The sequence below is a fragment of the Thalassococcus sp. genome (genome assembly GCF_982780845.1).
The window spans coordinates 1-115343 of the sequence record NZ_CEYADA010000012.1 but is presented as its reverse complement, the minus strand read 5'-3'; the positions used below and the strand labels follow the sequence as shown (position 1 = coordinate 115343).

107 protein-coding genes, 2 tRNA genes and 1 riboswitch (1 of these 110 running past the window's edge) are annotated in these 115343 nt (G+C 58.9%); of the genes, 66 read left to right on the top strand and 43 right to left on the bottom strand.

Features of this window, described 5'->3' with window-relative positions; translation table 11 throughout:
* A protein-coding gene (locus AC4FIA_RS13885; RefSeq protein ID WP_490366351.1) for an NADP-dependent malic enzyme crosses the window boundary here: on the bottom strand, positions 1–740 show its start. It extends 1540 nt beyond the left edge of the window; the window shows 740 of its 2280 coding nt (coding positions 1–740); its start codon is at positions 738–740; its stop codon lies beyond the left edge, outside the window.
* Positions 741–979: 239 nt separating this feature from the next.
* Between AC4FIA_RS13885 and cdd the strand changes: the two genes are divergently transcribed.
* From cdd to AC4FIA_RS13855, 6 genes are all read left to right on the top strand, one after another.
* Complete coding sequence (cdd, locus tag AC4FIA_RS13880; RefSeq protein ID WP_490366350.1) at positions 980–1372, top strand: cytidine deaminase; 393 nt, start codon at positions 980–982, stop codon at positions 1370–1372.
* A complete protein-coding gene (locus AC4FIA_RS13875) occupies positions 1372–2688 on the top strand; it encodes a thymidine phosphorylase (RefSeq protein WP_490366349.1) in 1317 nt (438 codons plus the stop codon). The genes cdd and AC4FIA_RS13875 overlap by 1 nt, the downstream gene beginning before the upstream one ends.
* Positions 2685–3893, top strand: coding sequence for a phosphopentomutase (locus tag AC4FIA_RS13870; protein ID WP_490366348.1), 1209 nt, complete (start codon positions 2685–2687; stop codon positions 3891–3893). Before AC4FIA_RS13875 ends, AC4FIA_RS13870 begins: the two co-directional genes overlap by 4 nt.
* Complete coding sequence (locus AC4FIA_RS13865; protein WP_490366347.1) at positions 3893–4924, top strand: adenosine deaminase; 1032 nt, start codon at positions 3893–3895, stop codon at positions 4922–4924. Before AC4FIA_RS13870 ends, AC4FIA_RS13865 begins: the two co-directional genes overlap by 1 nt.
* Positions 4921–5553: a uracil phosphoribosyltransferase gene (gene upp / locus AC4FIA_RS13860; protein ID WP_103910874.1), complete on the top strand. Its 633-nt coding sequence runs from the start codon at positions 4921–4923 to the stop codon at positions 5551–5553. The genes AC4FIA_RS13865 and upp overlap by 4 nt, the downstream gene beginning before the upstream one ends.
* 65 nt (positions 5554–5618) lie before the next feature.
* The gene (locus AC4FIA_RS13855) at positions 5619–6596 is read left to right on the top strand and encodes a hypothetical protein (RefSeq protein WP_490366346.1); all 978 of its coding nucleotides are present in this window, start codon (positions 5619–5621) and stop codon (positions 6594–6596) included.
* A gap of 141 nt (positions 6597–6737) precedes the next feature.
* Here the strand turns inward: AC4FIA_RS13855 and AC4FIA_RS13850 are convergent, their stop codons facing one another.
* Together AC4FIA_RS13850 and AC4FIA_RS13845 are read right to left on the bottom strand one after the other, a co-directional pair.
* Positions 6738–7766, bottom strand: coding sequence for a hypothetical protein (locus AC4FIA_RS13850; protein WP_490366345.1), 1029 nt, complete (start codon positions 7764–7766; stop codon positions 6738–6740).
* Positions 7767–7840: 74 nt separating this feature from the next.
* The gene (locus tag AC4FIA_RS13845) at positions 7841–9469 is read right to left on the bottom strand and encodes an AMP-binding protein (protein WP_490366344.1); all 1629 of its coding nucleotides are present in this window, start codon (positions 9467–9469) and stop codon (positions 7841–7843) included.
* Between the two features lie 220 nt (positions 9470–9689).
* Here AC4FIA_RS13845 and AC4FIA_RS13840 point away from each other — a divergent pair, with 220 nt between their 5' ends.
* From AC4FIA_RS13840 to AC4FIA_RS13825, 4 genes are all read left to right on the top strand, one after another.
* Positions 9690–10343: a sulfotransferase family 2 domain-containing protein gene (locus AC4FIA_RS13840; RefSeq protein WP_490366343.1), complete on the top strand. Its 654-nt coding sequence runs from the start codon at positions 9690–9692 to the stop codon at positions 10341–10343.
* A 74-nt stretch (positions 10344–10417) separates the two neighbouring features.
* Positions 10418–11632, top strand: coding sequence for an acetyl-CoA C-acyltransferase (locus AC4FIA_RS13835; RefSeq protein ID WP_490366342.1), 1215 nt, complete (start codon positions 10418–10420; stop codon positions 11630–11632).
* Between the two features lie 215 nt (positions 11633–11847).
* The gene (locus tag AC4FIA_RS13830; protein ID WP_490366341.1) at positions 11848–16173 is read left to right on the top strand and encodes an ExeM/NucH family extracellular endonuclease; all 4326 of its coding nucleotides are present in this window, start codon (positions 11848–11850) and stop codon (positions 16171–16173) included.
* Between the two features lie 95 nt (positions 16174–16268).
* On the top strand, positions 16269–16736 hold the full coding sequence (locus AC4FIA_RS13825; RefSeq protein ID WP_490366340.1) for a copper chaperone PCu(A)C: 468 nt from the start codon (positions 16269–16271) through the stop codon (positions 16734–16736).
* A gap of 163 nt (positions 16737–16899) precedes the next feature.
* Here AC4FIA_RS13825 and AC4FIA_RS13820 read toward each other — a convergent pair whose 3' ends face one another.
* The 3 genes from AC4FIA_RS13820 to AC4FIA_RS13810 all read right to left on the bottom strand — a co-directional run bounded on the left by AC4FIA_RS13820 (position 16900) and on the right by AC4FIA_RS13810 (position 19353).
* Positions 16900–17868, bottom strand: coding sequence for a pirin family protein (locus tag AC4FIA_RS13820; RefSeq protein WP_490366339.1), 969 nt, complete (start codon positions 17866–17868; stop codon positions 16900–16902).
* A gap of 82 nt (positions 17869–17950) precedes the next feature.
* Positions 17951–18352, bottom strand: a complete 402-nt coding sequence (locus tag AC4FIA_RS13815; RefSeq protein ID WP_490366338.1) for a hypothetical protein — start codon at positions 18350–18352, stop codon at positions 17951–17953.
* Positions 18343–19353, bottom strand: coding sequence for an alkane 1-monooxygenase (locus tag AC4FIA_RS13810; RefSeq protein WP_490366337.1), 1011 nt, complete (start codon positions 19351–19353; stop codon positions 18343–18345). The genes AC4FIA_RS13815 and AC4FIA_RS13810 overlap by 10 nt, the downstream gene beginning before the upstream one ends.
* Before the next feature lie 186 nt (positions 19354–19539).
* Here AC4FIA_RS13810 and AC4FIA_RS13805 point away from each other — a divergent pair, with 186 nt between their 5' ends.
* Together AC4FIA_RS13805 and AC4FIA_RS13800 are read left to right on the top strand one after the other, a co-directional pair.
* Positions 19540–21228 carry an NAD(P)H-dependent oxidoreductase subunit E gene (locus AC4FIA_RS13805; protein ID WP_490366336.1) on the top strand — a complete coding sequence of 563 codons (1689 nt, stop codon included), beginning with the start codon at positions 19540–19542 and terminating at the stop codon, positions 21226–21228.
* A 69-nt stretch (positions 21229–21297) separates the two neighbouring features.
* A complete protein-coding gene (locus AC4FIA_RS13800) occupies positions 21298–21957 on the top strand; it encodes a lysoplasmalogenase (RefSeq protein WP_490366335.1) in 660 nt (219 codons plus the stop codon).
* Here AC4FIA_RS13800 and ccoS read toward each other — a convergent pair.
* The 4 genes from ccoS to ccoG are packed head-to-tail and all read right to left on the bottom strand — an operon-like array spanning position 21954 to position 26111.
* The gene (gene ccoS / locus AC4FIA_RS13795) at positions 21954–22091 is read right to left on the bottom strand and encodes a cbb3-type cytochrome oxidase assembly protein CcoS (RefSeq protein ID WP_287474863.1); all 138 of its coding nucleotides are present in this window, start codon (positions 22089–22091) and stop codon (positions 21954–21956) included. The genes AC4FIA_RS13800 and ccoS overlap by 4 nt on opposite strands.
* Positions 22091–24223, bottom strand: a complete 2133-nt coding sequence (locus AC4FIA_RS13790) for a heavy metal translocating P-type ATPase (RefSeq protein ID WP_490366334.1) — start codon at positions 24221–24223, stop codon at positions 22091–22093. Before AC4FIA_RS13790 ends, ccoS begins: the two co-directional genes overlap by 1 nt.
* Positions 24220–24678, bottom strand: coding sequence for a FixH family protein (locus AC4FIA_RS13785; RefSeq protein WP_490366333.1), 459 nt, complete (start codon positions 24676–24678; stop codon positions 24220–24222). Before AC4FIA_RS13785 ends, AC4FIA_RS13790 begins: the two co-directional genes overlap by 4 nt.
* Entirely contained in the window at positions 24675–26111 is a 1437-nt protein-coding gene (ccoG, locus tag AC4FIA_RS13780) for a cytochrome c oxidase accessory protein CcoG (RefSeq protein ID WP_490366332.1), read from the bottom strand. Before ccoG ends, AC4FIA_RS13785 begins: the two co-directional genes overlap by 4 nt.
* A 304-nt stretch (positions 26112–26415) precedes the next feature.
* On the opposite strand from ccoG, the gene AC4FIA_RS13775 reads away from it, so the two are divergent.
* From AC4FIA_RS13775 to AC4FIA_RS13740, 8 genes are all read left to right on the top strand, one after another.
* Positions 26416–27201, top strand: coding sequence for a hypothetical protein (locus AC4FIA_RS13775; RefSeq protein ID WP_490366331.1), 786 nt, complete (start codon positions 26416–26418; stop codon positions 27199–27201).
* A 508-nt stretch (positions 27202–27709) separates the two neighbouring features.
* A complete protein-coding gene (locus AC4FIA_RS13770) occupies positions 27710–28213 on the top strand; it encodes an Lrp/AsnC family transcriptional regulator (protein ID WP_103910892.1) in 504 nt (167 codons plus the stop codon).
* Between the two features lie 138 nt (positions 28214–28351).
* Complete coding sequence (locus tag AC4FIA_RS13765; RefSeq protein WP_287474878.1) at positions 28352–29491, top strand: glycine cleavage T C-terminal barrel domain-containing protein; 1140 nt, start codon at positions 28352–28354, stop codon at positions 29489–29491.
* A 3-nt stretch (positions 29492–29494) separates the two neighbouring features.
* Positions 29495–29941 carry an OsmC family protein gene (locus AC4FIA_RS13760; protein ID WP_103910894.1) on the top strand — a complete coding sequence of 149 codons (447 nt, stop codon included), beginning with the start codon at positions 29495–29497 and terminating at the stop codon, positions 29939–29941.
* 9 nt (positions 29942–29950) lie between these two features.
* Positions 29951–30742: an enoyl-CoA hydratase gene (locus AC4FIA_RS13755; RefSeq protein WP_287474881.1), complete on the top strand. Its 792-nt coding sequence runs from the start codon at positions 29951–29953 to the stop codon at positions 30740–30742.
* Positions 30739–32376: an acyl-CoA synthetase gene (locus AC4FIA_RS13750; RefSeq protein WP_490366353.1), complete on the top strand. Its 1638-nt coding sequence runs from the start codon at positions 30739–30741 to the stop codon at positions 32374–32376. Before AC4FIA_RS13755 ends, AC4FIA_RS13750 begins: the two co-directional genes overlap by 4 nt.
* 124 nt (positions 32377–32500) lie before the next feature.
* Positions 32501–33901 (top strand): selenium-binding protein SBP56-related protein, encoded by a 1401-nt coding sequence (locus AC4FIA_RS13745; protein ID WP_490366330.1) that lies wholly within the window; start codon positions 32501–32503, stop codon positions 33899–33901.
* Between the two features lie 2 nt (positions 33902–33903).
* A complete protein-coding gene (locus tag AC4FIA_RS13740) occupies positions 33904–34563 on the top strand; it encodes a hypothetical protein (protein WP_490366329.1) in 660 nt (219 codons plus the stop codon).
* Positions 34564–34589: 26 nt separating this feature from the next.
* On the opposite strand, the gene AC4FIA_RS13735 is transcribed toward AC4FIA_RS13740, so the two are convergent.
* The 8 genes from AC4FIA_RS13735 to fnrL all read right to left on the bottom strand — a co-directional run bounded on the left by AC4FIA_RS13735 (position 34590) and on the right by fnrL (position 41931).
* A complete protein-coding gene (locus AC4FIA_RS13735) occupies positions 34590–35402 on the bottom strand; it encodes a DUF2189 domain-containing protein (RefSeq protein ID WP_490366328.1) in 813 nt (270 codons plus the stop codon).
* Between the two features lie 96 nt (positions 35403–35498).
* On the bottom strand, positions 35499–36365 hold the full coding sequence (gene ccoP / locus AC4FIA_RS13730; RefSeq protein ID WP_490366327.1) for a cytochrome-c oxidase, cbb3-type subunit III: 867 nt from the start codon (positions 36363–36365) through the stop codon (positions 35499–35501).
* Positions 36365–36559: a cbb3-type cytochrome c oxidase subunit 3 gene (locus AC4FIA_RS13725; protein WP_103910901.1), complete on the bottom strand. Its 195-nt coding sequence runs from the start codon at positions 36557–36559 to the stop codon at positions 36365–36367. The genes ccoP and AC4FIA_RS13725 overlap by 1 nt, the downstream gene beginning before the upstream one ends.
* A 12-nt stretch (positions 36560–36571) precedes the next feature.
* Complete coding sequence (ccoO, locus tag AC4FIA_RS13720; protein WP_490366326.1) at positions 36572–37297, bottom strand: cytochrome-c oxidase, cbb3-type subunit II; 726 nt, start codon at positions 37295–37297, stop codon at positions 36572–36574.
* 12 nt (positions 37298–37309) lie between these two features.
* Positions 37310–38908: a cytochrome-c oxidase, cbb3-type subunit I gene (gene ccoN / locus AC4FIA_RS13715; protein ID WP_490366325.1), complete on the bottom strand. Its 1599-nt coding sequence runs from the start codon at positions 38906–38908 to the stop codon at positions 37310–37312.
* A gap of 217 nt (positions 38909–39125) precedes the next feature.
* The gene (locus AC4FIA_RS13710) at positions 39126–40265 is read right to left on the bottom strand and encodes a glycosyltransferase family protein (protein ID WP_490366324.1); all 1140 of its coding nucleotides are present in this window, start codon (positions 40263–40265) and stop codon (positions 39126–39128) included.
* On the bottom strand, positions 40255–41049 hold the full coding sequence (locus AC4FIA_RS13705) for a hypothetical protein (RefSeq protein ID WP_490366323.1): 795 nt from the start codon (positions 41047–41049) through the stop codon (positions 40255–40257). The genes AC4FIA_RS13710 and AC4FIA_RS13705 overlap by 11 nt, the downstream gene beginning before the upstream one ends.
* A 141-nt stretch (positions 41050–41190) precedes the next feature.
* Entirely contained in the window at positions 41191–41931 is a 741-nt protein-coding gene (gene fnrL / locus AC4FIA_RS13700; protein WP_287474894.1) for a transcriptional regulator FnrL, read from the bottom strand.
* A gap of 58 nt (positions 41932–41989) precedes the next feature.
* Here fnrL and hemN point away from each other — a divergent pair, with 58 nt between their 5' ends.
* A complete protein-coding gene (gene hemN / locus AC4FIA_RS13695; RefSeq protein WP_490366322.1) occupies positions 41990–43333 on the top strand; it encodes an oxygen-independent coproporphyrinogen III oxidase in 1344 nt (447 codons plus the stop codon).
* On the opposite strand, the gene AC4FIA_RS13690 is transcribed toward hemN, so the two are convergent.
* A complete protein-coding gene (locus AC4FIA_RS13690; protein ID WP_490366321.1) occupies positions 43334–44218 on the bottom strand; it encodes a lytic transglycosylase domain-containing protein in 885 nt (294 codons plus the stop codon). It lies immediately after the preceding gene.
* A 132-nt stretch (positions 44219–44350) separates the two neighbouring features.
* Between AC4FIA_RS13690 and ftsY the strand changes: the two genes are divergently transcribed.
* From ftsY to AC4FIA_RS13675, 3 genes are all read left to right on the top strand, one after another.
* Entirely contained in the window at positions 44351–45589 is a 1239-nt protein-coding gene (ftsY, locus tag AC4FIA_RS13685; protein WP_490366320.1) for a signal recognition particle-docking protein FtsY, read from the top strand.
* A gap of 88 nt (positions 45590–45677) precedes the next feature.
* The gene (locus AC4FIA_RS13680; protein ID WP_490366319.1) at positions 45678–46577 is read left to right on the top strand and encodes an EamA family transporter; all 900 of its coding nucleotides are present in this window, start codon (positions 45678–45680) and stop codon (positions 46575–46577) included.
* Between the two features lie 36 nt (positions 46578–46613).
* On the top strand, positions 46614–47216 hold the full coding sequence (locus AC4FIA_RS13675) for an inner membrane-spanning protein YciB (protein ID WP_490366318.1): 603 nt from the start codon (positions 46614–46616) through the stop codon (positions 47214–47216).
* Here AC4FIA_RS13675 and AC4FIA_RS13670 read toward each other — a convergent pair.
* On the bottom strand, positions 47213–47647 hold the full coding sequence (locus AC4FIA_RS13670; RefSeq protein WP_287474899.1) for an Lrp/AsnC family transcriptional regulator: 435 nt from the start codon (positions 47645–47647) through the stop codon (positions 47213–47215). The genes AC4FIA_RS13675 and AC4FIA_RS13670 overlap by 4 nt on opposite strands.
* Positions 47648–47830: 183 nt before the next feature.
* Between AC4FIA_RS13670 and AC4FIA_RS13665 the strand changes: the two genes are divergently transcribed.
* The 3 genes from AC4FIA_RS13665 to AC4FIA_RS13655 all read left to right on the top strand — a co-directional run bounded on the left by AC4FIA_RS13665 (position 47831) and on the right by AC4FIA_RS13655 (position 51956).
* Positions 47831–48994, top strand: a complete 1164-nt coding sequence (locus AC4FIA_RS13665; protein ID WP_490366317.1) for a type III PLP-dependent enzyme — start codon at positions 47831–47833, stop codon at positions 48992–48994.
* Between the two features lie 36 nt (positions 48995–49030).
* Complete coding sequence (locus tag AC4FIA_RS13660) at positions 49031–51325, top strand: xanthine dehydrogenase family protein molybdopterin-binding subunit (protein ID WP_490366316.1); 2295 nt, start codon at positions 49031–49033, stop codon at positions 51323–51325.
* Positions 51326–51488: 163 nt separating this feature from the next.
* Entirely contained in the window at positions 51489–51956 is a 468-nt protein-coding gene (locus AC4FIA_RS13655; RefSeq protein WP_490366315.1) for a CoA-binding protein, read from the top strand.
* Positions 51957–51998: 42 nt separating this feature from the next.
* Here the strand turns inward: AC4FIA_RS13655 and AC4FIA_RS13650 are convergent, their stop codons facing one another.
* The 4 genes from AC4FIA_RS13650 to hisA form a co-directional block, all read right to left on the bottom strand.
* Complete coding sequence (locus AC4FIA_RS13650) at positions 51999–52319, bottom strand: phosphoribosyl-ATP diphosphatase (protein WP_490366314.1); 321 nt, start codon at positions 52317–52319, stop codon at positions 51999–52001.
* Entirely contained in the window at positions 52316–53074 is a 759-nt protein-coding gene (gene hisF, locus AC4FIA_RS13645; protein ID WP_490366313.1) for an imidazole glycerol phosphate synthase subunit HisF, read from the bottom strand. The genes AC4FIA_RS13650 and hisF overlap by 4 nt, the downstream gene beginning before the upstream one ends.
* 4 nt (positions 53075–53078) lie before the next feature.
* On the bottom strand, positions 53079–53375 hold the full coding sequence (locus AC4FIA_RS13640; RefSeq protein WP_490366312.1) for a hypothetical protein: 297 nt from the start codon (positions 53373–53375) through the stop codon (positions 53079–53081).
* A 119-nt stretch (positions 53376–53494) separates the two neighbouring features.
* A complete protein-coding gene (gene hisA / locus AC4FIA_RS13635) occupies positions 53495–54217 on the bottom strand; it encodes a 1-(5-phosphoribosyl)-5-[(5-phosphoribosylamino)methylideneamino]imidazole-4-carboxamide isomerase (RefSeq protein WP_103910919.1) in 723 nt (240 codons plus the stop codon).
* Between the two features lie 158 nt (positions 54218–54375).
* Here hisA and AC4FIA_RS13630 point away from each other — a divergent pair, with 158 nt between their 5' ends.
* Positions 54376–54762, top strand: a complete 387-nt coding sequence (locus AC4FIA_RS13630; protein WP_490366311.1) for a DUF2147 domain-containing protein — start codon at positions 54376–54378, stop codon at positions 54760–54762.
* A gap of 93 nt (positions 54763–54855) precedes the next feature.
* Here the strand turns inward: AC4FIA_RS13630 and AC4FIA_RS13625 are convergent, their stop codons facing one another.
* From AC4FIA_RS13625 to AC4FIA_RS13615, 3 genes are all read right to left on the bottom strand, one after another.
* Positions 54856–55365, bottom strand: coding sequence for a GNAT family N-acetyltransferase (locus AC4FIA_RS13625; RefSeq protein WP_490366310.1), 510 nt, complete (start codon positions 55363–55365; stop codon positions 54856–54858).
* Positions 55353–55991: an imidazole glycerol phosphate synthase subunit HisH gene (gene hisH / locus AC4FIA_RS13620; RefSeq protein WP_490366309.1), complete on the bottom strand. Its 639-nt coding sequence runs from the start codon at positions 55989–55991 to the stop codon at positions 55353–55355. The genes AC4FIA_RS13625 and hisH overlap by 13 nt, the downstream gene beginning before the upstream one ends.
* Positions 55992–56053: 62 nt before the next feature.
* Entirely contained in the window at positions 56054–56635 is a 582-nt protein-coding gene (locus tag AC4FIA_RS13615; protein WP_490366308.1) for a TetR/AcrR family transcriptional regulator, read from the bottom strand.
* 99 nt (positions 56636–56734) lie between these two features.
* Between AC4FIA_RS13615 and AC4FIA_RS13610 the strand changes: the two genes are divergently transcribed.
* A complete protein-coding gene (locus AC4FIA_RS13610) occupies positions 56735–57343 on the top strand; it encodes a DUF2306 domain-containing protein (RefSeq protein WP_490366307.1) in 609 nt (202 codons plus the stop codon).
* Positions 57344–57347: 4 nt separating this feature from the next.
* Here AC4FIA_RS13610 and hisB read toward each other — a convergent pair whose 3' ends face one another.
* The 3 genes from hisB to AC4FIA_RS13595 all read right to left on the bottom strand — a co-directional run bounded on the left by hisB (position 57348) and on the right by AC4FIA_RS13595 (position 58331).
* Positions 57348–57935, bottom strand: a complete 588-nt coding sequence (gene hisB, locus AC4FIA_RS13605) for an imidazoleglycerol-phosphate dehydratase HisB (protein WP_287474910.1) — start codon at positions 57933–57935, stop codon at positions 57348–57350.
* A 224-nt stretch (positions 57936–58159) separates the two neighbouring features.
* Positions 58160–58234, bottom strand: a tRNA-Gly gene (locus tag AC4FIA_RS13600).
* 22 nt (positions 58235–58256) lie between these two features.
* Positions 58257–58331: transfer RNA gene (locus AC4FIA_RS13595), tRNA-Gly, on the bottom strand.
* A gap of 170 nt (positions 58332–58501) precedes the next feature.
* Between AC4FIA_RS13595 and AC4FIA_RS13590 the strand changes: the two genes are divergently transcribed.
* From AC4FIA_RS13590 to AC4FIA_RS13570, 5 genes are all read left to right on the top strand, one after another.
* Positions 58502–59659: an alpha-hydroxy acid oxidase gene (locus AC4FIA_RS13590; RefSeq protein ID WP_490366306.1), complete on the top strand. Its 1158-nt coding sequence runs from the start codon at positions 58502–58504 to the stop codon at positions 59657–59659.
* An 88-nt stretch (positions 59660–59747) separates the two neighbouring features.
* The gene (locus AC4FIA_RS13585) at positions 59748–63194 is read left to right on the top strand and encodes a pyruvate carboxylase (protein WP_490366305.1); all 3447 of its coding nucleotides are present in this window, start codon (positions 59748–59750) and stop codon (positions 63192–63194) included.
* Positions 63195–63198: 4 nt separating this feature from the next.
* Positions 63199–63588: a rhodanese-like domain-containing protein gene (locus tag AC4FIA_RS13580; protein ID WP_287474914.1), complete on the top strand. Its 390-nt coding sequence runs from the start codon at positions 63199–63201 to the stop codon at positions 63586–63588.
* On the top strand, positions 63588–63977 hold the full coding sequence (locus AC4FIA_RS13575; protein WP_287474916.1) for an MAPEG family protein: 390 nt from the start codon (positions 63588–63590) through the stop codon (positions 63975–63977). Before AC4FIA_RS13580 ends, AC4FIA_RS13575 begins: the two co-directional genes overlap by 1 nt.
* 78 nt (positions 63978–64055) lie before the next feature.
* Positions 64056–66470, top strand: coding sequence for an ATP-dependent helicase (locus AC4FIA_RS13570; protein WP_490366304.1), 2415 nt, complete (start codon positions 64056–64058; stop codon positions 66468–66470).
* Here the strand turns inward: AC4FIA_RS13570 and AC4FIA_RS13565 are convergent.
* Positions 66439–67479 carry a DUF726 domain-containing protein gene (locus tag AC4FIA_RS13565; protein ID WP_490366303.1) on the bottom strand — a complete coding sequence of 347 codons (1041 nt, stop codon included), beginning with the start codon at positions 67477–67479 and terminating at the stop codon, positions 66439–66441. The two genes, AC4FIA_RS13570 and AC4FIA_RS13565, sit on opposite strands and share 32 nt — an antisense overlap.
* 112 nt (positions 67480–67591) lie before the next feature.
* Positions 67592–67669: riboswitch (SAM riboswitch) on the top strand.
* Between the two features lie 63 nt (positions 67670–67732).
* Here AC4FIA_RS13565 and metZ point away from each other — a divergent pair.
* From metZ to AC4FIA_RS13525, 8 genes are all read left to right on the top strand, one after another.
* Positions 67733–68911: an O-succinylhomoserine sulfhydrylase gene (gene metZ, locus AC4FIA_RS13560; RefSeq protein WP_490366302.1), complete on the top strand. Its 1179-nt coding sequence runs from the start codon at positions 67733–67735 to the stop codon at positions 68909–68911.
* Between the two features lie 125 nt (positions 68912–69036).
* Positions 69037–70137 (top strand): GTP cyclohydrolase FolE2, encoded by a 1101-nt coding sequence (gene folE2, locus AC4FIA_RS13555; RefSeq protein ID WP_490366301.1) that lies wholly within the window; start codon positions 69037–69039, stop codon positions 70135–70137.
* 60 nt (positions 70138–70197) lie between these two features.
* The gene (locus AC4FIA_RS13550; protein WP_490366300.1) at positions 70198–71646 is read left to right on the top strand and encodes a TrkH family potassium uptake protein; all 1449 of its coding nucleotides are present in this window, start codon (positions 70198–70200) and stop codon (positions 71644–71646) included.
* 42 nt (positions 71647–71688) lie between these two features.
* Positions 71689–72819: an ABC transporter permease gene (locus AC4FIA_RS13545; protein WP_490366299.1), complete on the top strand. Its 1131-nt coding sequence runs from the start codon at positions 71689–71691 to the stop codon at positions 72817–72819.
* A gap of 3 nt (positions 72820–72822) precedes the next feature.
* Positions 72823–73611 carry an ABC transporter ATP-binding protein gene (locus AC4FIA_RS13540; protein ID WP_490366298.1) on the top strand — a complete coding sequence of 263 codons (789 nt, stop codon included), beginning with the start codon at positions 72823–72825 and terminating at the stop codon, positions 73609–73611.
* Between the two features lie 8 nt (positions 73612–73619).
* Complete coding sequence (locus AC4FIA_RS13535; protein WP_490366297.1) at positions 73620–75353, top strand: MCE family protein; 1734 nt, start codon at positions 73620–73622, stop codon at positions 75351–75353.
* A gap of 9 nt (positions 75354–75362) precedes the next feature.
* A complete protein-coding gene (locus tag AC4FIA_RS13530; protein ID WP_490366296.1) occupies positions 75363–75977 on the top strand; it encodes an ABC-type transport auxiliary lipoprotein family protein in 615 nt (204 codons plus the stop codon).
* Between the two features lie 188 nt (positions 75978–76165).
* A complete protein-coding gene (locus tag AC4FIA_RS13525) occupies positions 76166–77179 on the top strand; it encodes a GNAT family N-acetyltransferase (protein ID WP_490366295.1) in 1014 nt (337 codons plus the stop codon).
* Positions 77180–77182: 3 nt separating this feature from the next.
* Here AC4FIA_RS13525 and AC4FIA_RS13520 read toward each other — a convergent pair whose 3' ends face one another.
* Both AC4FIA_RS13520 and metF read right to left on the bottom strand, forming a co-directional pair.
* Positions 77183–78163, bottom strand: a complete 981-nt coding sequence (locus AC4FIA_RS13520; protein ID WP_490366294.1) for a type I glyceraldehyde-3-phosphate dehydrogenase — start codon at positions 78161–78163, stop codon at positions 77183–77185.
* A 252-nt stretch (positions 78164–78415) separates the two neighbouring features.
* On the bottom strand, positions 78416–79282 hold the full coding sequence (gene metF / locus AC4FIA_RS13515) for a methylenetetrahydrofolate reductase [NAD(P)H] (protein WP_490366293.1): 867 nt from the start codon (positions 79280–79282) through the stop codon (positions 78416–78418).
* A gap of 95 nt (positions 79283–79377) precedes the next feature.
* Here metF and AC4FIA_RS13510 point away from each other — a divergent pair, with 95 nt between their 5' ends.
* Positions 79378–80283, top strand: coding sequence for a LysR family transcriptional regulator (locus AC4FIA_RS13510; RefSeq protein ID WP_490366292.1), 906 nt, complete (start codon positions 79378–79380; stop codon positions 80281–80283).
* A 62-nt stretch (positions 80284–80345) separates the two neighbouring features.
* On the opposite strand, the gene AC4FIA_RS13505 is transcribed toward AC4FIA_RS13510, so the two are convergent.
* Positions 80346–80552 (bottom strand): cold-shock protein, encoded by a 207-nt coding sequence (locus tag AC4FIA_RS13505; RefSeq protein ID WP_103910943.1) that lies wholly within the window; start codon positions 80550–80552, stop codon positions 80346–80348.
* Between the two features lie 212 nt (positions 80553–80764).
* Here AC4FIA_RS13505 and AC4FIA_RS13500 point away from each other — a divergent pair, with 212 nt between their 5' ends.
* Positions 80765–81079: an ArsC/Spx/MgsR family protein gene (locus AC4FIA_RS13500; RefSeq protein WP_490366291.1), complete on the top strand. Its 315-nt coding sequence runs from the start codon at positions 80765–80767 to the stop codon at positions 81077–81079.
* Here AC4FIA_RS13500 and AC4FIA_RS13495 read toward each other — a convergent pair.
* From AC4FIA_RS13495 to thrS, 5 genes are all read right to left on the bottom strand, one after another.
* A complete protein-coding gene (locus AC4FIA_RS13495) occupies positions 81076–81651 on the bottom strand; it encodes a DoxX family protein (protein ID WP_490366290.1) in 576 nt (191 codons plus the stop codon). The genes AC4FIA_RS13500 and AC4FIA_RS13495 overlap by 4 nt on opposite strands.
* Positions 81652–81668: 17 nt before the next feature.
* Positions 81669–82403: an HvfC/BufC family peptide modification chaperone gene (locus AC4FIA_RS13490; protein ID WP_490366289.1), complete on the bottom strand. Its 735-nt coding sequence runs from the start codon at positions 82401–82403 to the stop codon at positions 81669–81671.
* Complete coding sequence (bufB, locus tag AC4FIA_RS13485; RefSeq protein WP_490366288.1) at positions 82400–83251, bottom strand: MNIO family bufferin maturase; 852 nt, start codon at positions 83249–83251, stop codon at positions 82400–82402. Before bufB ends, AC4FIA_RS13490 begins: the two co-directional genes overlap by 4 nt.
* A gap of 60 nt (positions 83252–83311) precedes the next feature.
* Positions 83312–83617, bottom strand: coding sequence for a BufA1 family periplasmic bufferin-type metallophore (locus AC4FIA_RS13480; protein WP_490366287.1), 306 nt, complete (start codon positions 83615–83617; stop codon positions 83312–83314).
* A gap of 251 nt (positions 83618–83868) precedes the next feature.
* Positions 83869–85818 (bottom strand): threonine--tRNA ligase, encoded by a 1950-nt coding sequence (thrS, locus tag AC4FIA_RS13475; protein ID WP_490366286.1) that lies wholly within the window; start codon positions 85816–85818, stop codon positions 83869–83871.
* Between the two features lie 174 nt (positions 85819–85992).
* On the opposite strand from thrS, the gene AC4FIA_RS13470 reads away from it, so the two are divergent.
* The 19 genes from AC4FIA_RS13470 to AC4FIA_RS13380 all read left to right on the top strand — a co-directional run bounded on the left by AC4FIA_RS13470 (position 85993) and on the right by AC4FIA_RS13380 (position 107459).
* Positions 85993–86661, top strand: a complete 669-nt coding sequence (locus AC4FIA_RS13470) for a DNA-3-methyladenine glycosylase I (protein WP_287474550.1) — start codon at positions 85993–85995, stop codon at positions 86659–86661.
* Positions 86662–86721: 60 nt separating this feature from the next.
* A complete protein-coding gene (locus AC4FIA_RS13465) occupies positions 86722–87972 on the top strand; it encodes an MFS transporter (RefSeq protein ID WP_490366285.1) in 1251 nt (416 codons plus the stop codon).
* 59 nt (positions 87973–88031) lie between these two features.
* Complete coding sequence (locus tag AC4FIA_RS13460) at positions 88032–88772, top strand: alpha/beta fold hydrolase (protein ID WP_490366284.1); 741 nt, start codon at positions 88032–88034, stop codon at positions 88770–88772.
* Positions 88765–89655 (top strand): alpha/beta hydrolase, encoded by an 891-nt coding sequence (locus AC4FIA_RS13455; RefSeq protein ID WP_490366283.1) that lies wholly within the window; start codon positions 88765–88767, stop codon positions 89653–89655. Before AC4FIA_RS13460 ends, AC4FIA_RS13455 begins: the two co-directional genes overlap by 8 nt.
* Positions 89656–89747: 92 nt before the next feature.
* Positions 89748–90743, top strand: coding sequence for a nuclear transport factor 2 family protein (locus AC4FIA_RS13450; RefSeq protein WP_490366282.1), 996 nt, complete (start codon positions 89748–89750; stop codon positions 90741–90743).
* Between the two features lie 91 nt (positions 90744–90834).
* Positions 90835–91575: an alpha/beta fold hydrolase gene (locus AC4FIA_RS13445; protein ID WP_490366281.1), complete on the top strand. Its 741-nt coding sequence runs from the start codon at positions 90835–90837 to the stop codon at positions 91573–91575.
* Positions 91576–91688: 113 nt separating this feature from the next.
* A complete protein-coding gene (gene ftsW, locus AC4FIA_RS13440) occupies positions 91689–92855 on the top strand; it encodes a putative lipid II flippase FtsW (protein WP_103910955.1) in 1167 nt (388 codons plus the stop codon).
* 45 nt (positions 92856–92900) lie between these two features.
* Entirely contained in the window at positions 92901–94010 is a 1110-nt protein-coding gene (locus AC4FIA_RS13435) for a UDP-N-acetylglucosamine--N-acetylmuramyl-(pentapeptide) pyrophosphoryl-undecaprenol N-acetylglucosamine transferase (RefSeq protein ID WP_490366280.1), read from the top strand.
* Positions 94010–95416, top strand: coding sequence for a UDP-N-acetylmuramate--L-alanine ligase (gene murC, locus AC4FIA_RS13430; RefSeq protein ID WP_490366279.1), 1407 nt, complete (start codon positions 94010–94012; stop codon positions 95414–95416). Before AC4FIA_RS13435 ends, murC begins: the two co-directional genes overlap by 1 nt.
* A gap of 131 nt (positions 95417–95547) precedes the next feature.
* A complete protein-coding gene (locus AC4FIA_RS13425) occupies positions 95548–95805 on the top strand; it encodes a DUF2484 family protein (protein ID WP_490366278.1) in 258 nt (85 codons plus the stop codon).
* Positions 95806–95877: 72 nt separating this feature from the next.
* Positions 95878–96801: a UDP-N-acetylmuramate dehydrogenase gene (gene murB, locus AC4FIA_RS13420; protein WP_490366277.1), complete on the top strand. Its 924-nt coding sequence runs from the start codon at positions 95878–95880 to the stop codon at positions 96799–96801.
* Positions 96802–96911: 110 nt separating this feature from the next.
* Complete coding sequence (locus AC4FIA_RS13415; RefSeq protein ID WP_490366276.1) at positions 96912–97826, top strand: D-alanine--D-alanine ligase; 915 nt, start codon at positions 96912–96914, stop codon at positions 97824–97826.
* Complete coding sequence (locus tag AC4FIA_RS13410) at positions 97814–98683, top strand: cell division protein FtsQ/DivIB (RefSeq protein ID WP_490366275.1); 870 nt, start codon at positions 97814–97816, stop codon at positions 98681–98683. The genes AC4FIA_RS13415 and AC4FIA_RS13410 overlap by 13 nt, the downstream gene beginning before the upstream one ends.
* Positions 98684–98685: 2 nt before the next feature.
* Positions 98686–100020 carry a cell division protein FtsA gene (gene ftsA, locus AC4FIA_RS13405; RefSeq protein WP_103910962.1) on the top strand — a complete coding sequence of 445 codons (1335 nt, stop codon included), beginning with the start codon at positions 98686–98688 and terminating at the stop codon, positions 100018–100020.
* A 174-nt stretch (positions 100021–100194) separates the two neighbouring features.
* Positions 100195–101793: a cell division protein FtsZ gene (gene ftsZ / locus AC4FIA_RS13400; protein ID WP_490366274.1), complete on the top strand. Its 1599-nt coding sequence runs from the start codon at positions 100195–100197 to the stop codon at positions 101791–101793.
* 245 nt (positions 101794–102038) lie between these two features.
* A complete protein-coding gene (lpxC, locus tag AC4FIA_RS13395; protein WP_490366273.1) occupies positions 102039–102959 on the top strand; it encodes a UDP-3-O-acyl-N-acetylglucosamine deacetylase in 921 nt (306 codons plus the stop codon).
* 123 nt (positions 102960–103082) lie between these two features.
* Positions 103083–103940, top strand: a complete 858-nt coding sequence (locus AC4FIA_RS13390; RefSeq protein ID WP_490366272.1) for an outer membrane protein assembly factor BamD — start codon at positions 103083–103085, stop codon at positions 103938–103940.
* A gap of 42 nt (positions 103941–103982) precedes the next feature.
* The gene (gene recN / locus AC4FIA_RS13385) at positions 103983–105629 is read left to right on the top strand and encodes a DNA repair protein RecN (protein ID WP_490366271.1); all 1647 of its coding nucleotides are present in this window, start codon (positions 103983–103985) and stop codon (positions 105627–105629) included.
* Positions 105630–105776: 147 nt separating this feature from the next.
* Complete coding sequence (locus AC4FIA_RS13380; protein WP_490366270.1) at positions 105777–107459, top strand: chloride channel protein; 1683 nt, start codon at positions 105777–105779, stop codon at positions 107457–107459.
* Here the strand turns inward: AC4FIA_RS13380 and AC4FIA_RS13375 are convergent, their stop codons facing one another.
* From AC4FIA_RS13375 to AC4FIA_RS13360, 4 genes are all read right to left on the bottom strand, one after another.
* A complete protein-coding gene (locus AC4FIA_RS13375; RefSeq protein WP_490366269.1) occupies positions 107460–107804 on the bottom strand; it encodes a DUF427 domain-containing protein in 345 nt (114 codons plus the stop codon). It abuts the gene before it with no gap.
* Positions 107805–107859: 55 nt separating this feature from the next.
* Positions 107860–109641 (bottom strand): aminopeptidase P family protein, encoded by a 1782-nt coding sequence (locus AC4FIA_RS13370; RefSeq protein ID WP_490366268.1) that lies wholly within the window; start codon positions 109639–109641, stop codon positions 107860–107862.
* A gap of 132 nt (positions 109642–109773) precedes the next feature.
* The gene (gene cobT / locus AC4FIA_RS13365) at positions 109774–111651 is read right to left on the bottom strand and encodes a cobaltochelatase subunit CobT (protein WP_490366267.1); all 1878 of its coding nucleotides are present in this window, start codon (positions 111649–111651) and stop codon (positions 109774–109776) included.
* Between the two features lie 72 nt (positions 111652–111723).
* Positions 111724–112095 carry a hypothetical protein gene (locus tag AC4FIA_RS13360; RefSeq protein ID WP_490366266.1) on the bottom strand — a complete coding sequence of 124 codons (372 nt, stop codon included), beginning with the start codon at positions 112093–112095 and terminating at the stop codon, positions 111724–111726.
* A 158-nt stretch (positions 112096–112253) separates the two neighbouring features.
* Here AC4FIA_RS13360 and AC4FIA_RS13355 point away from each other — a divergent pair, with 158 nt between their 5' ends.
* The 3 genes from AC4FIA_RS13355 to AC4FIA_RS13345 all read left to right on the top strand — a co-directional run.
* Positions 112254–113075: a TIGR00282 family metallophosphoesterase gene (locus AC4FIA_RS13355; protein ID WP_490366265.1), complete on the top strand. Its 822-nt coding sequence runs from the start codon at positions 112254–112256 to the stop codon at positions 113073–113075.
* A gap of 76 nt (positions 113076–113151) precedes the next feature.
* Positions 113152–114933 (top strand): SLC13 family permease, encoded by a 1782-nt coding sequence (locus AC4FIA_RS13350; protein WP_490366264.1) that lies wholly within the window; start codon positions 113152–113154, stop codon positions 114931–114933.
* Positions 114934–115157: 224 nt separating this feature from the next.
* The coding region (locus tag AC4FIA_RS13345) for a hypothetical protein (RefSeq protein WP_490366263.1) at positions 115158–115343 on the top strand (186 nt) is incomplete at its 3' end.

Below are 115343 nucleotides of genomic sequence, written 5' to 3'. Positions count from 1 at the left end.
CCTTGGGCAAAGGCCGCTTTCTGGGGCGTCATATCCTCTTCGCGGCCATTGTAGACCAGTCCGTGCAGGTCGCAGAGCCACACGTTTTCACGCTTCACGCCCAGCTTTAGCAGCATGTTGAGGCAGGCAATGCCCGCAGCGCCGCCGCCGGTCGAGACGATTTTGATATCTTCAAAGGATTTGCCCGCAACGCGCAGCGCGTTGGTGGCCGCCGCGCCCACAACGATGGCGGTTCCGTGCTGGTCGTCGTGGAAAACAGGGATGTTCATCCGCTCGCGGCAAATTTGTTCAACGATAAAACAATCTGGTGCTTTGATGTCTTCCAGATTGATCGCGCCAAAGGTCGGTTCCAGCGCGCAGACGATATCTGCCAGCTTTTCAGGGTCCGATTCGTTCAGTTCGATGTCGAAACAGTCGATGCCTGCGAACTTTTTGAACAGAACCGCTTTGCCCTCCATCACCGGCTTGGATGCAAGTGCGCCGATGTTGCCAAGGCCAAGCACCGCTGTGCCATTGGTGACAACCGCCACCAGATTGCCGCGTGTGGTGTAACGCGCTGCATTTGCTGGATCTTCTTTGATTTCGATGCAGGCCTCGGCCACGCCAGGAGAATACGCCCGTGCCAGATCGCGCCCGTTTGCCATGGGCTTGGTCGCGCGGATTTCCAGTTTCCCGGGGCGCGGTTCTTCGTGGTAGGTCAGGGCCGTTTGGCGAAAACTATCGGTTGGCGAATTGGACATTTCGGGCTCCATTCGGAATTTGGTTGAGCGCTAAACTAATTTTGGCGTCAGGGAAACCCGATTTGCGGGAAATGCCCCGGATATTCCGGAAATCTGGTCACTGACTAAGGTCATCTTTGCGGAAGATGATATAACTTGTCTGTTTGGTAAAATTTCTTGAGGTTCCGCAACGCCTCCCCCCTTGCGCACAATACTACAGGGGCGCAATGTGTCACCCATTCCATATGAGTGAGGTTGCAATGACATTGCGGGATGACGCCAAGCGCGTACGCGAAAACGCCTATGCCCCCTATTCGAATTTCAAGGTCGGCGCGGCGCTGGAAACGCCGTCGGGCACCGTCTTTGTCGGGGTGAACGTGGAAAACGTCGCCTATCCCGAGGGCACCTGCGCCGAAGCGGGCGCGCTTGCCGCCATGATCGCAGCAGGCGAGACGAAATTCAGCAAGGCCTATGTGATCGCCGATGCGCCGTCGCCCGTGCCGCCCTGTGGTGGCTGCCGCCAGAAGCTGGCCGAATTCGCAGCCGAAGGCGCGACCGTCACAATGGCCACGCTTGAAGGGACGGAAAAAACCGTCACCATCCCCGAATTGCTGCCCGGCGCGTTTGATCAAGGCCACATGGACCGCACCTGATGGACGCACGCAGCATCATCGCCCAGCTTCGCCGTGGCGAAACGCCTGACCCCGAAGCGATCGCATGGTTCGCTCAGGGGCTTGCCGACGGCAGTGTCAGTGACGCGCAGGCAGGGGCCTTTGCCATGGCGGTCTGTTTGCGCGGGTTGGGTGATCAGGGCCGCGCCGCACTGACTTTGGCGATGCGTGATTCCGGTCATGTGATGGGCTGGGATCTGGATGGCCCCGTGATTGATAAACATTCCACCGGTGGCGTGGGCGACTGTGTGTCTTTGGTTCTTGCCCCCGCTTTGGCCGCTTGTGGCGTCTATGTCCCTATGATTTCCGGTCGCGGGCTGGGCCATACCGGCGGCACGCTTGATAAGCTTGAGGCGATCCCCGGTGTGCGCACCGATGTGGACGAGGCCAAATTCCGTGCCATCGTGGCCGAAGCAGGCTGCGCCATCGTCAGCGCCAGCACTGATATCGCCCCTGCTGATAAACGCCTTTATGCGATCCGCGACGTGACAGCGACGGTCGAAAGCATTGATCTGATCTGCGCGTCGATCCTGTCCAAGAAACTGGCAGGCGGGTTAGAGGCGCTGGTTCTGGACGTGAAATTCGGATCGGGCGCATTCATGAAAACGGTGGATGAGGCGCGCGAACTGGCGCAGGCCTTGGTCGATACCGCCAATGCCGCCGGTTGCCCGACCACCGCTTTGCTGACCGACATGAACCAGCCCTTGGCAGACAGCCTTGGCAACGCGGTCGAGGTCGCGTCATCCATGCGGGTTCTGACAGGGGCCGACTTCGGGCGTCTGGGCGAACTGACGGTCGAACTGGGCGGTGCGCTGCTGGCATTGGCAAAGGTGGCGCCGGACGCCAAGGCAGGGGCCGCAAAGCTGCGTCAGGTCATCGCGTCGGGCGCTGCTGCCGACCATATGGGCCGGATGATCTATGCGATGGGCGGGCCGAAGAATTTCGTCGAGGATTGGACCCGCTTCCTGCCTGAAGCCACCGTGATCACCGAGGTCACTGCACCCGAAGCGGGCTATATCAGCGCGATTGATGGAGAGGCCTTGGGCCTGACCGTTGTGGGTCTGGGCGGCGGGCGTCAGGTGGAAAGCGATGTGGTCGATCCTGCTGTCGGCGTCACTGATCTGGTCCCGCTGGGCACCAAGGTTGCCAAAGGCCAGCCCTTGGCCCGTGTCCATTCCAGCCGCTTGACGCAAGCCGAACAGGCGGTGGGCGAAGTGTTGGGCGCGATCACCATCGGCGCAAAGCCGGATGTCGGGTCGCTGGTTCAGGAACAGGTCAACGCAAGGGGGCCAAAATGACCCGCGCGTTTCTGGTTGTGATGGACAGCGTCGGTATCGGCGGCGCACCGGATGCGCATCGGTATTTCAATGGTGATCGGCCTGATACGGGCGCGAACACCGTGGCCCACATCGCGCAGGCCTGCGCCGAGGGGCGGGCCGAAGATGGGCGCAGCGGCCCGTTGCATCTGCCCAACCTCAATGCACTCGGGCTGGGCGCGTCGGTTGAGCTGGCCTCAGGCGTGACAGCGCCGGGGTTAACAGCCACGCCTGTGGGTCTTTGGGGGGCTGCGACCGAGGAGTCCAAGGGCAAGGACACGCCTTCGGGCCACTGGGAACTGGCCGGTCTGCCGGTGCCGTGGGACTGGGCCTATTTCCCTGTGTCCGTCCCGAGCTTCCCTGAGGACCTGACCAGACGCGTCTGCGAACTGGCGGGAACAGAGGGCATTCTGGCCAATTGCCACGGCTCGGGCACGGTCATGCTGGATGAATTCGGCGCGGAACACATCCGGACCGGCTGGCCGATTTGCTATACCTCGGCGGACTCCGTGTTCCAGATCGCGGCGCATGAGGAATACTTTGGCTTGCAACGCCTGCTGGACCTGTGCGCGGCCATCGCGCCGACGTTGCACGACATGAAAGTGGGCCGTGTCATCGCCCGCCCGTTTGTGGGCGAGCCCGGCAATTTCACCCGCACCACGAACCGCCGCGATTATGCCATTCGCCCGCCCGAACCGATCCTGACCAACTGGGCGCAGGATGCAGGACGCAAGGTGTTTGCTGTTGGCAAGATCGGCGACATCTTTTCGATGGAGGGCATCGATGAGGTGCGCAAAGGCGATGATGCCACGCTGATGGGCCATCTGCACGATCTGGTGCGCGACGCGCCCGAAGGCAGCCTGACATTCGCGAACTTTGTCGAGTTCGACTCGCTCTACGGTCACCGCCGCAACATCGCGGGTTATGCCGCCGCGTTGGAACGCTTCGATCAGGGGATCGGCCGTGTGCTGGACAGCCTGAAAGACGGTGATCTGCTGATCCTGACGGCAGATCACGGCAACGACCCCAGCTGGACGGGCACCGACCACACCCGCGAACGTGTGCCTGTGTTGATCGCGGGGAAGGGCGCTGGCACCATGGGACATGTGGGTTTTGCAGATGTCGCGGCCTCGGTCGCGGATCATCTGGGACTAGACGCGCGCGGCGCGGGAAAGAGCTTTTTGTGATGTCGGATCGTGATCCTGATGCGCCCCTGACGGAAGAAGACCTGTACGAGGTCGCGAACCTGCCCAAGGTCGAACTGCACCTGCACCACGAAGGCGCGGCGCCACCCCAGTTTATTCGTGGTCTGGCGCGTGAAAAGAACGTCGATATCTCGAAGGTGTTCAGAAAAGACGGCAGCTATGACTTTCAGGGCTTCTTGCATTTCCTGTCGGTTTACGAGGCCGCGACAAGCGTTCTGAAAACGCCTGATGATTACGCCCGCCTGACCACCGCCATTCTGGAAGAAAGCGCCAAGAACGGCGTCGTCTACACCGAAAGCTTTATCAGCCCCGATTTCTGCGGCGGCGGCGATGTCGAGGCATGGCGCGACTACCTTCATGCGATCCGCGAAGCCGCCGATGCGGCCGAACGCGACATGGGCATCACCCTGCGCGGGGTCGTGACCTGCGTGCGCCATTTCGGGCCGGAGCAGGCCAAGGCATCCGCGCTCTGTGCGGCGGAAACCGCGGGCGACTGGATTGTCGGGTTCGGCATGGGCGGGGATGAAAACAAGGGCAAGCAAAGCGACTTTGCCTACTCCTATGACATGGCGCGCGAGGCAGGCCTGAAACTGACCACCCACGCCGGTGAATGGCGCGGTCCATCGGAAGTGCGCGAAGCGGTCGAGGCGCTGAATGTGATCCGCATCGGTCACGGGGTGCGCGCGATCGAAGATCCCGCGCTTTGCGAAATGCTGGCGGAACGCGATGTGGTGCTTGAGGTCTGTCCGGGATCGAACGTGGTGCTGGGCGTCTACAAGTCGCTTAGGGATCACCCGATTGCCAAGCTGAAGGATCGTGGGGTCAAGGTGACCGTTTCAACCGATGACCCGCCGTTTTTCCACACCACGATGCGCGACGAATACGTCAACCTTGCCAAAACATTGAATTGGGATGCCTCGGTGTTCCGCGACTTGAACCAAACCGCGCTGGACGCGGCCTTTTGCGACGGTGCCACCCGCGACGCCGTCGCCAAACGATTGGAGATTTCATGACCCAACATCTGACCATCGTCGATCACCCGCTCGTCCAGCACAAATTGACGCTGATGCGCGAACGCGATACCTCGACCGCCGTTTTCCGCCAGCTTCTGCGCGAAATCAGCCAGTTTCTGGCCTATGAGGTCACGCGCGACCTGCCGATGACCAAACGGACCATCGACACACCACTTCAGGAAATGGAGGCACCGGTGCTGGCGGGCAAAAAGCTTGCTCTGATTTCGATCCTGCGGGCTGGGAACGGGTTGCTGGACGGGGTGTTGGAGCTGATCCCGTCGGCCCGTGTCGGGTTTGTCGGCCTGTACCGCGATGAAGAAACGCTGGAGCCGGTGCAATACTATTTCAAAGTGCCGGAAAGCCTTGAAGATCGTCTGGTGATCGCCGTCGATCCGATGCTGGCCACGGGCAATTCGTCGGTTGCAGCAATCGACCTTTTGAAGAAGTCAGGCGCCAAGAACATCCGCTTCCTCTGCCTGCTGGCTTCCCCCGAGGGCGTGGCCCGTATGAAAGAGGCCCATCCCGATGTGCCCATCGTGACCGCATCGCTGGATAGTCATCTGAACGAAAAGGGCTATATCGTGCCTGGGCTCGGGGACGCTGGCGACCGGATGTTCGGCACAAAATAGGCGTAGTCCCCGCTTTACAGACGCAAGGTGTTGATGCATTCTGCGTCCAATCTGTGGGGTATGACATGAAACTGAAACGCGCGCTCGCTCTTGTTTATCTGGCGTCATCCTGTGCCTTTGCCTTTATGGCTCAGGCCCAGCAAGGAACGGACATTCCTGCAGAATTCCCGCCCGCCAGTTACGAAGGTCGCCAGTATGTCGACAGCCGTGGCTGCGTGTATGTACGCGCAGGCATCGATGGTGCGGTCGACTGGGTGCCGCGTGTCAGCCGTGCACGGGAACATCTGTGCGGCGCGCAGCCGACCTTTGCTGCTGCCGCCCCTGCGCCAACCGTCGCGCCCATCCCGAAAGACGCGATCAAGATCGTGCCGGCCACCACGGTCGCGCCTGCGGCCAAACCAGCTGCGGCGCCGCAGCAACCGGTACGCGTCGTGCGCACCGCACCTGCGCCCGCGCCGGTGGCCAAGCCTGTCGCTAAAACAATCGTAAAGGCGCCAGCTTCCAAGCCCGTGGCGCCAGCGCCCAAGGTGGTCAAAACGCTGCCCAAAGTGGCCACGCCGCGTGTCGTGACGGCTGCGCCTGTTCCGCAAAAACGCATGATTGAAGTGCCTGCAGATAACCAGAGCGCCTGTCAGGGCGCGTCGGCGATTTCGAACAAATACATCGGAAATGGTGGCCGTTATCCGGTGCGCTGCGGGTCTCAGGACACAGGCCACGTGACAGAAATCCGCCGCAGCAAAGTCACGCCGTCTGGCGGTTCGTTCCGGTCCTATCAGGACAGCCGCGGCGGCAACCTGCCGGGCAACACCGTGATCGTCCCCAAGCATGTTTATGACGATCACGAAGGCATCAAACCGCAGATCCCGGCAGGTTACCGGTCTGTTTGGGAAGATGATCGCCTGAACCCCTACCGCGCCTATCAGACGGTTCAGGGGTATTACGACACTCAGGCCAAGTGGACAAACACCGTTCCGCGCCGCATGCTGACACCGTCCGAGGCAGCGAAGGCCAAAACCAAAGCGCCGAAAATCGTCAGCCGCTAAGGGGCTTTGCCACCTTGGCCTGCGGCCAATTCCCCCAAGGTATTTGGGGACAGAAAATACTTGTGATCTGAGCGCCAAACCCGAGGTCGGAGCCGAAGGCTGAGGCCGAGATGACCTGTGCGGCGCAGCCGCGCATCTGGATCAGTTGCCACAAATACCCTGAAGGCGGATCCAGTCGCCGTCAGCCAGAACCTGACGGCTGCCTTCCGAGGCGCGGGGATCCGCTTCGATCAGGGCCAATGTCGTTTCGCCGGTGACGTCCACCGCATAGGCATAAGGTGAAGACCGCAGTTCGGCGGCGCTAAAGGCCGCGATCAAAAGCTGCGGATCAACGGGCGCATTGGGTTGGACCATGACGTGTTCGGCGTAGCTGTCCAGCGCGCTGTCGGGCAAAGAGCCTGTGGTCAGCAGCTTCAGGCTGGCCCAGAGGCCCGCGTGTTCCAGCAGATCCTGAAGCGGATCACTCGCCGCCGCGCGGACCGCTTCGGCTAGGATGTAGCCTGCGGGCACATCGGCATCTTCGGGGTCTTCGACCAGCGCGCGGTTCAGAAGGATGCGACCGCCGGGCAGGTGGGTTGTGGTGGCAACGCCATCGGGCAGGACGACCAGCGCATTTGATCGTTGCGGGCCAAGGATACGTGCCGCCAGTTTGCGCAGCGGCTCTTTCGCCTCGGGTGCGGCACAGGGGCTGCCGGTGACGCGGCTGATCCGGTCCAGAAGCGCGGTGCCGATTTCGGCGCGTTTGACGGGGGGCACGACTTTGCCCGAATAACTCAGCAAAGCGCCGGGCAGCCAGAAGACGGCCAAACCGACGATCGCCACGGCGGAAACACCTGCTAGAATGTGGCGCAGTTTTCCGGGTTGGGGGCGACTGCGGTCGACGGCACGCAGGATCCGGTCCAGAGCGTCGATCATCTGATCTTCACCCTCGGCCAGTTCCAATGTTTCGTTCGGATCGCCGTCGGGGTGATAGATCGCGGGGCGGTCGCCTTTGGCGCTGGCCCGTTCAATGGCAGCAAGCGACCAGTGGCCCAGCACGCGGTCTTGCATGTCGGCGATGGTCAGGGTCGCATCGCCCAGGGACACAACCACTTCACGCCGTTGCGCCGCGCCATCCGCGCGCCACAGGCCCGTGGCCTCAAGCCGTTCGTATTCGTGTAGTGCTGTCATACCGCCGGGCTGCCCTGCCTCTTTGCGGCGCACGCTAGCACGGGCAAAGGGACAAGGGCAACGCGCGGCGGCATTCAGAGCGTTTTTGCCGCTTCGCGCAGGGCGAACTTCTGGATTTTACCGGTCGATGTTTTCGGCAGTTCCTGAAAAACGACCTTCTTGGGCGTTTTGAAACCCGCCAGTGTTTCCCGAGAGAAGGCGATCAGCGTGGCTTCGTCCACCTCGCAGCCTTCTTTCAGTTCCACAAAGGCGCAGGGCACTTCGCCCCATTTCTCGTCGGGTTTCGCGACCACCGCGCAAAGGCTGACGGCATCGTGGCCCATCAGCACGGATTCAACCTCGACCGACGAGATGTTTTCCCCGCCCGAGATGATGATGTCTTTGGCGCGGTCCGCGATGCGCAGATAGCCGTCTTCTTCCAGAAGCGCGATGTCACCGGAATGGAAGTAGCCGCCTGCAAAGGCCTCGGCCGTGGCTTCGGGGTTTTTGTAGTAGCCCTTCATCACGCCGTTGCCGCGGAACATGATTTCGCCGCGCGTTTCGGCGTCGCGCGGTACGCGGTTCATGCTGTCGCCGTCCATGACGGTAACCTCTTCGATGAACGGCATGGCCACGCCCTGACGGGCCTTCAGCGATGCGCGTTCGGCGCCTTTGGTGTCGTCCCACTTGCTGCGCCATGTGCATTCGGTGGCGGGGCCATAGGTTTCGGTCAGGCCATAGACATGCGTGATGTTGAAACCCAAGGGTTCGATCTTGGCCAGCGTCGCGGGGGCAGGGGGCGCGCCTGCGGTAAAGACCTCGACCACGTGATCGAAATCGCGGCGGTCAGCCTCGGGCGCGTTGATCAGCATGTTCAGAACGATGGGCGCGCCGCCGAAATGCGTGACCTTTTCGTCCGCGATGATGCGGTAGATATCTTTCGCAACGATATCACGACAGCAGGCGATCGTGCCGCCGACCGCAGGCATCAGCCATGTGTGGCACCAGCCGTTGCAGTGGAACAACGGGACGATCGTCAGGTAAACGGGGTTCATCACGATGCGCCATGAAATGACCTGACCCATGGCATTCAGATAGGCCCCGCGGTGGTGATAGACGACACCCTTGGGGCGGCCAGTGGTGCCCGAGGTATAGTTCAGCGCGATGCTTTCCCATTCGTCCTGCGGATAGACCCACGCAAAATTCGTATCGCCTTCGGCCAGCAGATCGTCATAGGTCGGGTGGCGGCCTGTGGCTGTCAGCCCCGCGACGGTATCCACGACCTCGATGATTTCGGGGCCTTCGGTTTCGGCGCGCGCTTTGGCGGCTTCAGCCAGTTCGATGAACTGCGTGTCGACCAGTGCGATTTTGGCTCCGCCGTGGTCAAAAATGTAGGCGACGGTGTCCACGTCCAGACGGGTGTTGATCGAATTCAGGATCGCACCAGTGGCGGGCACGCCAAAGTGCGCTTCGGCATGGGCGGGGATGTTGGGCAGGATCGTTGCGACCACATCGCCAGACACAACACCACGTTTGGACAGGCCCGAGGCCAGCTGGGTCACGCGGTTGCGGTATTCGGCATAGGTTACACGGTGCGATCCGTAAACGACGGCAAGATGGTCGGCGAAGACATCTGCGGCGCGTGCCAGAAATGACAGCGGCGTCAGTGCAGTGTAGTTCGCGGCGTTCTTGTCCAGCCCGGTTTCATCGGCCAACCAGCCCATAGTCCTCTCCCCTTTTAATCTCCGGAGCAGAGATGAGCAGGTTTTGAAATCCAAGAAAAGGGCGACAAAGGCATGTTAGCGCTAGGGGTGAGGAAATACTTACCGCCCGAGACAACTTGCCACGGCATCGCAGTTTACCCGCTAGGTGAGAGCATCATTTCAAACACACTATCCGGAGTTGCCATTGCGCAGTGATCAAAGGGCGCTGTAAAAAGCGCCTATGATTATTTCACCCGGTCGTGGTTACATTTTTGTACATATCCCTAAGTCGGGTGGCACATCGCTGGCGATGGCGCTTGAGGATCGTGCCCATAAGGATGACATCCTGATCGGCGACACGCCCAAGGCGGTCAAGCGGCGCAATCGGCTGAAGGGCGTCACGACCAAAGGGCGGCTTTGGAAGCATTCCACGCTGGCCGATATCGAAGGCATCCTGCCGCAAGATCAGCTTGCCCCTTTGAAAGTATTCACCCTGATCCGCAATCCGTGGGACCGGTTGGTCAGCTATTACCACTGGCTGCGCGAACAAAGCTTTTTGCATCCGGCTGTGGCGCTGGCCAAAAGCCTCGATTTCGATCGCTTTCTGGCGCATCCGGTGATCGCGGACGGCATTCGAAGCAATGACTATCCCAGCTATGTGACCACGTCGGATGGGGTCGAGCAGCCCTGTAGCTTTCTAAAGTTGGAAGAGCCGGACGCTGCGCTGGACGCGTTCGAGGCGCATCTGGGGTTTCACCCTGACTTGGGGCACGAAAACGCATCGGATCGGGCAAGGGACTGGCGCGGGTATTACAGCGATCAAACCGCAGGTCTGGTGGCGGACATCTGCGCCAAGGACATCGCACGCTTCGGCTACGCCTTCGATCCTGAATAATAAACGGCCGTTCATTTTTGCTTGCGCTTCGGCGCGAAAAGCGCAGTCTGAACCCATGTGAGGGAGGAACAGACATGCCACGCGATCTGACAGCAGAACCGGTAATGATCCTTGGGGCGGCGCGTACGCCGCTGGGGGCGTTTCAGGGGGCGTTTTCGCCCTTGTCGGCCACCGAACTGGGGTCGGTCGCGATCCGTGCGGCAGTGGCGCAGGCCGGTGTTGCGCCTGAGCGTGTGGATGAAGTGTTGATGGGCAACGTGTTGTCCGCCGGTCTGGGCCAGGCACCTGCACGGCAGGCGGCGCTGGGGGCTGGTCTGTCGACGGCGACGCCCTGCACAACAGTGTCCAAGGTTTGCGGATCGGGGATGAAGGCCGTGATGCAGGCCCATGACGCGATCAAGGTTGGCAGTATCGATTTGGCCGTTGCCGGTGGCATGGAAAGCATGACCAACGCGCCGTATCTGTTGCCCAAGGCACGTGGCGGCGCGCGGATCGGGCATGACCGGATGCTGGATCACATGATGCTGGACGGTCTGGAAGATGCCTATGACATCGCGCCCGACGGCACCCGCCGTTCTATGGGCACCTTTGGCGAGGATTGCGCGCGCAAGTACCAGTTCACCCGTGATTTGCAGGATCAATACGCAATTGAAAGCGTGACGCGCGCCCAAAAGGCCGCATCGGATGGCAGCTTTGACTGGGAAATCGCGCCGGTGACGTTGCGCACCCGTAAGGGCGAACAGACAGTCACACATGATGAAGGCCCGCAGCGGATCGATCCGTCGAAAATTCCGAACCTGCGGCCCGCCTTTGCCAAGGACGGGACCATCACGGCAGCGTCGTCTTCGTCAATCAACGACGGGGCGGCGGCACTGGTTCTGGGTCGCGCGTCCGAGGCCGAGGCTTTGGGGCTGACGCCCATCGCCCGTATCGTCGGCCACGCGGCCTATGCAGGCGAGCCGGGTTGGTTCACCACGGCACCGATCTATGCCAAGCAAAAGCTGGCTGAAAAAATCGGCTGGTCGCTGGACGAGGTCGAGCTGTTCGAAATCAACGAAGCCTTCGCCGTGGTTGCCATGGCGTCCATGTCATCCTGCGGGATTGATCGGGACCGGTTGAACGTGCACGGCGGCGCGGTGGCCTTGGGCCATCCTATCGGCGCATCGGGCGCGCGAATCCTTGTGACGCTGCTGGGGGCGATGAAGGCCCGCAAGGCACGTCGCGGTATCGCCTCGATCTGCATCGGTGGCGGCGAAGCGACAGCAATCGCGTTGGAAATGGAACATTAAGCTCAATTCCAGAAACATTATTTGCCCCCAAAACTGGCATCACCCCTGCTTACTCAACGTAAGCTTGACTGACTGGTAAAATTGGTTTGCAGTTAAACCGACTTTGGTCATCCATTTGTTACAGCAAGCTGCAAAGCCAATTTAAAGCAGTTTGATTTTAATCCGGGGGGATTACTATGTTTGGACGCGCGTCGTTTAGCGGCAAAGGCCGCTTTGTGTTTAATTTGAATAAAGATTTCGGAACTCAGGGTGATGATACTCTGGCCGGAACGGAAGACACGGATTTCATCTGGGGCCGTCGTGGCGATGATGTCATTCTGGGGTCCAGCGGCTACGATTATATCGACGGCGGTCAGGGCTTTGATGTTGTGTCCTTCGAAGGCTCGGTGCTGGATTACGACATTGGCGACGGTCTGAACCACCTTTCGCGCTTTGCGATGATCACAGCGCTGGAAGGCGCGCTCACCACCGGCAGTACATCCCTGAAAGACGTCGAAGCGCTTTATTTCGCGGCGGATGACTACACCTACTATCTGGATGGCACGAACAACGCGGTTCTGGCGGGCGATGACACTGCCGAAGCGGTCGAGAATGTCGAACTGACCATCGCAGGTGCCGATCTTCTGGCCAACGATGTGGAGTTTGACGGTGACCGGATGGTCATCATAGCGGTCGACGCGACCTCGGCGCTGGGTGCGTCGGTGTCTTTGGTGGACGGCAATGTGGTTTATTTCCCCGACACGGCCTTTGACGCGCTGGCCGAGGGCGAAGTGGTCACAGACACCTTCACCTATACCGTTGACGACGGGTTGGGCGGCACCGATGTCGCGACGGTGACCGTGACGGTCACAGGTACCAACGACGATCCGGTTCTGACCATCGACAGCGAAGTCACGATCGACGAAAACACCACCGACGTGACGACTGCTCAGGTCACGGATGTGGATGGCACGACCGCGACCTACAGCCTGTCGGGCGTGGATGCCGCACTGTTCACGATTGACCAGACGACCGGCGCTTTGTCTTTTATCACAGCCCCCGATTTTGAAGCGCCCGAGGATGACGGGGCGGACAACGTCTATAACGTGACGGTCACGGCCACCGACGAATTCGGCGGCACTGACAGTGCAGATGTCGCGGTTACCGTTGCGGATGTTCTGGAACTGCCTGTCATCGACGCACGCATCAACGAATTCCACTATGATAACGATGGGTCAGACACTGGCGAATTCATCGAAATCCGCACCGCTGCGGGTGATGATGTGTCTTTCCTGACGGTCGAACTGGTCAACGGCTCAACCGGCTTGGTCTACACCACGATAGCAGTCAACGGCACCGACATGACCAGCGACGGCACCTATGATTACTATGTGATCAACCTGCCCACGAACGGTCTGCAAAACGGAAGCCCCGATGGCATCGTTCTGACGAACGGCCCTGAGGTGATCGAGTTCCTGTCCTATGAAGGCTCACTTGATGCGGCAGACGGTGCCGCTGCGGGCATGACCTCGACCGATATCGGTGTGTCCGAGGCTGGTTCGACGCCTGTCGGCTTCTCGCTTCAGCGTAACGACGATGGCACATGGCGCGAGCCCGAGGAAAACACATCCGGTGCGGAAAACGTGCCGGTGGTCGAGCCTGCCCAGATCGTGATCACCGAAATCATGCAAAACCCGTCCGCTGTTGCGGACAGCGCAGGTGAGTATTTCGAAATCTACAACGCTGGCACCGAGCCGGTGGATATCAACGGCTGGACCGTGTCGGACAATGACACCGACAGTTTTGTCATCGACAATGGCGGTCCGCTGATCGTGCCTGCTGGCGGGTATCTGGTTCTTGGCAACAACGCCGATACCGCGACAAACGGCGGCGTGCCGGTTGATTACCAATACAGCGGCATGTTCCTTGCCAATGGTGCCGACGAGATTGTTCTGACCGATACCAACAGCGTTGAGATCGACCGCGTCGAATACGACGGCGGCCCGAACTTCCCCGATCCAAACGGCGCGTCGATGGAGCTGATTGATGTGACACTGGACAACAATGTCGGGGCCAACTGGACCACAGCCGAAGATACCTTTGGCGACGGTGATCTGGGCACGCCCGGTGCGTCGAATGACGGGCCTGTGGACCTGACGCCGCGGATCAACGAGCTTCACTATGACAACGTTGATGGTGACACAGGCGAATTCATCGAGGTTCGTGTCGCCGCTGGAACCGATGTTTCGGCCATGAGCGTCGAGCTATATAACGGTAGCACCGGCACGCTGTATGGTCGCTCGCTGTTGGGGAACAGGACGCCGACCAGCGATGGCACCTATGACTATTACAAGCTGAATTTCCTTGGCATTCAGAACGGATCGCCCGACGGCCTCGCGCTGGTCGACAATGGCGAAGTGATCGAATTCCTGTCCTACGAGGGCACGTTCACGGCCACGGACAGCACAGCGATTGGGCTGACGTCCGAAGACATCGGTGTGTTTGAGGACAATAACACACCTGTCGGTTTCTCGCTTCAGCGGAACGAAGATGGCACGTGGAGCGCCCCTTCTGAAAACACTGGCGGTGCTGCGAATACCGAGGGCGATCCGGGCCCCGACGCGACGGCGGTCAAAATCTCGGAAATTCAGGGGCAGGGTGGCGACAGCCTGTTGCTCGGCCAATCCGTGTCTGTAACCGCGGTGGTGACCTATGTGACAACCGACGGTTTCTTCCTTCAGGAAGAAGATATCGACGCGGACGGCGATTTGCTGACCTCGGAAGGCATTTTTGTCTTCACTGGCGGCGGTGACCTTGTCAGCCTTGGCGACGTGATGACGGTCACGGGAACGGTCGGCGAATTCTTTGGCCAGACCCAAATCGCGGCGACCAGCACCGAGTTTGTCACCACGACCACCGTCATGCCGACACCGGCCACGATCACCCTGTCGCCGGATATGGCGCAAAATTACGAAGCCTATGAAGGCATGCAGGTGCTGGTCGAAAGCGGCACGGCTGATCCTTTGACGGTCATCACCAACTTCAACCTTGATCGCTTTGGCCAGATCACCGTGTCGTCCGGCAATCAGTACCAGCCGACGCAGCTTTATGATGCCCAGACACAGGCCGCTGAAATCGATGCCCTGCAAGAGGCGAACGCGAACAACAGCTTGCTTCTGGATGATGGCGTCGACTCCCAGAACCCGAGCAGTTTCAACTATCTGCCGGGCGGTTCGGGTGACGATGGCGACGGCGTTCTGAACAGCACCGATGATTTCAGCGATGCAGGCAGCACGATCCGTCTGGGCGCCGAGATCGAGGCCCCGATCCAAGGCATCATGTCCTACGGGTTTGGTGAGTACCGTGTCATCGTCACGGAAACGCTTCAGATCGACGAAACCACAAACACAGGCGCGCGGACCGATGCGCCTGCGGATGTGGGCGGAACGCTTCAGATCGCGTCCTATAACGTGCTGAACTACTTCACCACGATTGACGAGCCGGGCGCAGGCACCGGACCGGATGGCACGCTTAATCCGCGCGGTGCGGACACGGCGGAAGAATTCGAACGCCAGTCGTCCAAGATTGTCGATGGTATCATCGGCACCGGCGCCGAGGTCATCGCGCTGCAAGAGATCGAAAACAACGGCACCGTTGCGATCGGGACCTTGGTGGATCAACTGAACGCCGAAGGCACCGCCGCGAACTATGCCTATGTCGATCCGACAGGCACAGGTGATTTCATCGGCACCGACGCGATCACCACCGGCATCATCTATGACGCCAACGCGGTGACGCTGCTGCATTCGGAATACATCGTTTATGACGAACCTTCGGCAGCGACGACCTTTGCGATTGCAGATGAAATCCAGACGGCGTTGGGCATCAGCGAGGTTGATGATTTCGACCGCAACCGCCCGACCGTTGTGGCCACCTTCATCGACAATGCCACAGGCCAGACGTTCACCGTTGCCTCGTCGCACTTCAAATCCAAAGGTGACAGCGGCTTGCAGGATCTGGCAGATGCGGCGCAGGCCCATCTGGATGCGGGTGGCACGGACATCACGCAGGCGCAACTAGATGCGCTGTTGGCGGATCCGAACTTTGATCAGGGTGATGGTCAGGGCTTCTGGAACGGTGTCCGTACCGAGGCCGCGCAAGAGCTCGATACGTTCATCAGCACGGTCTACAACGGCGGCGGCGTCGATAACGTTCTGCTTCTGGGTGACATGAACGCCTATGCCGAAGAAGACCCCGTTCAGTTCCTTGATGACGATGCAGGCTATGTCGATCTGATCGATGCCTTTATCGGTCAGGACGTGGCCTATTCCTATGTCTTTGATGGCCAGCGTGGCACGCTGGATCAGGGGCTTGCGGATGCGGCCTTTGCGGCCAATGTCACCGGCGTTACGGAATGGCACATCAACGCGGATGAACCGGACCTGATCAACTATGATACCAGCTTCAACGATCCGGCCTTCTACAACGACGGGGTCTATGCATCGTCCGATCACGACCCGCTGATCATCGGGGTCGAGTTCGATACGCTGATCTTTACCTAAAGCCGTCACCGCAGGCTTGTTTCTGCGATGCAGCGTGATACGTTTTTCGGGCAGGCCTTTGCAGGTCTGCCCGATTTACATGAAAGGATGGGCGTATGCTTCGTAGACTGTCATTGGCCTTTGTCGTGCTGGCGGCTCCGCTATCGGCAGAGATGGCGCATAACAGCGATATGATGGTGACCGGTGCCTATGCCTATGAAACACCGAAATCAGCGCCCAGTGGCGCGGGCTATCTGACGGTGATGAACATGGGCGACACAGATGATGTGTTGCTGGCGGTCAAGTCCGATCCGATGCAGGTGATGATGCACGAAACCGTCGAGGAAAACGGCGTCGCGCGCATGGTGCATAAAATGTCAGTGCCGGTCGCGGCAGGCGACACGGTCAGTTTCGAACCCGGCGGTCTGCACATCATGTTCATGGGGTTGAACGGTGATCCGTTCGAGGAAGGCGAAGCTGTTCCGGCGACGCTGGTCTTTGAAAAGGCGGGCGAGGTTGCCGTGGAATTCACCGTCATCAACCGCCGCGCCGAACCGCCGATGGACCACGGTGCAGGTCACTAATCGTCCGATATTTCAAAAGAGATGTATGCAAAATTGGACCGCGAGGCACTGGGGGTGTCTTGCGATCGCTCGCCATCCCGCGGCCCAAGTTCTGCATACCTTCAGACACTAATCTGCAGTTGTTTTGACTTCTGTGCGTTTTGATACAGAAATCATTTTTGTCTCATGATTTCGGGGGCCTGTTCTTGATCTTCATCCGCTCCATGTCGGGTGTGATCGGCACATATTCATCTTCATCACCCGGTGGCAGATGGAACGGACCGTTCGACCAGTCGGCGGTTTTCCAAGCCTCTTTCGCGGCGTCGATCTTCTCGGGCGAGGATGAGACGAAATTCCACCAGATATAACGCGGTCCGTTCATCGTTGCGCCACCCAATGCCATTAGCCGCGCGCCTTGCGGGCCTGCCTTGATGCTGATCCGGTCGCCGGGGCGGAACACCATCATGCGGCCCGTGTCAAAGGTGTCGCCCGCCACTTCGATCGCACCTTGGGTGATATAGATGCCGCGGTCTTCGTGGTTGTCCGGCAGCGGCAGCGTCGCGCCCGGTTCCAGCACCACGTCGGCATAGAAAATCTCGGACTGCATGGTGACGGGCGACGCAGCCCCCCATGCATCCCCAAGGATCAATCGCGCCGTCGCGCCGCGATCCGACAGAAGGGGCAGGGCCTCTTTCTTGTGGTGTTCGAAATCCGGAGCCATGTCTTCGCGGTCTTCCGGCAAGGCTACCCATGTCTGGATGCCGAACAGGCTGTGGCCGGTGCGGCGGGCCTCGTCGCCAGTGCGTTCCGAATGGGTCACGCCGCGCCCTGCGAGCATCCAGTTCACCTCACCGGGATAGATCATCTGGTTCGTGCCCAGACTGTCGCGGTGCTGGAATTCGCCTTGGTACAGGTAGGTCACCGTCCCCAAGCCGATATGCGGGTGCGGGCGCACGTCGATGCCTTGATCGGTCAGAAACTCGGCCGGTCCCATCTGGTCGAAAAAGATGAAGGGCCCGACCATCTGGCGACGCGGTGTAGGAAGCGAACGCCGGACCTCGAACCCGCCGATGTCGCGGGCACGGGGGATGATTACCGTGTCGATGCTGTCGGGGTTGACCGTGTTCGGGTCGATGGTGGGGTTCCAGCTCATGTGACGCTCCTGTGGTTGCGTCTAGGGTAGGGCGCACAGGGTGGTCTGGGTATGGTCAATTCTGTGCGTATTTGCACAGGCGTTAAGCGCCCACGTCCGGCCCGTAGCAAAGCATCGGTTTGCTGTCCTGTTGAGCCTCGTACAGCGTCGTGGCCTCGGGGTCGTTCTCAAATATCGCCCGCAGGCCGGCAGGGGCGCGGAAGAACGTCCAGCACTGCGGATCAAGGTTGTCTTCATAGACAAAGCAGATCTGACTGTTTTCTTCGTACCAGAAACCATCTTTGCAATCGCCATCAAGGAAAGACCACTGGACACGGCGGTCCGGCAGATAGCGCTCGGCGCCATAGGCCATGCCGTCCTGCCCGAAATAAAGCGTCTTGCCCGTGGTGTAGGCCTCGAACTCGGACGCGGACATCGGCGATTGCGCGTTAGCAGGAACTGCGAAAGCCAGACAGACAGCCATCAAGCGAAGTGTCACGCCCATTTCTTTGCCCTCTTGTCCATGATGTTGCGCCAGACCGGCGGAAGCAGCGCAAGCACCGCCATCACCGGCAGGGAATGCGGCAGGATCGGCATCGCCGTACGGTCCAGCGTCAGGTTGGGATAGCTGCGCGTCGGGTTGGCGTGGTGATCCGAATGGCGCGGCGCGTTCAGCATCAGGCCCGACGAAAACCCGTGCGGCGCGTTCCAGCTGTGTTGCGGCCCGACAGGCTCATAGCGCCCATCTTCGCGTTTCTTGCGGCGCAAACCGTAGTGTTGAACGTAATCCGACAGCATCAGCTGGAGTTGAGCATAAACAGCCAACCCGACATAGACCGCCAGTGCAGGGCCACCGCCAGCCAGCGTGATAACCGCCAGACACACCAACGCCCCTGCGCCGTAAATCTTGTAGGGATGTATCCCGCTGCCCTTTGACTTGCGCCCGCGAAAGGCGGTTTCGGCGCGGTGACCTTCGCGGAAACTGCCCCACCACGCGCGGATCGCAAAGGCATAGAACCCTTCACCCAGCTTGGCCGAATTCGGGTCTTTGTCCGTTGCCGCGTGGATATGGTGCACCCGTGGATGGGCCGAGGCATGATGGCCGAACAACAGGCTGACATAGACAGCAACGCCAAGACGGTGCCCGAACCTGTCGGCGCGGTGGATCAGTTCGTGGGCATTGGAATTGGACACTTGGCCGAAAAACAGCGCCAACGCAAAGAAGGCAGGCACGCCATAGGCCCAGCCCATCGTGCCCGAAGACAGCACCAGCGCCCCGCCGAACAGAAGCGGGAAATGCACCAGCGCCAGAAACGTCGACAGGCCATGACCCGCCGGAAATTCCTGATCGGGGCGTTCCGGCGCGGCCATGGCGGCAAGCTTGTCCATAAAGAAGGTAAACACAGTGATGTAGAACAGCGCGGCCCACGCCCAGACCCCGCCAAAGACCAGCGAAAGGGCCAGCAAAGCGACCATTCCAAGTGTGATCAGAACAAAGCGGGTCATCTACATCCTTTTGGCTGTGTTAAGTCCTGTGCAAAGAACATGATACGCCTATCGGAAAATTCCGTCACCCGTAGGATCGAATTTTGGCCGGAATAAGCCGTTTCGTCCCGAACAGGTGTCGCTTTTCAATACACCCCAACGGCTGAGGCGCTGTAAGTTGTCAGTCAATTCGGGAAGGAGAGCTTGATGGCTTTGGACGAACAAAAAGGCGTATGGAAAAAGGCCCCCGGCAAAGGCCGCGGGACACCCAAGGGACGCCAGCTGGTTGATACCTCTTGGTCCGAGGTCCGTGATCTTCTGGGCGACCGTCCGCGCCGCCGCGATCTGCTGATCGAATATCTCCACCTGATTCAGGATGAATTCGGCCATCTGTCTGCCGCCCATCTGCGCGCGCTGGCCGAAGAAATGAAACTGGCCATGGCCGAGGTCTATGAAGTCGCGACCTTCTATGCCCATTTCGATGTGGTCAAAGAAGACGAGGCCCCGCCGCCCGCGCTGACAATCCGCGTCTGCGATTCCCTGTCTTGCGAACTGGCCGGTGCCGAACAGCTGCGCGAGGCGCTGGAAAGTGGTCTGGATGCATCCGAGGTTCGCGTGCTGCGCGCGCCCTGCATGGGCCGCTGCGATACCGCGCCGGTTCTGGAACTGGGTCACAACCACATCGACAACGCCACTGTCGAAAAGGTCGAAGCCGCGATCAAAGCAGGCGACACCCACGCCCATGTTCCCGACTATGAAACATACGATGCCTACGCAGCCGAGGGTGGCTATGCGACGCTGAAAGACCTGCGTGAAAACGGCAATTGGGAAGCGGTGCAGGACAAGGTTCTGGCATCCGGTCTGCGTGGCCTAGGTGGCGCAGGCTTCCCGTCTGGCAAGAAGTGGGGCTTTGTACGCGGCAATGCCGGCCCCCGTTATCTGGCTGTGAACGGTGACGAAGGCGAACCGGGCACGTTCAAAGACCGCTACTATCTGGAACGCACGCCGCATCTGTTTCTGGAAGGCATGTTGATCGCCGCTTGGGCGGTCGAGGCCGAAAAGGCGTTCATCTACATGCGCGACGAATATCCCGCCGTGCTGGAAATCCTGCGCCGTGAAATCGCGGCACTGGAAGCGGCTGGCATCGTCGAGGCAGGCTATATCGATCTGCGTCGCGGCGCTGGTGCCTATATCTGCGGCGAAGAATCCGCGATGATTGAATCGATCGAAGGCAAGCGCGGCATGCCCCGCCACCGCCCGCCCTATGTGGCGCAGGTCGGTATCTTTGATCGCCCCACCTTGGTGCATAACGTCGAAACGCTTTACTGGGTCGCCCGCGTTTGCCGCGAAGGGGCCGAGGTTCTGTCGTCGGTCGAAAAGAACGGTCGCAAAGGTCTGCGGTCCTATTCCGTTTCAGGCCGCGTGAAGAACCCCGGCGTGCATCTGTTGCCTGCCGGTTCGACCATTCTGGACGTGATCGAGGCCGCAGGCGGCATGCTGGACGGTCACAGCTTCAAAGCCTACCAGCCCGGTGGTCCGTCCTCGGGTCTGTTGCCCGCGTCGATGGATGACATCCCGCTGGACTTCGACACGCTGCAACCGCATGGCAGTTTCATCGGATCGGCGGCTGTTGTCGTTCTGTCCGATCAGGACAGTGCCCGTGACGCCGCCCTGAACATGCTGCGCTTCTTTGAAGACGAAAGCTGTGGCCAGTGCACGCCCTGTCGTGTCGGCTGTGAAAAAGCGGTCAAGCTGATGCAGGCGGAAAAATGGAACACCGATCTGCTTGAGGAACTGTCACAAGCCATGGTCGATGCCTCGATTTGTGGCCTCGGACAGGCCGCCCCTAACCCGATACGGCTGACAATCAAGCATTTTAGTGGGGAAATCGGATAGGTTCGGCCTTCCGACCTACTAATCAGGATATGTATATGGTTAGCCTCTCCGCGCATTGGGGAGGAATGTATGTCTATCTGGTGGGTAATCGGTGCGCTTGCCTCGGTGGTTTACCTTGTTCGGTTTTGCCACGCTGAAGAAAGCTATCTGAAATCTGTAATCAAAACGGCATCCATCGCGGCTTTGTCGGTGGGTGCGGTTTTGGCGGGCGGACCTTGGGCGCTTGTCGCGGCTCTGGCGGTTTCGGCCTTGGGTGACTGGCTGATTTCGCGCGACAGCCAGTTGGCGTTCAAACTGGGCGTTGCGGCCTTTGCGGCGGGACATCTTTTATATGTCGGTCTGTTTCTGGCGCATCCGCTGGCGGTGCCCGAGCGGCTGTATCTGCACCCCGCGCCTTGGGTCATCATGCTGTTGGGCGTTCTGGGCGCTTTGGTCGCGGTTCAGCTGTTTCCGCGCGCAGGCAACCTGCGTTGGCCTGTGATGGCCTATATCCCGATCATTCTGTCGATGGGTGCCGTTGCGCTTGTCCTGCCTGCGACCGGACGGCTGATCTGGGCCAAGATCGGGGCAGGCGTGTTTATCCTGTCCGATCTGGTGCTGGCGCAAGAGTTGTTCGTTCTGTCCGACGCATCGCGCCTACAAAAGGTGGCACCGTATGTCGTCTGGTCGACCTATTGGATCGCGCAGGCCTGTCTGACCTACGCGTTCTTGCCAACCACGCTGGTTTAATCGTCGTTTAGAATACGGTTCGCATCGCCGTCGGGGTCATCGTACTGATCCGACTTGATCGTCCAAAGAAAACCGGCAAGGGCCAACAGACCCAACAGCAGGGAACAGGGCACAAGGATCACAAGGATGTTCATCAGCTGTCCTTCAGTCTGAGCGCGTTCAGGATCACGGTAACGGAACTGAGCGACATGGCAAGCGCCGCCATCAGCGGTGTCGCAAAGCCCATCAGTGCCAACGGGATTGCAACGGCGTTATAGCTGGCCGCCAGTCCGAAGTTTTCCAGAATGCGTTTGCGGGCTGAACGGGATGTGGCGATGGCTTGGGTCACGCCTGTCAGAGCGCCCGAGACGATCACGATATCAGCGGCATTGCGGCTGGCTTCCAACGCGCTTCCCGGCGCGATCGAGGCATGGGCCGCAGCCATAGCGCCTGTGTCATTCAGACCATCGCCCACCATCAGCACCTTATGACCGGCCTCGGTCAGGTTGGTGACCTGACGCAGCTTGTCTTCCGGTGTCACTCCGGCGGTGACGCCATCCACGCCCAGTTGCTGGGCAATCGCTTGCGCCTTATCCGACCGGTCGCCGGTCAGAAGGTACACGGGCAAGCCCATGGATTTCAGTTTCCCAACGACTTCGCGGGCGTTCGGCAAAAGCTCTTCGCTGCGGGGCAGGGCATAGCAGGTGTCGTTTACGCAGAACACGGTGTCCCCGCTGTTATCTGCAGGATCGCGGCCCAACCAGACCTGCGCACCAAACCAATCGGCGCTGACGCCCTCACCGGGCACTTCGCGGATATCGCTCAGCTTTGCCGCAGTCACATCCCTAAGCGCCCGCACAAGGCTTTGCGCCAGAGGGTGATGCGATGCCTGCGCCAGGCCCAGCAGCACAGGGTGCAAGTCATCCGGCAGGGTGTCGGGTGTCAGCAGAACCGCGCGGGTCAGCGTGCCTGTTTTGTCGAAAACTGCGACGTCCACTTCGGCCAGCCGTTCCAGGGCCGTGTCCGATGTCACTAGCATCCCGTTGCGGAACAGACGCCCCGTTGCCGCTGTCGCGACGGCTGGCACCGCCAGCCCGAGCGCACAGGGGCAGGTGATGATCAGGGTCGCAACGGCGATGTTCAGGGCAAGACGGATGTCACTGGTGGCCCAAACCCATCCGACGAACGCGCCAAAGGCGATCAGGTGAACCGCAGGCGCATAGATCGCCGCCGCGCGGTCTGCCAGACCGGTGTAGGCCGACTTCGCGCTTTCGGCGATGCCCACAAGGCGCGCCATACGGCGCAGTGTGGTGTCTTCGCCCACAGCCGTCGCTGTGATCTGGATCGGGCCGCCCAGAACAGTTTCCCCCGCCTGAAGCGCAGCGCCACGGTGACGCATCACCGGATCACTTTCGCCGGTCAGCATCGACCGATCCAGCCGCGCCTCGGCCACGTCCAGAGTGCCGTCTACAGGCAGGCGCGATCCGGCGGTCAGCCACAGCTGATCACCCACCGCAATTTCGGTCAGGGGGCGGCTGACGTGATGGCCATCCTCGATCCGTGTGACACGGGTCGGCTCCATCGCCGCCAGATCTTTGGCGGCCGAGCGTGCCGCACGGCGCATCCGTTGATCCAGCACACGACCCGCCAGCAAGAAGAACGTCAGCGACAGTGCCGCGTCGAAATAGGCGTGATCCCCGCCTGCCATCACCTCGTACAGCGACATGCCGCAGGCCAGCAGGATCGCCAGCGAAATCGGCACGTCCATATTCAGGCGGCGCACCCGCAACGCGCTCCATGCGTTCACGAAAAACGGCTGAGCGGAAAAGATCGCAGCAGGCAGCGCGATGGACGCGCTGATCCAGTGGAACATATCCCGTGTCGCATCCGTTGCGCCCGACCAGACGGCCACCGACAGCAGCATCACGTTCATCATCGCAAAACCCGACACGCCCAGACGTACGATCAGCGCACGCCCTGCATCGTCGGTCAGCGTCTGACCTGTGCTTTCATGCGCCTCGATCCCAGCACGGGACAGCGCATCAATCCACGCCAAAGGATCGGCGGCCTCAACGGCAACGATCCGCGCACGCTTTTGCGTCAGGTTCACACGGGCCGACTGGATGCCCGGCTGATTGGCCAGCACAGATTCAACGGTCCGGATGCAGCCCGCGCAGTGGATTTGCGGCAGCACCAGCTCATGGGTCGGCGCAGCATCGCTGCCGCGCTGCGCCGTGCTTTCCGCCAGTGGTGCAGCGGTGCAGGCTGGGCAGGCAGAGATGGTCATTCAGTCACCCAAAGCTTTACGTCCTTGCGGAAGGCCGTGCCATCTTCGGCCTCAGCCTCAAGGCGTAGCACCCAGCGGCCGGCCCCCAGTTCGGGGATCGGGGCGACATGGCTGCCACCGACGTAGATCAGTTCCAACGCGATGTCGTCTTCACGTTCGGTTGCGCGGCCCAGCACAGCCTTCAGGTTCTGCGGCTGGACGGGGCCATGGCCATCGTCGAACCGCACCTCGATCTCGCGTGCACCCAAAGCGACATCCAGATCCCAGTTCAGCGCCTCTTGCGCGGCACGACGTTCGTTGAAAGTCTGGCTGTCGATATAGCTGTTCTTACTTTCGATGCCGGGGAAGGTGCGGACCGCGTTCACCGCCATGGTGACGTTCACACCGATGATGATGGAAAAGGCCAGCGCGAATACGGCAAAGACGTGATAGCCGGTGATTTTACGTGCGGTCATTGTGTGTCCTTTCCATTAAAGACGGTCGCTTCGCCCGAACGGGCATCGGTGATCACATCCTCGATCCACAGGCTCAGGTCCGTGCGGTCGGCCTTTGCAGCAGTATCATCCGGACGCGCCGTGACATAGGCCCGAACGCTGCGGGTTTCGTTGGCAGGCACCACAACATGGTTGGGCGAGGATGCGCCGGTATCTTCCAGATCGATCCGCAGGATTTCATCCGACGACAGTAGCACACGGAATTCGCGGTCATCTGCGGCAAGGTTGCGGATGCGCAGGTTATAGACGTTGCGCACCGCGCCATCGGACAGGGTGATATACGTCGGGTTGCGCACCGGTTCGACCGTCAGGTCGATGTCCGAACGGATGAACAGCGCCCAAACCAGACCCACACCGATCAACGCCCACAGGGCCGTGTAGATGATGGTGCGCAGGCGGAACACGTGCTGCCAGATCGGGCGCGGCTTTTCACCGGCCATTTCGCGCGGCGTGTCGGACAGGGCGAGATAGTCGATCAAACCGCGCTCCTGACCAGTGCGCTCCATCACCTCGTCGCAAGCATCGATGCACAGCGCGCAGGTGATACAGGCCATTTGCTGGCCGTCACGAATGTCGATCCCCATGGGGCAGACGTTGACGCAAGCGTTACAGTCGATACAGGCGCCAAGGTTCTCGGCCCCCTCAGCCTTGCGGTGTTTGCCACGCGGCTCACCGCGCCAGTCACGATAGGCCACGGTCAGGGTATCGTTGTCCATCATCGCCGCCTGAATACGCGGCCAGGGGCACATGTAGATGCAGACCTGTTCGCGCATAAAACCACCAAAGATAAAGGTGGTCGCGGTCAGAATAGCGACGGTGGTGTAGGCAACAGGGGCGGCCTGAAGCGTGAACAGATCACGCATCAGGGTCGGCGCGTCGGCGAAATAAAACACCCACGCGCCGCCCGTCGCCACGGCAATCAGCAACCACAGAACCCATTTGGTCAACCGAAGCCGTAGTTTGTGCAGGTCCCATTTGGCATTCCACAGACGCACACGCGCGTTGCGGTCGCCTTCGACCCAGCGTTCGACAAGAATGAAAAGATCGGTCCAGACGGTCTGGGGGCAGGTATAGCCACACCACACACGCCCGAGGGCCGAGGTGAACAGAAACAACCCCAACCCCGCCATGATCAAAAGGCCTGCGACGAAATAGAACTCGTGCGGCCAGATCTCGATCCAGAAGAAGTAGAAACGCCGACCGGCCAGATCGACCAGCACCGCCTGATCGGGCAGGTTCGGCCCGCGATCCCAGCGGATCCACGGCGTCAGATAGTAAATCGCAAGTGTGACGGCCATGATCCACCACTTGAGGGTGCGGAACTTGCCCGAGACTCGGCGGGGAAAGATGGGCTCTCGCGCAGCATAGAGGCTGGCGTTTGGCTGATCGCTCATTTCACAAGGGTCCTGTTTGTGAATTTTCCCCTTCTTAGAGCGGGGGAGCGTCAGGCGAATTGACCTAGGTCAAGTTGGGGCGCGAAGTGGGCGCCACTAGCAGATTTCCGTCATTGGCAACACATGTTATTTTCAATGCTAAATGTTATCCTGTTGGAAAATATAGTTTAAAGTCGCCTAAACACGGGTTTGATTTGTTCTGTTTTTTGCGTGCTCTGTATTCCTTTTAAGAAACTACCAATTATTGAAAATTTGGAATATAAACTATCTTATCACGACTATTTATTAAAAAAGGGACAGATTTATGATGCGGAGTTTCTTTTTCGCTTTGGCCGCGACGCTAGTCGCAGTTGGTTGCACGAAAACTGCAAATATCACACTGAACGACGAGGTTACCTCTAGAGGCCTCATTAACAAACCTCAGATGAGTATTGGGCAGGTTTATCTTTGGGATCGACCAGGAAAGTCTGCTGTAAGACTGCTTACAATCAACGTTCCAGATTCCGAGCTGTCTGGAAAAAACCGTAACCCCCTTGATATTGTAACGAAGTTCGAGAGAGGAATCGAAATTTCGGCTAATGCGAATCTCGCGCGGGTATTAGATAGTGAGTTAGAAGCTGATTTGAAAAATGAAGCAAGTAATCGAACAAAGCTTGTCACCAAACAGGCTCGGCGGGTTGAGCTGTCTAACCCTGTGGACGCACTGGTCAACTACATCAAGTCCGATCCTGACAAATGGTACGATACTATGGCTACGGCGGGCGTGTCGGCCGAAAACGAATATCAATTGGCTGAAGGGAAATATTTAGTATTGGTCTCAGAAGAAGTGAGGGGAACAGCTTTGGACTTGGAAGTTGATACGACTAATGTAACCTCTTCTGGCTTTAGTTTCGCTTCGAAGATTGACTCCGATATTGAGTTTAAGATCAGTGATGTCGGTTCAGTTGTATTTGAAAGTAAAGCGCCAACCGCATTGTTGGTAAATGTTGTTGCGTACAAAACAAACGCTAAGCCAAAGGGCATGGGATTTTCACTACGTGATGACAAAGAGCTGCTTGCAGACTTGCTTGTCGCTTTAAGTCGACGGTGAAACTAACTTAAATTTTCGTAGGGATGGCCCTAAGGAATCAATGCCTTCTTTCAGCGGAGGGCTGTCCTTTCGCAACGTCAACTTCAGGTGATACATAGTAGAATCTTATCCTTCGTTGCAAAACTTGATCGATAAAACAAGATACGCAAATTTTTTAGTCGATTGACGAATTCGTTTGTTTCTAACGCTTCTAGCGCTTTTGAAACAGAACTCTGGAAAGTATTAGAACGTAAACGCTTGAAAGTTTATTCTACCCCACGGCCTTCTCATACAAATGCCATGTCGTGTGCCCCAGAATGGGCAGGGTACAGATCAGGCCCGTGAAGGCGGGGACGACGGATGGGGGTATGGTGACGGCCCCAGACAACGCACGTTTCGCCGCTTCCTGAACAGTTCGTGTCGGAAAATGCATGGCATTTCGGGGCGGAGGCTCTAAAGGACAAACAGACTTGCCGCCTTGGCCTAAAGGCGATTCTCTTCTTTGGTGCACAGAGAAAGGTCACGTTTGGTGAAAAAGATCGGCCTCGACGCCACGGATATCCGCATACTCGCCGCGGTTCAGAACCACGGGCAACTGAGCAAAACCCGTCTTTCCGAGATTGTGAATATCTCGGCCACGCCGTGTTGGGCGCGGTTGGACCGGCTCAAGGCCGCAGGGTTCATTCGTGGATATCGGGCCGAGGTTGCTCTCGAAAAGCTGTGTAATTTTACCCAAGTCGTCGTGACGGTGTCCCTGACCCATCACCGCAAGGCCGATTTCGAACGATTCGAGGCATGGGTCGCAGCACAGGACGATATCACTGAATGTATCTCGACCGGTGGGGGGATGGATTACGTGATGAAAGCGATCTGCCCGACGCTTGCCGATTTTCAGGCGCTGATGCAGGACATGCTGGATGCCGACATTTCCGTGGACCGCTACATGACCTATTTCGCGACTCGGGTCGTGAAGGCGAGCCGTCCGAACATCGCCAAACTGGCCGGAAGTGTGCCGCGCGACCGAACGGTCTGAGAGCGGCAGATTTTTTAGCCTGAACGGTCCGCGTTCATCCGATTTTCAGACCACATCACACGAAAATTGCCGCCTAAATAAGCGCCATCATCCACCGTTTCCGGACGACTGATCCGGAGAGTTAGAAGGGCGCTATTCATGCACGCAGACGACTTCGGCTTTGGCACGCAGATCCGCAAATCCCCCTATTTCGACGCCACTGTGCGTTGGGGCGCCAAGGGATTTTCGGTTTACAATCATATGTATATCCCGCGCGACTTCGGTGATCCGGAACAGAACTTCTGGTCTTTGGTCAACGACGCGATCCTGTGCGACGTGGCGGTCGAACGTCAGGTCGAGATCACTGGTCCGGACGCGGCCAAGTTCGTTCAGATGATGACGCCGCGCGATCTGTCCAAGATGGCTGTGGGTCAGTGCAAGTATATCCTGATCACAAACGCAGAGGGCGGAATCCTAAACGACCCCATCCTGCTGCGACTGGCGGAAAACCACTTCTGGATTTCGCTGGCAGACAGCGACATCCTGCTTTGGGCACAGGGTTTGGCGGTGCACTCGGGCATGGACGTGTCGATCTGCGAACCCGACGTCTCGCCGCTGCAATTGCAGGGCCCCAAGTCGGGCGAGATCATGCGCGCATTGTTTGGCGACGACATCATGGACCTGAAGTATTACTGGATGCGTGAAGTCGACCTTGATGGCATCCCACTGATTGTGTCCCGCACAGGCTGGTCCAGCGAGTTGGGCTATGAACTGTACCTGCGTGACGGGTCAAAAGGTGACGCGCTGTGGGAACGGATTATGGCGACTGGTATGGAATTCGGCCTGAAGCCGGGTCACACATCGTCGATCCGCCGGATCGAAGGCGGCATGCTGTCGTACCACGCGGATGCAGACATCAACACCAACCCGTTCGAACTGGGTCTGGATCGCCTTTGCAATCTGGACATGGAGGCGGATTTCGTCGGCAAAGCTGCGCTCAAGCGTATTCGTGACGAAGGCGTGACGCGCAAGCAGATCGGTTTGATCATCGATGGCGAGCCGCTGAAAGGCCCGAACACCACGTTCTGGCCGGTGTCCCATGGCGGCGAAGAGGTGGGTAAGGTGACCTCTGCGGTCTACTCCCCGCGTCTGGAAAAGAACATTGCGCTGGCGATGGTGTCCGTCGATCATGCGCATCTGGGTATGCAGCTAGAGGTCGTTCTGCCCGCAGGTCCGACAACGGCGACAGTGGTCGAACGTCCGTTCTTCGATCCGAAGAAATCGCTGGCGGCGGCGTGATCCATGTCGCTTGCCATTGATCTGCACTGGCAGCGGGACGGAACAGACCTGCTTCCAGGCAAATACTCTGCCGCGCATCGCGTTTCCTTTGGCGCGCGCTTTGATATCGACGTGGATGCCGCCCCTGATTGGGGCGGTGATCCGGGCAACACAAACCCTGAACAGGCGCTGGCCTCGGCTTTGTCCAGTTGCCACATGATGACCTTCCTTGCGCTTGCAGCCAAGGCAGGATGGCCGGTGGCGGGCTATTCCGATCACGCTGTGGCGCATCTGGGTAAGAACCCCAAAGGCCAGATGTCGGTCACACGGATCGATCTGCATCCGGTGGTGCGCTTTGACTCGGGCTTTGCGGTTACGGACGAGGCGCTGTCCCAAATGCAGGACCGTGCACATCGCTATTGCTTTATCGCCAACACGTTGGCGGACAGCGTTGAAATCAACATCTTTTAAGGGACCAGCATGAGCATTCTTCTGCGCGATCTCGACTCTGATGGCGTATTGCGCCTGACCCTGAACGACGCGGCCAAACGCAATGCCCTGTCCGAGGCGATGCTAACCGAACTTGGCACAGCCTTTGACGATGCGGGGCGCGATCCGAAGGTGCGGGTCATCGTTCTTGCGGCCAACGGCCCTGCGTTTTGTGCGGGTCACGACCTTAAGGAGATGACGGCAGGCCGGACGGGAGAGGACCGCGGTCGCGCGTATTTTACCCGCATCCTGACGCAGTGTTCGTCGGTCATGCAGGGCATCGTGAACTGCCCCAAGCCTGTCATTGCCGAAGTGACAGGCATCGCAACGGCAGCCGGGTGTCAGTTGGTGGCCAGCTGCGATCTGGCCGTCGCTGCCGATACTGCCAAATTCAGCACGCCTGGCGTTCACATCGGGCTGTTCTGTTCGACGCCGATGGTGGCCTTGTCGCGCAATGTTTCGAACAAACACGCGATGGAGATGCTACTGACCGGTGACATGACGTCTGCCGAACGGGCGGCAGAAATCGGATTGGTGAACCGCTGCACAAGCCCCGATGCATTGCGAGACGACGTCATGGCCATGGCGCGCAAGATCGCATCGAAATCGTCCATGACCCTCGCGACAGGCAAGCGTGCGTTCTACGCGCAGGCGCAGATGCCTTTGGCGGACGCTTATGATTACGCGTCGCGTGTGATGGTCGACAACATGTTGGCGCGTGACGCCGAAGAGGGCATCGGCGCCTTCATCGAAAAACGTGCCCCCGAATGGCAGGACGCATGATGGGAAACCCCTATAACACCGATCTTGATCGCAATCCGGCGAACTACCAGCCGCTGACGCCGATTGGTTTTCTGGAACGCGCGGCGCTTGTTTTTCCGGATCATACCGCGATCGTCCACGGGGCGCTGCGGCGCAGCTATGCTGATTTCTACACAAAGTCGCGCCAGTTGGCATCGGCGTTAACAGGGCAGGGCATCGGTCGCGGTCAGACGGTGTCGGCGTTGTTGGCGAACACACCTGCGATGCTGGAATGCCATTACGGTGTGCCGATGTGCGGCGCGGTCTTGCACGCGATCAACACACGACTTGATGCAGCGATCATCGCGTTCCAACTGGATCACGCTTTATCGCAGATGGTGATTGTGGACGCAGAGTTTCTGCCGTTGCTGAACGAGGCGTTGAAGCTCTGTTCTGCGACCCCGACGATCATCGTTTATGATGACGTTGAATTCGACGGCCCGCGTGCGTCGCACGATTTGCAAGACTACGAAGCCTTTGTGGCATCCGGCGATCCTGCATTTGAGTGGTTGATGCCAGAGGATGAATGGGATGCCATCGCAATCAGCTACACATCGGGCACGACAGGGGATCCGAAGGGCGTCGTCACCCATCATCGCGGTGCCTATTTGCTGGCGCAGGGAAACGCGCTGACCGCGTCGATGGCCAAACATGCTGTGTATCTGTGGACGTTGCCGATGTTCCACTGCAATGGCTGGTGTTTCCCTTGGACCATGTCCGCGATCATCGGGACGCACGTCTGTCTAAGGCAGGTGCGCGCTGAGCCGATCTGGTCGGCACTGGCAGATGAGGGCGTCACCCATCTATGCGGGGCGCCGATTGTGATGTCGCTGATGATTTCGGCCCCTGACGCGGTCAAGCGCACCTTGGACACTCCCGTTCAGTTCTTCACCGCGGCTGCACCCCCACCGGAAAAGCTTTTGGCGGACATGAAGGAAGCCGGCTTTGATGTGACCCATCTGTACGGTTTGACCGAAACCTATGGGCCTGCGGTTGTCAACGACTGGCATGCGGAATGGACCGAACTGCCGCGTGCCGAACAAGCGCGGTTAAAGGCGCGGCAGGGGGTACGCTACCTTCCCTTGGAAGGGTTGGATGTTCTTGATCCGGAAACCATGCAACCCGTCCCACGCGACGGCGAAACAATGGGCGAGGTCATGTTTCGCGGCAACGTGGTGATGAAGGGATACTTCCGCAATCCCAAAGCCACAGAAGAGGCATTCAAGGGCGGGTGGTTCCATTCCGGCGATTTGGGGGTTGTACACTCTGACGGCTATATCCAGCTGAAGGACCGGTCCAAGGATGTCATCATTTCGGGCGGCGAAAATATTTCGTCAATCGAGGTAGAAGAGGTTCTGTATCGGCATGATGCTGTGGCGGTTGTTGCCGTCGTCGCAATGCCGCACGAAAAATGGGGTGAAACCCCCTGCGCCTTTGTCGAATTGAATGCGGGTCAGCAGGTGGATGCGGACGATCTGAAGGCATGGTGCCGCGCGCATCTGGCGCATTACAAGGTGCCCGGCCATTTTGTCTTTGCGCCGATCCCACGCACCTCGACAGGAAAAATTCAGAAGTTTTCCTTGCGTGATCAGCTGCGCGAACCTGCGCCAGCCTGACGCAATTCGTATAGAATGCTTCGTCCACTCTGCAATTTATGGCAGAGTTGGAAAACTGAACACAAAAAGAAAGAGACAGAAGCACGAAAGTTAAAACGATAATAGTTCATAGGGAGGAGAAACCATGAATCTAAGACCGGACCCAACGTTCCACGCGACCCCGAAGTTGGCGATGGAGGCGCCGGCAGAAACGCTGGCCTTTACGCTGATGTTGTCCCCCGACGGAAACCAGCCCGATGGTGTGGCGGTGGTCGATGTCGACCCGAATTCCAAGACCTACGGACAGATCGTTCATCAGGTCATCATGCCGAACAAGGGCGATGAATTTCATCACTTCGGCTGGAACGCTTGTTCCTCGTCTCTGTCACCGTTGTCGGGCCATGCCTTTCTTGAACGGCGATATTTGATTGTTCCCGGCATCCGGTCGTCACGCATTTACGTGATCGACGTCAAAGAGCCGCTGAAGGCGAAAATTCATAAGATTATTGAACCCGAAGAAGTCTTTTCGAAAACAGGCTATTCCCGTCCCCACACAATCCACTGTGGACCCGAAGGCATCTACGTCAGCACGCTGGGTGGCGGTGGCGAAGATGGCACTGACGGACCTCCGGGTATTTTCATCATGGACTGCGAAACCTTCGAGGTTTTGGGGCGCTACGAAATGGACCGTGGCGAGCAGGACAAACACTATGATTTCTGGTGGAACCTGCCGCGCGATTACATGGTCTCCTCTGAATGGGGCCTGCCACCGCAGTTCGAAAACGGCATCGTTGCCGAGGATCTGCTGAGCAACAAATACGGCCACAAAATCCACTTCTGGAAGCTGCGTGAGCGGAAGAATGTCCAAACCATCGATCTGGGTGCAAACCATCAGATGGCTTTGGAAATCCGTCCTGCGCATGATCCGTCCAAGGATTACGGCTTTTGCGGTGTCGTCGTCGACACAACCAACCTGCAAGGCGCGATCTTTACGTGGTGGCAAAAGAAAGACGGAACATTCGACGCCAAGAAGGTCATCACCATCGATCCACGCCCCGAAAAGGCAGAAAACCTGCCGCCGCTGCTGCAAGGGTTTGAGGCCGTCCCTCCGCTGGTCACCGATATCGACCTGAGTTTGGACGACAAATACCTGTACGTCGCCTGTTGGGGCCTGGGCGAGATGCACCAATACGACGTCAGCGATCCATTCAATCCGAAACTGACCGGCAAGGTCGAACTGGGTGGCATTGCGCGCGGGGCCAAACATCCTAACGGCAAGCCCTTTGCCTACGGTCCGCAGATGGTCGAGATCAGCTGCGACGGCAAACGCGTCTACTGGACGAACTCATTGTATTCGACGTGGGATGACCAGTTCTACCCCGACGACGAAGGTGGCCAGATGGTTATGGCGCATGTGGGCGAAAACGGCGGTCTGACACTGGCCGAGGATTTCTACGTCGAGTTCCCTGATGGCTATCGCAGCCACCAGATCCGGCTGGAAGGCGGGGACTGTTCCACAGACAGCTTCTGCTACCCCTCCGCCTGAACATGATTGACACATCTACCGCAACGGCCCTCTGGGGGGCCGTTGTTGTCTCTGGCCTGTATCACGGGGTCAATCCGGGCATGGGGTGGCCATTGGCTGTCTCTGCGGCCTTGATGGACCGCCGCCGCAGCAGCCTGTGGCGTGCGCTGGGCGCTTTGGCGCTGGGGCATCTTCTGGCCATGGTGGCTGTTTTGCTACCATTCGGTGCGCTGATGTTTCTGGCCGAATGGCAGGATCCGATCCGGATCGGGGCCGCGCTCTTGGTGATCGCGCTGGGCATCTACCTGTTGTTCAATCGGCGTCATCCGAGGTTTCTGGCGCGTGTGCCGCCATCGCGTCTGGCCCTGTGGTCTTTTCTTGCGGCCATGGCGCACGGGGCAGGGCTGATGTTGGTCCCGATCTACCTTGGCATTTGCCAGACGATTGGAACGGACACAGGTCACACCGCGGCGGCACGCTTAATGTCAGGCAACACTGGTGTTGCGGCCCTAGTGGCCCTTGCTCACACGCTGTCGATGGTGATCGCTGGCGGTATATTCGCCTATGTCGTTTATCGCTGGGTCGGTCTGAAAGCGCTGTCGCGCAGCTGGTTCAATCTGGACTTGGTCTGGGCCCTAAGCCTTGTGTTCGTTGGGGCGCTGTCGCTGGCGACGATGCACTGACAAACTTGCGATGCGTCGTTCGCTAATTATGACCCGATCTTCGGAGCGACTGCCTTCTCGTACAAATGCCATGTCGTGTGTCCCAGAATGGGCAGGGTAAAGATCAGGCCCATGAAGGCGGGGACGAAGGATAGGGTCATTGTGACGGCGATGATCGCTCCCCAACCCAGCATAACCACGGGGTTGCGTTTCACCACGCGGACGGATGTGATCATCGCGGTGACAAAGTCGATCTCGCGGTCCAGCAACAGGGGCATGGCGACGACGGTGACGGAAAACAGAACCGTCGCCAGAAATGCACTGACAAGGGTTGCGATGATGACAAAGGTCCAGCCCTCGGATGTGAACAGCACGACCTCGAAAAAACCCTGAAGGTCCGAGAACGCGGCGTGTTGCAGGGTGATCACCAGCACGGTGCGGAACTGATAGAACCAGACCCACAGGATAAACAGCGTCACGAACGCCATCCAGACCATCTCGCGTTTGCGCTGATTGGCCATGACGGTCAGGATATCGACCCAGCCGAAACTGGTGCCTGCCTTGAGCCTGCGGGACATCTCGTAGAGCCCGGCGCAGGCAAATGGCGCGACAAGGGGGAAGGCGATGGCACCGGGGACGATCATCCAGATCTTGCCCATCCACAACAGCGCCCAGACGAAGAAGATCCCGAAAAGCGCATAGAACAGCCCGAAAAATCCGCTCATGACCGGACGAGCGAGGAAGTCGGAAAACCCGGCCTTCAGCGCTGCGCGGATGTCCTCGGCGGTGACGGTTTGGGGCTGCGGCATAGCCGGAGGCTGTTGGTTTTGCGGGGTGGTGCCAGTGGTGCCGGATGTCATGAATGCTTCCTCCCTTAACGAAAAAACCGGAGACAGGTGTGAGACGTGCCTCCGGTCAGTGGGGAAAAAGGGGCCCGAAGGCCCCTCATGGGACAATTACTCGCCGCCGCCCAACTGGTGGACGTAGAGAGTCACTGCTTTGATTTCCGCTTCGGTCAGGCGCGGGCCCCATGCGGGCATCACGCCAAAGCGGGCATTCGAGATGGTTTCCTGAACAGTTTCGCGATCGCCGCCATAAAGCCAGATCGCATCTGTCAGGTCAGGCGCGCCCAGATCGACGCTGCCTTTGCCATCGTCACCGTGGCACGCCGCGCAGTTCGAGGCGTAGCTTTCTTCGCCTGCCGCTGCGAGAGCCGAGTCATGCACTGCGCCGGACAGCGACAGAACATATTCGGCGGTGGCTTCGATCACGTCAGCTTCGAGAAAGTCGCCAAAGGCGGGCATTTCCGAAAACCGTGTGTCGCCATCGGGTTCATAGCGGATGCCATGACGGACGGTGGCTTCGATCGCTTCAAGGCTACCGCCCCAAAGCCAGTCATCGTCCAGAAGGTTCGGATAACCTTTGGCACCCGCTGCACCCGAGCCGTGGCACTGCGAACAATTGGCCCGGAAGACCGCCGCGCCACCTGCGACGCCAAATTGGTGGGCGGGGTCTTCGGGCGCCAGCGTTGCCAGATCGGCGTTCGCCAGCGTTGTTGCGACTTCGGCGTTACGGGCATCCACCGCCGCGATTTCTTCGGCCACTTGTGCGCGGGTCGAATAGCCCAGCACACCCGAGGTCGCCGAAGAGATCATCGGCCATGCCGGATAGGCGATGGTATAGGCGATGCCCCAGATGATGGTGATGTAGAAGGTCCACAACCACCACCGCGGCAGCGGGTTGTTCAGCTCTTCGATGCCATCCCAGCTGTGGCCGGTTGTGCCGATGCCGTCTTGTGCGTCTTGATTGGCATTGTCGGACATCACGCGTCCTCCTTCATTGGTGCCGCGTCAAGATCGGCGGCGATATCGTTACGAAGCGGGATGCCGGCGATCTGCGCATCTGTCTCGCGGCTGCCCGGGCGGAAGGCCCAGACAATCGCGCCGATGTAGAAGGCCGTCATCGCCAGCAGAACCCAGCTATCCGCCAGTTCACGAAGCCAAGAATACGTATCCATATCGTGACCTCCTTAGCGGCTGGCGTCGGCAGTGAAGGTCGAGAAATCGACCAGCGTGCCAAGCATCTGCATGTAGGCGATGATCGCATCCATCTCGGTCAGTTCGGGCTGACCATCGAAGTTGGACACAACAGCACCCGGATAGCGTTCGACCAGACCATCCCAATCCGAGTCCGGATCAGCCTGTGCACGGAAGTCCATCCGCGCTTCGGTGATCATTTCATCGGTGTAGGGGACGCCGACCATGCGGTGGGTTTCCATCAGGTCGCCGATGTGTTTGCCGTCCAGCTTGGTATCCGCAAGGAAGGCATATTTCGGCATAACGCTTTCAGGTACGACGGACTGCGGGTTTGTGAAGTGATCCACGTGCCACGCGTCCGAGTAGCGCCCACCCACACGGGCCAGATCAGGCCCTGTGCGTTTGGACCCCCACTGGAACGGGTGGTCGTACATCGACTCCGCCGCAAGGCTGTAGTGGCCATAGCGTTCGACCTCGTCCCGCATGGGGCGGATCATCTGGCTGTGGCACACATAGCAGCCCTCGCGGACATAGATATCGCGACCCGCCAGTTCCAACGGAGAGTAGGGGCGCATGCCGTCTACTTCTTCGATGGTGTTCTCAAGATAGAACAGCGGGGCGATTTCCACGATGCCACCGATGGTCACGACGAGCAGGGAGAACGTGAACAGCAGTGTCGGGCTGCGTTCAAGGATGGCGTGTTTGTTAAGGACAGACATCTTGCTAGCTCCTTATTCTGCAGGTGTCGCGACAGCGGTGCTGTCTGTCTGTGGCTGACGGATTGTCTTCCACATGTTCCAGACCATGATCAGCGCACCGGACAGATAGAGCAGCCCGCCGAAGGTACGCAGGACGTACATCGGGAACTTGGCGCTGACGGTGTCGGCGAAAGAGTTCACAAGGAAACCCTGCGCATCGACTTCACGCCACATCAGGCCTTCCATGATGCCGGTGACCCACATCGACGCCGCGTACAGAACGATGCCGATGGTCGCCAACCAGAAGTGCCAGTCGATGGCCTTCATGGAATACATCTGGGCACGGCCCCACAGACGCGGTGTCAGGAAGTACAGAGCACCGAAGGTGATCATGCCGTTCCAGCCCAGCGCGCCCGAGTGTACGTGGCCGATGGTCCAGTCAGTGTAGTGGCTCAGGCTGTTGACCGCGCGGATCGACATCATCGGACCTTCAAAGGTCGACATGCCGTAGAACGCAAGGCTGATCACGAACATCCGGATGATCGGGTCCGTGCGCAGCTTGTCCCACGCGCCGTCCAGTGTCATCAGGCCGTTGATCATGCCGCCCCAGCTGGGCATCCACAGGATGATCGAGAACACCATGCCAAGGGTCGAGGCCCAGTCAGGCAGCGCGGTGTAGTGCAGGTGGTGCGGACCAGCCCAGATATACAGGAAGATCAGCGCCCAGAAGTGGATGATCGACAGTTTATAGCTGTAGACGGGGCGTTCGGCCTGCTTGGGCACGAAGTAGTACATCATGCCCAGGAAGCCCGCTGTCAGGAAGAAGCCCACAGCGTTGTGGCCGTACCACCACTGGGTCATCGCATCTTGAACACCGGCAAAGACCTGAACCGATTTGGAACCCCAGATCGACACCGGAATGCTCAGGTTGTTGATCAGGTGCAGCATCGCCACGGTGATGATGAAGGACAGTAGGAACCAGTTGGCCACATAGATGTGCTTTTCCTTGCGCCGGATGACGGTGCCAAGGAAGGCCACAAGGAAGGCGACCCAGACGATGGTCAGCCAGATATCCACGTACCACTCAGGCTCGGCGTATTCTTTGGACTGCGTCGCACCCAGCAGATAGCCGGTTGCGGCCAGCACGATGAACAGCTGGTAGCCCCAGAACACGAACCACGCGAGGTTGCCACCGAACAGACGCACACCGGACGTGCGCTGGACGATGTAGAACGACGACATGATCAATGCGTTGCCGCCAAACGCGAAAATCACCGCAGAGGTGTGCAGCGGGCGCAGGCGACCGAAGTTGGTAAAGGGCTGGGCCCATTCAAAGTTCAGGACCGGAAAGGCCAACTGCGCGGCGATGAACACGCCCACAAGAAAGCCCGTCACGCCCCAAAAGGCGGTGGCGATGGCACCGGCACGGACGACACCGTCCATATAGCCGTTCGCATCGACCAGCGGTTTAGGTTCGTCTACTTTTCTAAGCTCGTAGAAAAACAGACCGGCCGAAACACCCATAATGATCAGCGCATGAACCATGTAGGCAAGGTCATGAGCTTTGTTCGCAGCAATAGCCGCGAAAAGGGCGATCAGGCCGTAAAGGGTGGTTTTAGTAAGTCCCCACATAGCGTTCCCCGATTCGTTATCGCACGAGGGAGGAGCCCCCGCGCAGGCTTGGATGCCTCCGCTTTTGCAGGGATCGGGCTGGGGCCACCTTGATTCAGGTCAAGTTACGGGATTTTGAATCATGCTTAATGGTGATGTGTGTCAAACTGCCCCTTCTCGTCCGCGAGAGGGGGCTTTTTTTGTTTGGGCGGTCGCAGTCAGGCGTGCAAACCCAAAGCTAGCGTCCGAGCCACTGCATGACTTTTCTATATATTCGGTGGTGAGGTGTATTGTGAATGTAATGCATTACTCGAAAAAGCTCGGCACGAGTTTGCGAACCTTGGGCGAACATGTGAAACTCTCGCCGAAGTGCTAAAATCATTTCGGGGTCGAACAAGTCGGGCGCTGTGTGTCTAGGGCTCTTACTGGTTTCGATATTATCGAAAAACTTTTCAAACCAATTTGAAAGCCTGAATTCTTCTATTCGATTTGAAAGGCGATCCAGGTCAGCAACTGCCGTATCGAAGCCGCTTCGTATCTCATCCTTCAGTATTTCCGCCGTGATCTTTCGGTTGCAGCAGCGGCCAGAAAAATTATGCTCTGCTGCCTTTGTAAAATTACCTTCGTTAAGCCAGCCCGGCCCACCGAAGTGATCGTAAACGTACACCGGGCGTTTCGCGGCCAGTGCATATTGGACAGTTTTGCCAATGCTAATGATCGCGTCGTGCTCTGCGATCAGTTCAGGAGTGACGCGTACCCGTGTGCCTTGTAAGCCGACAAATGTCACCATAACCCCGTCGGCTTCTAGTAACTTGAAGCTTAAGCGAACTTCGTCTGGAAGATGGTTCGAAACCACTAGAATACGGCTTAACATTCGCTCATTAACCGGTACTGCAAAAAACGCGTCCGGTGCAGGATTTGGCATCAACCTCAGGCGTGTGTGGTCCAAGCCCAACTCTCGCATTTTGCTCATAGTTTCTTGGCTGTTACACAGAAATGCGTCGCCAAACAAAGACTCGATTTGAGGGCCGGGGAATTCAATCTCCGCAAAGGGAGAAAGATGCCCAAAGACTATAAGTGGTAATTCGGCGGCAGGAATGTCGAGTAATTGATCAAGAAAGCAGGTTATGACTTGGTGTTGGCAATACACAACATCGAAGTCACTAAGGCCGATTGCTTTGCAATCGGGTTCGAAATGCACTCCGATGGCATGGAGATTTGCACAAAAATCAGGTTGGGAATAGCTTGCATGAACAGTGACGGATGCGCCTCGTCTGATGCACTCCTCGGCTAGCTCGAAGATAACAAGTTCGCTGCCTGCCCATTGAAACAACTGCCCGGTCAGAAGCAAAACTTTTGAACCGCTTTCAATTTTCATTGTAGTCATTTTCCAGCGGATCGTAAGTCGAAAACTCGTTCGGGACACAAACCATTTGATACTCTCCCTTGCCTGGAAAGACGAAGGTCTCTGGGTAACTCCACGATAGAATTTTGTTTTTCACGGTGTCCAGAAATGCTGTGTCCGTCGTACTTGTGTTCGCGAATTTGCTGGTAAAATCGGATCTGACAAAATTCATGTGATACATAGCGATCGAACTCTCATCGAACAGATGATGACGGCGTGGCCAATTCCATATCCGTCTCGTAGGATCAGTCATCTCAACAGGATAACGTGCTGCGCCGGTTCTTGTCAGAAAATTGATTTTACAGATGAATGGCACCATCGTTGTGTCGAGGCATCGGTATTGCGGACTTTTTAAGTGAAAAAAACTTGGGACAGTGCTGGTGTGAATATTCTTGTTTTTAAGAAAAGCCTTGGCCTCTTCGAACTCTTGTTTTCGATAGAATTCGTCAGCATCCATTGAAAGGAAATGGGAGCAGCGTTTGGTTTTACACCTGTCCAACCCGATTTGCCGTTTTCGCGTTTCGTTGTTCGCCCGCGGCTTGTCCAGGTCGGGCTTGAACATCACGCATTCGTCGATGAGGTTGCTCTCTTTGGCTTCTCGCAGCACTGAACGCGCGGAATCAGAACACGGTTCGCCAGAGTTTGAGAGCTCTTGAAAAACAACGCAAATGTAGCTCGCGGAATTTCGAACGCTTCGAAGGCTTGCGAGCAGATGCTCTTCACCGTTGAAAAAATTGTAAGCTATTCCAAGCTGCATATAAAATCACTCTATTACATTTACCGAGCGCATAGCTCCGCTCAAATGTGACACCAAAAGGCCAAGCGCAATTTCTAAATTTGTTGAACGCTAGCCGCCGGTGGCGATCAGCGCAAGAAACAGTGTTTCAGGCGAGAAAAATCAAACAATCATCCCGCCGTCTTCATCATCGCCAGTCTCGGCCAGTAGGGCCCCCAGATCGGGGATGGTGATGGCGCGTTTGCCTTCGATGCCGATGATGCCGTCGTTCTTCAGCTTGGTCAGCTGGCGGCTGACGGTCTCAATCGTCAGGCCCAGATAGTTCGCCATCGCTTCGCGCGTGATGGGCAATTCGATGCGGGAGGAATTGCCCATGACCTCGCCATCAGGGCGGATCGTGCGTTTGACCATCAGGGTCAGCAGCGACGCAATCCGTTCGCGCGCGGTCTTGCGGCCCAACAGAAGCATCCAGTCCCGCGCCGCGTCCAACTCGTCCAGCGCCATTTCCAACAGCCGTTCGCGCACGTGGGGCAGTTCCTCAAGCAGCTTTTCAAACGGCTTGCGCTGGAAGCAGCACAGCGTCACATCCGACACCGCCGTCACATCATATTGCAACGTGTCGCGCCCCGGGCGGCCGATGAAATCGGATGGCAGCAAAAGCCCCACCATCTGCGTGCGCCCGTCCTCGATCGACCGTGTCAGCGTTGCTGTGCCCGCCACGATAGAGGCCACGTTCTGCAACGGCTCGCCCCTGATCGCGATGGTCTGGCCCGCGGGATAGGATTTGTAAAACTTGATCTTGTTTAGTTGCTCAAGCTCGTCGGTTTCGCAACGGGAACAAACAGCACGATGCCGGATCGGGCAATCACCACACTCGGAAAATTCGATTTTTGCAGTGTTCATGGCGTGCCTTTGATCTGGGTCAAGGAAAGTGGTCGATCTGTTCCCTAGCAAGAACACCATGGAACATAAAACGCACCTTCGTCGTCTGGGGCTATTTGACGCTAAAGTCCCGAGATTCACAAGCTACCCGCCTGCAAATAGGTTTTCGGGTGACATTGATGTCGCGACGACCCAAAGCTGGCTGACCGCCACGCCACATGGGAGCGAGGTGTCGCTCTACATCCACATCCCGTTTTGCCGCAGGTTGTGCTACTTCTGTGCATGCCGCACGCAAGGCACCAAGACAGATGCACCGTTAGAGCGTTATGTGCGTACCTTGATCGCAGAAATCGACATGGTGCGCGAACAGCTTCCGGTTGATGTCACCGTGCGCCGTCTGCATTTCGGCGGCGGCACGCCTACGTTGTTATCGCCAGACTATCTGACCGCATTGCTAGATGCCTTGCACGGGTCATTCGGGCTGGACGATCTGGATGAGTTTTCGGTCGAGATCGACCCGACCGAGGTGGACAAGGCCCGCATCGATGTTCTGGCCCGCTACGGCATGAATCGCGCCAGCCTTGGCGTGCAGGACTTCGATCCGCGTGTGCAAAAGGCCATCGGGCGCGAACAGGGGTTCGACACAACCCGCGCCACAGTCGACATGCTGGCCGAGGCCGGTGTCGACGAGGTGAACATCGATCTTCTTTACGGGTTGCCCTTCCAGACCATGGGCAGTCTTGAAAAGACGATTGATCAGGTGCTGCAACTGAATGCATCGCGCCTTGCGCTTTATGGCTATGCGCATGTGCCATGGGTGTCGAAACGTCAGGTGGTCATCCCGTTCGAGGCGCTTCCAGATCCTGAAACCCGTTTTGATCTGTTCGAACGCGCGCAAAAGCTGTTGTTGGGGCAGGGCTATCTGCAGGTGGGCATCGACCACTTTGCCCGACCACACGACGGTCTGGCCCGCGCGATGATCGACCGGCGACTGGCGCGCTCTTTCCAGGGCTATACTGATGACCGCGTGCCGCGTCTGATCGGGCTGGGGGCCTCATCGATTTCGAAATACCCCGAAGGCTATGTCCAGAACCAGCCCGCAACGGCGATGTATCAGGGCATGATCGAAGCAGGCCGTCTGGCCGCCGCCCGTGGTGTCGTTCTGACGCCCGAGGACTGCGCTCGAGGTGCGCTGATCGAACAGTTGATGTGCTACTTCGATGCATCGCTGTCCGCCTTGCACGATCCCTATCCGGCGGCGGGCCAATGGTTGGCCCATCTTGCCGATGAATACCCGGAAGCCATCGATTTCGACGGCGACCGTCTTTCACTGCGCCGATGGGCACGTCCCTTGGTTCGGATCATGGCCGCTCAGCTGGGCCAGACCCGCACCACGCCCGATACCTACAGTGCTGCTATCTAATCACTTGTTCGCATAGACGGCGCAGTGACAGCCTGATTTCCGCAACTCCGCGCAGAGCGTCCACGCGCTGTTGCGATCCGGCCTGCCGATCCGCGCAATGATATAGCGACCACTGGCCGATGCGCGGCTTTTCTCGGACAGGTAATCCACTTTTTCCTTGGTCACCTTGACCCGACAGGCCGAGGGTAGGGATTTGATCTTGCTCTGCGCATGGGCCTTGGTCGTCCCGAACCCCACCTGCACGCCCCACGGCTTGATCGCAGGCTCGGGCCGTTTGAACGCGGTCAACCGACGGTTCAGCGCAAGATCATGGCAGGCGCGGTCAAAAGCCACGTCCTTTTGCAGCGTGAAATCATGCGCCTTGGGGGGGGCATCGCGCCACGTCTCGGCCGTCAGGCCGGTGATGATTTGCACATAATCAATGGTTTCCCGAGCCAGACCGCCGGTACCGTCAATCAACCCCTCGGCTCGCCGCTCGCCCCCGTTATAGGCCACCGCCGCCAACCCCTCATTGCCGAACCGGCGCACCAACTCGCCCAGATACTGGGCGGAAAATTCGATCGCCATGGCGGGGTTGTAGCTGTCCTTCAGCCCGCGCAACGCTGCGGTGCTGTCGATAAACTGTGCGATCCCGCGGGCATTGGCATGGGACAGTGCGTTGGGATCGAACCGGCTTTCCTGCCACAAAAGTCGTGCAAGGAAATGCGGATTCAGCCCGTTGCGATCCGAAAACTTCTCAATCGCCTGACAGGTGTCATGTGCAAAATGGCTGGGGCGGATGCATTCCTTTTGGCCGAACGTCCCCGAACTGCACAGCGTCCCCGGCTCGGCCCAAGCGACCGAGGCAATGACAAACCAGAACAGAACACCGATAAAATGACGCACAACACCTCAGAAACTGTGCCAGAGGGGCAGTTTGCGTCAACTCACACTTTTCACTCCGCCCGCAAGGGATTAGGTGGGAGATAAGGCTTTTCGGCGGGCACATGCCGAAGATGCAGCAGTGAAGGAGTGTGAATGTCCTTTTTCGGTAAGCTCAAGCAGCGTTTGATGCGGTCCTCGTCCAAACTGGAAGAGGGGCTCGATGCCATTGTCGCCGAAGGCGCAGAGGAAGAAACGCCCCCTCAGCCCGAACCGGCAGCAGTGCAAACGTCTGACCCCGAAAAAACGCCCGAGCCTGCACCCGCCGCCGATCCCGCACCTGTCGAGGAGACGCCAGAGACGGTCGCGGACATCACACCGGAACCGGCTCCAGAGCCTGTCATCGAACCCGAACCTGTGCTCGAACCAGAGCCCACGCCCGAACCGACACCAGAACCCGAGCCGGTCCTCGCGCCGGAAACAGTCGTCGCCGACAGCCCCGAGCCTGCCAAACCCGGTCTCATCGGCCGCCTCCTTGGTCGCAAAGAACCATCCGAGCCGCGTCGCGTCCTTGACGACGACATGCTGGAACAGCTCGAAGAACTGCTCATCGCCTCGGATATGGGCGTCGACACCGCGCTCCGCGTCTCGGCCAACCTTGCAGAAGGCCGCATGGGCAAAAAGGTCTCCACCCGCGAAATCAAAGACCTGCTTGCCGCAGAGGTCACCCGCATCATGGAACCCGTGGCCAAACCCCTGCCGCTTTACCCGACCAAACCGCAGGTCGTGCTGGTCGTGGGCGTAAACGGTTCGGGCAAAACCACCACCATCGGCAAACTCGCTTCGCAATTCCGCGCCGCAGGCAAAAAGGTTGTCATCGCCGCTGGCGACACCTTCCGCGCCGCCGCCGTCGAACAACTTCAGGTCTGGGGTGACCGGGCAGGCGTGCCTGTCCTGACAGCGCCCGAAGGCTCCGACCCCGCCAGCCTTGCTTTTGACGCCATGACTCGCGCACAGGCCGACGGCGCGGACCTTCTGATGATCGACACGGCAGGCCGCCTGCAAAACCGCGCCGATCTGATGGAAGAACTGGCAAAAATCGTCCGTGTCATCCGCAAAAAAGATCCCGACGCGCCGCACAACACGCTGCTCGTCCTCGACGCCACCACCGGCCAGAACGCAATCAGTCAGGTCGAAACCTTCCAGAAACTGGCCGATGTCTCGGGGCTTGTTATGACCAAACTCGACGGCACCGCCAAAGGCGGCGTTCTGGTCGCACTGGCCGATAAATTCGGCCTGCCGATCCACGCCATCGGTGTCGGCGAACAAATCGACGACCTCGCTCCCTTTGATCCACAAGACTTCGCCGCTGCCCTGACCGGCAAAGACCTCTGATCTTCATCTGTCCACAAATACTCCGGGGTGAATTGGCCAAAGGCCAAGAGGGGCAGCGCCCCTCCGCCCGGCAGACAGGCCGCACACTATGAGCGACTATCTCATCTCTCTCGAAGGCACCGAGGCAGGGCATAATGCCGCCCTCATGCTGGCACTGCTTGCGGCCTTCCTCCACGCCCTCTTCGGCGCGTTGCAAAAAGGCCGTCACGACCCGTGGCTCAGCCGTGGGGCAATCGACGCCAGCTATGGCCTGATGGCCGCGCCCTTTGCGCTCTTTGTGGTTCCATGGCCCGAACAACATATGTGGCCAATCTTTGGGATCGTGTTCTGTATACACCTGATATACAAGATTTTACAGGCATATGCCTACACCAAGGGCGCCTACACCGTGGTCTATCCCGTGGTCCGCGGCACCGGCCCGCTCTTCACCGTCATCGGCGCCTATATGCTTTTTGGTGAAACCTTCACGCTGACCCAATGGGCAGGCGTGGGCGTGTTGATCTCGGGCATCTTCGGGCTGGCGATCTACAACTACATTTTCCTTGTCACCGAACGCGATACGCTGAACATCGCGTTGTTTTTCGCGGTCTGCACAGGGCTTTTTGTAGCGCTCTACACCACCTATGACGCCTACGGCATCCGCGCGACCGCCGACCCGTTCACCTTCCTTGCGTGGTTCTTCATGATCGATGGCATTGCCATGCCGATCTATGCGGCGTGGCGCTATCGCAAGATGGCGGACAAACCCGACCTTGGGCCTTTGGCGCTGCGTGGTTTTGTGGGCGGCATCGTCGCGTTCTTCAGTTTTGGCGCGATTATGCTGGCGACCCGTCTGGACAAGGTGGGCGAAGCGGCCGTCTTGCGCGAAACATCCACCGTTTTTGCCGCCCTCATCGGCTGGCTGGTGCTGAAGGAAACCGTGGGTCCGCGTCGCATCGCCTTGATGGCGCTGATCGCTTTGGGCGCGGTCATCGTTGAGTTCGGCTGACATCCGGCCCATATAAGCGAAAGCAGGAGGCACCCAATGGCAGAACGTGATGTGAACCCGATGTTGAAAACCGCGCTCGAGCTCGGCCCCGTGCTCGGGTTCTTTGTGGCCTATCTCTGGCTCAAGGATCACGTCTTTACCATCGGCGGCACTGAATATGAGGGATTTATCGTTGTCACAGCGGGCTTCATCCCTGTGCTTCTGGCCTCGATGGGGGTGCTTTGGTACCTGACGGGTCACCTCAGCCGGATGCAGATCATGACGGCGGTTCTGGTGGTTGTCTTTGGCGGGCTGTCTGTCTGGCTGAACGATGAACGGTTTTTCAAGATGAAACCGACGCTGATCTACTTCCTGTTCGGCGGGCTTCTGGCCTTTGGTCTGGCCCGTGGCCAAAGCTATCTACGGACCGTGATGGAGGGGTTGATGCCCCTTGAACAGGAAGGCTGGATGATCCTGACCAAGCGCGTCATGCTGTTTTTCTTTGCGCTCGGGATTGCCAACGAACTGGTCTGGCGGTTCCTCAGCACCGAAACGTGGGTCTATTTCAAAACCTTCGGCCTGTCCGCCGCTCTGTTTGCGTTCTTTATGCTGCAGGGCAAGCTGTTTGCTAAATACAGCGTGGACGACGACGCCTCTTAACCCGAGCGTTCGATTTTCGTCGACAGGTGGATCAGGCTTTCCGAGCTTTTGACCCCTGACGCCTGACCGATCTGGTCCAGCACGAAATCCAGCGCCTCGGTCGAGGGCGAGGATACCTCGACAATCATATCCACGCGGCCTGAAACTGTGTGCACCGATTCAATCCCTGCCAGGGTTTTCAGGCGTGACAGCACAGACGCGCCTGCGTTCGGTTCCACGCAAATCATCACCGTCGCACGGATCGCGGATTTCAGCATTTCGCCTTTGCGGATGGTGAAACCGGCAATCACCTTGTTCGTCACCAGCCGGTCAATCCGCGCCTGAACCGTCGTGCGGGCAATCCCCAGACGCCGCCCGAGTTCGGACACCGGCGTGCGCGCGTTTTGCGCCAAAAGGACAATCAGCTTTCTGTCTGTATCGTCTAACTGCATGCCAGCCTCTTTTGTTTCGAAACCTTTGAAAGCCGCAGATCGGCACATCCATCGTCATATTTATTGTTTCTTCCGTCAATACGCTAAAACAAACTGACGAATTCGTCCAACTGCCACATGAAATCGACTGCGAAGCGGTGAACACTTGGGGAAAGACACACGAACGCAAAGGTGCCTATGTCGATGCAGGACAACGATTTTTCCCGGATCATTGCCTATGTGAAATCAGAAATGCCGGACGATCCGGTGCATTTCTTTCATCCTCGACATCTCGACCACGCGGTTAAAACGTTCCAGACCGGATTTGGCGGCATGCTGACCTATGCGGTCAAGGCAAACCCCGATCCGCTGGTCATCGCGCCGATGGTCGAATTGGGGATGCAGGGCTTTGACGTGGCCTCGCCTGCGGAAATGGCGTTGGTGCGGTCGGTGTCGGATACCGTTGCCTTGCACTACAATAACCCTGTTCGTTCCCTGTCCGAAATCGCAGCGGCGGAACGGCACGGCGTTCGGTCGTGGTCGGTTGACCGCGAAGATGAACTGGCCAAGCTGGCGCATCTGCCGAAGGGGCATGAGATTGCGGTGCGCCTGCGCTTGCCTGTGAAGGGCGCAGCCTATGATTTCGGTGCGAAATACGGCGCCGACCCTGAAACGGCGGTTATGCTGCTGCAAAAGGTGCGCGACATGGGTCTGACCCCGTCGATGACCTTCCATCCCGGCACGCAATGCGATGCTTCGGGCGTCTGGGCGCAGTACATTCGCGCCTGTGCCGACATTGCTGCCCGCGCGGGCGTCACCCTGCGCCGCCTGAACGTGGGCGGGGGCTTTGCCGCCAACCGTTTGGGGATTTCGCCCGATCTGTATCGCATCTTCCGCGAAATCGATCAGGCCGTGGACGAAGGTTTTGGTGCAAACCGCCCTGAATTGATTTGCGAACCGGGCCGCGCGCTGGCGACCGAGGCGTTCAGCCTGCTGGTAAGGGTCAAAGCGATGGATGAGCGTTGCATGACCCTGAACGACGGCATCTATGGCGGGCTGGCCGAATGGCGGGATCTGTCGGTCGGCAACCGCATAACCTGTTTCGCCCCCGACGGCACCCTGCGCCGCGCAGACGGCATGGAGCGTATCGTCTTTGGCCCGACCTGCGATAGCCTTGATTGCCTGCCCACGCCCTTGGCAGTCCCCGGCGATCTGAGCCCCGAAGATTACATCTTGATCAGCGGCATGGGCGCCTATTCGCAGGCCACCGCCACGGGCTTTAACGGCTATGGCCACAGTCACGTTGTTTGCCTTCAGGATCACGACACATTCGATAGGGGGGCTGGACACCGCCACGCTGCCGCCTAAAGTCCCTATGACAGCGAAAAGCTAACAGGGACAATCATGGAAAAGTTCGGCAAAAGCCAACCGGTCAAACGGGTGGAAGACATCCGCTTTCTTAAAGGCGAAGGGCGTTACATCGACGACATCGCCGATGAAAACGCGCTGCATTGCGTGTTTTTCCGGTCGTCCGTGGCGCATGGGGATATCACATCGCTGGACGTGTCCGAGGCCCGCGCGGCTGATGGCGTGCATCTGGTTCTGACCGCTGATGATCTGGCCGAGGCCGGTATCACCAAAGGCTTGGTCACCTCGATGGTGCCCAACCACGACGGCACAACAGGCCCGACACCCCGCCGACCCGTTCTGGCCGAAGGTCGCGTGCGCTTTGTGGGGGAACCCATTGCACTGGTGGTGGCCGACAGTATCAACGCCGCCAAAGACGCCATCGAACTGATCGAATGCGATATCGAAGACCGCCCCGTCCATCTGGACTTGCAAGCAGGCGGCGACCCCATTCATGACGAAGTGCCGGACAACCGCGCCTTTGATTACGCCTTGGGCGATAAGGACGGGACTGATGCGGCCTTTGCCAAAGCGGCGCATGTCGTGTCGCTTGAGGTCGGCGATAACCGTATCATCTCGAACCCGATGGAAACCCGCGCGTGCACAGCCATTTGGGATGGCGAACGCCTGCATATGGGCATCAACGGGCAGGGCGTGTGGAACTTCAAAACCCAACTGTCGCGCATTCTGAACCTTGATCCAGAGGCGGTGCATGTGACCACGCCGGACGTGGGCGGTGGGTTCGGCACGAAATCCATGACCTACCCCGAATATTTTGCCATCGGTCAGGCCGCCCGTGTGCTGGGCAAACCACTGCGCTGGATGGCGGAACGCGGTGAAGGGATGCTGACAGACAACGCCGGCCGCGATCTGGTGTCGCTGGCCGAACTGGCCTTTGACGAAGACCTGCGCATTCTGGGCTACCGCGTGCACACCCGCAGCAATCTGGGGGCCTATCTGTCGCAATTCGGGCCGCTGATGCAGACGTTTCTATTCGCCCGCGTATTGACCGGCGTCTATGACTGCAAAAATGCATACCTGCGTAGTGAAGGCATCTTTACCAACACCACGCAGGTCGATGCCTATCGCGGCGCGGGCCGCCCCGAGGCCAACTATCTGCTGGAACGGATGATGGACCGCGCCGCGCGCGAGCTGAACGTCGACCCATGGGAGCTTCGCCGCCGTAATTTCATCGCGGTGGATCAGTTCCCCTACGATACGGTGTCGGGCGAAACCTATGACGTGGGCGATTTCAAACGCGTTCTGGCACGGGGCGAGGAAACATCGGACCGGACAGGTTTTGCCGCCCGCCGTGCCGCTAGCGAAGCGCAGGGCAAACTGCGCGGGCAGGGGCTGTGTTACTACATTGAATCGATCCTTGGCGCGTCGGATGAGGACGTGAAGATCGAGTTCACGGAAGATGGCGCAATCATCTATGTCGGCACCCAGTCGAACGGGCAGGGGCACGAAACGGTCTTTGCCCAGTTCCTGTCGGATCAAACGGGCATCCCGTTTGAAAAGATCAAAGTTGTACAAGGCGACAGTGACCTGATTTCCAAGGGCGGCGGCACAGGTGGGTCGCGGTCTGTTACCGTACAGGCCAACGTCACGCTGAAAGCGGTCGCTGGCATTGTCGAGGCTTTCAGCGATTTCCTGTCCGATGAAATGGGCGTGCCCGCGTCGCAGATCTATTTTGACGACGAACGCTTCCGTGCCGACGGATCGAACTTGTCGCCCACCATGCTCGAGGTCGCAGAGCTTGCCCGTGAAAAGGGGCGCGATGATCTGCTGACCCATTCCGCCTATGCCCAGCTAGAGGCACGGTCCTTCCCGAACGGTGCCCACGTGGCCGAGGTCGAGATTGATCCCGACACAGGCCATGTCACGCTGGATCGGTATTCGATTGTCGATGACTTCGGCAATCTGGTGAACCCGATGCTGGTTGAAGGGCAGGTGCACGGCGGTGTTGTCCAAGGCGTCGGTCAGGCGCTGTGGGAACAGGTGGTTTATGATGAAACCGGCCAGCTACTAAGCGCGAGTTTCATGGACTACGCCATGCCGCGCGCCAAAGACGTACCGATGTTCAGCTTTACGACCGAAGCGGTGCCATCAACAGCGAACGTTCTGGGTATGAAGGGCTGCGGCGAGGCAGGCACAGTGGGATCGATGGCGGCTGTGTCCAACGCGGTGCAGGATGCGCTGTGGGATCGTGGCGTGCGTCAGGCCGATATGCCGTTCACGCCGTTCCGTGTCTGGGACATGCTGAACGGGCAGAAAACCGCCGCCGAATAGGCGGTTTCGCCTCACGCTTTCTTGAGCAGGGTTTAAAAATCCATGGAAAACCCCATCTCTTTGACAGGATCGCAGGGCCGGAACCCCTGTGAAACCTTCACTGTCCCTCGTTCCGAACCTGGCGCCCGACATGGATTCGGGCGCCTTTTTTGTCTGGAAACCAATGACCTACAGTGACGACTATCTGAAAAAGATCCTTGGTCGCGCCAAAACGATTGCCGTTGTTGGGGTGTCGACGAACTCTGTCCGCCCGTCTTATTTTGTGGCGCGCTACCTGTCGCTGAAGGGATTTACCGTCATTCCGGTGAATCCCGGTCACGCGGGCAAAATGCTGTTCGGTCAGACTATTCGCGCGTCACTGTCCGAGATTGATCGCCCCGTCGACATGGTCGATATCTTCCGCAAATCCGAAGCGGTGCCGCCCATCGTGGATGAGGCGTTGGAAAAGTTTCCCGACCTGCAAACCATCTGGATGCAAATCGGCGTGGAAAACCCCGAGGCTGCCGCCGTGGCAGAAGCGCGTGGTGTGGATGTGGTGATGAACCGCTGCCCGAAAATCGAATACCAGCGCCTGTTCGGCGAGTTGCGCATGGGCGGGTTCAATACCGGCGTGATTTCATCCAAGCTGTAGGTATTTTCTGTCCAAAAATACCTCCGCCGGAGGCGCCGAAGCCTAGGATGTCGGGCGCGACGCCTTTTCGGCAAGCCCCGATTGCGACTGGCGGCGTTCCAGTTCGGCCAGCACATCGGCCAGAGCCACATCGCGGGATTTCAGCATGACCAGCAGGTGAAACAGAACATCTGCTGCCTCGCTTGTCAGGCCCGCCTTGTCGTTCTTGACCGCTTCGATCACGGCCTCAACCGCCTCTTCCCCGAATTTCTCGGCGCATTTCTCGGGGCCTTTGGCCAACAGTTTCGCGGTCCAGCTTTCGTCTGCGCTGGCCGCTGCGCGATTTGCGATGATCGCCTCTAGGTCTGTCAGGGAAAAGCTCATAGCCGCACCGGAATGCCCGCATTGGCCATGTGGGCTTTGGCCTCGGCGATGGTGTAATCGCCGAAATGAAAGATCGACGCGGCCAGAACCGCGCTTGCGCCGCCTTTGGTGACGCCGTCAACAAGGTGGTCAAGGTTGCCCACACCGCCCGATGCGATCACAGGTACCGGAACCGCGTCGGAGATCGCGCGGGTCAGCGGCAGGTTAAAGCCCGCCCGCGTGCCGTCGCGATCCATCGAGGTCAGCAGGATTTCACCTGCGCCTTTTTCCGCCATCAGCTTGGCAAACTCGACCGCATCAATGCCGGTTTCGCGGCGACCGCCGTGGGTGAAAATCTCCCACTTACCGGGGGCCACGGTTTTCGCGTCAATCGCCACAACGATGCATTGGCTGCCGAACTGGTCGGCGGCGTCGGCCACAACATCGGGGTTGGCCACAGCGGCAGAGTTGAAGCTGACCTTATCCGCGCCCGCCAGCAGCAGGTTGCGCACGTCTTTTACGGTGCGCACGCCACCGCCCACGGTCAGCGGGATAAAGCACTGTTCGGCTGTGCGGGTGACCACGTCATACATGGTGTCGCGGTTTTCGTGGGTTGCCGTGATGTCGAGAAAACAAATCTCGTCCGCGCCAGCGGCGTCATAGGCGCGCGCGGCGTCCACAGGGTCGCCTGCATCCACCAGATCGACAAAGTTCACGCCTTTGACCACGCGGCCTTCGGCCACATCAAGGCAGGGGATGATCCGGGTTTTCAGCATAGGCTCAGTCCTTTTGTCGTGACCGGATATGCCTGCTGAGATCGATAAGCGCAAGAACAGCCAGCACCAAGACGCATCCAAAGGCAACGGGCAGTGTCGCCAATGCAAACCATCCCGACACAAAGGCGCTGGATAAGGTGCCGCCCCAGTCGTGGCCGTCAACAATACAGGGGTTCGTCCAGCCTTCGTGCAGAATGCACCCGTGGCGCGCCGCGAACCAGCTGGACCAGATAATAAGGAAAACGGGGATCAGGCAGATCAGGATGATTAGCGGCAAAATCCAGTAGGCCAGCCGTTTCATGGCTTTGGCCCTTGGTAAGACGCGCAAATAGGGCGACGTGGGACATCAAAAGCATAAATGAAAAACATGTGAACCAGAGTGATCCGATTCGCATGCAAAATCCAGATTTTGGAGGGCGATCAGCCTTTCAGCAGCGCCAGCGCCTCGGCCAGATCAATCGCACCGTCATAAAGCGCACGGCCCGAGATCGCGCCAGCGATTACACCAGTATCGCGAAGCGCCGTCAGATCGGCGAGCGACGACACGCCGCCCGATGCGATAACGGGAATCGACACGGCGCGGGCCAGTGCCTCGGTCGCCTCGATGTTCGGGCCGCCCATTGCGCCGTCGCGGTTGATGTCGGTGTAGATGATCGCGGAAACGCCAGCGTCTTCAAAGCTTTTCGCCAGATCGGTTACCATCACATCGGTTTCTTCGGCCCAACCTTTGGTCGCCACTTTGCCGTTACGGGCGTCGATGCCCACGGCCACGTGACCGGGGAACGCCTTGGCCGCTTCGCGCACCAGATCGGGGTTTTCGACGGCCACGGTGCCAAGGATGACGCGCTGCAATCCCTTTTCGATCCATGCCTCGATCGTCGCCATATCGCGGATACCACCGCCCAGTTGCGCGGGAACGCCGGGGCAGGCGGCCAGAATGGCCTCAACCGCAGCACCGTTCACTGGCTCGCCCGCGAAAGCGCCGTTCAGATCGACCAGATGCAGCCATTCACAGCCCGCATCCACAAAGGATTTCGCCTGATCTGCGGGTTTATCGTTAAAAACGGTCGATTTTTCCATATCGCCACGCAAAAGGCGCACGGCTTGGCCGTCTTTAAGGTCAATAGCAGGATAGAGGATCATAGCGAGGGCCCTTTTAAAACTTGGCCGCTCTTTTGCACGGGATCGCCAGATATGCAACGCGACCTTGCGTCAGAAGGCCCTTGGGCGACCTAGCGTCAAGCTTGATTTGAAAGCCCTGTTTGGATCAGACTTTTTACAGTTTTGGGAGGAGAACCAACATGAAGAAGTTTCTGGGCATCGTGACGGGCCTTGTGCTTGCGGCGTCTGCGGCAACGGCGGACCCCATCAAAGGCACGTGGAAAACCGAAGTAGATGACGGCTCTTACGCCCACATCGGTCTGAAATCCTGTGGCGACAAAATCTGCGGTACAATCGACAAGACGTTCAATTCGTCCGGCGAATACCAGTCGCCCAACCTTGGCAAGGTTCTTGTGATCAACATGGAGCCCAAAGGTGGCGGCAAGTACGAAGGCAAAGTCTGGCGTCCTTCGAACGACAAAATCTACATGGGTAAAATGACCCTGAGCGGCAACAAGCTGAAGCTTCAGGGCTGTGTGGCTGGTGGTCTGTTGTGTTCCAGCCAGAACTGGACCCGCGTGAACTGATCACGACTGGAACTTTCCTAGGCAAGAACGCGCGTCGAGCAACCGGCGCGCGTTTTTCTTTGTGTGTTTAGTGCGGTCTTTACGCCAGTATACTCAAAGTATTTCAAGATTCAGAACAAGTTTCAGAATATGTTGCGGCCCCGCGCCGCCGTCTTTGTAGACCAGTCCAGTGTCGGCCCAGCCGTTGGCAAGATACACATGCTTGGCGCGCGGGTTTTCGAAATTGACCGTCAGGAAGGCGCGTTTGGCGCTGTATACTGAAAGTATATATTCCGGCAGAGCCGCCATCAGCGCCTTGCCGTATCCCTTGCCTTGATACTGCTGCCCGACAATCACCATCCGCAGACCAAGGTCGCCGTCCTCATAGCCGCATTGGGCCAAGGGGGCTGTCGGCACACGCAGGTGATAACCGCGATCCAGTTTGAAGAACCCGACGATTTCGTCAGCGGCCAAAGCGCAGTGATAATCGCACTCCAGTTCGTCCTCGGCCGTGACCTCTTCGATCCGGCCGCCAAAGCGCAACTGATCTTCGGGAAGCTGAAGGTGATAGACCTGCTCCACATCCGCGCGGGGCAGGGGCATCAGCGTGATTACGGCTTCCATGTCAGGAAGTTTGCGATCATCCGCAGGCCGGTCTCGGCGCTTTTTTCGGGGTGGAATTGAAAGCCCACGCGGTTGCCGGTGCCGACAATCGCGGTGATGTCGCCACCATAGTCCACATGCGCGATGCGCTGCGACAGATCGGTCATATGCATTTGATAGGAATGGACAAAATAGGCGTGTTCGCCGGTTTTAACACCGTCCAGAACGGGGTGCGCCTGTTCGATCACCAGATCGTTCCAGCCCATGTGCGGCACTTTCAGCGTCGGATCAGAGGGGGCGATTTTTTCGACCTCGCCATCAATCCAGCCAAGCCCGTCTGTTTCGCGGTATTCATGCCCTTTGCGGGCCATCAGCTGCATGCCGACGCAAATGCCCAGAAACGGGACGCCGCGTGTTTCGACCGCCTCAACCATCGCATCGAACAACCCGCCCGAGCCTTTCAACGCCTCGGCGCAGGCAGGGAAGGCGCCGTCACCCGGCAGGACCAGACGATCGGCCCGAGCCACAACATCGGCGTCCGACGTCACAATCACATCGCCTGCGCCGACTTCATCCGCCATCCGGCGAAAGGCTTTGTCGGCGGAATGCAGGTTGCCGCTTTCGTAGTCGATGATCGCTGTGAGCATGCGGAGCCTCCTTTGGGGGCGGGTGTCTTTTGCCGCTTGGGTCGCGCGAAACGGGGGCGGCGTCAAGCAGGCTCTTGGCCGATATGCCGCAGAAGAGCAAGGATCGCATCATCCGGCGGAGGCGTGTCCCCGAGCCGTCCGTGCAGTTCCAAAAGCGCAAAGCCATGAACAAGGGACCAGACCTGGGTTTCGATGATCACAGGGTCGGTGCCGGGCGGGACAAAGGGGGCGCAGGTGTCGCGCAGAATGCTGTAAGACGTTGACGCGTCGCGCTTTGACTCCGGTTCTTTGCGCTGAAGGCAGAAGATCATCTCGTACAGCGCAGGCTCGGCGCGGGCGAAGGCAAGATAGCCGCGACAAATGCCCAGCAGTCGCCCATGCGCCGTGTCGTCAGAGGCCGCGGCGTGGGTGCGCATAAAATCAGAAAACCGCGCAAAGGCCTCTTCTGCGATGGCCCATTTCAGCCCTTCGAGGTTCCCGAAGTGATGGGCGGGGGCCGCGTGTGAGACGCCAGCAAGCGCGGCGCATTTGCGCAAGGAAAGCGCATCAAGACCGCTGCTGCGCAGGATCTCGATCCCCGCTTCGACCAGCGCGGCATGGAGGTTTCCGTGATGGTGGCGGGATTTGTCTTTGGTCAATTCCATGGGGACGGGAATAAAACAGCAAACTTGACGGCGTCAAGTCTTCTCGATTATGACGGTGTCAAGTTGACACTGTAAAGATTCGATTGAAGGAGATTGAAAATGTTAGAACGGGCACGAATTTCGATGTTCTGGATTCTGTCGTTGGGCGTGGCATTGGTGTCGTGGCGGTTTTTGGTGTTCGGGGTCGAGGCCTCGATGCCGGCCATGGCGCATTTCCCCGAGACACAGAAGTTGGCGCTGTACCTACATATCGGCCTAGCGCCAGTGGTGCTGGCGCTTTTGCCGTTTCAGTTCTGGAAAGGCCTACGTGCGCGCAGGCCAGCACTGCACCGTTGGTTCGGGCGGCTGTATGTGCTGCTGATCGTTGTGTCGGGTGTGGCCGCGCTTGTCCTTGCCAGCGGGACCCGCGCCGGACCGGTGGCAGGCGTGGCCTTTGGCATTCTGGCCGTGCTTTGGATCGCGGTTACGGTGCAGGCGGTGCGGTTGGCCATGTTGGGACGGATCGCAGAGCACCGGCGCTGGATGGTCCGATCAGCCGCGCTGACGCTGGCGGCGGTGACACTGCGGGTTTATTTGCCGTTTCTCGCGATGGGGTTCGGGTTCGAGACCGGATACCTGATAGTGTCGTGGCTCTGCTGGGTGCCGAATGCGCTGATCGCAGAGTGGATACTGTGGCGAAAGGGGGCGGCCCGGCTTCGGACCGCCTGAGGGGTTACAGCGCGCCTTTGGTCGACGGGATCGCGTCGGCTGTGCGCGGGTCGGTTTCAAGCGCCACCCGCAGCGCGCGGGCCACGGCCTTGAACGCGGCCTCTGCGATGTGGTGGCTGTTGAAGCCATGCAGCTGATCGATGTGCAGCGTGATGCCGCCATGTGTCGACAATGCTTGGAAAAATTCGCGCACCAGTTCGGTGTCGAAAGTGCCGATTTTTGCGGTCGGCATGTCCACATTCCACACAAGGAAAGGACGGCCGGACAGATCCAGCGCGCAACGTACCTGCGCGTCATCCATAGGCAAGTGGCATTCGCCGTAGCGACGCAAACCGCGCTTGTCGCCCAGTGCCTGTGTCAGGGCCTGACCCAAGGCGATGCCGGTGTCTTCCACGGTGTGGTGATCGTCGATGTGGTAATCACCCTTGGCGCGGATGGTCATATCGATCAGCGCGTGGCGCGATAGCTGATCCAGCATGTGGTCGAAAAAGCCGACACCGGTCTGGTTGTCGTACTTGCCCGTCCCGTCGAGATTGATCTCGACCGAAATGTCGGTTTCAGCGGTCTTTCGCGTGATCTTGGCGCTGCGCATGTCAACGATCCTTCGTCTGTCTCGGGGCGCTTATAGGCAGGCAGGACGATCAGGGAAAGCCATGGCGTTCACGCGGGCCGCGAAGTGATGCGGATTTCAAACGGCGTGTGCGGCGGGGAGGTGCGGAGACATCAGCAAAGCGCGCCAATCCCGAGGGCTTCAGCCCGAGATAAGCCTGTGCGCCGAAGGCGCGCCGCTGGATCCGGAAGGAAAGGACCGACTGATGGAGCGGGCGAGGCGATTCGAACGCCCGACCCTAACCTTGGCAAGGTTATGCTCTACCCCTGAGCTACGCCCGCAAACCATCATGTCTGTCCCAATTGGAGCGGGCGAGGCGATTCGAACGCCCGACCCTAACCTTGGCAAGGTTATGCTCTACCCCTGAGCTACGCCCGCTAACCATTGGGTGGAGGCGATTTAGGATGTGTCGCGACGGGCTGCAAGAGAAAAGTGAAGACTTTTGCAGGGATTTTTTATATTTCTGCGGTGCGGCGTAGCAGTGGGCCTGTAAACGTGGGTTTTTACGGGGCTGGACATTGCGCATGTTAACGCTAACAAGGGCGCTTATGGATCTAGATCAGTTCTATCCGGCACTCTCTGACCTGCGCGGCCGTGCAAAACGGCGGCTTCCCCGATTTGTTTGGGATTTTCTTGATTCATCGACCGGCGACGAACAGACCAACCTGCGCAATCGCGCAGATCTGGATGCTTTGTGTTTTCTTCCCTCGATCCTGCATGGCGAACAGACGCCCGATCTGACCACGGATGTCCTGGGGTCGTCGTACAAACTGCCGATCGGTGTGTCGCCGGTTGGCATGTCGGGCCTGGTCTGGCCGGGGGCCGAGAAAATCCTCGCTCGCGCGGCCACGGCTGCGGGCATTCCCTATTGTCTGTCCACCGTCGCCACCGCCACACCGGAAGAGGTGGGGCCGCTGACTGGCGGCAAGGGCTGGTTCCAGCTTTATCCACCCCGCGATGAAGCCACGCGCAAGGATTTGCTGGATCGCGCCAAGGCGTCGGGCTTTTCGACATTGGTTCTGACAGTGGACGTGCCGGTTGCATCGCGGCGTGAACGGCAGATTCGCGGTGGGCTGACCCAGCCGCCGAAGCTGAACGCGCGTTTGTTGGCGCAGGTGGCCTGCCGTCCGGCTTGGGCCATGGCGATGGCGCAAAACGGGTTGCCGCATATGAAGACGCTGGATGCCTATGTTCAGGATGTATCCAGCCGGTCCTCGACAGCGCATGTGGGCTATTTGCTGCGGACCTCGCCTGATTGGGACTATTTGCATTGGCTGCGTGACAACTGGGATGGGCCCTTTGTCGTCAAAGGCGTTATGCGCGCAGAGGATGCGCAGCGACTTGACGCCGCAGGTGTGGATGCAATCTGGGTGTCGAACCATGCCGGACGGCAGTTCGACGGGGCGCCTTCGGTGGCGTCTGTCCTACCCAGAATTCGTGATGTTACCGATTTGCCAGTCATTGCTGATGGATCGATATCAGGGGGGCTTGATATTCTGCGTCTAATCGCCTTGGGTGCCGACATCTGCATGTTAGGGCGTGGTTTTCACTATGCTCTGGCTGCTTTGGGGGGACGGGGGCCAAAGCATCTGATCGATATTCTCACCAAAGATTTGGTCGCCAATCTGGGGCAGCTTGGCGCCATCCATCCCGCTGAATTGCGGGGTAAAATTCTCAGAACGGGGAGTGGAAACCCACCCGTTTGAGCGCCCGTCACTATCCGGTTCGCCAAGTTGTTGCACCGTGACAATCCGCATAACCTTGCACCAAGTTACTAATCAGGAAGCCAGCCTTATGACCGACTTCAAGAAGATCCTCATTGCCAACCGTGGCGAGATCGCGATCCGCATTATGCGTGCGGCCAACGAGATGGGGAAAAAGACCGTTGCCGTATTTGCCGAGGAAGACAAACTTGGCCTGCACCGGTTCAAAGCGGACGAAGCGTACCGCATTGGTGAGGGGCTGGGGCCCGTTGCAGCCTATCTGTCGATTGACGAGATCATTCGCGTGGCCAAGGAAAGCGGCGCGGACGCGATCCATCCGGGGTATGGCCTGCTGTCGGAGAACCCCGAATTCGTCGACGCCTGCGAAAAGAACGGCATCACCTTTATCGGTCCCAAGGCGAAAACCATGCGCCAGCTGGGCGATAAAGCCAGCGCCCGTAAGGTTGCGATCGAGGCCGGTGTGCCGGTTATTCCCGCGACCGAGGTTCTGGGCGATGACATGGAAGCCATCAAGAAAGAGGCCGAAGAGATCGGCTTCCCGCTGATGTTGAAAGCGTCGTGGGGTGGTGGTGGCCGCGGTATGCGCCCGATCATGAATGCCAAGGAACTGCCCGAGAAGGTCATGGAAGGCCGCCGCGAGGCCGAGGCCGCCTTTGGCAACGGCGAAGGCTACCTGGAAAAGATGATCATGCGCGCCCGTCACGTCGAGGTTCAGATCCTTGGTGACAGCCATGGCAACATCTATCACCTGTACGAACGGGATTGTTCGGTTCAGCGCCGCAACCAGAAGGTCGTTGAACGCGCGCCCGCACCCTACCTGTCCGAGGCGCAGCGCGAAGAGCTGTGCGAACTGGGTCGTAAAATCTGTGCCCACGTGAACTATGAATGCGCGGGCACCGTCGAATTCCTGATGGATATGGACACAGGCGCGTTCTACTTCATCGAGGTGAACCCGCGTGTTCAGGTGGAACACACCGTCACCGAAGAAGTCACCGGCATCGACATCGTTCAGGCGCAGATCCTGATCGCCGAGGGCAAATCGCTGGCCGAGGCGACAGGCAAGGCGTCGCAGTATGATATCCGCCTGAACGGCCACGCGCTGCAAACGCGGATCACAACGGAAGACCCGCAGAACAACTTTATCCCCGACTATGGCCGCATCACCGCCTATCGGTCTGCGACCGGTATGGGCATCCGTCTGGACGGCGGCACGGCCTATGCGGGCGGCGTGATCACGCGCTACTACGACTCGCTTCTGGTGAAGGTGACGGCTTGGGCGCAGACGCCGGAAAAGGCGATCTCGCGGATGGACCGTGCGCTGCGCGAATTCCGTATTCGTGGCGTGTCGACCAACATCAACTTTGTTGAGAACCTGCTGAAGCACCCGACGTTCCTGTCGAACCAGTACCACACCAAGTTCATCGACGAGACGCCCGAGCTGTTTGATTTCAAACCGCGCAAGGACCGTGGCACCAAGGTTCTGACCTACATTGCTGATATCTCGGTCAACGGGCATCCGGAAACCGAAGGCCGTGCGAAACCGCACCCCGATCTGAAACCGGCGCGCGCGCCCAAAACCTCGACCGATCCGGTCGCCTATGGCACCCGTAATCTGCTTGAGGAAAAAGGCCCGCAGGCGGTTGCTGACTGGATGGCGGCGCAGAAACAGGTTCTGATCACCGACACCACAATGCGCGACGGTCACCAGTCTTTGCTGGCGACGCGGATGCGGTCGATCGACATGATCAAGGTGGCACCGGCCTATGCCGAAAAGCTGCCGCAGCTGTTCTCGGTCGAATGCTGGGGCGGGGCGACGTTCGACGTGGCCTACCGCTTCTTGCAGGAATGTCCGTGGCAGCGTCTGCGCGATATCCGTGAAAAGATGCCGAACCTGATGACGCAGATGTTGCTGCGTGCATCGAACGGTGTTGGCTACACCAACTATCCCGACAACGTGGTTCAGTTCTTTGTCAAACAGGCCGCTGAGTCTGGTGTCGACGTGTTCCGCGTGTTCGACTCGCTCAACTGGGTGGAAAACATGCGCGTCGCGATGGATGCGGTGATCGACAGCGGCAAGGTCTGTGAAGGTACGATCTGCTATACGGGCGACATCAACGATCCCGACCGTGCGAAGTATAACCTGAAGTACTACGTCGATATGGGTAAGCAGCTGCGTGATGCAGGTGCCCATGTTCTGGGTCTGAAGGATATGGCGGGTCTGTTGAAGCCCGCCGCCGCGGGCCCGCTGGTCCGTGCCTTGAAAGAAGAGGTCGGCCTGCCGATTCACTTCCACACACACGACACATCCGGTGCGGCAATCGCGACCGTCATGGCCGCAGCTGAGGCCGGTGTGGATGCCGTCGACGCCGCGATGGACGCGCTTTCGGGCAACACATCGCAGCCGACGCTGGGATCGATTGTCGAGGCGCTGCGCTTTACCGAGCGCGACACAGGTCTGGACATCGGTGCGATCCGCGAGATTTCCAACTATTGGGAAGCTGTACGTGGTCAGTACGCGGCGTTTGAGTCGTCGCTTCAGGCACCGGCATCCGAGGTCTATCTGCACGAAATGCCCGGTGGCCAGTTCACCAACCTGAAAGCGCAGGCGCGCTCGATGGGTCTGGAAGAACGCTGGCACGAGGTCGCACAGACCTATGCGGATGTGAACCAGATGTTCGGTGATATCGTCAAAGTGACTCCGTCGTCCAAGGTTGTGGGTGACATGGCGCTGATGATGGTCAGCCAGAACCTGACACGCTCCGAGGTCGAAGACCCGAAACGTGACGTATCCTTCCCGGATTCGGTGATCGACATGATGCGCGGTAACCTTGGTCAGCCTCCGGGTGGGTTCCCGAAAGCGATCCAGAAGAAGATTCTGAAAGGCGAAAAGCCGATGACGGATCGTCCGGGCAAGCACATGACAGCGCTTGATCTGGAAGCGACGCGCAAGGAACTGTCGGACAAGTTCGACGGAGCCGAGATCGATGACGAGGATCTGAACGGTTACCTGATGTATCCCAAGGTCTTTACCGACTATCTGGAGCGTCACAACACCTATGGTCCGGTGCGCACGCTTCCGACGCGGACGTTCTTCTATGGCATGGAGCCGGGTGAAGAGATCACTGCCGAAATCGACCCTGGTAAGACGCTGGAAATCCGCATGATTGCGGCCAGCGAAACCAACGAAGACGGCGAAGTGCGGGTGTTCTTTGAACTGAACGGTCAGCCGCGGTCGATCCGTGTGCCGAACCGCAAGGTCAAGGCAACGACAGCGGCCCGTCCCAAGGCGGAAATGGGCAACCCCAACCACGTCGGCGCGCCGATGCCGGGCGTTGTGGCGTCGGTCGGTGTGTCTGCTGGTCAGTCCGTCAAAGAGGGCGATCTGCTGCTGACGATCGAAGCGATGAAGATGGAAACCGGTCTGCATGCAGAACGCGACGCCGTCATCAAAGCGGTTCACGTCACAGCCGGTGGTCAGATCGACGCGAAAGACCTGCTGGTCGAATACGAGGCCTAAGCACATGAAACTGCGGATATCCGCCGCGGAATTGGTGGCCGAAGCCCGGTCGCAAATTCCCGAGCTCGACACGCTGGACGCGCTTGAGATGTTCAAACGTGACGACGTTGTGGTGGTGGATATCCGTGATGTACGCGAACGCAACAGAACCGGGTGGATTCCCGGTTCTGTGCACGCCCCGCGCGGGATGCTGGAATTCTGGGTCGATCCTGACAGCCCCTATTTCCGCGATGTCTTTGCCCAAGAGGGGAAAGAATACGTTTTGCACTGTGCTTCTGGTTGGCGTTCGGCGCTGGCTGTGTTTCAGTTGCAGAAGATGGGTTTTGAAGCGTCGCACCTGAAGGACGGGTTTTCCGACTGGGTTCTTGAGGGAGGCGCGGTGGAGGGGCCGTAATGACCTTGGAAATCACGCCGATTTACGCAGCACTGCTGACATTACTGTATCTTTGGTTGTCCTATCGCGTCGTGCAGATGCGCGGTTCGGCCAAGGTGTCTTTGGGCGATGGGGGCGACCGCATTCTGGAACGTCGGATTCGCGCCCACGGGAATTGCGCCGAAAACGCGCCCATCGGCCTGATCCTGATGCTGATGATGGAACTGAGCGGTGCGCCGGCTGTGGCGGTTCATGGCGCGGGCATGATGCTGTTGGTGGGGCGTCTGGCCCATGCGGCGGCATTGTCATCTCCGACGCCGAAGATGGTTTTGCGGGCAGGGGGCATGGGCCTGACCTATCTGATGCAAGGCTTGGTCGCGGTCGGCCTGTTGGCGCATGCTTTGATATGATTGGGACTTTTGGAATAGTGTAGAACATTTGCCGAACGTCTCTTTATCTTCGGACGTGGCAGGGCTATTCTTAGGGCCATGAGCAGCTTTGATGAAATGGACGCCTTCGAAGGCGCATCCTTGTCCGCACGCGCCATGGCGGCGCGTCCGACGCCCTATTTGGATGATCTGAACCCGGCGCAGCGCGAAGCGGTGGAAACGCTGGACGGTCCGGTGCTGATGCTGGCGGGTGCCGGTACGGGCAAGACCAAGGCGCTGACATCGCGGATCGTGCATCTCCTGTCGACGGGCAAGGCGCGACCGAACGAGATTCTGTCGGTGACCTTTACCAACAAAGCTGCACGCGAGATGAAAAACCGTGTGGGCGGCATGCTAGGCGGCGCGATTGAGGGGATGCCTTGGTTGGGCACGTTCCACTCGATCTGCGTGAAACTGCTGCGCCGACATGCGGAACTGGTTGGGCTGAAGTCGAACTTCACCATTCTGGACACGGACGATCAGTTGCGGCTGCTCAAGCAGTTGATCGTGGCACGCGGGATCGATGACAAACGCTGGCCCGCGCGGCATCTGGCTGGGGTGATCGACGGTTGGAAAAACCGCGCGCTGACGCCGGACAAGGTGCCGTCGTCTGATGCCAATGCGTTCAATAACGCAGGACCGTCGCTCTATCTGGAATACCAGAACCGTCTGCGTGAGCTGAACGCGGTGGATTTTGGCGACCTGCTTTTGCATATGGTTACGATTTTCCAGACCCATCAGGATGTGCTGGAACAATACCAGCGCTGGTTCCGCTATATTTTGGTGGACGAGTATCAGGATACCAACGTCGCCCAGTATCTGTGGCTGCGCCTGTTGGCAGGGTCGCATAAGAACATCTGTTGCGTGGGTGACGACGACCAGTCGATCTATGGCTGGCGCGGGGCCGAGGTGGGCAACATCCTGCGGTTTGAAAAGGATTTTCCAGGCGCCCATGTTGTACGGCTTGAGCAGAACTATCGCTCGACGCCCCATATTCTGAAGGCCGCGTCCGGTGTGATTTCCGGCAACTCGGACCGGTTGGGCAAAGAGCTGTGGACCGATGTGCAGGACGGCGAAAAGGTTCGTCTGATCGGCCATTGGGATGGCGAGGAAGAGGCGCGCTGGATCGGTGAAGAGATCGAGTCTGCGCAGTCTGGTTCGCGCGGTGTGCGGGCGATGTCGCTGGATGAGATGGCCATTCTTGTGCGCGCCTCGCACCAGATGCGGGCGTTCGAAGACCGCTTTCTGACCATCGGTTTGCCCTATCGCGTTATCGGCGGCCCGCGCTTTTATGAGCGGATGGAGATCCGTGATGCGATGGCATATTTCCGGCTGGTCGTGTCGCCCGACGATGATCTGGCGTTCGAGCGGATCGTGAACACGCCGAAACGTGGCTTGGGCGATAAGGCCCAGCAGACAATCCAGCGTGCGGCGCGTGAAAACGGTGTGTCGCTGCTGAACGGCGCGGCGATTGCGGTTGAGCAAGGGCTGATCAAGGGCAAGGGCGCTGCGGCGTTGAAAGAACTGGTCGTAGGCCTGGCCCGCTGGGGGCGCATGTCGCGCAACGTGGTGACGGTAGAAAGCGACGAGGTGGTTGATGACCTCATCGAGCCGTTGGCGTCCGAGCCGGAGGTCAGCCACGTCGAACTGGCGCAGATTATTCTGGACGAATCCGGCTACACCACCATGTGGCAGAACGACAAAACGCCAGAGGCGCCGGGGCGGTTGGAGAACCTGAAAGAACTGGTCAAGGCCTTGGAAAGCTTCGAAAACCTGCAAGGGTTTCTGGAGCACGTCAGCTTGATTATGGACAATGAGACTGACGATGGCGGCGCGAAAGTGTCGATCATGACGCTCCACGCGGCCAAGGGGCTTGAGTTCCCGATGGTGTTCTTGCCCGGTTGGGAAGACGGGCTCTTCCCGTCGCAGCGGTCGATGGATGAAAGCGGGGTTAAAGGGCTCGAGGAAGAGCGGCGTCTGGCCTATGTGGGGATCACGCGGGCCGAGGAAGTTTGCACGATTTCCTTTGCAGCGAACCGGCGTGTGTTCGGCCAATGGCAAAGCCAGATGCCGTCGCGCTTTATTGACGAGCTGCCCGAGGCGCATGTGGATGTGCTGACACCGCCGGGGCTTTATGGCGGTGGCTATGGAGCGGCGTCTGGGATGGGCGGCATGTCGTCTGGCGTCGAGACGCGGGCGACCGAGGCGAATGTCTACAACTCGCCCGGTTGGAAGCGGCTGCAGGAGCGGGCGAGCGAGCGGCCCATGAGCCAGCCCAAGGAAACCCGCCATCAGGTGATCGATGCGACGGCGGTGTCATCTTATGTGATGGGCGAGCGGGTGTTTCACCAGAAGTTCGGCTATGGCGAGATCATCGGGATCGAAGGCGACAAGCTTGAGATTGCGTTCGATAAGGCGGGCGTGAAGCGCGTGGTGTCGCGGTTCATTTGCGCCGCAGATGATGTTCCGTTCTAGGTGATCCCAATGTGCGCGCTGGCGCGCGCGCAGGTTCATGTCGCAATCCCGCCTTTGGCAGGCTTGCTCCGGTTTGGTCTGCCGTGGGCCATCTTTGCTTGACGGCGTAGAGCGTCGGAAGAAGGCGGGACCAGCGCGGCGTCATCTTGTCCGGAAGGATTGTGCCGAGTTCGGTCAGTGTGATTTTTCCCGACAAATAGGCGCGATAGAGTCGGAAGACGCCCGGGCGCAGGTACGGCGACCAATGGCAGATGCGGTTTTTCGGAGGCTCGATCGGGTAGCCCGCGTCTTTGAGAGCGCTCAGGCTGTCGATGTGATCCAGCTGGAGCGTACGCACGTTGGCGGCGGTGATGCCTTTGTGGCTGATGGTGCGGTCGCCGCGGTAGGCGGGTTTGACGAACACTTCTAGCAGAAGATCGAAGAGATCGTTTTCGCGGCTGGTCACCACGAGGATATCTGTCTTCCGTCCGGCGGGGGAGTTTAGCGCGTCGTAGGTGGTTTTGGTGAATTCGGCGGGGGCGAGAAGGATGGCGCGGGTCAGGGGCTGTGCGTCGGGTTGGCGGAGAGCGGACAGGATGACCCGTGCGCCAAGGGAATGACCGACAGCGTGGATCGGGCGGTCGGGGCATTTGGCTTTAATCCGGGTGATCAGATGCGCCAGCGCGTGTCCGGCGGTTTCTGCATCGCGGTAGACCTGACTTATGTGGCCCCGCGCGGGCCAGCCGAAAGAGATCGCGTGGCCTGCGTTTCGCCGTGTCATGCGCAGGTGTCGTGGCCAGCTGATGATGCGCGGATTGTTTTTGTGCATACGCGGATTGCTGGAGAAGATTGTCTTGTGCGGACAGCCGTGTTTGCTACCGGGCTGGTATTTGAAACCGTGCACCATGATGACCACGGGCTTGCCGGTGTCTTCGGGTTTTGTCAGGCTTCGCAGCAGGGTGCACAAATCGCCTTTGGTCCCGTGCGCGCGGGGGTATGCGTCTTGGGCTGTGATGAACAGGACAGGCATCGTCGACCTCCTTGGCATCTTACGATGCAGGTAGCGTGCCGACATGATGGTTACGTGAAAGCTGCGTGACAGGGCGATGACAGGGTTGACCTGAAAGGGTTTTGAGCTTAGCCGTCTTTCCCGTGGCGATTTGTTACCGGATTGCGGGCCACGTTAAAAATGCCGCTAAAGAGGTCAGACGAGGGAGCCCCTTTCGCTTTGACCGCGATCGGGGTTTTTTTGTGGGTTGGACAGGCCCGAGGAAGGATATGAGATGACGAAGAAGCGCACACGGACCAATCTTGTTCATGGTGGGACACGCCGTAGCCAGTGGGGCGAACTGAGCGAAGCGATCTATCTGACGCAGGGCTTTGCCTATGACAGTGCGGAACAGGCCGAGGGCCGTTTTGCCAACCCGTCGCCTGACGAGTTTGTCTATGCGCGTTACGGCAACCCGACAGTGCGCATGTTCGAGGAACGTATTGCTTTGTTGGAAGGGGCCGAGGATGCCTTTGCCACCGCTTCGGGCATGGCGGCTGTGAATGGCGCGTTGATGTCTGTTCTGAAGGCTGGTGACCGTGTTGTTTCGGCCCGTGCGCTGTTCGGATCTTGTAGCTATATCGTCGAGGAAATCCTGACCCGTTTCGGTGTTGAAATCGAACTGGTGGATGGGGAAGACCTGGGCCAGTGGGAAAAGGCCGTCACGCCCGGCACGACGGCGGTGTTCTTTGAATCCATGTCGAACCCGACGCTGGATATCGTCGATGTCGCGGCTGTGTCCGCGCTGGCCCGCAAGGTTGGTGCGTTGACCATCGTCGACAACGTCTTTTCGACGCCTGTGTTTTCCAACGCGATCGAGCAGGGTGCCGATCTAGTCGTCTATTCCGCGACCAAGCATATCGATGGTCAGGGCCGTGCGCTGGGTGGCGTGATCCTTGGATCGAGCGAGTTGATCCGCAAAAAGGTTGAAACCTACATGAAGCACACCGGCGGCGCGATGAGCCCGTTTACGGCGTGGATCATGTTGAAAGGCCTTGAGACGATTGATCTGCGCGTCCGTGCGCAGGCCGCATCGGCAGAAACCATCGCGAAAGCGCTGGAAGGTCACAAGGCGCTGACCAAGGTGATCTATCCGGGTCTGGCGTCGCATCCGCAGAACGACCTGGCGATGCGCCAGTTGGGGGCCGGTGGCACGATGCTGGCGTTCGAGATCGACGGCGGGAAAGAAGCGACCTTCCGTTTCATGAACGCGCTCGAAGTCATTTTGATCTCGAACAACTTGGGTGATGCCAAGTCGATTGCGACCCATCCGGCGACCACAACGCATTCGCGCCTGACGCCCGAGGCACGTGCACGTCTGAACATTTCTGACGGGCTGATCCGCCTGTCGGTCGGTTTGGAAGATGCCGACGATCTGGTCGAAGATTTGCTGGCCGCTTTGGACGCCGTGTGAAACAAAGTTGTGGATGGGACGTTAAAGTTTCATCCATCAGCCCATCCGCTACGTAGGTAAGGATAGATGGAAATTTCCCAATCCCTGCCTATCTATGGTAGGTGAGTTGCCGAGAGGGCTAATGCATGAACGTGTTCACACCTGAAATCGACCGAAAGCCAAGCCGCGAAGAGGCGGAACAGGCCTTGGCCGTGTTGCGGCAGTGGGCCGGTAAAGCACAGGATGAAGAGATCGTTGATCTCGACCCTGCGGTGCATGCGCTTGTGCCTGATGGCAATGGTGTGGCGTATCCGGCGCTTGATCGCGACTATGATGGCGATTTTACTGTCGATGCGGCCTACAAGGCCAGCCTGCCGGACCTGCAAAATGGTCCGTCTTCTCTGATCCGTGGCGCAAAGCGTGCGATCCAGCATGTGGGCATTTCGAATTTCCGCCTGCCGATCCGTTATCACAGCCGCGACAATGGCGATCTGACGCTGGAAACCAGCGTGACAGGGTCCGTTAGTCTTGATGCCGATAAGAAGGGCATCAATATGTCGCGGATCATGCGCAGCTTCTACAAACACTCGGAAGCGACGTTTTCGTTCGAGGTGATCGAAAAGGCGCTTGAGGATTACAAGACCGATCTCGAAAGTTTTGATGCCCGCATCAACATGCGCCTAAGCTTCCCTGTGCGGGTCGATAGCCTGCGTTCCGGTCTGTCCGGTTTCCAGTATTACGACATCGCGCTGGAACTGGTCGAGATGAACGGCGTGCGCCGCAAGATCATGCACCTTGACTATGTATATTCGTCGACGTGCCCCTGTTCTTTGGAACTGTCCGAGCACGCGCGCCGCACACGTGGCCAACTGGCGACGCCGCATTCGCAGCGGTCGGTTGCGCGTATTTCGGTGGAGTTGAAGGGCGATGATTGCCTGTGGTTCGAAGACCTGATCGACATGTGCCGCGCGGCTGTGCCGACGGAAACGCAGGTGATGGTGAAGCGCGAAGATGAACAGGCCTTTGCCGAATTGAACGCGGCGAACCCGATCTTTGTAGAGGACGCGGCGCGTCTTTTTGCCGAGCAACTGCTTCAGGATGACCGGATCGGTGATTTCCGCGTGGTGGCCAGCCATCAGGAAAGCCTGCACAGCCATGACGCTGTGTCTGTACTGACAGAGGGTGATCTATTCCACTCCGAAAGCCTTGATCCCAAGCTGTTCTCGACGCTGTTCCACGTCGGCTAAGACCCGCCTGACACGTTGCAGCGCTTGACTTAGGCGCTGCGGCGCGGCAACGCTCCGTTCATGTTTGACTTGCGTCCAGTAGCCTATGTGATCGGCCTTTTGGTGTCCTTTCTTGGGGTCACTATGCTTTTCCCGCTGATCGTGGATATCGCCGAAGGGCGTGGCGCGTGGCCGGTGTTTCTGGAAAGCGCAATCATCAGCATTCTGGCGGGCGGGTTGATTGCGCTGTCGTCTGCCAATGGCGTGAAAGAACGGCTCTCGCTGCAACAAACGTTTTTGCTGACCACAGGCGTCTGGGTGGCTTTGCCGATCTTCGGCGCGATCCCCTTTGTGATCGGCGCGACCGAAGCGACAATAGTCGACGCATATTTCGAGGCGATGTCCGGCCTGACCACCACCGGTTCCACCGTGTTCTCGGGGTTGGATGATTTGCCCAAGGGCCTGCTTTTGTGGCGTGGGTTGTTGCAGTGGCTTGGTGGCATCGGGATCATCGTGGTCGCGATGGTCTTCCTGCCTGAACTGCGCGTTGGCGGGATGCAGATTTTCCGGTCCGAAGCCTTTGATACGATGGGTAAAATCCTGCCCCGCGCGACCGAGATTTCGGCATCGATTTCCACCATCTACGTGACAATCACGCTGATCTGCGGGCTGTGCTATCTGGTGACGGGTATGAACGCCTTTGATGCCACGGTGCACGCATTGACCACCGTTTCGACGGGCGGGTTTTCGAACTATGACGCGTCGTTCGGGACGTTTCAGGGGCCTGCGGAATATGTGGCGTCGGTCTTTATGATCCTTGCGGCGCTGCCGTTTGTGCGTTTCGTGCAGATGGCCCGCGGGAACCGGACGGCGATTTTTCATGACAGTCAGGTCCGCGCGTTCCTGACGATTATCGCGGTTCTTGTGGTGGTTACTGTCAGCATTCTGGTCACCGTTTTCCCGCATCATCCCGAGCAGGCGCTGCGCGAAGCCTTGTTCAACATCACGTCGATCATGACGGGCACCGGCTATGCGTCGGTTGATTACATGCAGTGGGGGCCGTTCCTGATTGCGATGTTCTTCTTCATCGGCCTTATCGGCGGCTGCGCGGGATCGACGGCCTGTTCGGTCAAGGTGTTCCGCTATCAATTGCTGGTGGCCTCGATCAAGACGCAGCTGCGTAAGATCAGATCGCCCAACGGCATCTTCACGCCACGCTATGAAGGGCGCCCTGTGTCCGAGGATGTCATGAGTTCGGTCATGAGCTTTTTCATGTTCTTCCTTGTGATCTTGGGGATCTTTGCCATCGCCTTGGGAATGACGGGCTTGGATTTCATCACGTCCATTTCCGGCGCGGCGACCGCGCTGGCCAATATCGGCCCGGGTCTGGGCGATGAAATCGGGCCTGCGGGGAACTTTCAGAACATCAACGATACCGCCAAGTGGCTGCTGATTTTCGCGATGCTCATGGGGCGGCTGGAATTGATGGCTGTGTTGATTTTGTTCACTGTCCGCTTCTGGCGGGGCTGAGACCTTGCCAACGACCTGAAAAGGTAGAAAGACTCGTCGCTAATGACAGAGCCTGCCATCTCTCTGACCGAGTTGTCCGCGACCGACATGTTGCTGACCCTGCGTTTGCGCGGGGCCTGTACAGTTGTGCGGCTGGAAGCGTTGCAGAAGGCGTTGGAACCGCTGCCCAAGGACCGCGATATCGTGCTTGAGGTGTCGGGTGTCGAACGGCTGGATACCGCTGGTGCATGGGCGCTGATCAATCTGGCCAAACGGTTAGAGAAGGCGGGCAAATCGCTGCGCTTTGAGGGCGCGAGCGAGAATTTTCAGAGCCTGATCGAAACCGTTGAAAACGCCTATCCCGAACCGGACGCCGAACCCGAGCACGCCCTGACCATCACCGACCGTCTGGACCTGTTGGGGCGCAAGACGGTGGCTGGCTGGACGTTCTTAAGCGAGCTGATGGCCTTTCTTGGCCTGTTCCTTGCGCGACTATTCCGATCGATCCTGCGCCCGTCTGAATTTCGTCTGACTGCTTTGGTGCATCACTGCGAGGCCGTGGGTGTGCAAGCAGTGCCGATTGTGTCGCTGATGGCGTTTCTGATTGGCGTTGTTCTGGCCTTTCAGGGATCGACCCAGTTGCAGCAATTCGGAGCCGAGGTGTTTGTCGTCGATCTGATCGCGATCTCGATCCTGCGGGAACTGGGCATTTTGCTGACCGCGATTATCGTGGCGGGCCGGACCGCATCGGCCTTCACGGCGGCTATTGGGTCGATGAAGATGCGGGAAGAGATCGACGCGATGGAAACCCTGTCGCTTGATCCTGCGATGATGTTGTTCGTGCCGCGCATTCTGGCGCTTTTGTTGATGCTGCCGATCCTTGGGTTGATTGCCGATGTGATGGGGCTGTTGGGCGGTGCGCTTATGGCGTGGGCGGATTTGGGCATTTCGCCTGCGATGTTCATGACACGACTGGTCGAAGGGACTGACGTGAAACACGCCATTGTCGGCCTGATCAAAGCGCCGTTCTTTGCGGTGACGATTGGCGTTGTTGGCTGTCACGCGGGCATGAAGGTGAAATCCAACGCGGAATCGCTGGGTCGCCAGACCTCGGCCGCGGTTGTGACAGCGATCTTTGCGGTGATTGTCATCGATGCAATGTTCTCGATCTTCTTTGCCGAGATGGGGTACTAAGCCATGTCGGAACACGCAGAAAAAGCCCCCGTCATCCGCCTGCGCGGCATCCGGAACCAGTTTGGCACGCAGGTCGTTCACCACGATCTGGATCTGGATATCTACCGTGGCGAAATCGTTGGTATCGTTGGCGGGTCAGGCACGGGTAAATCTGTGCTGCTGCGCACCATCGTCGGGCTGCAAACACCCCGCGCAGGCGAAATCGAGGTGCTGGGCGTTGATCTGAACAAGGCCAGCGAAGAAGAGCACAACGCGGTTGAGCGCCGCTGGGGCGTGATGTTTCAGGATGGGGCGCTGTTTTCATCGCTGACCGTTCGGGAAAACGTCGAAGTGCCGATGAAACAGATCGAAGGGCTGGATGCGAAAACGCGCGCTGCGCTGGCCGATCTGAAGATCGCGCTGGTGGGTCTGCCTTATCTGGCGGGCGACAAATATCCATCAGAACTGTCGGGGGGGATGCGCAAACGCGCCGGTCTGGCCCGCGCGCTGGCGCTTGATCCCGATATCGTATTTTTGGACGAACCCACCGCCGGTCTGGACCCGATCGGCGCATCCGAGTTCGACCAATTGATCCGTAAACTGAGCCGGTCTTTGGGGTTGACCGTCTTTCTTGTGACGCACGACCTTGATACGTTGCACGCAACCTGTGACAGGATTGCGGTGCTTGCGGAAAAGAAGGTGCTGGTGACAGGCACGATGCAAGAGATGTTGAAGGTCGATCACCCTTGGGTGCACAGTTATTTTCACGGTCCGCGGGCGCGTGCGGCGCTTGAGACGGCCGAAAAGGAATAAGGCAGGGCATGGAAACCAAAGGAAATTACGTTCTGATCGGGGCCTTTACCCTTGCCGGTGTGGTGGGGATTTTGGGCTTTCTGATGTGGTTCGCGCGTGTGAACCTTGACCAGAGCTATGCCTACTACGACGTGAAGTTTTCGTCGGTGTCCGGCCTGTCGAATGCCTCTGACGTGCGTTTTGCGGGTCTGCCGGTGGGGCAGGTTGTCAGTGTGAAACTGTCGCCGGATCGTGACGGCACCATCGTTGTCCGCCTTGAGGTCGACAGCGAAACGCCGGTGCGCGCCGACAGTGAAGCCACGATTGAAAGTCAGGGTGTGACGGGCGTGGCCTATGTGGGCATCAGTGCCGGTGATCCGTCGTCTGAATTGTTGGACGGGGTGAACGATATTCCAACCATTCCTGCGGGCCGGTCCATTCTGCAAAGCCTGTCCGAGGATGCGCCGGAACTGGTGGAAACCGCTCTGGACACGATGAAAGAATTGAACGCGCTGCTGAGCGCGGAAAACCGTCAACGTGTCGACAACATCCTGATCAACGTCGAAGAAGCATCGGAAAGCTTTTCGACCGTTCTGGACAGTTTTTCTTCGGTAACCGATCAGATTTCCGGATTTGCGGATCAGATCGACCGCTTCAACACCACGCTTGAGGGGCTTAGTGAAGACCTGTCCGTGGTTCTGAAAACCGCCGACACAACGCTGGTGACCGTGAATGATCTGGCGAAAGACGGTCAGACTCTGATCCAGACGGGGCAGGGCACGCTGACGGCGGCGACCGAAAGCATCGATTCAGCCACCGGGTATCTGTCGAACGACCTGCCTGCGCTGACCATCGAACTGCAGGGCGCGATTGCCGATCTGCGACGCGAAATGCTGGTCGTCGTGGAAGAGGCACGTACCACCATGGCGACGTTTGATAGTGCAGGATCGGCGGCGCTCGCACGCTTTGACGAAGCCGGACCGCTGATTGGGGAAACCCGCGCGCTGATCGCGTCGCTGGAAACCGCAACCGCCGAGATCGAAGAGGCGGCCACTAATTTTGATGATCTGATGATGATCGATGGTGCCGCACTGATTGACGAAAGCCGCGTCGCGATTGCCAGCGTGCAAACTGCAGTGGATGAAATCAACAAAGTTGCGCAAACCGATCTGCCCGCCATCGTGGCCGACATCCGCGAGGCGACGGCCACGGCATCCGGTGTCGTGCAGTCTGTCGGCGAAAACCTGAACGCCGCATCGGGCGATGTGGCGGCTTTGACCGACGATGCGCAGGCCGCGCTTGAAATGGTGACCGAGACCTTCTCGAACGCGAATGACACGCTGACCGAGGTGAACGTCGCGCTAGAAGTTGGCCAGCGCACCTTGGTTGCTGCGGAAAAGACATTTGAAGGCGCGGATCGTGTCCTGAACGAAGACATCGGCCAGATCACCGCCGATCTGCGCGAGGCGATCAACACATTCAATGCCGCGGTCGCCGATGTCTCAGCGGACCTGCCCGAGGTGACCGAAGACTTGCGCGGTGCAGCCCGCAGCGCCGAGGCGACGTTTATTGAACTGCAAACCATCGCCCGCCGCGCAGGCACCCCCATTGCCACGTTCGCCGCCGATGGCCTGCCGCAGTACACGGCGCTGGCCGATGAAACGCGGCGCCTGATCCGGAATCTGGAAAAGCTGACCAAACAAATTTCCCGCGATCCGGCGCGGTTCCTGCTTGACCGCGATACACCTGAATTCAGACGATAGGGATCTGATATGTTTCGACTGCCTTTGATTGCTTTGTTGGTGTCTGCCTCCCTGTCGGGCTGTTCTGCGATTTCCGCCTTTACCGAGGCGACCGAAGTGTTGGACGTCTACGAATTGCGCGCACCGGAGGATATCGGGCCGCTGGGTCGGAGCCTGCCTTATGACGTGACGGTGGAACTGCCGACAACCACGGGGGCCCTGGACACCGACAGGATGATGATCAAACCGGGCGCGCTGTCGGCACAGTATCTGCCAAGCGCACGTTGGGGTGAAACGGTGCCCGTCATGGTCCAAAGCCTGATCCTGCGGTCGCTGCAACAGACCGAAGCGCTGCGCTATGTGGGGCGTGAACCGCTGGGGCTGTCGGGTGATGTTGCCGTTGTGACGGATGTGATTGATTTCCAAGCGGAAACCGCGCCTGATGCCGATACGGCCGAGGTCAAACTGCGTCTGTCGGTTCAGTTGGTACGGGAACAGGATATCCGCATTCTAGCCAGCCGTACGTTCACGGCGACGGCACCATCTGCGAGCTTGGATAATGCAGACGTCGTCGCGGCGTTTGACGCGGCCTCGGACAGCATGATGCGGGATATCACCGATTGGATCGTAGGCGGCCTGCGCTGATCCGGCGCGGGTTCGGAAACAATCGGTGGAATGTTTCCGAATTGGTCACAATCTTTCCCATTTTAATCAAAATCCTGCCGAATTGAATTTGTACATCTTGCCTAACGAATAACTAAGGCGTTGGGCTTTCGTAGGGTTCCTTTGATCTGTCAAAGGCTTGCGTGGGTGCTTCGCCAACGAGGCACCAGATGTTTTACGAACACAAACCGTCGCTTGAAAATGCCAAACCCGTCGCGCCGCGCCGTCTTCAGGTGACGATGGCGATCACGTTGGACGCATTTGAAAACCTGCGGTCTGGCTGGAAAACTCTGGAAACCATCGATCCGAACGCCACGGTATTTCTAAGCTGGTCATGGATGCGCCGGATCATGCGGGACAACCCCGATGCGTGGCGTGTGCTTGTTGTCAGCGATCTGGCGCAAAACGGTCAGGTCGTTGGTCTGTTGCCTGTTGGCCTAAAAAAGGGCGAAGCCTTTGGTGCCAGCGGTTTGCTGGGGGCTGAATACGGCGCGCTGCTGTGCCATCCGGATTATGAAGCGGCGGTGTTGCCGCTTCTGGCCAAAGCGGTTCAGACGCTGGATTGGACAACACTGCGCGTCTCCGGAAACGGTGCGCAGGGCCGTATGCGCAAGTTCATGGCAGGCTTTTCGTCGAACGCATTCCGCACCGCCAGCCTTCAGAAAGACAGCGTGCAGATCGTTCTGCCAGATAGCGCCGAGGCCTATTTGAAGGACCTTGAAGACGCATCGGTCGCCGAACACCTCGTTGCGATGCGCAAGCGCCGCGCGTGGCGGTCCTATGTGTCCGAGCCCGAAGATGTGGCCACGGATCTGGATTTCTTGATGGACATGATGCTGGCAGAGGGCGCCACGGAACAGGCGCTGGTTGCGATGCGGGCGCTGTTGGTCAACGCACAGCATTCCGACGCCTTGTTTCTTGTCACCCTGCGGGATGCAGACGGCCCGATTGGCGTTCTGGCGCACATTCTGGACCATGATCTGGACCGTGTGCACGTTGTGGGCTTTGCCGCTGCACAGGGTGTCGATCGCACTGATGTCCGCGCCAAGCTGCACCTGGACTGCGTTTCTTGGGCGATCCGCCATGGGTTTGCGGTCTATGATATGGGGCAGGATGCTGATGCTGCGCGCTATGCCAACAGCATGCTGAACACATCCGGCGCACAAATCGTGCGCCGTGCCTGATCGCTAGCGCTTTGCCATCAGGCGGGCCATATCGATCATCCGCGCGGAAAAACCCCATTCGTTGTCATACCAACCGAAGATGCGGATTTGCTGGCCGCCGTTGCTGACGATGGTCTCGGGCACAGCGATCACAAGGCTTTCCGGCCGCGCGCGCAGATCTGTTGAGACTGTGGCATCTTCGGTCAGGCCGATCACCGGGTTTTGTGCGGCCAACTGGCGGACGTAATCCTGCCCGTCGCCCTGAGCCGACGTTTCCAGCTGCAAGACCGCATCAATCGCCGATACCGAGATCACGGGCACACGCACCGCGGATCCGGTCACACGACCGGCCAGATCGGGCAAAACATCGTCAATCAGTTTTGTCGCACTTGTGGTGGTCGGCACCATAGACACAGCACCTGCACGGCTACGCGCAAAATCCCCACGGGGGGCATCAACCATCGGCTGGCTGCCGGTGTAGCAATGGATCGTGGTCATATGCCCGCGGGCGATGCCCAGCGTTTCATGCACCGACCGCAACAAAGGGGCGAGGGCGTTGGTGGTACACGACGCGTTCGAAACGATACGCGCGTCGCCCATCCGGCCTTCATTTGCCCCCAGAACCAATGTTTCTTCGGCTTCCGTGCAGGGCCCGGAAATCAGAACATTCCGCGCGCCGGCACTCAGACCTTTCGCGGCATGATCCCGCGTTTTGATGGTGCCCGTGCAATCCATCACCACATCGACGCCCTCCAAATCCAACGCACCAAGGTCGCCTTCGCGGGTCAGCGGGATGGCACGGTCGCCAATCAATAGGTTCGTGCCGTCGTGGCGGACATCCTCGGGGTAGGGGCCGAACACACTGTCGTATTTAAAGAGATAGGCGCAGCTTTCGATCGTTGCGATATCGTTGATCAGCGCGATTTTGATATCGGTGTGATCCGACAGAAGCTGGCGCAATACCGTGCGGCCGATCCGTCCGAACCCGTTGATTGCAATGCGCATAAAACGATTCCCTTCGCATGTCTTAAGGCGGAGAGTTTCGCAGATATCAGACGGACGCAACCGGGACCAGTGACGCAGCTAGGGGCTTTGCCCCCTTGGCCTTCGGCCAATTCCCCCAAGGTATTTGGGGACAGAAAATAGCAGGAGAGTTCGGGTATTTTCTGTCGGGAAATACCTCCGCCGGAGGAAAAATCGAGGTCCCAGCCGTTAGGCTGGGGCCGAGATATAAAGCGCGGGCGTTAGCCCGCTCAATCAGGCAACGTTTTCCAGACCGGACTGCGGTGTGACGCCCAGTGCATAGCACACATCACGGGTCAGTTCTGGGCGGTTCAGCGTGTAGAAGTGCAGTTGTTCAACGCCGCCATCCAGCAGGTCCGAACAGAGTTCGGTGCAGATGGTTGTCGCCAGCAGATCCTGACGGCCATCCCGTTCCGCGGCTTCGAACGCGTCAATCACCCATGCGGGGATTTTTGTGCCGCAAGCTTCGGCAAAGCGACGCGCGCCTTTCCAGTTTTCGATGGGCAGGATACCCGGCACGATCGGCTTGTCGATGCCGGCCTTTTCACAGGCGTCGCGAAAGCGGAAGAAGGTTTCAGCTTCGAAGAAGAACTGTGTCAGGGCCTCATCCGCGCCTGCGTCGAACTTGCGTTTCAGGTATTCCACGTCCGCTGTGGCCGAGGATGCCTCGGGGTGTTTGTCGGGGTAGGCGCCGACGCGGATGGTGAAGTTGCCTTCGTCTTTCAGGGCTTCGATCAACTCGCAGGAATTCTGAAAGCCGCCTTCGGTCGGGACAAAGCCGTTCGAACCTTTGGGCGGGTCGCCACGCAGGGCGACGATGTCTGTGACGCCGGCTTTGGCGAAGTCGCGGGCGATGGTCAGGGTTTCTTCGCGGGTCGCGTCAACGCATGTCAGGTGCGCTGCGGTGCGCAGGCCGGAATGCTTGTGAATGGTGGCAACAGCGTCGCGTGTCAGTTCGCGTGTCGTGCCGCCAGCACCGTATGTGACGGAAACAAATCGGGGGCCCAGCGGGGCCAGTGTCTGTACGGTATCCCACAGGCGGAAAGACGCTTCGAGCGACTTGGGCGGGAAGAATTCGAGCGAAATCTCGGGGCGGTTCATTGTTTTATCCTTGCTCAGGTTTGAGCCCTTGTCGCACATTCTGGAATGTGAGACAAACTCATAAATCTCAACAACAACATGAGCCGGATTCCAGAATGCATATCGAGTTTCGTCATCTTCGCACGATCAAAGCGATCCATGAAACCGGCGGTTTGGCCCGTGCTGCCGATCAGTTGAATATCACGCAGTCTGCATTGTCTCATCAGATCAAAGGGTTAGAGGATCAGGCGGGTGTCGAGCTTTTCGTGCGGCGCTCCAAGCCAATGCGGCTGTCGCCAGCTGGCTTGCGTTTATTGAGGTTGGCTCAACAAGTTCTGCCGCAGGTCGAGGCGTTGCAGGCCGAGTTTGACGGGCTTCGGAAGGGCTCATCTGGCCGGATGCATATCGCGATTGAGTGTCACGCCTGTTTCGAGTGGCTCTTTCCTGTGTTGGAGGCCTTCCGTAAGGATTGGCCGGATGTGGATGTTGATATCCGTCCGGGCCTTGCCTTTGACGCCTTGCCTGCGCTTCTGAAAGAAGAGGTCGATCTGGTGGTGTCGTCGGATCCGGAAACGATCCCCGATGTGACATTTACCGAGCTGTTCGACTATAACGCCGTGTTTGTCGCCGCAGCGAACCATCCGCTGGCGCAGAAAGAGTATATTGATGCGGACGATTTCCGTGGTCAGACGCTGATCACCTATCCGGTCGAACGCACGCGCCTGGATGTGTTTTCCCAGCTTTTGATTCCGGCCAAAGTTGAACCCGCCGCAGTCCGGCAGGTGGAACTGACAGCTGTGATCCTGTTGCTGGTTGCCTCCAATCGCGGTGTCGCGGTGCTGCCGGATTGGGTTGTGCGCGAGGTCAAATATAACTCGGATTACGTCACGCGGCCTTTGACCAAAGACGGCATCACACGGCGCCTTTATGCGGCGACGCGGTCGGATGATGTGGATAAGAAATATGTGCAGGATTTAATCAGCTTTGCGAAACGCGAAGCTGTTAAATTGCAATCAGCCTGAGGCACGCCAGAGATGCCTCAAGCTTAATCGATGCTCAGGCGGTCCGCTGGTGTGCGGCCTGTTCAGAGCAGTTGAAGGTCAGATGCCATTTCGCGGCCGTCACGGCCTTCGCGAAGTTCGTAGCTGATCTTCTGGTTATCCGCGAGGCCGGTCAGCCCCGAGCGTTCTACCGCTGAAATATGAACAAATACGTCTTTCCCGCCATCTTCGGGTGCAATAAAGCCGTAGCCTTTTGTAGTGTTGAACCACTTCACGGTGCCATTCGGCATGTCCCGTGTCTCCTTCTGTCTTACGTTCTTCCGGCAAGCCGGTCTTGACGTAACGGTCGGGCCACAGGAAGAAGTCGACGAAGCCAACCTGATCGGGTCTGAGAAACGACAGTTACCTCTCGACTGTCGCACGGGTCTGATAAAAATCAAGAAAAACCGCGAATGCGTTCACGAACGGCGTGATATCGCGATTGGGAATGAAAGATACGACTATGGTCCTATACGGTTTGAAAAACTGCGACACGTGCCGCAAGGCATTGAAAGCGTTGGGGGAAGTTGAATTTGTCGACGTTCGCGCCGATGGCGTGTCCGAGGATGTGTTGAAAGCGGCTTTTGACGAATTTGGTGAAAAACTGATCAATACACGGTCCACAACCTGGCGCGGTTTGGACGAAGAAGAACGTAAAAAAGAGCCGATTTCGCTGTTGAAAGCGAATCCCACCCTGATGAAACGGCCCCTGATCGTTGCCGACGGGGCCATGTATTTGGGCTGGGATAAGGCCGTTCAGGCCGCGCTTCTGGACTAGGTTCCGGCGGCCTGTGCGGGGGCGTTTGGCGCAGCCATTGGGCTGCGTTTAGCGATGAATTGATCCACCGACAGCGCACCTGCGCCTTTGACGGCGATGATGACAAAGGTCAGCATCCAGAATGCCCGTTGGTCCAGGATCGCGCTGTCCGGTGCACGGTCGAACCATGCGCCGAGTGTCTCTGCGTGGGCGATACCGCCGTGGCCGTATAGGTCGGTCAGGCTTTGGACGGTGACAAATCCGATCATGCCCAGGGCGGCGGGGCGGGCCAATAGCCCGATGACCAGCAGGGGTGGCAGGATGAATTCGGCGTAGGTGCCCGCCATCACGACCAGCCAGTGAAACACGCTGAGTTGGCTGGCGTCATATCCGGCGGCTTCCAGTTGTTTCGGGAATATCTGGGCGTAGGCCCCGACAGAGGGGCTGAAGAACCCGCCGATCCCGTCACCCAGTTTGGTTTTGGCCGAGGCCCAGAAATATCCCAAAAGCGTGGCGGCAAATACAAAGCGTGCCAGCAGGGGCAGAATTTGGTCGTTTCGGTCGGTCGGAGCGAACAGCAGTTTGTGCAGCATGGTGCGGCCTCTCTGGGTCAAACGGTGATACGGGCAATGGCGCCTTCGGTGAAAAGCAGGGTCAGGATCGCGCCGACGTCGGTGTCGGGTGCGTTTTCGATGGCTTGGGACAGGGTTTTGCCTGCTCCGAGCGCGCGAATGAATTTGGCGGCGTTTTCGGGCAGAAGGTGCGGTTTCGGATCGAACTCTTTGCGGAGGATCAGGATATCTTGCGCCGCTGCCTGTGGTTGGGGCGCGCTCGGGTCCAGTGCAAAGGTGTAGATGTCGTGGATTGGCCAGACGGACTGCAACAGGATCGCAGAGGGGGCGAGCGACAGTTTTGCGTCGTCGATCTGTTCGGGGGCCAAGGAATGCAGCGCCGAGAAGGGCTGCGGATCGTGATTGGCTGCGTGGTATGAGGTGCGCAGCCCGTATTCCAGCGCGGCGATTTCCGGCAGATAGGGAAGATGGGCCAGTGCCTGAGTTTGGGCCAGAAACTGCGCAAAATCCGCACCGTAAAGCATCATCAACGGCGATTGCGGCGGGTTTGCACGGGCGTAGTGGGTGGCCAGAGCCCGAAAGTTCTGGTCACCCAACAACGAGTGGATCGCCGGAAAACCGGTTTGGAGTGCGTCCACGAGTGAAACAGTGACGTTGTTGCGATACACGCCATAGCGTTTGGGCGACGGCACGCCATGGGCGTTGGTCAGCCCGTCAGGCATCGGCGTATCGGGGCTCAAAAGCCCCGCGCGGAAATCGGATTGCGTGGTCATACCAGCACCCGTGTCAGGGCTTGTGCGGCGCGGTCGGCCTCGGCGGCCAGAACGGGCCAGTCGGGAACGTCGGTGTCCCATTCCACCAGCAGCGGGCGGGGGCCGGAGTGGGCCAACGTGATATCCAGAAGCGCCCAGACCGGATCGGCGATTTCGCGGCCGTGGCTGTCGATCAACAGCGGCTTGCCGTGATCGTCTTCGTCCTCATCATGGCCGCCAAGATGGATTTCGCCGACCTCTTCCAACGGGAAGGCCGCGATGTAATCTTGGGGTGAAAACTCTAGGTTGGTAGCGGACACAAACACGTTGTTCACATCCAGCAGCAGGCCACAGCCCGTGCGTTTGGCGACTTCGCGCAGAAAGTCGGGTTCGGACCAAGTGCTTTCGGAAAAGGCCAGATAGCTGGAGGGATTTTCCAGCAGCATCTTGCGGCCCAATGTGGTCTGCACCTGATCGATGTGATCGCAGATGCGCGACAGACTGGCGTTGGTGTAGGGCAGCGGCAGCAGATCGTTCAGGTAATCGGCGCCGTGGCTGGACCATGCCAGATGTTCGGAAAAGCTGGCGGGGTTGATCCGGTCGCAAAGCGTTTTCAGGCGGGCCAGATGTTCGGCATCCAGCGGGCCTTCGCCGCCAATAGACAGGCCCACACCGTGGACCGATATCGGAAAGCGGCTGGCCAGAGCATCAAGCTGTGCCAAGGGGCGGCCACCTTGGCCCATGTAGTTTTCCGCATGGATTTCGAACCAGCGCGTTCTGCCCGCGTCCTGCATGATGTCGGCAAAATGCTGGGGTTTATAGCCAAGGCCGGGGGCCAGCGGCAGGGAACACATGGTTGTATCGAACATCGTCTTGTCCTGCGGGAAAAAAGGAGCGTGGGGCAGGAAGGCCACCCCACGCCGCGTGGCTTACGAAGTCGGCAGATCGCGATCGAGCGCTTCGAGCGAACCCATGCGCGCCTTGCCGTCTGCCATCGCAGGCAGTTCGATCGAGGTGCAGGTGCCCGCGTCAACCAGCGTGAAGGCGTTGCCCTGATAGTCGACTTTGGACGTGCCGGCGCAGGTTGTGCCCGGGCCTGCGGCGCAGTCGTTTTCGCCCGCGAGGGAAACGCCGTAGCATTTCTCTTTTTCCATGGCGTGTGCGCTTGTTGTTGCGGCTGTCATGGATGCGGCGACTGCACCAATCAGTGCAACTGTTTTGAGTGTTTTGGACATTTCGGTTTCCCCTGTCTGATGACATGTTTCAAAAAATCCGGAACGGGATCGGTTCCGACGCCATCAGGGTGCCGCGAGAAGCGGGAGCAGGCCATTCACAGGCCCGTGGGTCACGATCTGCTTATCTCTTGTTATGGTTGTGTGATGGATTGCAGGTGCAGCAAGGCTATGTTTTTCGGGCCGAAATAAAAAAGGCCCCGCGTGATGCAGGGCCTTTTTGTAAGATTTCGCAACCTTCCAGTGGTGGAATGTTACAGAAGATCGGGCGCTTTCGCGGCCTTGGCCAGCTCGTCCGTAATTTCCGTGAGCGATGTTACAGAGGTTTTGTTTTCGCCCAGACGGCGCACGGTGACGGTGCGCTCTTCGACTTCGCGGTGACCGACGGCCAGAATGACCGGAACTTTACCGACCGAATGTTCGCGGACCTTATAGTTGATCTTCTCGTTGCGAATGTCGGCCTCGGCGCGGATGCCTGCTTTGCGCAGGATATCGACGACCTCGGTCACGTAGTCATTCGCTTCGCCAGTGATCGAAGCCACGACGACCTGACGCGGGGCGAGCCAGAACGGAAGCTTGCCTGCGTGTTCTTCGATCAGGATGCCGATAAAGCGTTCGAATGATCCCAGAACCGCGCGGTGCAGCATGACGGGGCGGTGCTTCGACCCGTCCGCGCCCACATAGGTCGCGTCCAGACGTTCGGGCAGAACAAAGTCCACCTGAAGCGTACCGCACTGCCAGTCACGGCCGATGGCGTCGGTCAGAACGAATTCCAGTTTGGGGCCGTAGAAAGCCCCTTCACCGGGGTTCAGCTCGAACTCGCAACCTGCGGCCTGCGTCGCGGCTTTGAGGGCGGATTCGGATTTGTCCCAGACTTCGTCGGACCCGGCGCGTGTTTCTGGGCGGTCAGAGAACTTGACCTTGAAGCTTTCAAATCCGAGGTCTTTGTAGATGCCTGACAAGAAGTCGATAAACCGTTTGGTTTCATCTTCGATCTGATCCTCGCTGCAGAAGATGTGCGCGTCATCTTGGGTAAACCCGCGAACGCGCATGATGCCATGCAATGCGCCCGAAGGTTCGTACCGGTTGCACGACCCGAATTCGGCCATGCGCAGCGGAAGATCGCGGTAGGATTTCAGGCCTTGGTTAAAGATCTGGACGTGGCAGGGACAGTTCATCGGCTTAAGCGCGTTGACGGCCTTTTCACGGGCATGTTCTTCGTCCACTTCGACGATGAACATGTTCTCCTGATACTTCTCCCAGTGACCGGAAGCTTCCCACAGTTTGCGGTCAACGACCTGCGGTGTGTTCACCTCGACATAGCCGCCGGCGCGCTGGGCGCGGCGCATGTAGTCTTGCAGTGTGGTGTAGACGGTCCAGCCGTTCGGGTGCCAGAACACCTGACCGGGGGCCTCTTCCTGCATGTGGAACAGGTCCATTTCGCGGCCCAGTTTACGGTGGTCGCGTTTGGCGGCCTCTTCCAGCATCAGAAGGTAGGCTTTGAGGTCGTTGCGGTTCTGGAAGGGAACGCCGTAGATACGCTGAAGCATCTCGCGGTTGCTGTCGCCGCGCCAGTAGGCGCCGGCCACGGACATCAGTTTGAACGCATCACCGGGCACCTGACCTGTGTGCTGCAGGTGCGGGCCGCGGCACAGATCCTGCCAGTCGCCATGCCAGTACATGCGGATCGGCTGACCATCATCAGGGATCGCGTTGACCAGTTCGACCTTATAGTTTTCGCCGGTCTTTTCGTAATGCGCGATGGCATCGGCACGCGACCAGACCTCGGTCCGGACTTCGTCGCGGGCGTTGATGATGTCTTTCATCTTCTTTTCAATCGCGCCGAGGTCTTCGGGCGTGAAGGGCTCTTTGCGGTCAAAGTCATAGTACCAGCCGTTGTCGATAACGGGGCCGATGGTGACTTTGACGTCGGGCCAGAGCTCTTGCACCGCGCGGGCCATGATGTGCGCCAGATCGTGGCGGATCAGTTCAAGCGCTTGGGGCGCGTCCTGCATGGTGTGGATCGCGATGTCCGCGTCGGCGTCGATCGGCCACTGCAGATCCCAGTGCTGGCCGTTGATGGTGGCCGAGATCGCTTTTTTGGACAGGGATTTGGAAATGGAGGCCGCGACTTCGGCAGGGGTGATGCCTGCGTCGAATTCACGTGCGTTGCCATCGGGGAAAGTCAGGGAAATCTGGGCCATTGGCCGTGCTCCTCGTCGGTTTGGCGCCCACAGAACGCCCGGTTGCGGGTGAATGTTTGAGGCACATGTGACGGGCCAAAGCCGATAGGTCAAGATAGGTTGTTGTGCGCGATATGTGTTCGCGTTATGTTCTTTCGGGTCATTTGATGCATTTTTCGATGTGGGGCACATTTCATGAGACGGTTTGACGATATTCTGGCCATCGCGGCAGAACGGAAGGGCAGCTTTGGCGCGGTGCTGGAGGATATTCCCGTTCCCAAAACGCCCGAGGAGCTTGCCGCTATTCCAGATGATCGCTGGCTGTCGACCATGGCCTTCGGGATTTTTCCTGCCGGGATGAGCTGGAAGGTCGTCGAACGCAAATGGCCCGATATCGAAGAGGCGTTTCACGGCTTTGACGTGGCGCGCGTCGCGGGCATGTCCGAGGCGTGGTTTGACGAGTTGATCGCCGACACGCGTATCATTCGCAGCCCACCCAAGGTGCGGGCGATCCGCGACAACGCGGTGATGATCCAGCAGGTCGCGGGGGAATACGGCAGTTTCGGCAAAATGATCGCCGATTGGCCGTCTGACGATTTCGCCGGATTGTTGCAGTGGATCAAGGCAAACGGATCACGTCTGGGTGGCGCGACAGGGGCCTATGTGATCCGCCGCATGGGCAAAGACGGGTTTGTGCCCACACAGGATGTGGTCAAGCGGCTGGTGGCGGAGGGCGTCATCGATAAAGCGCCATCATCGAAAAAGGCATGGGCGGCTGTGCAGGACGCGTTCAACACTTGGGCGAAAGAGTCCGGTCGCTCCCTGACCGAGATCAGCCGCGTTCTGGCGCAAAGCGTCGATTAGGCGGAACCATGCGCGCCCGTCCGGTGTTTGTCTGCGACAGCAGACGATGCGGGACGGGATATGAACGATACGACGACCGAAAAACTATACGACGCGGTGACCAGCGGTACGTCCGAGCCTGACGCGACAGAGGCGCGGAACGGTTTGCGGCATATGGTGTCGCTGAGCATGACCAAGGTTGCCGATGGTGTGCTGAGCCCCAAGCTGGTGCTGGCGTGGATATTGAACAGCCTCGGGTCGCCATCTGCTCTGGTCGGCCTGCTTGTTCCGATCCGTGAGGCAGGCGCGTTGCTGCCGCAGATTTTGATGGCGGGCCGCTTGGCGCGGATGAAGTATCGCAAATGGTTCTGGATTGGCGGATCGCTGGGGCAGGGCCTGTCGGCTGCGGGCATCGCGGCCTCGGCTCTGTTGTTGGAAGGCACCGCTGCCGGTCTGGCGATCTGTGGATTTCTGGCGGTTCTGGCGCTATCGCGGGCGGCTTGTTCTGTCAGTTACAAGGATATTCTGGGCAAAACCGTTGCTGAAAGCCGCCGAGGAACAGTGACAGGTGTTGCTGGCACGGTGGCTTCGGGGGCCGTTGTTATCTTTGCGCTGTTGCTGTTGGTCGGCGCGTTGCAGGACGTGACCATTCTGGCGTCGGCCCTGTTGGTGGCCTCGGTCCTCTGGATCATTGCCGCGCTGCTGTTTTCCCGGATGGAGGAAGAGGCGTCAGAGCCGAATGGTGCGCCCTCAATCGACTTGTCGCCTTTGCGGGATGATGCGCAGTTCCGCCGTTTTATCATGGTGCGCGGGGCGCTGACGGCGACGGCGCTCGCGCCACCGTATCTGGTGCTATTGGGTGGTGACGAATTTGCGCTGGGCGCTTTGGGCGGCTTGCTGTTGGCGTCGTCAGCTGCGTCGTTTGTCAGTTCGTACATCTGGGGGCGTCTGGCCGATGTATCGTCGCGCAAGGTGTTGATGCTGGCGGGTGTGGCAGGGGCTGGGGCTATGCTGGCGGCTGTGGCGGCGTCCTGGGCTGGTGTCACCAGCATTGTCTGGGTATTGCCCGTGATCTTGTTCGGATTGCAGATCGCCTACAACGGCGTGCGTCAGGGGCGGTCGACCTATCTGGTGGATATGGCGCCGGAAGATAGCCGGTCCTCTTATGCGGCTGTGGCGAACACGCTTATCGGTACGCTGTTGCTGGTGGCCGGTGCGTTCGGCGGGGCGCTGTCGTTCCTGTCTGCGGAAGCGGCCTTGATCGGGTTTGCTGGCCTGTCGGTTTTGGGTTCGCTTCTGGCGGTTGGACTGGATGAGGTCGAAGACGGATAACGCCGCTCTGGTAATCTGCCGCTCGGGCCGTCATTCTGCGCCCAAGTGAAGGAGGCGTTATGAGCGACGTTGCATATCTGGATGGCCCGAAGGGTCGCAAACTGGCCTATGTGAAAACCGAAGGTAAGGGGCCCTGTGTGGTGTTCCTGTCCGGTTTCATGTCGGACATGGAAGGCACAAAGGCAGTGCATCTGGAGGCATGGGCCAAAGTCCAAGGGCGCGCGTTCTTGCGGTTCGATTATTCCGGCCATGGTGTGTCGGGCGAACAGTTTGTCGATGGTTGCATCGGCGATTGGGCGGAAGACGCCTGCGCTGTGATCAAGGCGGCGGTCGACGGGCCGGTTGTATTGGTTGGCTCGTCTATGGGGGGCTGGATTTCCTGTCTGGTGACCAAGGCAATGCCAGATCGTATCGCGGGGTTCGTCGGCATCGCCGCCGCTCCTGATTTCACCGAGGACGGTTTCTGGGCGTCGTTCAATGAAGCCACACGCGATAAACTGATGACGGAAGGGCAGGTCAGTCTGCCGTCGGATTACGTGGACAGCTACATCATCACCAAGCGTTTGATCGAGGATGGGCGCGACCAGTTGGTTCTGCGTGATCCTCTGCCGATGTCTTGGCCTGTGCGTCTTTTACAAGGAACCGAAGACGCGAGCGTCAGCCGCGAAACGGCGTTGCGTCTGTTGGATCATATCGACGGAGCGGATGTGCGTCTGACCTTGGTAAAAGGGGCGGATCACCGGTTTTCCGAGCCCGAGTGCCTGAGCATGATCGAAGAGGCGGTGCTGGATATTGTCTGACAGATTTGATCCAGCCGCGCTGGCAGACGGCGTTGATGCCTATCTGGCGACCTCGGAGGCGCAGGTCGCAGGGCTGGACGCACGCGTGGCCAAGCGCGTGCTCTGGTCAGGCGCGCCTGAGGATCAAACGGATTGGGCGGTTGTCTATCTGCACGGCTTTTCCGCCACGTCCGAAGAAATCCGCCCCGTGCCCGACAAGGTGGCCGAGGCGCTTGGCGCCAACCTGTATTTCGCACGGTTCACGGGCCATGGTCTGGATGGCGATGCGTTGGGGCAGGCGAGCCTTGATCGCTGGCTGCAGGACATGGATGAAGCGCTGGCCATCGGGCGCGCGATAGGTCGCCGCGTTTTGCTGATCGGCACGTCAACGGGTGCGACATTGGCGACTTTGGCCGCGATGCGTGGGCTGCCCATGGACGGGGTGGCGGGCCTTGCCTTTGTATCCCCGAACTTTGGGTTGCGTCCCAAAATCACCAAGCTGCTGGATTGGCCCAAGGTCGATGTCTGGGGGCCTTACGTGGCGGGCAAGGAACGCGGGTTTCAGCCGCAGAACGCGGACCATGCCGCATTCTGGACGACGCAATACCCGTTCAAGGCGGTGCTTCCTATGGCCGAAGCGGTGCGTGGTGTCTGGGCGGGGGATTTGGGCGCAGTGATGCTGCCTGCGCTGATGGTGTATTCGCCGGACGACAGGATCGTGTCGCCTGCCAAGACCGAAAAGCTGGCTGAAAAATGGGGCGGCGTGGTTGAGTTGTGCCCCATTGCGCAACAGGACGGGATGGAGCCGGACGCCCATGTGATTGCGGGCGATATCCTGTCGCCGGGGATCACCGGCATGGCGGCGGAAAAGATCGTCGCTTGGGTGCGTGCGTTGCCGGAATAAAACGGCGATCTTGGTTAAGCGTGAATTAAGGTTTTGCAGACAAACTGACGTGGTTTTCAGGGGAACTTGCCCCACCGCGACAGGAGGTCGATGTGAAAGATCTGGTCACAGAACAAAGCGGCGACGTTCAGATGCGCGCGCTGATCGACGGTTTGTGGCGGTCGGCCAACTTTGGGGCTGTCTTCGAAAAGGCTGTGCATCGCGATGTCGTGCTGCACGGGGGCGAGGCGGAATACAAAGGACGGCTGGCGGTTGCGACCTCGGCGCTGGGGCCGATGGTGGCTTGTCCGGACCGCCATGTGATTTGCGAAGACATGGTTTCCCACAAATTGGCAGATGCGCGGGATATCGGCGCGGCACGGCTACGGGTGTCGGGGCGACACGCGGGCGGGGGCGTGTGGGGCGCCCCCACAGGGCGGGACATCAGTTATCCCGTGATGGTGGAAACGACCGTCTCGGACGACAGGATCACCGACATCTGGCGCGTCAGGGATACAGGTGCTGTGTTGTCGGCCTTGGATATCGTGCCCGAGAAATGGGCCGATGACATGCTTGGCGCAACATTGCCCGATGATGTGGTGTTTACGGATGCGGCGGTGACCGATCACGGTGCCGAGGCCGGGAACAACAGCGATTGGGCGCATGTCTGGTCGGATTTGCTAGAGCGCGCGATGGAAGGCGGGTTCCAGTTGTTTCATGACCAGTACGACCCGAGTGCCACGTTGCACTATGCTGGTGGGGTGTCCGCGCATGGCCCGAAATCGGCACAGGCGTTCTGGCTGAACTTGCGGTCATGCTTTCCGTCGGCCGAGTTCCGTATCCTACGCAAACTGGGGGGCGAAGCGCCGCTGGCAGCGCCGCGCGCGGCTTTGCGCTGGGAAATTCGCGGGCGGCATGACGGCTGGGGATCGTTCGGGGCGCCTACGGGAAAAGAAGTTGTCATTCTGGGCCTGTCGCAGGCCGAATTCGGACCGGATGGCGTACGGCGGGAATGGTCGATCTTTGATGTCGGATCGGTCTGGATGCAGATCCGGAAGGGTGGCTTTTCCGCTCGTTTGGCTGGGACAGCCGATGCCCGAAAAACCTAAGGGCGGATTGCGGCGAAATGCCGATAGACAGGGGCGGCGAACTGCGATTTGAACGCGGGTAGATTTTAAGCCCTTTGTTCAGGTGAATTCATTGACCAGAGTTTTCTTTTGCCATGGTGTCCCCGGTGGCGACGCCGAACGGCAGTTGTTGGCCCGCGCCAACCCCGATGTCGAGATCATCGATCTTAATATTTTTGAGCAACCGCCCGAGGATGTCGCGCGGGCTTTGACAGACGCAGTTCCTGCGCACGAAACGGCGCAAGGCGATATTCATCTGGTGGGGTTTTCTATTGGCGCGATGGCTGCGCTTCAAATCGCAGCGCGCTGTCCTGACAAGGTTACAAAGGTGACACTCGTCTCTCCGGCGGCACCGCTGCAGTTGGGGGATTTCCTGCCTGATATGGCTGGCAAGGTTGTTTTTGAAATGGCCGCCCATAAACCAAAAGTGCTGGCGCTTTTGACAGGTGTTCAAGCCGCGATCGTGCGTGCGGCACCTGCGCTGCTGATCAAGGCGTTGTTTGCCAAAAGCACGGCGGCAGAACTGGACCTGTTGAAAGACACGAATTTCCAGAGCGCGATGAAGAGGGTGCTAAAACGGTCTTTCGGAGAATACAGGTCGGCCTATCTCGCGTATCTGAAGGCCTATGTTCTGGATTGGCGATCCGCGCTGTCCCAAGTCCGCTGTCCGGTTGAGATATGGCACGGCACGGCGGACACATGGTCACCGATCGCGATGGCCTATGCCTTGTGTGAAAATATCTCGACTGAATGCACCGTGCGTGAGGTCCCCGATAGCGGACATTATTCAACGCTGTTGCAGGTGCGGCTATAAGCGGGCGGTCTGCGTGGCCCTTCATTTCCGCTAGCTTCGCAAGCAAAATAACGCTAAACTTAGCGTCAGACCCGGACAAACGGGCGATATGAGGCAGTCGAAGGCGGTTTTCCATGACGGAAATGGTTTACGGCACGGTTCCCGTGCGCGACGTAGAACCGATTCTGCCCAAGTGGTGGCGGACGGTAGATACGTGGACGTTGACATGTATCCTGATCCTGTTCGGGATCGGCATGTTGTTGGGGCTTGCGGCCTCTCCGCCCTTGGCAGAACGCAACGGGTTTGACCCGTTCCACTATGTTCAAAGACAGGCGATCTTTGGCGGTGCGGCGCTGGTGGCGTTGTTCCTGACCTCAATGATGTCGCCCACATTGGTGCGGCGCTTGGCTGTAATCGGCTTTGCAGGCGCGTTCGTAGCGCTGATGTTCCTGCCCGTTCTGGGTACGGATTTCGGCAAAGGCGCGGTGCGCTGGTACTCGCTGGGCTTTGCCTCGGTCCAGCCGTCGGAATTCCTGAAACCCACCTTTGTGATCGTCGCAGCATGGATGATGGCCGCGAGCCAAGAGATTGGCGGCCCTCCGGGCAAGCTGTGGTCGTTCATGCTGACCATGCTCATCGTCGGCTTTCTGGTGATGCAGCCAGACTTTGGCCAAGCCTGTCTGGTGCTGTTCGGCTGGGGTGTGATGTATTTCGTGGCCGGTGCGCCGATGATCCTGCTGATTGCGATGGCGGGTCTGGTGGTGATCGGCGGAACGGTTGCCTATCAGAACTCGGAACACTTCGCGCGCCGGATTGACGGGTTTCTGAACCCCGATATCGATCCGACGACGCAGCTGGGCTATGCCACCAACGCCATTCAAGAAGGCGGATTTTTCGGCGTGGGCGTGGGTGAAGGCCAGGTGAAATGGTCGCTGCCTGACGCACATACAGACTTTATTATCGCAGTCGCGGCTGAGGAATACGGCCTTGTGCTGGTGCTGGTGATCATCGCGCTTTACGCGACGATTGTGGTGCGTAGCTTGATCCGCCTGATGCGGGAACGTGATCCGTTCATTCGTCTGGCGGGCACAGGTCTGGCCTGCATGTTCGGCGTTCAGGCCATGATCAACATGGGTGTCGCGGTGCGGTTGCTGCCCGCGAAAGGCATGACTTTGCCGTTTGTCAGCTATGGCGGGTCGTCGCTTATTGCAGGTGGGATCGCAGTGGGTATGTTGCTGGCGTTCACGCGGACCCGTCCGCAAGGCGAAATCGGAGATATCCTGCGCGGCAGGATGCGTTAAGACAGGCTGCTCTGCGCCTGTTTGGCGCTGGGCAGAGGGCAAGCGATGGCACAGCCGGACCGCAAAAAACTACTGGTGATTGCCGCTGGCGGCACGGGCGGGCACATGTTTCCCGCGCAGGCTTTGGCCGAGATCATGCTGCGCCGTGGTTGGCGGGTGAAGCTGTCGACCGACGCGCGCGGCGCGCGCTACACGGGGGGCTTCCCCCATTCCGTCGAAATCGAACAGGTCAATAGCGCGACTTTCGCGCGGGGCGGTTTGTTGGCCAAGGCGCTGGTGCCGTTCCGTGTGGCGTCCGGTGTTGTGTCGATGGCGGTGCGGATGCTGCGCGATAAGCCGGATGTTGTTGCGGGTTTTGGCGGCTATCCCTCTATTCCGGCGTTGGGTGCGGCGACGTTGCTGCGCCTGCCGCGGATGATCCACGAACAAAACGGTGTGCTTGGTCGTGTGAATAAACTGTTTGCAAAGCGCGTTGATGCGGTGGCTTGCGGCACTTGGCCCACGACTTTGCCCGAGGGCGTCGAGGGGGTGCATGTGGGCAACCCCGTGCGTGGTGCGGTGCTGGAACGTCATGGCGCGGGTTATATCGTGCCGGGGGAATACCCGATGTCGATCCTTGTGATCGGCGGATCGCAGGGTGCGCGTATTCTGTCGGACGTGGTGCCGCCTGCGATTGCGGCCTTGCCGATGGCGGCGTTGAAGCATCTACGTATCGCCCATCAGGCGCGGGACGAAGATGGGGAACGTGTCGCGACATTTTATGCTGAAAACGGCATTGATGCCGATGTGCAGCCCTTCTTTCACGACATTCCGACCCGTATGAGCGAGGCGCAACTGGTTGTGTCACGGTCTGGTGCGTCGAGTGTTGCTGATATCTCTGTAATCGGCCGCCCGTCGATCCTGATCCCCTTTGCCGCGGCAACGGGAGATCACCAGACCGCCAATGCCAAGGGGCTGGTGGATGCGGGTGCGGCGATCAAGATCCCTGAATCCAAACTGACCGTCGAGGCCATGACCGAGGCGCTGCTGGCTGTGCTGGACCATCCCGATGGGGCCATGCAGATGTCGCTGGCGGCCCTCTCGCAGGCCAAACCTGACGCCGCTGAAACGCTGGCGAATATGGTCGAAGAGCTTTCTGAAAAGGACAAATCGTAATGAGTGCAGCAGCCACCAAGCTTCCCGGTGACGTAGGTCCGATCCATTTTGTGGGGATCGGCGGGATCGGGATGTCGGGTATTGCCGAGGTTTTGTTGAACCTTGGCTACACCGTTCAGGGATCGGACCTGAAACGGTCCAAGATCACCGACCGTCTTGAGGGGCTGGGAGCGACTGTTTTTGAAGGCCAGCGCGCGGAAAATCTGGAAAATGCGGCTGTTGTCGTTATTTCGTCCGCCATCAAACCGGGCAACCCCGAGCTGGACACAGCGCGGATGAAGGGCCTGCCGGTGGTGCGCCGCGCGGAAATGCTGGCCGAGCTGATGCGGATGAAATCCAACATCGCGATTGCGGGCACGCATGGTAAAACCACCACGACGACGATGGTGGCGACGCTGCTGGATGCTGGGAAATATGACCCGACCGTTGTGAACGGCGGGATCATTCATGCCTATGGCTCGAACGCGCGTATGGGGCAGGGCGAATGGATGGTGGTCGAGGCGGACGAGTCCGACGGCACGTTCAACCGTCTGCCCGCGACCATCGCGATTGTCACCAATATCGACCCTGAGCACATGGAGCATTGGGGCGATTTCGACAATCTGCGTCAGGGCTTCTTGGATTTTGTGTCGAACATTCCGTTCTACGGTTTGGCGGTGTGCTGCACCGACCATGCCGAGGTTCAGACGCTGGTGGGCAAGATCACCGACCGTCGTGTTCTGACCTACGGGTTCAACGCGCAAGCCGACGTGCGCGCCGTGAATCTGCGTTATGAAAAGGGTGTCGCGCATTTCGACATTCTTTTGCAGAACGAAGATGCCAAGATCGAAGGCTGCACATTGCCGATGCCGGGCGATCACAACGTGTCCAACGCGCTGAGCGCGGTTGCCGTTGCCCGTCATCTGGGGATGAAGCGCGATGAAATCCGCGATGCGCTGGCGGCCTTTGGCGGTGTGAACCGCCGCTTTACCCGTGTGGGCGAGGTGGATGGTGTGACCATCATCGACGACTATGGCCACCACCCCGTGGAAATCGCTGCTGTATTGAAAGCTGCACGTCAGGCCTGTGATGGCCGTGTCGTGGCGGTCCATCAGCCGCACCGCTATTCGCGTCTGTCGTCGCTGTTTGATGATTTCTGTTCCTGCTTCAACGACGCTGACGTTGTGGCCATCGCCGAGGTTTATGCCGCTGGCGAAGATCCGATCCCCGGTGCAAGCCGCGATGATCTGGTGGCGGGGTTGATCCGTCATGGCCACCGCCATGCACGCGCGCTGCAAAGCGAAGATGATCTAGAGCGCCTTGTGCGTGAACAAACGCAACCTGGGGATATGGTTGTTTGCCTTGGTGCCGGTACGATCAGTGCCTGGGCTAATAATTTGCCTGCCCGTCTTAGTGGAAAAAGCTAAGTCGAGATAATCCTTTTGGCGCAAAGACATGTTGCTGGACCTGCGCTTTAATACGGCTGTGACCTGAGGGGGTGCACACCTGAGCCGATGACTTTCGGTTCGCACTTTGGGTAACGCGTAGGAGGTACGCTATGAGCCTGTCTTTGGTACTTGTGCTTGTGTGGGCACTGGCGGCGAATGTTTTGGCGATGATCCCGTCAAAGGACAATCACTGGACGCGGGCCTATATCCTGATCGGGATCGGTATTCCGTTGTTGGGCTATGTCACCTATGAAAACGGACCTTGGATCGGCCTGCTGGTTCTGGCGGCTGGTATGAGCGTTCTGCGTTGGCCTGTGCGTTATCTGTTGCGCTGGGTGCGTCGGCAGATCGGGCAGGAAAAGGCATAAATCTGCCTTTTGTCGCCGGGCGTATGTGCAGAAATCTTGCGTCCCTTCGCGGTGCGCATTAGCAGAGCAGGCATGACACAGAAGCTTCCGACACCTCGTGGCCGCCTGACGGCGGACCGTTCCCTGAATGATCTGACATGGTTGCGTGTCGGCGGCCCTGCGGATTGGTTTTTCCAGCCTGCGGATGTCGAGGATTTGCAGGAATTCCTGCGCGATCTTCCCTCCGAGATTGATGTGTTCCCTATGGGGGTCGGATCAAACCTGATTGTGCGCGATGGCGGTTTGCGGGCTGTGGTGATCCGCTTGGGTCGCGGGTTCAACGGGATCGAGGTTGATGGCACGCGGGTGCGTGTGGGCGCTGCGGCGCTGGATGCCCATGTGGCCAAGAAAGCGGCAGAGGCGGGCGTTGACTTGACCTTCCTGCGCACCATTCCCGGCAGTATCGGTGGCGCGGTCACAATGAACGCAGGGTGCTATGGCTCTTACGTGGCTGACGTGTTTGTCGAGGCGCGTGGCGTGACCCGTAAGGGCGAGTTGGTGACACTGACTGCTGGTGATCTGAAGTTCCGCTACCGCCAGAGCGATCTGCCCGAAGGTATGGTGCTGATCGATGCGGTGCTGGAAGGCGAGGCGGGCGATCCTGACGAGCTGCAGGCGCGGATGGAGCATCAGTTGGCCAAACGTGATGCGACGCAGCCCACCAAAGACCGGACGGCAGGATCGACCTTTCGCAATCCCGCAGGGCATTCTTCAACCGGAAAAGCCGACGATGTGCATGATCTGAAGGCCTGGAAGGTCATTGATGATGCAGGCATGCGCGGTGCGACGCTGGGTGGCGCGCAGATGAGCGAGATGCATTCGAACTTCTTAGTGAACACCGGAGAGGCAACTGCTGCTGATCTGGAGGGTTTGGGCGAAGAAGTGCGAAAAAGGGTTTTCCAAAACAGTGGAATAGAGTTACATTGGGAAATCATGCGGGTCGGTGATCCGGAATGACCAACGGGCGCTAGACCCGACACTCAGGTGACCACAGGCAGGTTGCCAAAAATATAAAACAAAAGGGCACGGCAATTTTGGCCGGAACCCTGAACAAGAGGCGATTGGGAATGTCGAGCAGGACATCCCCGAAAGTGGCGGTACTGATGGGCGGACCCTCGGCTGAACGCGAGGTTTCCCTCAGCTCTGGGCGTGAATGCGCCGCTGCTTTGCGGGACGTAGGATTCGAAGTGATTGAGGTCGATGCAGGCCGCGATCTTCCTATGCGCCTTTCCGAAATAGAGCCGGATGTTGTGTTCAACGGTCTGCATGGCCGTTGGGGCGAAGACGGTTGTGTGCAGGGCATTCTGGAATGGATGGGTCTGCCGTACACGCATTCGGGCGTTCTGGCGTCGTCGCTGGCGATGGATAAAGAACGCACCAAGAATGTATATCGCGCCGCTGGCTTGCCGGTTGCGGAAAGCGTTCTGGCCGACAAAGACGCCGTGATGGCCGATCACGTCATGACGCCGCCCTATGTGGTGAAGCCTTATAATGAGGGGTCTTCCGTCGGTGTCTATCTGGTGGATGCCAACGCCAATACGCCCCCCAAGCTTTCCGAAGAGATGCCCCAGACCGTCATGGTCGAAGCCTTCCTGCCGGGACGTGAGTTGACCTGCACTGTCATGGGTGACCGCGCGCTGGGCGTGACGGAAATCCTGACAGATGGCTGGTATGACTACGAGGCGAAATACGCCGCAGGCGGATCGCGCCACGTTTGCCCCGCTGAGTTGCCGGACGAGATTACGGCGGCCTGTCTGGATTACGCCTTGCGGGCGCATCAGGCGTTGGGCTGTCGTGGAGTGACGCGCACCGATTTCCGGTGGGATGAAGACAAAGGTCTGGATGGGTTGTTCCTGTTGGAGACAAACACCCAGCCCGGCATGACCCCCACATCGCTGAGCCCCGAGCACGCCGAGTTGATCGGCATGAGCTTTGGCGAGTTCTGCAAATGGATGGTGGAGGACGCATCATGCAACAGGTGAACCGCGCTGATCCGGCACAATCGCGTCTGAAGTATCGTCTGCACCGGATGATGTTGACGCCGCTGTATCGCTTGATGCTGCGCGTGGGCATTCCGTTTGTTGTGGCGTTTGGCGCAGGCGCGCTGTGGTTCAGTGATGAAGGTCGTCGCGACAGCTTTGTCGGTGCGGTGGCCGATGTTCGTGACGCGGTGCAGCAGCGTCCCGAGTTCATGGTCAAGCTGATGGCGATTGATGGTGCGTCCGAAGGTGTGGCCGATGCGATCCGTCAGGTTCTGCCGCTGGACTTTCCGATTTCGTCCTTTGATCTGGATCTGGATGCGATGCGCACAACGGTCGTGAAACTGGATGCTGTTAAATCTGCGCGCCTGAAAGTGCGGCAGGGCGGTGTGTTGCAGATCGATGTGACCGAACGGGTGCCTGTTGCGCTGTGGCGGACCGACGAGGGGCTGTTCGTTCTGGACCGCGAAGGCGTGGCCATCGGGATGGCAGCATCGCGTGTTGATTTTCCCGACCTTCCCGTGATCGCGGGCGACGCTGCGGATGCGGCGGTGGTCGAGGCGCTTGATGTAATTGCGGCCTTGGGGCCGCTTCAAGCGCGGTTTCGGGGGCTTGTCCGTATGGGTGAGCGCCGGTGGGATGTGGTGTTGGACCGTGGGCAGCGCGTGCAACTTCCATCAAAAGGCAGCGTTGCGGCGCTGGAACGGGCCATCGCAATGGATCAGGCGGTTGATCTGATGGGCCGTGAATTGACGACTGTCGATCTGCGTTTGGCAGAAAGACCAACATTAAGAATGTCCGAATACGCCGTCCAGGAGCTCTGGAAGATTAAGGCGATTGAGGCAGGGGTTAAGAATTAAAAATGATCGAGCTTTATGAAACCCAACGGGCAATGAGAAACATGCGTCGCGCAGCTATGCAGCGCGGCGTGATTGCGATCCTTGATGTGGGGTCGTCCAAGATTGCCTGTCTTGTCCTTCGGTTTGACGGCAACGACCGCGCGCTGGACAGCGACGGGATCGGATCGCTTGCGGGGCAGTCCGGTTTCCGCGTGATTGGTGCGGCAACCACACGGTCGCGTGGTGTGAAGTTTGGCGAAGTGGATTCCATGGGGGAAACCGAACGCGCCATCCGCACTGCAGTTCAGGCCGCGCAGAAAATGGCGCAGATCCGTGTGGACCACGTGATCGCCTGTTTCTCGGGCGCAGATCCGCGCAGCTATGGTCTGGCGGGTAAGGTTGAACTTGAGGGCACGACGGTCAGCGAACAGGATATCGCGCGGGTGCTGTCATCTTGCGATGTTCCGGATTTTGGCGAAGGCCGCGAGGTGCTGCACGCGCAGCCGGTGAACTTTGCTTTGGATCACCGTTCTGGTCTGGCTGATCCCCGTGGTCAGATCGGGCAGGAACTGGCGACTGACATGCACATGCTGACAGTGGATGCCTTGGCGATCCAGAACCTTGTCCAGTGTATCAAGCGTTGTGATCTGGAACTGGCGGGGCTGGCGTCGTCGGCTTACGTGTCTGGCATTTCGTCGTTGGTTGAGGACGAACAGGAACTGGGCGCGGCGTGTATCGATCTGGGCGGCGGTGCGACCGGCGTTTCGATCTTTATGAAAAAGCACATGATCTATGCCGATACCGTGCGCATGGGCGGCGATCACGTGACCAGCGATATTTCGATGGGCCTTCAGGTGCCCATGGCGACCGCTGAGCGTATCAAGACGTTCTACGGCGGTGTTGTGGCCACAGGCATGGACGACCGCGAGATGATCGAGATCGGCGGCGACACAGGTGACTGGCATCACGACCGCCGCACTGTCAGCCGTGCGGAACTGATCGGCATCATGCGTCCGCGGGTCGAGGAAATTCTGGAAGAGGTTCGTGTGCGTCTGGACGCGGCGGGCTTTGAGTATCTGCCGTCGCAGCAGATTGTCCTAACCGGTGGCGCGAGCCAGATTCCGGGGCTGGACGGTATCGCGTCCAAGATTTTGGGTCAGCAGGTGCGTCTGGGTCGTCCGTTGCGTGTGCACGGGCTTCCTCAGGCGGCAACAGGGCCGGGGTTTGCCAGCGCGGTGGGCCTGTGTCTGTTCGCAGCTCACCCGCAGGACGAGTGGTGGGACTTTGAAATTCCCGTGGATCGACTGCCTGCAAGGTCGTTCCAGCGTGCAGTGAAGTGGTTCCGCGACAACTGGTAACCGCTATATCTGCCGAAATCGGCGAAATCCCGCATAACTAGCCAAAAGAATCTCCATATTTTGTGGAATTAACGCGTTTTTCGCGTGACGTTCCCTATGGGGATCGGTATTATTTTGTTAATTCGGCGGAAAAAGGTCGTTTGGCGGCTTAAAAAACAACAGGCGGATATAGCAATGACTTTGAACCTTTCGGTGCCAGGGCACGACGAACTTAAGCCGCGTATTACGGTGTTTGGTGTTGGTGGCGCGGGCGGCAATGCCGTCAACAATATGATCGACAAGCAACTGCACGGCGTGGACTTTGTAGTTGCAAACACGGATGCGCAGGCACTGCAGCAATCGAAATCCGAAGCACGCGTTCAGCTGGGCGTTAAAGTGACCGAGGGTCTGGGTGCGGGAGCCCGGGCTGCTGTGGGCGCTGCCGCTGCTGAAGAAAGCATCGAACAAATCGTAGACCATCTGGCAGGCGCGCATATGTGCTTTATCACTGCCGGTATGGGCGGCGGCACCGGTACAGGCGCGGCCCCGATCATCGCGCAGGCGGCGCGTGAACTGGGCGTTCTGACCGTTGGTGTTGTCACCAAGCCGTTCCAGTTCGAAGGCGGCAAGCGTATGCGTCAGGCCGAAGAGGGCGTTGAAGCCCTTCAGAAGGTTGTCGACACGCTGATCATCATTCCGAACCAGAACCTGTTCCGTTTGGCCAACGAGAAGACCACGTTCACCGAAGCGTTCTCGATGGCGGATGACGTTCTGTACCAAGGTGTTAAAGGCGTAACCGACCTGATGGTTCGCCCGGGCCTGATCAACCTCGACTTTGCTGACGTTCGCGCCGTGATGGACGAAATGGGTAAGGCGATGATGGGCACAGGCGAAGCGGCTGGCGAAGATCGTGCGATCCAGGCGGCCGAGAAGGCCATCGCGAACCCGCTGCTGGACGAAATCAGCCTGCGTGGTGCGAAGGGCGTTCTGATCAACATCACCGGTGGTCATGACCTGACGCTGTTCGAACTGGACGAAGCGGCCAACCGCATTCGCGAAGAAGTCGACGCAGACGCAAACATCATCGTTGGTTCGACGCTGGACGACTCGATGGAAGGCAACATGCGCGTCAGCGTTGTTGCGACAGGTATCGACGCAGCAGAAGACGTTATGGAAACTCCGGTGCCCCGTCGCAGCCTTGCGCAGCCGCTGAAAACACATGTTGAAGCAGAAGCGCCTGTTGAAGAAGCAGCAGCGGCAACCGTTGCAGCTACTCAGGCAGTTTCCCAAGCGTATGAAGACGAAGAGCCGTCGCTGTTCGAAGGCATGAGCGCCGAGCAGGTTGCTGCAGAAGACGAGATGGAAGACGTGGCCGAGCATGACGATGGTCTGCCGCCGCCCGCCTACCAGCCCCGTGTTCAGGAATTCCAGCCGCGCGCTGATTTCGATGCAGAGCCGGAAGGTTTCGTTGCGCCGCGCGCAGCAGCACCTGGCACGCCGTCGCCCGAAGCGTTGGCTCGTCTGCAGGCAGCCGCGTCGCGTGCCCGCGCCGATGCTCCGGCGGCACGTCCGGCACCCGCTCCGGCACCGCGTCCGGCAGCAGAAGCCGAGAAGCCGCGCTTTGGCATCAACTCGCTGATCAACCGCATGACAGGCAGCGCGCATGAGGGTCAGGCGGCACGCCGTCAGCAGCCTCCGGTACAGGCGCGCCCCGAGCCTATGGTTGATCACGAACCCGACGCTGAGCAGGACAAGATCGAAATTCCGGCATTCCTGCGCCGTCAGGCAAACTAAAAACCGCTCACATTTCAGATGTGAGAGCAGAAAACGCCCCTGTCGTCAGGGGCGTTTTTCATTTGAAAACATGTGGTTGCAGGCCGTTGTTTCAAAGTGAGCGGGCATTTGCGCAAAATATGACAGACATGTTTCAGAACGTTGCAATACTTGATTTGAGGCTTTGGTCCCCCGTGCGTAACTAATTCCCGACGCCAGATGTGTGCGGAATCGTACGTCTTGCGTAGGTCGATTAGAGGTGACTTTTGCAACATACCGTTCGTGGTCCAATCGTATTTGATGGAGTTGGTTTGCATTCTGGCAAGCCGGCGCGTTTGACGATTCGTCCGGCTGCGGCCGAGCATGGCATCTGGTTCAAACGCACCGACATCCGTTTTGGTGATGCTCTTATCCCTGCGCTTTGGGACGCGGTCGAACGGTCTCCGCTTTGCACGCGACTGGTGAATGGCGCTGGTGCGTCGGTTTCGACCGTCGAGCATGTCATGGCCGCTTTGGCGGGTTGCGGTGTGCACAACGCCCTGATCGAAATTGACGGCCCTGAGGTTCCGATCCTTGATGGAAGTGCGGTTCCTTTTGTCACCGCCATTCTGGACAAAGGTCTGCGCGGTCAGGCAGCGCCTCTGCGCGTTCTGGAAATCATCGAGACTGTTCAGGTGCACACGGCGTCCGGTTGGGCGCGTCTGTCGCCTGCTGACACACCGCGCATGACGTTCCGTATCGAATTTGCGGATGAAGCCATCGGCACACAGGAAAAGTCGCTGGATATGTCCAACGGCACCTTTGTGCGTGAACTGTGTGACAGCCGTACATTCTGCCGCAACAGCGATGTTGAAGCGATGCGCGAGCAAGGGCTGGCCCTTGGCGGTACGCTGGAAAACGCGGTTGTGGTTGATGGTGACAAGGTTCTGTCGCCGGGTGGTTTGCGCCACGCCGACGAGGCCGTGCGCCACAAAATGCTGGACGCTTTGGGTGACCTGATGCTGGCTGGTGCGCCGATCCTTGGTCATTATGAGGGTCATAAGGCAGGCCACGCGATCACAAATATGTTGCTGCACGCGCTTTTCAGCACGCCAAGCGCATTCCGAATGATTGAGTGCACCGGCGATATTCGTGCAAAAATGCCCGGTGTTGGCGTTCTGCCCGAGGAAATTCCCGAGGTCGCCTGACACAGGTCACGCTTGTGATCGCCAAAATTGTTCAAAGCCGTTTTGCACCGGAATTTTCTGTGCTAGGACCATGAACGAACGGGGCGCTTGTCGCCTTGAAGGAACAGCCGAGGGTGGTCGAGCATGGTGGGCGGTACAACACGGAGAACGGGGATCGCAGCGGTTCTTGTGACGTGTTTTCTGGCAAGCTGTGGGGATGGTGGGCCCGATGGGCGCAGTGCTCCGAACGGCCAGCCGATGGAAAGTTTCACGGCAGAGCAAATCTTTGAACGCGGTGAGTTCGAACTGAACCGCAGCAAAGAAGATGATGCGGCGTTCTTCTTCTCTGAGGTTGAGCGGCTTTATCCTTATTCCGATCTGGCCAAGCGTGCGTTGATCATGCAGGCCTACGCCTATCATAAGGATAAGGATTACGAGAACAGCCGCGCAGCAGCGCAGCGCTATATCGATTTCTATCCTCTGGAAGATGACGCAGCCTACGCGCAGTATCTGTTGGCACTGTCTTATTACGACCAGATCGAAGAGGTCGGTCGCGATCAGGGTCTGACATTCCAAGCGCTTCAATCGCTGCGTGCCGTGATCGAACGCTATCCCGACAGCGAATACGCGCGGTCGTCGATCCTGAAATTCGATCTGGCGTTTGACCACCTTGCAGGCAAGGAAATGGAAATCGGGCGCTATTATCTGAAGCGCGAACACTATGCGGCGGCGATCAACCGGTTCCGTGTTGTGGTTGAGGATTTCCAGACAACTACGCATACCGCCGAGGCGCTGCATCGTCTGGTCGAAAGCTATCTGTCGCTGGGTCTGACCGATGAGGCACAGACCGCTGGTGCGATCCTTGGCTACAACTACCAGTCCACCGAATGGTACGAAGACAGCTATAAGCTGCTGACGGGCCGTGGGTTGGAGCTTGAAGCCGCGGGCGATAGTTGGTTGCGCCAGATTTACCGTCAGATGATCAAGGGCCAGTGGCTCTGATTTTCGGGGCGGTTTCGTCCTTCTGCCAGAACGTGTGCTGTCATGCTCAGAGCGCTTGAAATCCGTGACATGTTGATCATCGACCGACTGGACCTTGAGTTTCAGCCGGGTCTGAACGTGCTGACCGGTGAAACGGGCGCGGGTAAATCGATTTTGCTGGATTCCTTGGGCTTTGTTTTGGGCTGGCGCGGGCGTGCCGAACTGGTGCGTCAGGGCGCTGATCAGGGCGAGGTCGTGGCGGTGTTTGATCTGCCGGATGACCATGTTGTGCATGAGGTTCTGGAAGAGGTGGGCATTCCTGCGTCCGATGAACTGATCATGCGTCGCGTGAACACCAAGGACGGGCGCAAGACAGCATGGGTTAATGACCGCCGCTGTTCGGGTGAGGTGCTTCGCCAGTTGTCGGAACGGCTGGTGGAACTGCACGGTCAGCATGATGATCGTGGTTTGCTGAACCCCAAAGGGCATCGCGTGTTGCTGGATACCTATGCCGGTCTTGAAGGCGATCTGGCAGAGCTGCGTGCGGCATGGCGGGCACGTAGCGATGCGCAGAAGGCCTTGGATAAGGCGCAGGCTGATCTCGAGGCGGTGCAGGCAGAGGAAGAGTTTCTGCGCCATGCTGTGGGCGAGTTGGATGCACTGTCGCCTGAAGCGGGTGAAGAGGCGACGCTGGATAGTGATCGCCGCCGGATGCAGGCGGCTGAACGTATCCGCGATGATGTGATGCGGGCAGGTCAGGCGCTTTCGGATGGTGCGGAAAACGCCATGGGCGACGCGCTGCGTTGGTTGGAAGGCGTGACGGACAAGGCCGAAGGTCTGGTCGATGCGCCGATGGCGGCGCTTGAACGGGCGATGGTGGAATTGGGCGATGCAGTCAGCGGTGTTGAAGCCGCGCTGGACCAGTTGACGTTCAATCCGCACGAGCTTGAGCAGACAGAAGAACGCCTGTTCGCAATCCGCGGGTTGGCGCGCAAGCATCAGGTCGCGCCGGATGAATTGGCCGGATTTGCCGACACGCTGCGCGGCAAGCTGGATGCGCTGGATCAGGGGGCTGAGAATATCGGCTCGCTTGAGGCGGCTCTGAAAGCGGCCGAGGCGCGGTATGCGGATCTGGCCACAGCATTGCATGACAAGCGCGTTACGGCGGCCAAAGCGTTGGACAAGGCCGTGTCGGAAGAGCTTGCTCCGTTGAAAATGGAGCGCGCGGTTTTCCAGACCTTGATCGAGGATGCGCCGGACTGGCCCGAGGGCCGCGACGCTGTCAGCTTTACCGTGGCAACCAACCCTGGTGCGCCTGCGGGGCCGTTGGCCAAGATCGCGTCGGGCGGGGAACTGAGCCGTTTCTTGTTGGCTTTGAAGGTGTGCCTGTCGGAACCCGGTGCGGGCATGACCATGATCTTTGACGAAATCGACCGTGGCGTCGGTGGGGCCACCGCGGATGCCGTGGGCCGTCGTCTAAAGGCGCTGGCGGAAGGTCAGCAGGTTCTGGTCGTTACTCACTCGCCGCAGGTGGCTGCACTTGGTGCGCATCACTGGCGCGTTGAAAAGCGTGTTCAGGATGACGTGACCACATCCACGGTCACGCCGTTGGATGACGGCGAACGGGAAGACGAAATCGCACGGATGATTTCCGGCGATACCGTCACAGAAGAAGCGCGCGGCGCTGCACGGGCGTTGCTGAAGGGCTAAAACGCCCCGAACGGCCCCCTACAATTTGCGCATCTCTTAATCACAACGGGATTTCTGCCGTTTTTTACGGCAGCTTACCTTGGACCGCCGAGTGACTTGGCGTAAGGAACTATAGGACTCATCTATTCAGATTTGGCGACACGCGGAATGGCGGACACATCCTTGATCAAGCAGCAGTGGGGGGAATTTTCCCGAAACTGTGGGCGCGGCTGGGATTTGCTTCGTCATGAAGGCCCCGGACAGATCCAGTTCTGGTTTATCGCTTTGGCCATCGGCATCGCGGCTGGCTTTGCGGCTTTGTGTTTCCGTCTCGGGATCGAGTGGTTGCAGACGCTGGTTTACGGCACACCCGATGTGAACACGCTGCACAGTTTTGCCGAAACGTTGCCGTGGTATCTGGTGATGCTGATCCCGATCCTTGGTGGCACTGTTGTTGGTTTGATCTTGCATTTTTTCACCCCTGATGCCCGTGTGCGCAGCGTGTCCGACGTGATCGAAGGCGCGGCGCTGAACGATGGTCGGGTCGAGAAGAAGGCAGGTATCGCGTCGGCGTTGTGTTCATGGATCACGCTGTCGACAGGGGGATCATCCGGTCGTGAAGGGCCGGTCGTTCATATCGCGGCGATGATGTCGAGCTGGGTGTCCAACTTGATCCGTGCGGATGGTATCACGGGGCGTGATCTGCTGGGATGCGCTGTGGCTGCTGCCGTTTCCGCCAGTTTCAACGCACCTATCGCAGGCGCCTTGTTCGCGCTTGAGGTCGTGTTGCGTCACTTTGCTTTGCACGCCTTCGCGCCCATCGTGGTCGCCAGCGCGGCGGGCACGGTGATCAACCGGCTGGCGTTTGGCGACGTGACCGAATTCAGTTTGCCCGGAACGACCACGGTCGAATTCTATCTGGAGCTGCCAGCGTTCCTTATCCTAGGACTGGTGTGTGGGCTGGTGGCGGTTGTGATGATCCGGTCTGTGTTCTGGGCCGATGATCTGGGCAGCGCGTGGCAATCAAAGCTGGGCCTGCCCAACTGGCTGCGTCCTGCGGCAGCGGGCGTGTTGCTGGGGGCGATGGCGATCTGGTTCCCGCATATCATTGGTGTTGGTTATGAGACCACTTCGCGTGCGCTGACCGGATCGCTGTTGCTGCATGAGGTGGTGGTGTTTGCCATGCTGAAGGTTGTGGCGGTGGCTGTGACCGTGGGTGGCCGTATGGGCGGCGGTGTCTTTTCCCCGTCCTTGATGATCGGCGCACTAACCGGTTTGGCCTTTGGCATGATCGCCACAGGCTTTTTCCCGAACCAGTCCGGCTCTGCAACGCTGTACGCGTTGGCTGGGATGGGGGCTGTAGCGGCTGCCGTATTGGGCGCGCCGATTTCCACTACTTTGATTGTGTTCGAACTCACAGGAGACTGGCAGACCGGTCTGGCCGTGATGGTGTCGGTGTCAATGTCCACAGCGATTGCATCGCGGTTGGTGGATCGCAGCTATTTCCTGACGCAGCTTGAGCGTCGCAACGTGCATCTGGCGGCGGGCCCGCAGGCCTATCTTCTGGCGATGTTCAGAATGGCGGGTGTCATGCGCAAACCGACCGAAATCGGCGCCGCCGACGAAGAGGCCTGTCTGCGGATGATTGACCAGAACCTGTTTCTGCAGCCCTCTGCGACCTTGGAAACAGCGCTGCCGATGTTTGAGAAGTCAGGCGTGGCGTTTCTGCCTGTCGCCGACATCGACAATGAAACCGGCCAACCCGTTCTTGTTGGTGCTCTGTTTCATGTCGATGCGTTAAAGGCCTATAACCGCGCGCTGGCGGCTACGGCCGAAGAGGAACACAGCTGATTACAGCTGTTCCACATTGACGCCGTCCTGAACGGTGAACGCCAGATAGTCTTTGATCTCGGCCACGTCTGCCGCCGGATTTTCGTAGGTCCAGACCGCGTTGTCGTAAGTGCGGCTTTTGGACATGATCGAATAGTAGTTTGCCGTACCCTTTTTCGAGCATTCGGTGGTGTGATCTGTGCGATCAAGCAGCGCCATGGCGATGTCATTGCGCGGGAAATAGATCACGAAGGGCAGATCGCCTTCTGTCAGCTCCAGAGCATTGGAAGATTCGCCCAGAACGGCGCCACCTGCACGCACCACCCAAGTGCCATCCGCCGGTCTGATTTTGATATCTGTAGTCATAATAATCTCCCTCTAGTCTGTTGTTGTCCTGCCCGCGTTTTATGACATTGCGGTATCAAATCGGCTGCGTCGCATTCACGAGCCATTGTGCCGCAGTGTCATCAACCAGCGGCAACAGGGTATTCCGGCACGTTTCATGATAGCTGTTCAGCCACGCGCGTTCAGGCGCGGTAAGCATGTCGGCTACGATCAGGCGGCGGTCAATAGGGACGTAAGTCAGTGTCTCGAAATCCAAAAGGTCGCGAATTGTCGCGTCTGGTTCGGGATCGGCTGATTTTACGACGATCAGGTTTTCAATGCGGATACCATAGGCGCCTTCGCGGTAGAAGCCGGGTTCGTTAGACAGGATCATTCCGGGTTCAAACGGGACCGTGCCGGTGCGGGCCAAACGCTGCGGTCCTTCGTGAACGCTCAGAAACGCACCGACGCCGTGGCCGGTGCCGTGGCCATAGTCTAGGCCAGCTTCCCACAGGGGCGCACGGGCGAAGGCATCCAGATCGCGACCGGCCAGACCCTTGGGAAACTTCAGGCGGCTGATCGCGATCATGCCGCGTAGGACACGGGTGAAGGCCTGCTTTTCTGCGTCGCCCACGGTGCCGATGGCGATGGTGCGGGTAATGTCGGTGGTGCCGTCACGATATTGTCCGCCGGAGTCGACCAACAGCATGTGCCCGTCTTCGATCCGCGCATTGGTTTTTTCCGTGACGCGGTAGTGCACGATGGCACCGTTCGGACCGGTGCCCGAGATGGTGTCAAAGCTGATATCTTCCAGACAGTTGGTTGCGCGTCTTTCGCCTTCAAGCTGTTTGACCACGTCAATCTCGCTCAGGCTGCCCGCCGGTTGTTGATCCAGCCATGCCAGAAAACGAACCATGGCCGCGCCATCACGCGCATGTGCTGCGCGGGTCGAGGCGATTTCCGTGGGGTTCTTGCAGGCTTTGGGCAGAAGACAAGGATCGGGTGCTTCCGTAGTTGCGATGTCGGATACGGCCAGAACGCTGGAAATGGCGACGGGGCAGGTGGCGGGATCAATCTGAACGGGGCCTTCTGTTCCGGCCAAGGTCGTGATCAGCGCATCCGGCGCGGCAATTGTAACCTTGGGGCCAAGCGCAGATCCCAAATGGCCAAGCTTCCGTTCGTCGACAAACAGCGTGATGTCGCCCGAGTTTTTAAGGATCGCAAAGGCGTGCGGGACCGGATTGCGGGGGATGTCCGTGCCGCGAATGTTCAAAAGCCACGCGATGGAATCCGGCAGCGTCAGGACACAGGCTTTGGCCGCTTTCAGGGACGCGCCGATGCGTTTTAGTTTTTCGTCATGCGCCTCGCCCGCGAACTCAACAGGCTGGGCTGTGATCTTGCCGATCGGTGCATCGGGCTGATCTTCCCAGATGCGATCAATCAGGTTGTCCGTGGCGCGAAAGTCATGTTCCGGAAGGTCCTTCATCAGCTTGCGCAACTGATCGACAGAAAACAGCCATGGATCATAGGCGACGACACCGCCCGTCAGGTGTTCTGCGATCCAGTCGGACAGGGAAATCTCGGGCCAGTCCACTGGTGTGAAGTCAGACGCGACTTGCGCCTTGACCTGAACCCTGTAGCGGCTATCGACAAAGACGCCCGCACGGTCAGCCAGAATAACGGCAAAGCCCGCAGATCCGGTGAACCCGGTCAGCCACGCCAGCCGGTCGTCGCGGGGGGCGACATATTCGCCTTGATGCGCGTCCGAGCGGGGAACGATGAAAGCGTCAAATCCTTCTTTCGACATGACAGCGCGCAAATCCGCCAAGCGGGCGGGACCCGCGGCGGGATTGGACGTCTCTTCAAAACTCTGGAACATGGTCAGCCCCTAAATAGATATTTCCTTTCCCCAAATACCTCGGGGAGCGCGAGGGGCAGCGCCTCTCGTCCAAGCCTGATGGCCGTTAGGTCATCAGGCGCCGGTCGGATCGGCATAGCCGATCCGAAACCTTTACGATGCTTTACGCATGCCCATGGCACGGGCGCGTTTGCGGGGGTCGCTGTCGAACAGTGACGCAAGCTGCTCGGTCATCGCGCCTGCCAGCTGTTCCACATCGGTGATGGTCACAGCGCGGTCGTAATAGCGGGTCACGTCGTGACCGATCCCGATCGCCAAAAGTTCGACCAGTTTGCGCTTTTCGACCATGGCGATCACATCGCGCAGGTGTTTTTCCAGATAGTTTGCAGGGTTCACCGACAGCGTGGAATCGTCCACCGGCGCCCCGTCCGAAATCACCATCAGGATTTTCCGCGCTTCGTGGCGGCCCGCCAGACGACGGTGTGCCCATTCCAGCGCCTCGCCGTCGATGTTTTCCTTCAGCAGGCCTTCTTTCATCATCAAGCCCAGATTGGGCCGCGTCCGGCGCCATGGGGCGTCGGCGGACTTGTAGATGATGTGGCGCAGGTCGTTCAGACGGCCGGGTTGCTGTTCGCGACCGTCGTTCAGCCATTTTTCGCGGGACTGGCCGCCTTTCCATGCGCGGGTGGTGAAGCCGAGGATTTCGACCTTCACATTGCAGCGTTCCAGCGTGCGGGCCAGAACGTCGGCACAGATCGCGGCGATGGAAATCGGGCGACCGCGCATCGAGCCGGAGTTGTCTAGCAGAAGCGTCACGACGGTGTCGCGGAATTCGGTGTCTTTTTCGACCTTGAAGGACAGCGGCGTTGTGGGGTTGGACACAACGCGGGCCAAACGACCTGCATCCAGAATGCCCTCTTCCAGATCGAATTCCCAAGACCTGTTCTGCTGGGCCTGAAGACGGCGTTGCAGTTTGTTGGCCAGACGCGATACGGCGCCTTTCAGCGGTTCAAGCTGCTGGTCCAGATAGGCGCGCAGGCGTTCGAGTTCGGCGGGGTCGGCCAAGTCTTCGGCACCGATGATTTCGTCAAACTCGGTGTCGTAGGCTTTGTAATCCGGGTCCGCATCGGAAATCGGCTGAGGGGCAGGCGGCTCCAAAGGCGCTTCGCCTTCGGGCATCTCGACCTCTTCGCCCTGTTCCTGATCGGCCAGATCCTCCATCGAGACCTGCGCCTGAGCGCTGTCTTGCTGTTGTTCCTGACTTTGTTCCGGTGTCGCGTCGGCCTCGTCTTCGCCCTGATCGTCCTGACCGGTGGAATCGGGTTCCTGTTCCTGATCCGCGCCTTCTTCGGCCTGATCCTGAGCTTCGTCGTCCAGTTCGTCGGGGTCTTCGCCCAGCTGGTCGCCATAACCCAGATCGGAAATGATCTTGCGGGTCATTTTGGCGAACTCGCCCTGATCAGACAGACTTTCCTGCAGCTCTTCCAGCGTCACGCCCGCTTTGGATTCGATCTGGTTGCGCCACAGGTCCATGACGTTTTGCGCGGCATCGGGCAGGTCGCGACCGGTGGCGAGATGGCGGACAAGGTAGCCTGCGGCGACGGAGAGCGGAACGTCGGTGGCATCCTTGACCTGATCATAGCCCTTGCGCAGGGCGTCATGGCTGATCTTGGCGTCGATGTTGCCAGCGGTGCCGGGCATGTCGCGTGCACCCATCGCTTCGCAGCGGGCGGTTTCAAGGGATTCGTAAATCTCGCGCGCGAGATCGCCTGCGGGGGCGTAGCGCGCGTGTGTCTGCGCATTGTGATAGCGACGGTGCATTGCCAAAGCGTCGGCTGTGCCACGGGCCAGCATGACCTCTTCTCGGGACATGCGGCGTGACACTTGGGGCAGGCGCATGGCTTCGCCGGACAGGCCAGAGGGATCGACCGTATAGCTGACGGACAGCTCGGGATCGTTGGCCATGACCTTGGTTGCTTCGGCAAGCGCCTTTTTGAACGGGTCGGCGGGGTTATCAGAACGCGTGGACATGGGGCATGTTGTCCACCCTGTCACAGCGATTGGCAAGAGGCAAAGACGCCGCGCTTGGGCCGTGGGTGGGCTTTAGCCGAGCAAAAGTGAGGAACAGCTTTGTGAAAGCATAAACGCGCGGCTTTTGGCCTGTGTGCGGCGCGCATCGTCAAGGTGGAATGTTGCGATGGATAACAGGCGGGATTGATCCTGTTTTGCGCGGATGCGCCAATCCAGTACTGTGCGCCCGGGAACGTCGTGGGGGATTGCGGCCAGCAAATCGACAAAGCTTTCGCGAAGCACCTGTGCTTCTTCGTCATTTCCGCCCATGAGCCAGCTGTGTTCGACCTTGGCGGACAGACGCCCAGCGCATTCTGCAAAGGCCCGTACCGGATCAAATCCGGCACTGGGTGACGCCGTGCAGGGGCCTCCTGCTATCACGGCGAGAACGAGAAAAGTTTTCAAACCGCATTTCATTTAGACATGGTTGCAGATTTTTCGCCTAAAAGAAGAGCAAAATGAAAACTTAATACGAATGTGACCTGTAATATACTTTTGGGATCAGTCCGCCTGCGCCAATTCCCCGCTTTGCTTTTTGCCTGTGCGGCGATAGTCAGCGGTGCATGAGAACGTTATTCCTTGGTGATGTGATGGGCCGCGCCGGACGGCAGGCCATTCAGGAACATCTGCCGCGCCTGCGGACAGAGTGGAAATTGGATTTCGTCGTTGTGAACGGCGAAAATGCCTCGAACGGTGCGGGCCTGACGAAGGCGCATGCGCAAGGCATTCTGGCTGCCGGTGCGGATTGCGTGACTTTGGGCGATCATGCGTTCGACCAAAAGGAAATGCTGCAGGCCATCGAAGACGACAGCCGCATCATTCGCCCGCTGAACTATGCGAAAAGTGCGCCGGGGATCGGGCATCGGCTGTTTTCCGATGCGCGGGGTCGCAAAATTCTGGTGCTTCAGGTGCTGGGGCAGGTGTTTATGAAACGCCCCTTTGATGATCCGTTTTCTGCCGTGGATCAGGTTTTGCGTGCACATCCCTTGGGTGGGCAGGCGCAGATGATCCTTGTGGATGTGCACTGCGAAGCGACGTCCGAAAAGATGGCGATGGGTCATTTCTGTGATGGGCGCGCCAGTCTGGTGGTTGGTACACATACCCATGTGCCGACAGGTGACGCGCAGATCCTGTCCAAGGGAACGGGTTTCCTGACGGATGCGGGCATGTGTGGCGATTACGATTCCGTCATCGGGATGGATAAGGCGGAACCGCTGCGCCGCTTTATCACGGGCATGTCCAAGACACGGTTCCAGCCCGCCTTGGGCGAGGCCACCCTGTCAGGCGTATTCGTGGAAACAGACGACCGAACCGGTAAGGCCGTGAACATCGCGATGGTGCGTCAGGGTGGACGGCTGCAACAATCCGGCCCTGTCATGAATTGACGCGCATTTGTCGTATTGTGTGGTCTGGTGCTAGTCGTCAGAATGGAGCGATCGATAAGGCAGGAATGCACTCCGAATGGAACTACTGAACATCAGTCCGGATCTTGGGGCATATCTGGCGCTTGGCGTCATGTTGGTGATGTTCGCGTTGTTCGTCAGCGAAGCTTATCCGACCGAAGTGGTCGCGATCGGCGGTGTTGCGGTTCTGTTGGCCTTGGGGCTGTTGCCCTATGAAGACGCACTTTCGGTATTGTCGAACCCTGCGCCGTGGACCATCGCGGCGATGTTTCTGGTCATGGGGGCCTTGGTGCGCACAGGCGCGCTAGAGGCGTTTACGAATTACGCGCAAAAAGGCGCGGCAACCCACCCCAAGACCACAATGGCCGGTATCATGTTGCTGGTGCTGGTGGCGTCGGCCTTTATGAACAACACGCCTGTCGTTGTCGTTATGCTGCCGATCTTTGTGCAGCTGGCCAAGATTTTGGGTTTGGCGCCGTCCAAGTTGCTGATCCCGCTGAGCTATGCGGCCATTCTGGGCGGTACTTTGACCCTGATCGGGACCTCGACCAACCTGCTGGTGGACGGTGTGGCGCGATCCCGCGGGATCGAGCCATTCGGCATTTTTGAAGTCACGCCTTTGGCCATCGTGCTGGTGATTTGGGGTATGTTCTATCTGCGGGTGGTCGGACCGTGGTTGCTGCCGGATCGAGTTAGTATGGCTGGTATGCTGTCATCAGACCGCAGCCGGATGAAGTTCTTTACCGAAGCGGTCATTCCGCCGGAATCCAACCTGATCGGGCGTGATGTTCTAAGCGTTCAGTTGTTCAAACGTGATGGTGTGCGTCTGATCGACGTGATCCGTGGGGATCAGTCGTTGCGTCGGAATCTTGAAGCCGTGCAGTTGCAGGTTGGTGACCGCGTGGTTCTGCGGACGCAGATGACCGAGCTTCTAAGCCTGCAGAGCAATAAATCCCTGAAACGCGTGGATCAGGTTTCGGCGGTTGAAACGACCACGGTCGAGGTGCTGATCACACCAGGCTGTAAGATGATTGGCCGGTCTTTGGGGGCGCTGCGTTTGCGCCGCCGGTTTGGTGTCTATCCCTTGGCGGTGCATCGTCGGAACCAGAATATCGGGCGTCAGTTGGATGAACTGGTGGTGCGCGTCGGTGACACGCTGCTGTTGGAGGGCGCGCCTGCGGATATCCAACGTCTGGCCGAAGAAATGGCCTTGGTCGATGTGGCGCAGCCCTCTGCGCGTGCGTTCCGCCGTGGCCATGCGCCGATTGCCTTGGGTGCTTTGGCGGGAATCGTCGTTCTGTCAGCTTTGGGTGTCGCGCCCATTCTGGCCTGCGCGGTGATCGCTGTGGCCGTGGTGCTTTTGACCCGATGTGTGGACGCGGACGAGGCGTTCTCTTTTGTTGAAGGCCAGCTACTGGCGCTGATTTTTGCGATGCTGGCCGTGGGTGCGGCGCTGCAAAGCACCGGTGCCGTCGATCTGATCGTGGATGCCGTTGCGCCGTTTTTGGGGCAACTTCACGGGGCCTTTGTCATCTGGGCGATCTTTATCCTGACATCTGTCTTGACCGAAATGGTCAGCAACAATGCCGTCGCTGTCGTTGTCACGCCAATCGCGATTTCGCTGGCTGATGCGTTGGGCGTTGATGCGCGGCCTTTGGTTGTGGCGGTCATGGTCGCTGCGTCCTGCAGCTTTGCGACGCCTATCGGGTACCAGACCAACACTCTGGTTTTCGGCCCGGGTGGCTACCGGTTCTCTGACTTCCTGAAGGTCGGCGTGCCGCTGAACCTGACGGTGGGCATCCTGTCAGCCCTGATCATCCCGATGATCTGGCCGCTCTAATACGTATTTTCTGTCCCAAAATACCTTGGGGTGAATTGGCCAGAGGCCAAGAGGGGCAAAGCCCCTTTTTACTCTCAAGAAAAACGACCAGTTGGTTAAGGGCGGTCCCGTAAGGGGCTGTCAGTGCCTGCGTCGTAATTTCCCAAAATGCTGGAAGGTAAATCCTGTCCAACGATGGCAGGTCCTTGAGATCGGGCGGAGCTCATCAAGGAAAGAACTGAGGCATGGCAATCATCACGCTGGACGACCGGCTTTCTGAACTGGAAACCGAACGCGACGCAATTGGGAAGGTGCTCAAACGCATCAAACGCGAAATTAACAGGCTCGCGGAACAGATCGAGACAGGAGAGGTCACCGACAAAGCCGAGTCGCAGAAAATTCTGGCCGAGGCACGATACTGGCTGAAAGCG

Bases quoted from the DNA above. Each gene is read 5' to 3' on its own strand.
- cdd (WP_490366350.1), top strand. From the start codon at position 980: ATGACATTGCGGGATGACGCCAAGCGCGTACGCGAAAACGCCTATGCC.
- AC4FIA_RS13875 (WP_490366349.1), top strand. From the start codon at position 1,372: ATGGACGCACGCAGCATCATCGCCCAGCTTCGCCGTGGCGAAACGCCT.
- AC4FIA_RS13870 (WP_490366348.1), top strand. From the start codon at position 2,685: ATGACCCGCGCGTTTCTGGTTGTGATGGACAGCGTCGGTATCGGCGGC.
- AC4FIA_RS13865 (WP_490366347.1), top strand. From the start codon at position 3,893: ATGTCGGATCGTGATCCTGATGCGCCCCTGACGGAAGAAGACCTGTAC.
- upp (WP_103910874.1), top strand. From the start codon at position 4,921: ATGACCCAACATCTGACCATCGTCGATCACCCGCTCGTCCAGCACAAA.
- AC4FIA_RS13855 (WP_490366346.1), top strand. From the start codon at position 5,619: ATGAAACTGAAACGCGCGCTCGCTCTTGTTTATCTGGCGTCATCCTGT.
- AC4FIA_RS13850 (WP_490366345.1), bottom strand. From the start codon at position 7,766: ATGACAGCACTACACGAATACGAACGGCTTGAGGCCACGGGCCTGTGG.
- AC4FIA_RS13845 (WP_490366344.1), bottom strand. From the start codon at position 9,469: ATGGGCTGGTTGGCCGATGAAACCGGGCTGGACAAGAACGCCGCGAAC.
- AC4FIA_RS13840 (WP_490366343.1), top strand. From the start codon at position 9,690: ATGATTATTTCACCCGGTCGTGGTTACATTTTTGTACATATCCCTAAG.
- AC4FIA_RS13835 (WP_490366342.1), top strand. From the start codon at position 10,418: ATGCCACGCGATCTGACAGCAGAACCGGTAATGATCCTTGGGGCGGCG.
- AC4FIA_RS13825 (WP_490366340.1), top strand. From the start codon at position 16,269: ATGCTTCGTAGACTGTCATTGGCCTTTGTCGTGCTGGCGGCTCCGCTA.
- AC4FIA_RS13820 (WP_490366339.1), bottom strand. From the start codon at position 17,868: ATGAGCTGGAACCCCACCATCGACCCGAACACGGTCAACCCCGACAGC.
- AC4FIA_RS13815 (WP_490366338.1), bottom strand. From the start codon at position 18,352: ATGGGCGTGACACTTCGCTTGATGGCTGTCTGTCTGGCTTTCGCAGTT.
- AC4FIA_RS13810 (WP_490366337.1), bottom strand. From the start codon at position 19,353: ATGACCCGCTTTGTTCTGATCACACTTGGAATGGTCGCTTTGCTGGCC.
- AC4FIA_RS13805 (WP_490366336.1), top strand. From the start codon at position 19,540: ATGGCTTTGGACGAACAAAAAGGCGTATGGAAAAAGGCCCCCGGCAAA.
- AC4FIA_RS13800 (WP_490366335.1), top strand. From the start codon at position 21,298: ATGTCTATCTGGTGGGTAATCGGTGCGCTTGCCTCGGTGGTTTACCTT.
- ccoS (WP_287474863.1), bottom strand. From the start codon at position 22,091: ATGAACATCCTTGTGATCCTTGTGCCCTGTTCCCTGCTGTTGGGTCTG.
- AC4FIA_RS13790 (WP_490366334.1), bottom strand. From the start codon at position 24,223: ATGACCATCTCTGCCTGCCCAGCCTGCACCGCTGCACCACTGGCGGAA.
- AC4FIA_RS13785 (WP_490366333.1), bottom strand. From the start codon at position 24,678: ATGACCGCACGTAAAATCACCGGCTATCACGTCTTTGCCGTATTCGCG.
- ccoG (WP_490366332.1), bottom strand. From the start codon at position 26,111: ATGAGCGATCAGCCAAACGCCAGCCTCTATGCTGCGCGAGAGCCCATC.
- AC4FIA_RS13775 (WP_490366331.1), top strand. From the start codon at position 26,416: ATGATGCGGAGTTTCTTTTTCGCTTTGGCCGCGACGCTAGTCGCAGTT.
- AC4FIA_RS13765 (WP_287474878.1), top strand. From the start codon at position 28,352: ATGCACGCAGACGACTTCGGCTTTGGCACGCAGATCCGCAAATCCCCC.
- AC4FIA_RS13760 (WP_103910894.1), top strand. From the start codon at position 29,495: ATGTCGCTTGCCATTGATCTGCACTGGCAGCGGGACGGAACAGACCTG.
- AC4FIA_RS13755 (WP_287474881.1), top strand. From the start codon at position 29,951: ATGAGCATTCTTCTGCGCGATCTCGACTCTGATGGCGTATTGCGCCTG.
- AC4FIA_RS13750 (WP_490366353.1), top strand. From the start codon at position 30,739: ATGATGGGAAACCCCTATAACACCGATCTTGATCGCAATCCGGCGAAC.
- AC4FIA_RS13745 (WP_490366330.1), top strand. From the start codon at position 32,501: ATGAATCTAAGACCGGACCCAACGTTCCACGCGACCCCGAAGTTGGCG.
- AC4FIA_RS13740 (WP_490366329.1), top strand. From the start codon at position 33,904: ATGATTGACACATCTACCGCAACGGCCCTCTGGGGGGCCGTTGTTGTC.
- AC4FIA_RS13735 (WP_490366328.1), bottom strand. From the start codon at position 35,402: ATGACATCCGGCACCACTGGCACCACCCCGCAAAACCAACAGCCTCCG.
- ccoP (WP_490366327.1), bottom strand. From the start codon at position 36,365: ATGTCCGACAATGCCAATCAAGACGCACAAGACGGCATCGGCACAACC.
- AC4FIA_RS13725 (WP_103910901.1), bottom strand. From the start codon at position 36,559: ATGGATACGTATTCTTGGCTTCGTGAACTGGCGGATAGCTGGGTTCTG.
- ccoO (WP_490366326.1), bottom strand. From the start codon at position 37,297: ATGTCTGTCCTTAACAAACACGCCATCCTTGAACGCAGCCCGACACTG.
- ccoN (WP_490366325.1), bottom strand. From the start codon at position 38,908: ATGTGGGGACTTACTAAAACCACCCTTTACGGCCTGATCGCCCTTTTC.
- AC4FIA_RS13710 (WP_490366324.1), bottom strand. From the start codon at position 40,265: ATGAAAATTGAAAGCGGTTCAAAAGTTTTGCTTCTGACCGGGCAGTTG.
- AC4FIA_RS13705 (WP_490366323.1), bottom strand. From the start codon at position 41,049: ATGCAGCTTGGAATAGCTTACAATTTTTTCAACGGTGAAGAGCATCTG.
- fnrL (WP_287474894.1), bottom strand. From the start codon at position 41,931: ATGAACACTGCAAAAATCGAATTTTCCGAGTGTGGTGATTGCCCGATC.
- hemN (WP_490366322.1), top strand. From the start codon at position 41,990: ATGGAACATAAAACGCACCTTCGTCGTCTGGGGCTATTTGACGCTAAA.
- ftsY (WP_490366320.1), top strand. From the start codon at position 44,351: ATGTCCTTTTTCGGTAAGCTCAAGCAGCGTTTGATGCGGTCCTCGTCC.
- AC4FIA_RS13680 (WP_490366319.1), top strand. From the start codon at position 45,678: ATGAGCGACTATCTCATCTCTCTCGAAGGCACCGAGGCAGGGCATAAT.
- AC4FIA_RS13675 (WP_490366318.1), top strand. From the start codon at position 46,614: ATGGCAGAACGTGATGTGAACCCGATGTTGAAAACCGCGCTCGAGCTC.
- AC4FIA_RS13670 (WP_287474899.1), bottom strand. From the start codon at position 47,647: ATGCAGTTAGACGATACAGACAGAAAGCTGATTGTCCTTTTGGCGCAA.
- AC4FIA_RS13665 (WP_490366317.1), top strand. From the start codon at position 47,831: ATGCAGGACAACGATTTTTCCCGGATCATTGCCTATGTGAAATCAGAA.
- AC4FIA_RS13660 (WP_490366316.1), top strand. From the start codon at position 49,031: ATGGAAAAGTTCGGCAAAAGCCAACCGGTCAAACGGGTGGAAGACATC.
- AC4FIA_RS13655 (WP_490366315.1), top strand. From the start codon at position 51,489: ATGACCTACAGTGACGACTATCTGAAAAAGATCCTTGGTCGCGCCAAA.
- AC4FIA_RS13650 (WP_490366314.1), bottom strand. From the start codon at position 52,319: ATGAGCTTTTCCCTGACAGACCTAGAGGCGATCATCGCAAATCGCGCA.
- hisF (WP_490366313.1), bottom strand. From the start codon at position 53,074: ATGCTGAAAACCCGGATCATCCCCTGCCTTGATGTGGCCGAAGGCCGC.
- AC4FIA_RS13640 (WP_490366312.1), bottom strand. From the start codon at position 53,375: ATGAAACGGCTGGCCTACTGGATTTTGCCGCTAATCATCCTGATCTGC.
- hisA (WP_103910919.1), bottom strand. From the start codon at position 54,217: ATGATCCTCTATCCTGCTATTGACCTTAAAGACGGCCAAGCCGTGCGC.
- AC4FIA_RS13630 (WP_490366311.1), top strand. From the start codon at position 54,376: ATGAAGAAGTTTCTGGGCATCGTGACGGGCCTTGTGCTTGCGGCGTCT.
- AC4FIA_RS13625 (WP_490366310.1), bottom strand. From the start codon at position 55,365: ATGGAAGCCGTAATCACGCTGATGCCCCTGCCCCGCGCGGATGTGGAG.
- hisH (WP_490366309.1), bottom strand. From the start codon at position 55,991: ATGCTCACAGCGATCATCGACTACGAAAGCGGCAACCTGCATTCCGCC.
- AC4FIA_RS13615 (WP_490366308.1), bottom strand. From the start codon at position 56,635: ATGGAATTGACCAAAGACAAATCCCGCCACCATCACGGAAACCTCCAT.
- AC4FIA_RS13610 (WP_490366307.1), top strand. From the start codon at position 56,735: ATGTTAGAACGGGCACGAATTTCGATGTTCTGGATTCTGTCGTTGGGC.
- hisB (WP_287474910.1), bottom strand. From the start codon at position 57,935: ATGCGCAGCGCCAAGATCACGCGAAAGACCGCTGAAACCGACATTTCG.
- AC4FIA_RS13590 (WP_490366306.1), top strand. From the start codon at position 58,502: ATGGATCTAGATCAGTTCTATCCGGCACTCTCTGACCTGCGCGGCCGT.
- AC4FIA_RS13585 (WP_490366305.1), top strand. From the start codon at position 59,748: ATGACCGACTTCAAGAAGATCCTCATTGCCAACCGTGGCGAGATCGCG.
- AC4FIA_RS13580 (WP_287474914.1), top strand. From the start codon at position 63,199: ATGAAACTGCGGATATCCGCCGCGGAATTGGTGGCCGAAGCCCGGTCG.
- AC4FIA_RS13575 (WP_287474916.1), top strand. From the start codon at position 63,588: ATGACCTTGGAAATCACGCCGATTTACGCAGCACTGCTGACATTACTG.
- AC4FIA_RS13570 (WP_490366304.1), top strand. From the start codon at position 64,056: ATGAGCAGCTTTGATGAAATGGACGCCTTCGAAGGCGCATCCTTGTCC.
- AC4FIA_RS13565 (WP_490366303.1), bottom strand. From the start codon at position 67,479: ATGCCTGTCCTGTTCATCACAGCCCAAGACGCATACCCCCGCGCGCAC.
- metZ (WP_490366302.1), top strand. From the start codon at position 67,733: ATGACGAAGAAGCGCACACGGACCAATCTTGTTCATGGTGGGACACGC.
- folE2 (WP_490366301.1), top strand. From the start codon at position 69,037: ATGAACGTGTTCACACCTGAAATCGACCGAAAGCCAAGCCGCGAAGAG.
- AC4FIA_RS13550 (WP_490366300.1), top strand. From the start codon at position 70,198: ATGTTTGACTTGCGTCCAGTAGCCTATGTGATCGGCCTTTTGGTGTCC.
- AC4FIA_RS13545 (WP_490366299.1), top strand. From the start codon at position 71,689: ATGACAGAGCCTGCCATCTCTCTGACCGAGTTGTCCGCGACCGACATG.
- AC4FIA_RS13540 (WP_490366298.1), top strand. From the start codon at position 72,823: ATGTCGGAACACGCAGAAAAAGCCCCCGTCATCCGCCTGCGCGGCATC.
- AC4FIA_RS13535 (WP_490366297.1), top strand. From the start codon at position 73,620: ATGGAAACCAAAGGAAATTACGTTCTGATCGGGGCCTTTACCCTTGCC.
- AC4FIA_RS13530 (WP_490366296.1), top strand. From the start codon at position 75,363: ATGTTTCGACTGCCTTTGATTGCTTTGTTGGTGTCTGCCTCCCTGTCG.
- AC4FIA_RS13525 (WP_490366295.1), top strand. From the start codon at position 76,166: ATGTTTTACGAACACAAACCGTCGCTTGAAAATGCCAAACCCGTCGCG.
- AC4FIA_RS13520 (WP_490366294.1), bottom strand. From the start codon at position 78,163: ATGCGCATTGCAATCAACGGGTTCGGACGGATCGGCCGCACGGTATTG.
- metF (WP_490366293.1), bottom strand. From the start codon at position 79,282: ATGAACCGCCCCGAGATTTCGCTCGAATTCTTCCCGCCCAAGTCGCTC.
- AC4FIA_RS13510 (WP_490366292.1), top strand. From the start codon at position 79,378: ATGCATATCGAGTTTCGTCATCTTCGCACGATCAAAGCGATCCATGAA.
- AC4FIA_RS13505 (WP_103910943.1), bottom strand. From the start codon at position 80,552: ATGCCGAATGGCACCGTGAAGTGGTTCAACACTACAAAAGGCTACGGC.
- AC4FIA_RS13500 (WP_490366291.1), top strand. From the start codon at position 80,765: ATGGTCCTATACGGTTTGAAAAACTGCGACACGTGCCGCAAGGCATTG.
- AC4FIA_RS13495 (WP_490366290.1), bottom strand. From the start codon at position 81,651: ATGCTGCACAAACTGCTGTTCGCTCCGACCGACCGAAACGACCAAATT.
- AC4FIA_RS13490 (WP_490366289.1), bottom strand. From the start codon at position 82,403: ATGACCACGCAATCCGATTTCCGCGCGGGGCTTTTGAGCCCCGATACG.
- bufB (WP_490366288.1), bottom strand. From the start codon at position 83,251: ATGTTCGATACAACCATGTGTTCCCTGCCGCTGGCCCCCGGCCTTGGC.
- AC4FIA_RS13480 (WP_490366287.1), bottom strand. From the start codon at position 83,617: ATGTCCAAAACACTCAAAACAGTTGCACTGATTGGTGCAGTCGCCGCA.
- thrS (WP_490366286.1), bottom strand. From the start codon at position 85,818: ATGGCCCAGATTTCCCTGACTTTCCCCGATGGCAACGCACGTGAATTC.
- AC4FIA_RS13470 (WP_287474550.1), top strand. From the start codon at position 85,993: ATGAGACGGTTTGACGATATTCTGGCCATCGCGGCAGAACGGAAGGGC.
- AC4FIA_RS13465 (WP_490366285.1), top strand. From the start codon at position 86,722: ATGAACGATACGACGACCGAAAAACTATACGACGCGGTGACCAGCGGT.
- AC4FIA_RS13460 (WP_490366284.1), top strand. From the start codon at position 88,032: ATGAGCGACGTTGCATATCTGGATGGCCCGAAGGGTCGCAAACTGGCC.
- ftsW (WP_103910955.1), top strand. From the start codon at position 91,689: ATGACGGAAATGGTTTACGGCACGGTTCCCGTGCGCGACGTAGAACCG.
- AC4FIA_RS13435 (WP_490366280.1), top strand. From the start codon at position 92,901: ATGGCACAGCCGGACCGCAAAAAACTACTGGTGATTGCCGCTGGCGGC.
- murC (WP_490366279.1), top strand. From the start codon at position 94,010: ATGAGTGCAGCAGCCACCAAGCTTCCCGGTGACGTAGGTCCGATCCAT.
- AC4FIA_RS13425 (WP_490366278.1), top strand. From the start codon at position 95,548: ATGAGCCTGTCTTTGGTACTTGTGCTTGTGTGGGCACTGGCGGCGAAT.
- murB (WP_490366277.1), top strand. From the start codon at position 95,878: ATGACACAGAAGCTTCCGACACCTCGTGGCCGCCTGACGGCGGACCGT.
- AC4FIA_RS13415 (WP_490366276.1), top strand. From the start codon at position 96,912: ATGTCGAGCAGGACATCCCCGAAAGTGGCGGTACTGATGGGCGGACCC.
- AC4FIA_RS13410 (WP_490366275.1), top strand. From the start codon at position 97,814: ATGCAACAGGTGAACCGCGCTGATCCGGCACAATCGCGTCTGAAGTAT.
- ftsA (WP_103910962.1), top strand. From the start codon at position 98,686: ATGATCGAGCTTTATGAAACCCAACGGGCAATGAGAAACATGCGTCGC.
- ftsZ (WP_490366274.1), top strand. From the start codon at position 100,195: ATGACTTTGAACCTTTCGGTGCCAGGGCACGACGAACTTAAGCCGCGT.
- AC4FIA_RS13390 (WP_490366272.1), top strand. From the start codon at position 103,083: ATGGTGGGCGGTACAACACGGAGAACGGGGATCGCAGCGGTTCTTGTG.
- recN (WP_490366271.1), top strand. From the start codon at position 103,983: ATGCTCAGAGCGCTTGAAATCCGTGACATGTTGATCATCGACCGACTG.
- AC4FIA_RS13380 (WP_490366270.1), top strand. From the start codon at position 105,777: ATGGCGGACACATCCTTGATCAAGCAGCAGTGGGGGGAATTTTCCCGA.
- AC4FIA_RS13375 (WP_490366269.1), bottom strand. From the start codon at position 107,804: ATGACTACAGATATCAAAATCAGACCGGCGGATGGCACTTGGGTGGTG.
- AC4FIA_RS13370 (WP_490366268.1), bottom strand. From the start codon at position 109,641: ATGTTCCAGAGTTTTGAAGAGACGTCCAATCCCGCCGCGGGTCCCGCC.
- cobT (WP_490366267.1), bottom strand. From the start codon at position 111,651: ATGTCCACGCGTTCTGATAACCCCGCCGACCCGTTCAAAAAGGCGCTT.
- AC4FIA_RS13355 (WP_490366265.1), top strand. From the start codon at position 112,254: ATGAGAACGTTATTCCTTGGTGATGTGATGGGCCGCGCCGGACGGCAG.
- AC4FIA_RS13350 (WP_490366264.1), top strand. From the start codon at position 113,152: ATGGAACTACTGAACATCAGTCCGGATCTTGGGGCATATCTGGCGCTT.